The 115,343-nt window shown below is 73.1% G+C and carries 94 protein-coding genes, 1 CRISPR repeat array and 1 riboswitch (2 of these 96 only partly in view); of the genes, 56 read left to right on the plus strand and 38 right to left on the minus strand.

Going from position 1 to position 115,343, the window contains the following annotated elements; all coding sequences use genetic code 11:
• From ACFQBR_RS16580 to ACFQBR_RS16595, 4 genes are all read right to left on the minus strand, one after another.
• Window positions 1–684: the start of an NACHT domain-containing protein gene (locus ACFQBR_RS16580; protein ID WP_344185136.1), read on the minus strand. 2,565 nt of this gene lie to the left of the window's left edge; only the first 684 of its 3,249 coding nucleotides appear in the window; it begins with the start codon at window positions 682–684; its stop codon lies off the left edge, out of view.
• 105 nt (window positions 685–789) lie between these two features.
• Window positions 790–1,461 (minus strand): uracil-DNA glycosylase, encoded by a 672-nt coding sequence (locus ACFQBR_RS16585; protein WP_267945409.1) that lies wholly within the window; start codon window positions 1,459–1,461, stop codon window positions 790–792.
• Between the two features lie 100 nt (window positions 1,462–1,561).
• Window positions 1,562–1,921, minus strand: a complete 360-nt coding sequence (locus ACFQBR_RS16590) for a DUF2283 domain-containing protein (RefSeq protein WP_267945408.1) — start codon at window positions 1,919–1,921, stop codon at window positions 1,562–1,564.
• Window positions 1,922–1,952: 31 nt separating this feature from the next.
• On the minus strand, window positions 1,953–3,644 hold the full coding sequence (locus ACFQBR_RS16595; RefSeq protein ID WP_344185137.1) for a serine/threonine-protein kinase: 1,692 nt from the start codon (window positions 3,642–3,644) through the stop codon (window positions 1,953–1,955).
• Window positions 3,645–3,814: 170 nt separating this feature from the next.
• Here ACFQBR_RS16595 and ACFQBR_RS16600 point away from each other — a divergent pair, with 170 nt between their 5' ends.
• Complete coding sequence (locus tag ACFQBR_RS16600; RefSeq protein WP_378553760.1) at window positions 3,815–6,127, plus strand: protein kinase domain-containing protein; 2,313 nt, start codon at window positions 3,815–3,817, stop codon at window positions 6,125–6,127.
• 94 nt (window positions 6,128–6,221) lie between these two features.
• On the opposite strand, the gene ACFQBR_RS16605 is transcribed toward ACFQBR_RS16600, so the two are convergent.
• Both ACFQBR_RS16605 and yczE read right to left on the minus strand, forming a co-directional pair.
• On the minus strand, window positions 6,222–8,027 hold the full coding sequence (locus ACFQBR_RS16605; RefSeq protein WP_267945405.1) for a glycoside hydrolase family 15 protein: 1,806 nt from the start codon (window positions 8,025–8,027) through the stop codon (window positions 6,222–6,224).
• 424 nt (window positions 8,028–8,451) lie between these two features.
• Window positions 8,452–9,084, minus strand: coding sequence for a membrane protein YczE (gene yczE, locus ACFQBR_RS16610; RefSeq protein ID WP_378553816.1), 633 nt, complete (start codon window positions 9,082–9,084; stop codon window positions 8,452–8,454).
• A gap of 370 nt (window positions 9,085–9,454) precedes the next feature.
• Between yczE and yczR the strand changes: the two genes are divergently transcribed.
• Entirely contained in the window at window positions 9,455–10,924 is a 1,470-nt protein-coding gene (yczR, locus tag ACFQBR_RS16615; protein ID WP_330158308.1) for a MocR-like transcription factor YczR, read from the plus strand.
• Between the two features lie 183 nt (window positions 10,925–11,107).
• Here yczR and ACFQBR_RS16620 read toward each other — a convergent pair whose 3' ends face one another.
• Window positions 11,108–11,944: an alpha/beta hydrolase gene (locus ACFQBR_RS16620; protein WP_344185216.1), complete on the minus strand. Its 837-nt coding sequence runs from the start codon at window positions 11,942–11,944 to the stop codon at window positions 11,108–11,110.
• 386 nt (window positions 11,945–12,330) lie between these two features.
• On the opposite strand from ACFQBR_RS16620, the gene moaA reads away from it, so the two are divergent.
• From moaA to ACFQBR_RS16640, 4 genes are all read left to right on the plus strand, one after another.
• Complete coding sequence (gene moaA / locus ACFQBR_RS16625; RefSeq protein ID WP_344185215.1) at window positions 12,331–13,338, plus strand: GTP 3',8-cyclase MoaA; 1,008 nt, start codon at window positions 12,331–12,333, stop codon at window positions 13,336–13,338.
• Window positions 13,339–13,477: 139 nt separating this feature from the next.
• Window positions 13,478–14,665 (plus strand): RtcB family protein, encoded by a 1,188-nt coding sequence (locus tag ACFQBR_RS16630; RefSeq protein ID WP_344185214.1) that lies wholly within the window; start codon window positions 13,478–13,480, stop codon window positions 14,663–14,665.
• Between the two features lie 51 nt (window positions 14,666–14,716).
• Window positions 14,717–15,358, plus strand: coding sequence for a molybdenum cofactor guanylyltransferase (gene mobA / locus ACFQBR_RS16635; RefSeq protein WP_344185213.1), 642 nt, complete (start codon window positions 14,717–14,719; stop codon window positions 15,356–15,358).
• Between the two features lie 117 nt (window positions 15,359–15,475).
• Complete coding sequence (locus ACFQBR_RS16640; RefSeq protein ID WP_378553764.1) at window positions 15,476–19,279, plus strand: HEAT repeat domain-containing protein; 3,804 nt, start codon at window positions 15,476–15,478, stop codon at window positions 19,277–19,279.
• A 92-nt stretch (window positions 19,280–19,371) separates the two neighbouring features.
• Here the strand turns inward: ACFQBR_RS16640 and ACFQBR_RS16645 are convergent, their stop codons facing one another.
• The gene (locus ACFQBR_RS16645; RefSeq protein WP_267945397.1) at window positions 19,372–19,590 is read right to left on the minus strand and encodes a hypothetical protein; all 219 of its coding nucleotides are present in this window, start codon (window positions 19,588–19,590) and stop codon (window positions 19,372–19,374) included.
• Between the two features lie 538 nt (window positions 19,591–20,128).
• On the opposite strand from ACFQBR_RS16645, the gene ACFQBR_RS16650 reads away from it, so the two are divergent.
• Window positions 20,129–20,338, plus strand: a complete 210-nt coding sequence (locus ACFQBR_RS16650) for a dodecin (RefSeq protein WP_267945396.1) — start codon at window positions 20,129–20,131, stop codon at window positions 20,336–20,338.
• Window positions 20,339–20,404: 66 nt separating this feature from the next.
• Here ACFQBR_RS16650 and ACFQBR_RS16655 read toward each other — a convergent pair whose 3' ends face one another.
• From ACFQBR_RS16655 to ACFQBR_RS16665, 3 genes are all read right to left on the minus strand, one after another.
• The gene (locus tag ACFQBR_RS16655; RefSeq protein WP_344186414.1) at window positions 20,405–21,190 is read right to left on the minus strand and encodes a VldE C-terminal domain-containing protein; all 786 of its coding nucleotides are present in this window, start codon (window positions 21,188–21,190) and stop codon (window positions 20,405–20,407) included.
• A 154-nt stretch (window positions 21,191–21,344) separates the two neighbouring features.
• Window positions 21,345–22,055 (minus strand): cell wall anchor protein, encoded by a 711-nt coding sequence (locus ACFQBR_RS16660; RefSeq protein ID WP_344186413.1) that lies wholly within the window; start codon window positions 22,053–22,055, stop codon window positions 21,345–21,347.
• 355 nt (window positions 22,056–22,410) lie between these two features.
• Complete coding sequence (locus ACFQBR_RS16665; RefSeq protein ID WP_344180766.1) at window positions 22,411–23,943, minus strand: LCP family protein; 1,533 nt, start codon at window positions 23,941–23,943, stop codon at window positions 22,411–22,413.
• 497 nt (window positions 23,944–24,440) lie between these two features.
• Here ACFQBR_RS16665 and ACFQBR_RS16670 point away from each other — a divergent pair, with 497 nt between their 5' ends.
• Window positions 24,441–25,349, plus strand: coding sequence for an Lrp/AsnC family transcriptional regulator (locus ACFQBR_RS16670; RefSeq protein ID WP_344180764.1), 909 nt, complete (start codon window positions 24,441–24,443; stop codon window positions 25,347–25,349).
• Between the two features lie 259 nt (window positions 25,350–25,608).
• On the plus strand, window positions 25,609–26,376 hold the full coding sequence (locus ACFQBR_RS16675; protein ID WP_267950433.1) for an RraA family protein: 768 nt from the start codon (window positions 25,609–25,611) through the stop codon (window positions 26,374–26,376).
• A gap of 88 nt (window positions 26,377–26,464) precedes the next feature.
• On the opposite strand, the gene ACFQBR_RS16680 is transcribed toward ACFQBR_RS16675, so the two are convergent.
• Complete coding sequence (locus ACFQBR_RS16680) at window positions 26,465–27,166, minus strand: FadR/GntR family transcriptional regulator (RefSeq protein WP_267945391.1); 702 nt, start codon at window positions 27,164–27,166, stop codon at window positions 26,465–26,467.
• A gap of 168 nt (window positions 27,167–27,334) precedes the next feature.
• On the opposite strand from ACFQBR_RS16680, the gene ACFQBR_RS16685 reads away from it, so the two are divergent.
• Entirely contained in the window at window positions 27,335–28,621 is a 1,287-nt protein-coding gene (locus ACFQBR_RS16685) for a CynX/NimT family MFS transporter (RefSeq protein ID WP_344180761.1), read from the plus strand.
• On the opposite strand, the gene ACFQBR_RS16690 is transcribed toward ACFQBR_RS16685, so the two are convergent.
• The 3 genes from ACFQBR_RS16690 to aceA all read right to left on the minus strand — a co-directional run bounded on the left by ACFQBR_RS16690 (window position 28,590) and on the right by aceA (window position 31,292).
• On the minus strand, window positions 28,590–29,408 hold the full coding sequence (locus tag ACFQBR_RS16690) for a CPBP family intramembrane glutamic endopeptidase (protein WP_344180759.1): 819 nt from the start codon (window positions 29,406–29,408) through the stop codon (window positions 28,590–28,592). The two genes, ACFQBR_RS16685 and ACFQBR_RS16690, sit on opposite strands and share 32 nt — an antisense overlap.
• Before the next feature lie 67 nt (window positions 29,409–29,475).
• A complete protein-coding gene (locus ACFQBR_RS16695) occupies window positions 29,476–29,727 on the minus strand; it encodes a DNA primase (protein ID WP_344180757.1) in 252 nt (83 codons plus the stop codon).
• Between the two features lie 266 nt (window positions 29,728–29,993).
• The gene (gene aceA / locus ACFQBR_RS16700; RefSeq protein WP_267945387.1) at window positions 29,994–31,292 is read right to left on the minus strand and encodes an isocitrate lyase; all 1,299 of its coding nucleotides are present in this window, start codon (window positions 31,290–31,292) and stop codon (window positions 29,994–29,996) included.
• Between the two features lie 217 nt (window positions 31,293–31,509).
• Here aceA and ACFQBR_RS16705 point away from each other — a divergent pair, with 217 nt between their 5' ends.
• Complete coding sequence (locus tag ACFQBR_RS16705; RefSeq protein WP_267945386.1) at window positions 31,510–32,958, plus strand: XRE family transcriptional regulator; 1,449 nt, start codon at window positions 31,510–31,512, stop codon at window positions 32,956–32,958.
• 341 nt (window positions 32,959–33,299) lie between these two features.
• Complete coding sequence (locus ACFQBR_RS16710) at window positions 33,300–33,605, plus strand: hypothetical protein (RefSeq protein WP_344180754.1); 306 nt, start codon at window positions 33,300–33,302, stop codon at window positions 33,603–33,605.
• A 454-nt stretch (window positions 33,606–34,059) separates the two neighbouring features.
• Here the strand turns inward: ACFQBR_RS16710 and ACFQBR_RS16715 are convergent, their stop codons facing one another.
• Window positions 34,060–35,289 (minus strand): acyl-CoA dehydrogenase family protein, encoded by a 1,230-nt coding sequence (locus ACFQBR_RS16715; RefSeq protein WP_267945384.1) that lies wholly within the window; start codon window positions 35,287–35,289, stop codon window positions 34,060–34,062.
• A 596-nt stretch (window positions 35,290–35,885) separates the two neighbouring features.
• Here ACFQBR_RS16715 and ACFQBR_RS16720 point away from each other — a divergent pair.
• The 9 genes from ACFQBR_RS16720 (at window position 35,886) to ACFQBR_RS16760 (ending at window position 46,565) form a co-directional block, all read left to right on the plus strand.
• Complete coding sequence (locus tag ACFQBR_RS16720; protein WP_344180752.1) at window positions 35,886–36,767, plus strand: SPFH domain-containing protein; 882 nt, start codon at window positions 35,886–35,888, stop codon at window positions 36,765–36,767.
• Between the two features lie 187 nt (window positions 36,768–36,954).
• Window positions 36,955–37,749, plus strand: a complete 795-nt coding sequence (locus ACFQBR_RS16725) for a hypothetical protein (protein WP_344180750.1) — start codon at window positions 36,955–36,957, stop codon at window positions 37,747–37,749.
• 56 nt (window positions 37,750–37,805) lie between these two features.
• Window positions 37,806–38,483 carry a TetR/AcrR family transcriptional regulator gene (locus ACFQBR_RS16730; protein WP_344180748.1) on the plus strand — a complete coding sequence of 226 codons (678 nt, stop codon included), beginning with the start codon at window positions 37,806–37,808 and terminating at the stop codon, window positions 38,481–38,483.
• Between the two features lie 99 nt (window positions 38,484–38,582).
• On the plus strand, window positions 38,583–38,981 hold the full coding sequence (locus ACFQBR_RS16735; protein WP_267945380.1) for a MerR family transcriptional regulator: 399 nt from the start codon (window positions 38,583–38,585) through the stop codon (window positions 38,979–38,981).
• Window positions 38,981–39,958 carry an aldo/keto reductase gene (locus ACFQBR_RS16740; protein WP_344180746.1) on the plus strand — a complete coding sequence of 326 codons (978 nt, stop codon included), beginning with the start codon at window positions 38,981–38,983 and terminating at the stop codon, window positions 39,956–39,958. Before ACFQBR_RS16735 ends, ACFQBR_RS16740 begins: the two co-directional genes overlap by 1 nt.
• A gap of 306 nt (window positions 39,959–40,264) precedes the next feature.
• The gene (locus ACFQBR_RS16745; protein WP_378553773.1) at window positions 40,265–43,066 is read left to right on the plus strand and encodes a hypothetical protein; all 2,802 of its coding nucleotides are present in this window, start codon (window positions 40,265–40,267) and stop codon (window positions 43,064–43,066) included.
• A 359-nt stretch (window positions 43,067–43,425) separates the two neighbouring features.
• A complete protein-coding gene (locus ACFQBR_RS16750; RefSeq protein WP_344180742.1) occupies window positions 43,426–43,836 on the plus strand; it encodes a spore-associated protein A in 411 nt (136 codons plus the stop codon).
• 180 nt (window positions 43,837–44,016) lie between these two features.
• Window positions 44,017–45,339, plus strand: coding sequence for a DUF5685 family protein (locus ACFQBR_RS16755; protein WP_344180740.1), 1,323 nt, complete (start codon window positions 44,017–44,019; stop codon window positions 45,337–45,339).
• 245 nt (window positions 45,340–45,584) lie between these two features.
• Window positions 45,585–46,565 (plus strand): SEC-C domain-containing protein, encoded by a 981-nt coding sequence (locus ACFQBR_RS16760; RefSeq protein ID WP_344180738.1) that lies wholly within the window; start codon window positions 45,585–45,587, stop codon window positions 46,563–46,565.
• Window positions 46,566–46,693: 128 nt separating this feature from the next.
• Here ACFQBR_RS16760 and ACFQBR_RS16765 read toward each other — a convergent pair whose 3' ends face one another.
• Complete coding sequence (locus ACFQBR_RS16765) at window positions 46,694–48,976, minus strand: HelD family protein (RefSeq protein ID WP_344180736.1); 2,283 nt, start codon at window positions 48,974–48,976, stop codon at window positions 46,694–46,696.
• A 354-nt stretch (window positions 48,977–49,330) separates the two neighbouring features.
• Between ACFQBR_RS16765 and ACFQBR_RS16770 the strand changes: the two genes are divergently transcribed.
• From ACFQBR_RS16770 to ACFQBR_RS16785, 4 genes are all read left to right on the plus strand, one after another.
• Window positions 49,331–51,565, plus strand: coding sequence for an anthranilate synthase component I (locus tag ACFQBR_RS16770; protein WP_344180734.1), 2,235 nt, complete (start codon window positions 49,331–49,333; stop codon window positions 51,563–51,565).
• Between the two features lie 140 nt (window positions 51,566–51,705).
• The gene (locus ACFQBR_RS16775) at window positions 51,706–51,846 is read left to right on the plus strand and encodes a GPGG-motif small membrane protein (protein ID WP_267945365.1); all 141 of its coding nucleotides are present in this window, start codon (window positions 51,706–51,708) and stop codon (window positions 51,844–51,846) included.
• Window positions 51,847–52,085: 239 nt separating this feature from the next.
• Entirely contained in the window at window positions 52,086–52,883 is a 798-nt protein-coding gene (gene thyX, locus ACFQBR_RS16780) for an FAD-dependent thymidylate synthase (protein WP_344180732.1), read from the plus strand.
• 182 nt (window positions 52,884–53,065) lie between these two features.
• Window positions 53,066–53,539: an SRPBCC family protein gene (locus ACFQBR_RS16785; protein WP_344180774.1), complete on the plus strand. Its 474-nt coding sequence runs from the start codon at window positions 53,066–53,068 to the stop codon at window positions 53,537–53,539.
• A 21-nt stretch (window positions 53,540–53,560) separates the two neighbouring features.
• Here ACFQBR_RS16785 and ACFQBR_RS16790 read toward each other — a convergent pair whose 3' ends face one another.
• The 3 genes from ACFQBR_RS16790 to ACFQBR_RS16805 all read right to left on the minus strand — a co-directional run bounded on the left by ACFQBR_RS16790 (window position 53,561) and on the right by ACFQBR_RS16805 (window position 55,987).
• A complete protein-coding gene (locus ACFQBR_RS16790) occupies window positions 53,561–54,364 on the minus strand; it encodes a tetratricopeptide repeat protein (protein WP_344180730.1) in 804 nt (267 codons plus the stop codon).
• Between the two features lie 847 nt (window positions 54,365–55,211).
• Window positions 55,212–55,772 (minus strand): DUF6879 family protein, encoded by a 561-nt coding sequence (locus ACFQBR_RS16800; protein ID WP_344180728.1) that lies wholly within the window; start codon window positions 55,770–55,772, stop codon window positions 55,212–55,214.
• Complete coding sequence (locus ACFQBR_RS16805; RefSeq protein WP_330162382.1) at window positions 55,769–55,987, minus strand: hypothetical protein; 219 nt, start codon at window positions 55,985–55,987, stop codon at window positions 55,769–55,771. The genes ACFQBR_RS16800 and ACFQBR_RS16805 overlap by 4 nt, the downstream gene beginning before the upstream one ends.
• Before the next feature lie 586 nt (window positions 55,988–56,573).
• Here ACFQBR_RS16805 and ACFQBR_RS16810 point away from each other — a divergent pair.
• Complete coding sequence (locus tag ACFQBR_RS16810; protein WP_344180726.1) at window positions 56,574–57,755, plus strand: amidohydrolase; 1,182 nt, start codon at window positions 56,574–56,576, stop codon at window positions 57,753–57,755.
• Window positions 57,756–57,789: 34 nt separating this feature from the next.
• On the opposite strand, the gene ACFQBR_RS16815 is transcribed toward ACFQBR_RS16810, so the two are convergent.
• Entirely contained in the window at window positions 57,790–58,053 is a 264-nt protein-coding gene (locus tag ACFQBR_RS16815; RefSeq protein ID WP_344180724.1) for a hypothetical protein, read from the minus strand.
• A 292-nt stretch (window positions 58,054–58,345) separates the two neighbouring features.
• On the opposite strand from ACFQBR_RS16815, the gene ACFQBR_RS16820 reads away from it, so the two are divergent.
• Together ACFQBR_RS16820 and ACFQBR_RS16825 are read left to right on the plus strand one after the other, a co-directional pair.
• Window positions 58,346–59,599, plus strand: coding sequence for a right-handed parallel beta-helix repeat-containing protein (locus tag ACFQBR_RS16820; RefSeq protein WP_344180722.1), 1,254 nt, complete (start codon window positions 58,346–58,348; stop codon window positions 59,597–59,599).
• A 133-nt stretch (window positions 59,600–59,732) separates the two neighbouring features.
• The gene (locus ACFQBR_RS16825) at window positions 59,733–60,254 is read left to right on the plus strand and encodes a DUF6309 family protein (protein ID WP_330161945.1); all 522 of its coding nucleotides are present in this window, start codon (window positions 59,733–59,735) and stop codon (window positions 60,252–60,254) included.
• Between the two features lie 166 nt (window positions 60,255–60,420).
• Here ACFQBR_RS16825 and ACFQBR_RS16830 read toward each other — a convergent pair whose 3' ends face one another.
• The gene (locus ACFQBR_RS16830; RefSeq protein WP_344180720.1) at window positions 60,421–60,969 is read right to left on the minus strand and encodes a chorismate mutase; all 549 of its coding nucleotides are present in this window, start codon (window positions 60,967–60,969) and stop codon (window positions 60,421–60,423) included.
• Window positions 60,970–61,259: 290 nt separating this feature from the next.
• Between ACFQBR_RS16830 and ACFQBR_RS16835 the strand changes: the two genes are divergently transcribed.
• From ACFQBR_RS16835 to ACFQBR_RS16875, 9 genes are all read left to right on the plus strand, one after another.
• A complete protein-coding gene (locus ACFQBR_RS16835) occupies window positions 61,260–62,075 on the plus strand; it encodes a PRC and DUF2382 domain-containing protein (RefSeq protein ID WP_344180718.1) in 816 nt (271 codons plus the stop codon).
• A 111-nt stretch (window positions 62,076–62,186) separates the two neighbouring features.
• Window positions 62,187–63,578 carry a flavin monoamine oxidase family protein gene (locus tag ACFQBR_RS16840; protein WP_344180716.1) on the plus strand — a complete coding sequence of 464 codons (1,392 nt, stop codon included), beginning with the start codon at window positions 62,187–62,189 and terminating at the stop codon, window positions 63,576–63,578.
• Between the two features lie 324 nt (window positions 63,579–63,902).
• Window positions 63,903–64,658 carry a CDP-alcohol phosphatidyltransferase family protein gene (locus ACFQBR_RS16845; protein WP_267950432.1) on the plus strand — a complete coding sequence of 252 codons (756 nt, stop codon included), beginning with the start codon at window positions 63,903–63,905 and terminating at the stop codon, window positions 64,656–64,658.
• A 204-nt stretch (window positions 64,659–64,862) separates the two neighbouring features.
• On the plus strand, window positions 64,863–67,367 hold the full coding sequence (locus ACFQBR_RS16850; protein WP_344180772.1) for a mannose-1-phosphate guanyltransferase: 2,505 nt from the start codon (window positions 64,863–64,865) through the stop codon (window positions 67,365–67,367).
• A 610-nt stretch (window positions 67,368–67,977) separates the two neighbouring features.
• Window positions 67,978–68,520: an FHA domain-containing protein gene (locus tag ACFQBR_RS16855; RefSeq protein ID WP_267945351.1), complete on the plus strand. Its 543-nt coding sequence runs from the start codon at window positions 67,978–67,980 to the stop codon at window positions 68,518–68,520.
• 171 nt (window positions 68,521–68,691) lie between these two features.
• Window positions 68,692–69,165, plus strand: a complete 474-nt coding sequence (locus tag ACFQBR_RS16860) for a bifunctional nuclease family protein (protein ID WP_267945350.1) — start codon at window positions 68,692–68,694, stop codon at window positions 69,163–69,165.
• A gap of 438 nt (window positions 69,166–69,603) precedes the next feature.
• Window positions 69,604–70,089, plus strand: coding sequence for a MerR family transcriptional regulator (locus ACFQBR_RS16865; protein ID WP_267945349.1), 486 nt, complete (start codon window positions 69,604–69,606; stop codon window positions 70,087–70,089).
• A gap of 435 nt (window positions 70,090–70,524) precedes the next feature.
• A riboswitch (glycine riboswitch) is annotated at window positions 70,525–70,613 on the plus strand.
• Window positions 70,614–70,711: 98 nt separating this feature from the next.
• Window positions 70,712–73,606, plus strand: coding sequence for an aminomethyl-transferring glycine dehydrogenase (gene gcvP / locus ACFQBR_RS16870; RefSeq protein ID WP_267945348.1), 2,895 nt, complete (start codon window positions 70,712–70,714; stop codon window positions 73,604–73,606).
• A 251-nt stretch (window positions 73,607–73,857) separates the two neighbouring features.
• A complete protein-coding gene (locus ACFQBR_RS16875) occupies window positions 73,858–75,093 on the plus strand; it encodes a tetratricopeptide repeat protein (protein WP_344180714.1) in 1,236 nt (411 codons plus the stop codon).
• 152 nt (window positions 75,094–75,245) lie between these two features.
• Here the strand turns inward: ACFQBR_RS16875 and ACFQBR_RS16880 are convergent, their stop codons facing one another.
• The 4 genes from ACFQBR_RS16880 to ACFQBR_RS16895 all read right to left on the minus strand — a co-directional run bounded on the left by ACFQBR_RS16880 (window position 75,246) and on the right by ACFQBR_RS16895 (window position 78,863).
• Window positions 75,246–75,434, minus strand: a complete 189-nt coding sequence (locus tag ACFQBR_RS16880) for a DUF5999 family protein (protein WP_267945346.1) — start codon at window positions 75,432–75,434, stop codon at window positions 75,246–75,248.
• A gap of 185 nt (window positions 75,435–75,619) precedes the next feature.
• Complete coding sequence (locus tag ACFQBR_RS16885) at window positions 75,620–77,050, minus strand: threonine/serine exporter family protein (RefSeq protein WP_267945345.1); 1,431 nt, start codon at window positions 77,048–77,050, stop codon at window positions 75,620–75,622.
• 230 nt (window positions 77,051–77,280) lie between these two features.
• Window positions 77,281–77,967, minus strand: a complete 687-nt coding sequence (locus ACFQBR_RS16890) for a response regulator (protein WP_267945344.1) — start codon at window positions 77,965–77,967, stop codon at window positions 77,281–77,283.
• 92 nt (window positions 77,968–78,059) lie between these two features.
• Window positions 78,060–78,863 (minus strand): RecB family exonuclease, encoded by an 804-nt coding sequence (locus ACFQBR_RS16895; protein ID WP_267945343.1) that lies wholly within the window; start codon window positions 78,861–78,863, stop codon window positions 78,060–78,062.
• 120 nt (window positions 78,864–78,983) lie between these two features.
• On the opposite strand from ACFQBR_RS16895, the gene ACFQBR_RS16900 reads away from it, so the two are divergent.
• Window positions 78,984–80,081 carry a site-2 protease family protein gene (locus ACFQBR_RS16900; protein WP_378553819.1) on the plus strand — a complete coding sequence of 366 codons (1,098 nt, stop codon included), beginning with the start codon at window positions 78,984–78,986 and terminating at the stop codon, window positions 80,079–80,081.
• Window positions 80,082–80,163: 82 nt separating this feature from the next.
• Here ACFQBR_RS16900 and ACFQBR_RS16905 read toward each other — a convergent pair whose 3' ends face one another.
• A complete protein-coding gene (locus ACFQBR_RS16905) occupies window positions 80,164–81,456 on the minus strand; it encodes a helix-turn-helix domain-containing protein (protein ID WP_344180768.1) in 1,293 nt (430 codons plus the stop codon).
• 209 nt (window positions 81,457–81,665) lie between these two features.
• On the opposite strand from ACFQBR_RS16905, the gene ACFQBR_RS16910 reads away from it, so the two are divergent.
• A complete protein-coding gene (locus ACFQBR_RS16910) occupies window positions 81,666–82,031 on the plus strand; it encodes a hypothetical protein (protein WP_267945342.1) in 366 nt (121 codons plus the stop codon).
• Between the two features lie 182 nt (window positions 82,032–82,213).
• Entirely contained in the window at window positions 82,214–82,480 is a 267-nt protein-coding gene (locus ACFQBR_RS16915) for a DUF2000 family protein (RefSeq protein WP_344180710.1), read from the plus strand.
• 82 nt (window positions 82,481–82,562) lie between these two features.
• Here ACFQBR_RS16915 and ppgK read toward each other — a convergent pair whose 3' ends face one another.
• Window positions 82,563–83,327 (minus strand): polyphosphate--glucose phosphotransferase, encoded by a 765-nt coding sequence (gene ppgK / locus ACFQBR_RS16920; protein WP_344180708.1) that lies wholly within the window; start codon window positions 83,325–83,327, stop codon window positions 82,563–82,565.
• Window positions 83,328–83,586: 259 nt separating this feature from the next.
• On the opposite strand from ppgK, the gene ACFQBR_RS16925 reads away from it, so the two are divergent.
• Window positions 83,587–84,630, plus strand: a complete 1,044-nt coding sequence (locus ACFQBR_RS16925) for a tRNA (adenine-N1)-methyltransferase (RefSeq protein ID WP_378553786.1) — start codon at window positions 83,587–83,589, stop codon at window positions 84,628–84,630.
• A gap of 318 nt (window positions 84,631–84,948) precedes the next feature.
• The gene (gene arc / locus ACFQBR_RS16930; RefSeq protein WP_267945338.1) at window positions 84,949–86,718 is read left to right on the plus strand and encodes a proteasome ATPase; all 1,770 of its coding nucleotides are present in this window, start codon (window positions 84,949–84,951) and stop codon (window positions 86,716–86,718) included.
• A 103-nt stretch (window positions 86,719–86,821) separates the two neighbouring features.
• On the opposite strand, the gene ACFQBR_RS16935 is transcribed toward arc, so the two are convergent.
• Window positions 86,822–87,430: a TetR/AcrR family transcriptional regulator gene (locus ACFQBR_RS16935; protein ID WP_344180635.1), complete on the minus strand. Its 609-nt coding sequence runs from the start codon at window positions 87,428–87,430 to the stop codon at window positions 86,822–86,824.
• Window positions 87,431–87,576: 146 nt separating this feature from the next.
• On the opposite strand from ACFQBR_RS16935, the gene ACFQBR_RS16940 reads away from it, so the two are divergent.
• Both ACFQBR_RS16940 and ACFQBR_RS16945 read left to right on the plus strand, forming a co-directional pair.
• A complete protein-coding gene (locus ACFQBR_RS16940; protein WP_344180637.1) occupies window positions 87,577–87,798 on the plus strand; it encodes a hypothetical protein in 222 nt (73 codons plus the stop codon).
• 99 nt (window positions 87,799–87,897) lie between these two features.
• Entirely contained in the window at window positions 87,898–88,089 is a 192-nt protein-coding gene (locus tag ACFQBR_RS16945; protein ID WP_344180639.1) for a hypothetical protein, read from the plus strand.
• A gap of 446 nt (window positions 88,090–88,535) precedes the next feature.
• Here the strand turns inward: ACFQBR_RS16945 and ACFQBR_RS16950 are convergent, their stop codons facing one another.
• The gene (locus ACFQBR_RS16950; protein WP_267945334.1) at window positions 88,536–88,787 is read right to left on the minus strand and encodes a hypothetical protein; all 252 of its coding nucleotides are present in this window, start codon (window positions 88,785–88,787) and stop codon (window positions 88,536–88,538) included.
• A 582-nt stretch (window positions 88,788–89,369) separates the two neighbouring features.
• On the opposite strand from ACFQBR_RS16950, the gene ACFQBR_RS16955 reads away from it, so the two are divergent.
• Both ACFQBR_RS16955 and ACFQBR_RS16960 read left to right on the plus strand, forming a co-directional pair.
• Window positions 89,370–89,651 carry a hypothetical protein gene (locus ACFQBR_RS16955; RefSeq protein WP_344180641.1) on the plus strand — a complete coding sequence of 94 codons (282 nt, stop codon included), beginning with the start codon at window positions 89,370–89,372 and terminating at the stop codon, window positions 89,649–89,651.
• Between the two features lie 146 nt (window positions 89,652–89,797).
• Window positions 89,798–90,046 (plus strand): hypothetical protein, encoded by a 249-nt coding sequence (locus tag ACFQBR_RS16960; protein ID WP_267945332.1) that lies wholly within the window; start codon window positions 89,798–89,800, stop codon window positions 90,044–90,046.
• 330 nt (window positions 90,047–90,376) lie between these two features.
• On the opposite strand, the gene ACFQBR_RS16965 is transcribed toward ACFQBR_RS16960, so the two are convergent.
• Entirely contained in the window at window positions 90,377–92,017 is a 1,641-nt protein-coding gene (locus ACFQBR_RS16965) for a septum formation family protein (RefSeq protein ID WP_344180643.1), read from the minus strand.
• 559 nt (window positions 92,018–92,576) lie between these two features.
• The gene (locus ACFQBR_RS16970) at window positions 92,577–93,710 is read right to left on the minus strand and encodes an undecaprenyl-diphosphate phosphatase (RefSeq protein WP_344180645.1); all 1,134 of its coding nucleotides are present in this window, start codon (window positions 93,708–93,710) and stop codon (window positions 92,577–92,579) included.
• Window positions 93,711–94,387: 677 nt separating this feature from the next.
• On the opposite strand from ACFQBR_RS16970, the gene ACFQBR_RS16975 reads away from it, so the two are divergent.
• Together ACFQBR_RS16975 and dop are read left to right on the plus strand one after the other, a co-directional pair.
• Window positions 94,388–95,545 carry an FAD-dependent oxidoreductase gene (locus ACFQBR_RS16975; RefSeq protein WP_344180647.1) on the plus strand — a complete coding sequence of 386 codons (1,158 nt, stop codon included), beginning with the start codon at window positions 94,388–94,390 and terminating at the stop codon, window positions 95,543–95,545.
• A gap of 260 nt (window positions 95,546–95,805) precedes the next feature.
• Complete coding sequence (gene dop, locus ACFQBR_RS16980; RefSeq protein WP_344180649.1) at window positions 95,806–97,323, plus strand: depupylase/deamidase Dop; 1,518 nt, start codon at window positions 95,806–95,808, stop codon at window positions 97,321–97,323.
• Between the two features lie 111 nt (window positions 97,324–97,434).
• Window positions 97,435–97,708: direct repeats of the CRISPR family, unit length 29 nt; unit sequence GTGAGCCCCGCGCACGCGGGGATGGACCG.
• Window positions 97,709–98,230: 522 nt separating this feature from the next.
• Here the strand turns inward: dop and ACFQBR_RS16985 are convergent.
• The 3 genes from ACFQBR_RS16985 to ACFQBR_RS16995 all read right to left on the minus strand — a co-directional run bounded on the left by ACFQBR_RS16985 (window position 98,231) and on the right by ACFQBR_RS16995 (window position 101,536).
• Window positions 98,231–99,076: an alpha/beta fold hydrolase gene (locus ACFQBR_RS16985; RefSeq protein WP_267945328.1), complete on the minus strand. Its 846-nt coding sequence runs from the start codon at window positions 99,074–99,076 to the stop codon at window positions 98,231–98,233.
• Window positions 99,077–99,145: 69 nt separating this feature from the next.
• Window positions 99,146–99,808: a DUF4097 family beta strand repeat-containing protein gene (locus ACFQBR_RS16990; protein WP_344180651.1), complete on the minus strand. Its 663-nt coding sequence runs from the start codon at window positions 99,806–99,808 to the stop codon at window positions 99,146–99,148.
• Window positions 99,809–100,024: 216 nt separating this feature from the next.
• Entirely contained in the window at window positions 100,025–101,536 is a 1,512-nt protein-coding gene (locus tag ACFQBR_RS16995; protein WP_344180653.1) for a PucR family transcriptional regulator, read from the minus strand.
• Window positions 101,537–101,725: 189 nt separating this feature from the next.
• Between ACFQBR_RS16995 and ACFQBR_RS17000 the strand changes: the two genes are divergently transcribed.
• Together ACFQBR_RS17000 and ACFQBR_RS17005 are read left to right on the plus strand one after the other, a co-directional pair.
• Window positions 101,726–103,024, plus strand: coding sequence for an MFS transporter (locus tag ACFQBR_RS17000; protein ID WP_267945325.1), 1,299 nt, complete (start codon window positions 101,726–101,728; stop codon window positions 103,022–103,024).
• Window positions 103,025–103,131: 107 nt separating this feature from the next.
• A complete protein-coding gene (locus ACFQBR_RS17005) occupies window positions 103,132–104,745 on the plus strand; it encodes an amidohydrolase (RefSeq protein WP_344180655.1) in 1,614 nt (537 codons plus the stop codon).
• Window positions 104,746–104,881: 136 nt separating this feature from the next.
• On the opposite strand, the gene ACFQBR_RS17010 is transcribed toward ACFQBR_RS17005, so the two are convergent.
• The 3 genes from ACFQBR_RS17010 to ACFQBR_RS17020 all read right to left on the minus strand — a co-directional run bounded on the left by ACFQBR_RS17010 (window position 104,882) and on the right by ACFQBR_RS17020 (window position 109,038).
• On the minus strand, window positions 104,882–106,036 hold the full coding sequence (locus ACFQBR_RS17010; protein WP_344180657.1) for a S1 family peptidase: 1,155 nt from the start codon (window positions 106,034–106,036) through the stop codon (window positions 104,882–104,884).
• A gap of 528 nt (window positions 106,037–106,564) precedes the next feature.
• Window positions 106,565–107,746 carry a S1 family peptidase gene (locus ACFQBR_RS17015; RefSeq protein WP_344180659.1) on the minus strand — a complete coding sequence of 394 codons (1,182 nt, stop codon included), beginning with the start codon at window positions 107,744–107,746 and terminating at the stop codon, window positions 106,565–106,567.
• A 167-nt stretch (window positions 107,747–107,913) separates the two neighbouring features.
• Window positions 107,914–109,038: a S1 family peptidase gene (locus ACFQBR_RS17020; protein WP_378553794.1), complete on the minus strand. Its 1,125-nt coding sequence runs from the start codon at window positions 109,036–109,038 to the stop codon at window positions 107,914–107,916.
• A gap of 719 nt (window positions 109,039–109,757) precedes the next feature.
• Between ACFQBR_RS17020 and ACFQBR_RS17025 the strand changes: the two genes are divergently transcribed.
• From ACFQBR_RS17025 to ACFQBR_RS17050, 6 genes are all read left to right on the plus strand, one after another.
• A complete protein-coding gene (locus ACFQBR_RS17025) occupies window positions 109,758–109,961 on the plus strand; it encodes a ubiquitin-like protein Pup (RefSeq protein ID WP_267945320.1) in 204 nt (67 codons plus the stop codon).
• Window positions 109,962–110,129: 168 nt separating this feature from the next.
• A complete protein-coding gene (gene prcB / locus ACFQBR_RS17030; protein WP_267945319.1) occupies window positions 110,130–110,972 on the plus strand; it encodes a proteasome subunit beta in 843 nt (280 codons plus the stop codon).
• Between the two features lie 56 nt (window positions 110,973–111,028).
• The gene (gene prcA, locus ACFQBR_RS17035) at window positions 111,029–111,778 is read left to right on the plus strand and encodes a proteasome subunit alpha (RefSeq protein WP_267945318.1); all 750 of its coding nucleotides are present in this window, start codon (window positions 111,029–111,031) and stop codon (window positions 111,776–111,778) included.
• 111 nt (window positions 111,779–111,889) lie between these two features.
• Window positions 111,890–113,248 (plus strand): Pup--protein ligase, encoded by a 1,359-nt coding sequence (gene pafA / locus ACFQBR_RS17040; protein ID WP_267945317.1) that lies wholly within the window; start codon window positions 111,890–111,892, stop codon window positions 113,246–113,248.
• Window positions 113,249–113,399: 151 nt separating this feature from the next.
• On the plus strand, window positions 113,400–114,497 hold the full coding sequence (locus ACFQBR_RS17045) for an FKBP-type peptidyl-prolyl cis-trans isomerase (protein ID WP_344180664.1): 1,098 nt from the start codon (window positions 113,400–113,402) through the stop codon (window positions 114,495–114,497).
• Window positions 114,498–114,696: 199 nt separating this feature from the next.
• Window positions 114,697–115,343 carry the 5' portion of a methionyl-tRNA formyltransferase gene (locus tag ACFQBR_RS17050; protein ID WP_352984971.1) on the plus strand. Its footprint extends 367 nt past the window's final position, so 647 of the gene's 1,014 nt are visible here — the first part of the coding sequence; its start codon is at window positions 114,697–114,699; its stop codon lies off the right edge, out of view.

The raw sequence follows: 115,343 nt of genomic DNA on the forward strand, positions 1-115,343 counted from the left end.
GCCGGTGTCCAGGCTCCGGCGCGTGTGCTCGTGCGCCTCGAGCTGCGCCCACATGCCGAACTCGGGGATCTCCGAGGCGAGCCTGCGGTAGTTCTCCCGGTAGCGGTCGTGCGCGCGCCGGGGCAGATCCAGCGCCAGCAGCTGGAGGGAGGGGTGGTCCACGGACGCGACCCCGTGCTCCGCGGCAGCGGCCGCCCCCGGGATCCCCCGGACGAAGGCCTCGGCCGCGCCCAGGTAGAGCACGTTCCCCTGATCGGACCCGCCCGTCTCCCGTAGGTGCGCGGAGGTCAGGGCTCCCGGCAGCGCCGGGTCGGCCGGATCGCCGTGGAGCACCACCGCGAGCTGTCCCTCCGAGGCCGGTTGCAGGTCCTCCAGGGGGAACGGCACCGAGGCCGCCTCCCAGGACTCCTCGACCGCTTCCAGGAAGGAGACGGTCAGGAGGATCCGCTGGGCTGCGGCGATCCTCTCGGTCCGCGACATCCGGCTCTCGCCGGCGATCTTGTCCCGGATCCCCTCGACGGCCTGCCGTCCCTTGCCGACCAGGTAGGACCGGGCCCCGAAGAGGTCTGGCACCCCCACCAGGCCGAGCCCGCCGTCGGCCAGCTTCTCCGCGAAGTCCAGGAGGTCCGAGTCGTTCTTGCCGAGGATCTTCAGCGCGTCCGCGTAGGAGAGCCTTTTCGCCATGGCCAGGGGGCCTTTCCGCTTTCGGGGGTGGAACGCGGTCGGACCCGGCACCGGGGGAGGCGCCGAGTCCGCAGGTCGACAGGGGAAGGGGTGGAGCCGGTGGCGCTAGGGCAGCTGCCAGTCGACCGGCTTGGCGCCCTGCTCCTCCAGCATCGCGTTGGTCTTGCTGAACGGCCGGGAGCCGAAGAAGCCGTTGCGCGCCGACAGCGGGCTGGGGTGCGCGGACTCGACGCACGGCACGCCCGGCATCATCGGGCGCAGGTTGCGGGCGTCGCGCCCCCACAGGATCGCCACCAGCGGCTTGTCGCGCTCGGCCAGTGCCCGAATGGCCTGCTCGGTCACGGCCTCCCAGCCCTTGCCGCGGTGCGACCCGGCGCTGCCGGGGGCCACCGTCAGCACCCGGTTGAGCAGCAGCACGCCCTGCTCGGTCCACGGGGTGAGGTCGCCGTTGGAGGGCATGGTCGTGCCGACGTCGTCCTGCATCTCCTTGTAGATGTTGCGCAGGCTCGCGGGAAGGCGCACGTCGGGGGCGACGGAGAAGCTCAGCCCCACGGCATTGCCGGGGGTGGGGTAGGGGTCCTGGCCCACGATGAGCACGCGCACGTCCTCGAAGGGCTGCTGGAAGGCGCGCAGGACGTTGTCCCCGGCGGGCAGGTAGGTGCGTCCCTCGGCGACCTCCCTGCGGAGGAAGTCGCCCATCGCGGCGATCTGCGGCGCGACCGGCTCCAGGGCCTTCGCCCACCCGGCTTCCATGATTTCGTTGAGGTCCTTGGCCATGGCCAGAACCCTAGCGGCAGACAGCGACATCGACGCCCCGTCCGGACGATCGGCTTCCTCGCGATCCACAGATCTCACCCCCGTGCGCTGAGTTCGGCCCTCATCCCGCCTCGGTCGTCCTGCACCACGTGCGGGTGGGCCCGGTCGTACCGGCGGGCCGCTCGTATGCCGACCGGGAGGCGCGGGCGTCGAGGCCGGCGATCTGCGCGGCGAAGAGCCGCAGCAGTTCGCGGGTCCGCGGATCCACCCCGGTACCGGACTCCTCCAGTACCTCCAGCACCCCGTTCACGTCGAGCGGCCGGTCCAGCGTCAGCACCTCGATTCCGACCGGACTGCCGTCGGCGGAGCGGTCGACGAGGAACGATCCGTGGTCGGCCGTCCTCCGCACGGGAGCGTCGGAGAGCGTGAGGTAGCCGGCGTCCGCGTCCTGGTCGACGGTCACCTTGCGAGGAGCTGCCATGGGATCCACGATACTTCCACCGCCGTCCTCGTCACAGGGGCGGCGTGCCGCCCGGGCGGCGGGAGCGGTCCTGCCACTGGCGCAGGTGGGCTCGGATGCGCGCCGTCGCCTCGCTCCGGGCGCCGTGCACCCGCGTGTACCGGGCGAGCAGCGTGTGGTACCGCCGGGCGGCCTCCGCCGGGCGTCCGGCGTGGCCGAGGTAGGCGGCGTGGTAGTGGAGGGCCCGCAGCGTCGCGGCGTCGTCCTCGCCCAGCCGCCGGGTCAGGTCCGGAACCAGCTCCTCCAGTAGCTCCACGGCCCGCTCCGGCCGGCCCGCCTCGCCGACCTCGAACGCCAGGTACAGGCGCGTGGTCAGCACCCTCTCCGAGCCGGGCCCGTGCACGGCCACCAGGTCGGGCACCAGCTCCTCGTGCACCCTCGCCGCCAGCGCGTGGTCGCCCGCCCGCCCCGCGTTCGTGGCCAGGTAGTACCGGACGGCCAGCGTCTCCGGGTGCCGGGCCCCGTGGACCCGCAGCAGGTCGGACAGCAGGGCGTCCAGGAGGACCACCGCCCGCCGGTGCTCCCCGCTCTTGCCGGTCAGGTACGCCTCCTGGCGGCGTGCCCGCAGGGTGTCCTGGTGGTCGGGGCCGAACGTCGCCCGCAGCCGGGGCAGCAGTCCGCGCAGCTCCCGCGCGGCCGCCGCGAACTGCCCCGTGTCGGCGGGAGCGCGGGCCTCCTCCACCAGCGCCAGGAGGCGCGCGGGCTCCTCCGGGCCGACCGTCTCCGGGCGGGTGGTCCCCGCCCGCGTGTACGGCCGGGTGCCCGGGACCGGGACCGGGCCGACCGGCCCCGGCAGGGACCGCGGCCGGGACGGCCGCTCGGTGCGGGAGGGGAGGAAGGGCGCCAACCGGTCCCGCACGTCCTCGGCGCTCGCGGGCCGGTCCTCCGGGCGCTTGGCCAGCATCGACGCCACCAGTTCCGACAGCGGCGCCGGAACCTCCGGGCGCAGTTCGGCTGCGGCCACGGGGGTGTCGACCAGGTGCATGCGCAGCACGGCCAGCGGGTTGTCGGAGTGGAACGGGGGACGCCCCGTCAGCAGCTGGTACAGGATCGTGCCCAGGGCGTAGAGGTCGCCGGACCGCTCGACCTGCTCGCCGCGGACCTGCTCGGGCGGCATGTACAGGGGTGTGCCGATGACCTGGCCCGTCTGGGTGATGCGGCGGCTCTGGGTGGCCGCCGTGATGGCGGCGATCCCGAAGTCCAGCACCTTCACGGTGCCGCCCCCGGAGCCCTCCCCGACCACCATCAGGTTGCCCGGCTTCACGTCCCGGTGCACGACCCCCGCCGCGTGGGCCGCCCCCAGGCCCGACGCGGCCTGCGACACCAGGTCGGCGGCGCGCGGCACCGGCATCGGGCCGCTCTCCCGCAGGACCGCCGTCAGGGAGCGCCCGGACACCAGCTCCATGACCGCGTACACCGAGCCCGGGGCGCCGGGGGAGTCGTCCCGGCCGAAGTCGTGCAGGATCACCACGTTGGGGTGGCCCGCCAGGCGGGCGGTGATCCGCGCCTCGCGGCGGAACCGCGCGGAGACCTCCTCGGACCCCGCCCGGCCGGGCCGGATCAGCTTGACGGCCACATGCCTGTCCAGGAGTTCGTCGACGGCCCGCCAGACCTCGCCCATCCCGCCCCGGCCCAGGAGGGAGAGCAGGCGGTAGCGACCGCCGAGGACCCGTTCTCCGGTCACCGCGGCCCCCGTCCGTGTTCGCGCGCGAGACGGCCGGCGGCCACTTACGGCCTTCCGGTCGTACAGGGCGTAAGAGTACATCCGACCGCGTTACTGTGGTCTCCCGCCCGAGGGCGGGATCCCCTGCGCCCCAGAAGCGCCTACCCCCCGTGTGGAATGAGTGTCAGAGAGTGAGTCTTCATCTCTACGTCGGTCCGGACACCCAACCGGACAAGTACCGCCTGGTGCGATCGGTGGGCCGCGGCGGCGAGGCCACCCTCTACCTCGCCGAGGTGACCCTGGCGGGACAGACCGAGCCCGTCGTGGTCAAGGTCCTCAACTCCGACGTGACCGCGAACGAGGAGCAGTTCGCCGAGCTCAGCGCCAGGTGGGGCGAGCAGGCGGAGCTGCTGCGCTTCATCAACCGGCTCGGGGTGGTCGGCGTCCGCGAGCACTTCGAGGGCGCCCCGGAACACCCGGCCGAAGGATCGGGCGAGTACACCGACCGCGCCCTCTACCTGGTCATGAACTACGTCCAGGGCGTGGACCTGCGCGACTGGCGGGCCGAGCACGCGGTGGAGGGGCCGCGCGGCCAGAGGGAGGCACTGCGCTACCTGGAGCAGGTCGCCCTGGTGCTGGACGTGCTGCACTCCGGCCGCGCCACCCCCTCCAAGCGGGTGGTGGTGCACGGGGACCTGTCGCCCGGCAACGTCATGATCAGCGACGAGGGCCAGGCGACGCTGGTCGACTTCGGGCTGAGCCGGATCGCCGCCCGCCACATGACCGCCCGCCCCTGGTTCACCCCCGGGTACGCGGCCCCGGAGATCTTCACCGGCGAGTACTCGGCGGCCACGGACCGGTACGCGTTCGGCGCCATCGCCTACTTCACCCTCACCGGGGAGGACCCGCCGCCCGCCCCCGAGCAGCTGCGCGAGCGCTTCGGCGCGCTGCCCCTGGTCGCGAACGCGGGGGAGCGGCAGCGCGAGCTCGTCATGGCCATGTTCTCGGCCGAACCGGGCGACCGCCCCGAGGCCGCGGACTGGATCCGGGCCCTGCGGTCGCTGGCCACGTCGGCGCCGTGGACCGGGCCGGCGTCCGACCCGGGCGACGCCGTCCTGGCAGCGGCCGTGACCGAGACCCCCCACGGGGCCGCGGAGCCGTCCGCGCCGGAGTCCTCCGCCGGGGACGCGCCCGGCGCGCCGGACGACCACCGTGCGTCGGTCCCGCGGGCCGAGGACTCCGCCGCAGAGGGGGCCGCGCCGCCGCAGGGCGCCCGGTTCTCCGGCCCGCCCCCGGTGAGCGCCCCGGTCGGAGGCCCGTCCCCGCAGCAGGAGCGGCCCGGCACCGAGGGGACGTCCGCGCCCCCGGAGGCGCCCGCCGCGCAGGCGTCCGCCCCGGCCCCGTCCGGCCCGTCGGTGCCGGACGCCGACGACATGCCCCCGCGCCCCGTCGGCGGGCTGCGCGGCGCGCCCCAGGCCGCCCCGGGGCCCCAGCGGTCCCAGGCGGCGCAACCGCCCGTCGGCGGTCCCCGGGGAACGGGGCAGGGCCCGGCGCCCCGGAGGCCGGGGCAGTCCGGGCCGCAACCGGGGCAGCCGCTCCGCGGGCCGCACCCCGGCGCACCGGCACAGGGCATGCCGAACCGGCGTCCGCCCGCCGGCGGCGCACAGCCGGGGGCCGGCGCCCACTCGGGCCCGGCCCACCCGCCCCACCAGGCGCCGGCCGGCTCCCGGCCCGGCTGGAGCGTCCCCCCGCGCCCCGAGGCCACCGGAGCCTTCGCCCCCGCGGCCCACGCGCCCGCGGACGCCGCGGCGCCCGCCCGGCGGAAGTCGCGCAAGCCCAAGCTGATCGGGCTGGCGGTCGTCATCGTCCTGGCCATGCTCGCGGGCTCCGCCGGCACCTACTACGTCATGGTCCGGATAGCCTCCGCGACCGCGGCCGCAGAGGAGCCGGACGGAGCGGGAGCGGGGGACCCGGAGCCGTCCGGGAGCGACGGGGCGGGCACCGCCTCCGAACCCGCCGAGGAGGAGACCGGGCCGGTTCCGGGTGACACCGACCCGAGCGGGGAAGTGGCGTCCGGCGCCCCGAACGGCGGGGACACCACCCTGCTCACGCAGGTGGTCTCCGTCGACCAGGAGGGGAGCTGGGAGCCGGAGACGGGCCGTGCGCAGGTCGACGGCCAGGTGTACACGCGGGCGCTGGCGCCCGGCGCCTGCGCGGAGTCCGAGTACACCGAGTGCACCGGCTGGGTCGACTACGACCTCGGCCGCAACTGGACCACCTTCACCGCCGTCATCGGGGTGCAGGACGATTCGCGGGCGGACGCCGCCACCACGTTCATCGTCCACGTGGACGGGGAGCCGGAGCTCACCGAGACCCTGGGCCTGGGCGAGCCCCTGGAGATCGAGGTGGACGTGCGCAACGCCCTGCGCCTGCGCCTCGAGGTGGAGAGCGACGACTACAGCGTCCACCCGGTGTGGGCCGACCCCGTCCTCGCCCGGGACTGACCCGGACCGGATCCGGCCGACCACGCCCCCGCGACCGGCACGGTCGCGGGGGCGTGGTCGTCGGGCCGGCGGGGGAGAGGACCCGTGAGGGGTCCTACTCCGCGCGCCAGCCGCCCTGCCGGGCGGACAGGTTGAGGGCGGTGGTCACCAGGGGCACGTGGCTGAACGCCTGCGGGAAGTTCCCGACCTGGCGTCCGGCCCGCGGGTCCCACTCCTCGGCGAGCAGGCCCACGTCGTTGCGCAGGGACAGCAGCCGCTCGAACAGCTCGCGGGCCTCGTCCTGGCGGCCGATCGCCAGCAGGGCGTTGGCCATCCAGAAGCTGCACGCCAGGAACGCGCCCTCGTCGCCCGGCAGCTGGTCGGCGGAGCTGTCCAGGTCGGTGCGGTAGCGGAGCACGAACCCGTCGACCATGAGGTCCTGGCGGACTGCCTCGATGGTGCCGACGACGCGCGGGTCGTCGTAGGGGAGGAACCCGACCTCGGGGATGAGGAGCAGGGCGGCGTCGAGCTCCTTGCTCCCGTAGTACTGGGTGAAGGTGTTGCGCTGGGGGTCGTAGCCGTACTCGCACACCTCGGCGTGGATGGTGTCGCGCAGGGCCCTCCACCGCTCGATGGGGCCCTCCTTGCCGAACTCCTCGATGCTGCGCACCGCCCGGTCGGCCGCCACCCACGCCATCACCTTGGAGTGCACGAAGTGCTGGCGGGGTCCGCGCACCTCCCACAGCCCCTCGTCGGGCTCGTCCCAGCACCACTCCAGGTAGTTGACCAGGGAGCGCTGCAACCCCCAGAGGTAGTCGCCGCCGCGGATGTTGTGGCGGCGGGCCAGGTGCAGCACGTCCATGACCTCGCCGTACACGTCCAGCTGGTACTGGCCGACGGCGGCGTTGCCCACGCGGACCGGGCGCGAGGCCTCGTAGCCGGGCAGCCAGTCGGCCTCCCACTCGGTGAGGCGGCGCTCGCCCCGGATGCCGTACATGATCTGCATGAGCTGGGGCTCGCCCGCGACCGCCCGCACCAGCCACTCGCGCCAGGCCAGGGCCTCGTCCTTGTACCCGGAGCGGATCATCGCCTCCAGGGTGATGGTGGCGTCGCGCAGCCAGCAGTAGCGGTAGTCCCAGTTGCGGACCCCGCCGATCTCCTCGGGCAGGGACGTGGTGGGGGCGGCGACGATGCCGCCGGTGGGCCGGTAGGTGAGGGCCTTGAGCACGATGAGGGAGCGGATGACCGCCTCCCGGTAGGGGCCCTCGTACGTGCACTGGTTGACCCACTTCTCCCAGAACCGCTCGGTCCGGGAGAGCGCCTTCTCGGCGTCCAGGTGGTCTGACTCCTCCACCTGGGAGGGGTGCCAGGTCATCACGAACGGCACGCGCTGGCCCGCGGTGACGTCGAAGGTGGCGTCGTGGGTGAAGTTGTGGCCCTGGAGCTCGACGGGCGTGCTCAGCCAGACGGCCTCGGGGCCCGCGATCGCGACGAGTTCGGCGCCGGTGCGGTGCACCCACGGCACGACGTGGCCGTAGTCGAAGCGGATGCGCATGGAGGTCTCCATGCGCACCGACCCGCGCAGCCCCTCGACGATGCGGACGATGTGGGGGGCGCCGCCGCGGGGAGGCATGAAGTCGATGACCCGCACCGAACCGGTGGCGGTGTCCCACTCGGACTCCAGGATGAGGGTGTCGCCCCGGTAGCGCCGGCGGGTGGCCCGGGGTTCGCCGTCGGCGGGCCTCAGGGTCCAGCTCCCGTTCTGGTCGTCGCCCAGGAGGGCGGCGAAACAGGCCGAGGAGTCGAAGTCGGGCAGACACGCCCAGTCGATCGAACCGTCACGCCCGACCAGCGCGGCGGTCTGCATGTCGCCGATCATTGCGTAGTCTTCAATCCAGCCGGGCACGCGGCTCACCCCCATCACGTCGTCCTGGTTGCTGCGGTCGGCGCCGATGACTCGCGGGGGTCTGCCGCACCATCGCGGACGGTTTCGCGCACGACCGCGTGCGCGCCCCTCCGGGGTCCCTCCCCCCGCCCGCCAACGGGTGGGAACCCGCTGGTGGGACAGGGCGCCGTTCGGGTCACGCGCGTCCTCCGGCCGGCCCGTCCTCTGCCCTCGTACCCGGGTATGTGCCCAGGTAAGGGCAGCCGAAAAGGCCGGTCGCCGAGGAACCGTGCCGAAGACGGTCCTTCCGTTCACCGCGGTCCCATCTTCCTCCCTCCGCCGGGCCCGCGCTACCCGCAAGTGCACGTGCATCTGGAGGTGCAGCGAAGTATGTGGGGTATTGGGGGAATTTGGTGAGCAGAAGTTATGACGCGGTGATCAACGACCGGTGACGAAATGGCTAAGACCCCTGTGGGACCGGGGTTTCGGGTGTCTCGTCCGGCATGCGGAGCAGTGGCAGGAACAGTTGCGCGAGGGGACCGATCGCCACCGCGAAGACCACGGTTCCCACCCCCACCGTGCCCCCCAGGAGCACCCCGGTCACCACGACCGACACCTCGATCACGGTGCGCGCCAGCCGCACCGACCACCCCCGCGCGGCCAGTCCGGTCATGAGCCCGTCCCGCGGGCCCGGACCGAGCCCGGCCCCGATGTAGCACCCCGTCGCGATCGCGCACACCAGCACCCCGAGCACCAGCAGCCCGACCCGCGCCATCAGGGAGTCGGTTCCGGGCAGCAGCCACAGGAACAGGTCCACCGTCATGCCGACCACGACCACGTTGCTCAGCGTGCCCAGGCCGGGCTTCTGCCGCAGGGGGATCCACAACAGCATCAGCAGGGCGCCCACCAGCACGCTCCACGTGCCGATGGACAGGCCCGTCTGGCGGGCCAGGCCCTGGTGCAGCACGTCCCAGGGCATGGAGCCGAGCTCGGAGTGGACCAGCAGCGCACCGCTCAGGCCGTAGAGGGTCAGTCCCGCGTACAGCCGGACCAGGCGGCGCAGCCGGGGACGCGGCAGGACCGGGGTGATCATCACCCGGCCGAGCAGTCCGGCCGCCGTCGAGCGGACGGGGTGCTGTTCTGCGGTCACTGGGGTTCCTGCCCTTCGGTCGGGGAGGCGTTCCCGGCGCGGTGCGGACCGCGCGGGCCCCGGCGGCGCCGGGACCGCCCTGGGGAACGCATTCCTGGGATCATCGGATGAAGCGCCGCGGGGTGGGGCGGCGCAGGAGCGGGGCACGGCGGCAGGCCGCCGGGCACCCGTGGCTCGAACCCCCACCGGCTCGTCCGGACCGGGAGCCATAAGGGGATCCACCTCGGTATCGTGACGGAGGTGGCGCTGGAAATGAAGTGCCAATCCAGTCAACTGGCCCGTTTCGCGACGCGGGGGAAGACGGGGGAACGGCATGGCGAGGCAGAGCGGTCGCCGCCTGGAGCGCACCAGCGGCGGGAGCGGCACCCGGCGGATCAACGGCCGGCTCCTGGCGCGCCTCATCGGCGAGGCCCCCGTCGAACGCCCCTACTACCTCGCCATCTCCCGGGCCGTCAGCGCGCTCGTCCTGGACGGCCGGGTCCCCACCAACACCCGGCTGCCCGCCGAACGCGACCTCGCCGCCGCCCTCGGCGTCAGCCGCAACACCATCACCGCCGCCTACGCGTGGCTGCGCGACAACCGCTTCCTGGAGAGCCGGCAGGGCGCGGGCAGCTGGACCGTCCTCCCCGACGCGGCCACCGGCGAACCCTCGCCGTTCTCGCACGCCTCCGAGCACATCGACCTCGGCGTGGCCGCGCCGCCCGCCGTGGAGGGCCTGCGCGCCGCCGCCGTCCAGGCCGCCGAGCAGCTCTCCGCGCACGTCGGCGGACTCGGCTACTACCCCTACGGCCTCCCCGAGCTGAGGCATGCCATCGCCCGCCGCTACGTGGAGCGCGGCCTGCCCACCACCCCGGAGCAGATCTTCGTCACCAACGGCGCCCAGCAGGGCATCGCCCTGATCATGGACCTGCTGGTCCAGCCCGGCGACGAGGTGCTGGTGGAGTCGCCGACCTACCCGCACGCGCTGGACGCCGCCCGCCGCACCGGCGCGCGCGTGCGCACCGTCGGGGTGACCCCGCAGGGCTGGGACATGGAGTACCTCACCGACGCGTTCCGCCAGTGGAGGCCCGAGCTGGCCTACCTCATCCCCGACTTCCAGAACCCCACCGGCGCCCTGATGGACGACGACGAGCGCCGGGTGGTGGTGCGCGAGGCGCGCAGGGCCGGCACCCACCTGATCGTCGACGAGTCGGTCTGCGAGCTGGCCATCGACTCCGGGGACCTGCCCGCCCCGGTGGCCGCCCACGACACGGACGGGCGGGTCCTGACCGTGGGGTCGGTGGCCAAGCTGCTGTGGGGCGGACTGCGGGTCGGATGGGTGCGGACCACGCCGCCCATGGTCGCCAGGCTGATGGCCACCCGCCAGCGCTTCGACCTGGCAGGGGCGGTCCTGGACCAGCTCACCGCCACCCACCTGCTCGCCGACGTGATGCGCGTCCGGGCCGAGCGCAGCCGCCAGCTGCGCCGCAACCGCGACGCGCTGCTGCACGCGCTGCGCGAGCGGCTGCCCGACTGGCGTTCCAGCGTGCCCGGCGGAGGGCTGGTGCTGTGGACGACCCTGCCCCACCCCGTCGCGGGAGCGCTGTCCGCGGCCGCCGTCCGGCACGGGGTGCACCCGGCGGCCGGCCCGGTGTTCGGCGCGGACGGCACCCTGGAGCGCTACCTGCGCCTGGCCTACACCCAGCCGCCGGACGTCCTCGCCGACGCGGTCGACCGGCTGGCCACCGCCTACTCCGAGACCCTCGCCCACCCCCTTCAGCCCCGCGGCCAGCTGTACGTGTAGCCGTCGGGGCGGGGGCTCCGGCCGTCGGGACGGCCGTTCGCCCCTCCCGGGGCGGTCCACGGCGGCCCGGAGCCGTCCCGGCCGCCCCCGTCGGCCCCTGTGGGCCGGAACCCTCCGCGGCGCCGCCCCGGGCGGGAGCGGCGGCACGCCCCGGAAAAGCGGTGGCGGGGGCGCCCCCGGGTCCTAGAGGGTGACGTTCGCGACCGCGAACCGCTGGGCGAAGCGGACGACCTCGGCCATCACCTCGTCCCGGTTGGTCTCGTTGAACACCTCGTGCCGCGCGCCGGGGAAGATCCGGGCGGTGAAGTCCTCGCCCGCGATCGCCTCGATGCCGACCCTGGTGTCGGCCACCGGCACCAGGCGGTCCTCGGACCCGTGCACCCACAGGAGCGGCAGCGACCCCAGGCTCCCGGATCTGACGCCCCACTCCAGCTCGGCCAGCAGGGCGTCGACGGTCTCCCGCTTGAACGGGCCGTGCCACACCAGCTCGTCGGCCACGTACGCCTCGCCCACGGCGGGGTCGCGCGAGAGCGTGGCCGGGTCGATGGGGGCCTCGGGGATACGCTCGGCGGCGGCGATCTGCTCCAGGGCGGTCCAGCGGCCGAGGACGGGGCCGGAGAGCACCAGCGCCTGGAGCGCCTCGGGGTGGACCTGCGCGTAGCGCGACGCGACCAGTCCGCCCATCGAGTGGCCGATCAGGACCAGCGGCAGCGTCCGGTAGGCGGTGCGCGCCTGCGTGATCAGGCGGTGCACGTCCTCCACCACGCCCGCGTAGTCGTCGATCAGGACCCGCTCCCCGGACGACAGTCCGTGGCCCCGGTGGTCGGCCCCGTAGACGACGGCGCCGGCCGCGACCAGGTCGGCGGCGACCTGGTGGTACCGGCCCAGGTGCTCGCCGTAGCCGTGGACCAGCACGGCCAGCCACGTCGGCTCGCCCTCGGTCGGCGCCCAGGCCCTCGCCGCCAGCTTCCCGGACCCGTCGGGTCCGCCCGCCAGGGCCCACTCGCGTGTGGTGATCACCGTGTCCTGCCTCCTCGCCCGTGTCGTCGTCCGCGGCGGCCGGTCCCGGCCGCGGCGACGGGTGCCGCCGGGACGCTCTCTGGGATGGTCACCCTAAGGGGCGGCGGAGCCCGTGTACACGAGGCCGGAGCGGGCAGGCGGGGCGGGCCGCCGGGCCCGAGGAATCCCGGACGTCCCGGGCCGCGGGCCTGCGGGGCCGGGCCCGTACCTGTGCGATCGCCCTACCAGCCGCTTCAACTTCGTGTTCGACAACGAAATGCGTCATAGGGTGTGATCAGGATGTCCGGTAATGAAAGGGATCTTCTACGCTGATCTCTGCCGAACCCCGCGGGCGGGTATAGCCCACAAGACAAGCCCGATGACTCGGACTGGAGAGGGTGGGGCCCGTGCTGGCCGATTCCTATGGGCGACTGGCGACCGACCTGCGTGTGTCGCTCACCGATCGCTGCAACCTCCGATGCACCTACTGCATGCCCCCCGAGGGCCTGGAGTGGCTGCCCAAACCGGACCTGCTCACCGACGACGAACTCCTCCGACTCATCGGGATCGGGGTGACGCGGCTCGGTATCACCGAGGTCCGCTTCACCGGCGGCGAACCCCTGCTCCGGCGCGGGCTGCCCGGCCTCGTCGCGGGCACCACCGCCCTCGCCCCCCGACCCCGGACCGCCCTCACCACCAACGGCATCGGCCTCGCCCGCATGGCTCCCGCCCTCGCCGAGGCCGGCCTCGACCGTGTCAACGTCTCCCTCGACACCCTCGACCCGGAGGTGTTCGAGACCCTCGCCCGCCGGCGCAGGCTCGACGACGTCCTCGACGGACTGGCGGGCGCCGCCCGGGCCGGGCTCACCCCGGTCAAGGTCAACACCGTCCTCATGCGCGACATCAACGACGCCGAGGCCGCCGGCCTCCTGCGCTACTGCGTCGAACGCGGCTACGAGCTGCGGTTCATCGAGCAGATGCCGCTCGACGCCCAGCACGGATGGCGGCGCGACAACATGATCACGGCAGAGGAGATCCTGGGCCGTCTCGAGGCGGAGTTCACGCTGGAGCCCGCCGACGGCGACACCCGCGGCAGCGCCCCCGCGGAGCTCTTCCACGTGCGCGGGGTCCGCTTCCCCAACGGCGAACCGGCCACCGTCGGAGTCATCGGCTCGGTCACCAGGCCCTTCTGCGGCGCCTGCGACCGGGTCCGGCTCACCGCCGACGGACAGATCCGCAACTGCCTCTTCGCGCGAGAGGAGTCCGACCTGCGCTCCCTGCTGCGCGGCGGCGCCACCGACGACGAGATCGCCGAGCGCTGGACCGCGGCCGTCTCCGCCAAGCTGCCCGGACACGGCATCAACGACCCCAGCTTCCTGCAGCCGTCCCGCCCCATGTCGGCCATCGGCGGCTGACCACACACCTCCCGGCCCCGAGCCCCGTCCGAAAACCCGTTGCCGCCGCGCCCCCGTTCTGGCTTGATGTCCGGGGGCACGGCCACGTGCCCGGACCGACGACGAACAGGCCAGATCTGGAAAGGGAGGTGGCCTGACCATGCCCTACACCGAAGTTCCCGGTGATCGCGTTCCCATCCGTATGTGGGCCGCGCCCGACGGGGTCGAGGCCGCGGCGATGGAACAGCTGCACAACGTCACCCGCATGCCCTGGGTGCACGGACTCGCCGTCATGCCCGACGTCCACTACGGCAAGGGCGCCACGGTCGGCTCGGTCATCGCCATGCGCGACGCCGTCAGCCCAGCCGCCGTCGGCGTCGACATCGGCTGCGGGATGACCGCCGTGCGCACCGACCTGACCGCCGAGCGCCTGCCCGACGACCTCGGGCGGCTCCGCTCCGCACTGGAGGCGGCCGTCCCCGTCGGGTTCCACGCCCACGACGAACCGGTCGACCCCGCCACCGTCCCCACCGTGCGGGAGACCGACTGGACCGGGTTCTGGAAGGGGTTCGACGACCTGGCCCCCGCGGTGCGCCCCCGCCTGACCCGCGCCCGGCGCCAGATGGGCACGCTGGGCGGCGGGAACCACTTCCTGGAGGTGTGCCTGGACGACGACGGGGCCGTGTGGCTGGTGCTCCACTCCGGGTCGCGCAACATCGGCAAGGAACTGGCCTCCCACCACATCGAGCAGGCCCAGGCGCTGCCGCACAACCAGGACCTGCCCGACCGGGACCTGGCGGTGTTCGTCACCGGGACCCCGGAGATGGACGCCTACCGCCGGGACCTGTTCTGGGCCCAGGACTACGCGCGCCGCAACCGCGACGTCATGATGGGCCTGGCCTGCCGGACCCTGGTCGAGCAGATCCCCGGCACCCGTTTCGAGCAGTGGATCTCCTGCCACCACAACTACGTCGCGGAGGAGACCTACGACGGGGTGGACGTCCTCGTGACCCGCAAGGGCGCCATCCGCGCGGGCTCCGGCGATTTGGGGATAATTCCAGGAAGTATGGCAACGGGCACGTACATCGTACGCGGGCTCGGGAACCCGGCCTCCTTCAACTCCGCGTCGCACGGCGCGGGCCGCAGGATGAGCCGGAACAAGGCCCGCAAGACCTTCACCGAGGCCGACCTGGTCGAGCAGACCCGGGGCGTGGAGTGCCGCAAGGACCGGGGCGTGGTCGACGAGATCCCGGCCGCCTACAAGGACCTGGAGTCGGTCATCGCGGCCCAGACCGACCTGGTCGAGGTGGTCGCCCACCTGCGCCAGGTGGTCTGCGTCAAGGGCTGACCCGCGGGCCCCTCCTCGCCGGAGGGGCCCGCCGTGGTCCATCCTGGGGGCATGGACACCCCGAGCACACGGAGCACGCCGCCGCGCCAGGACCGACCCGGGGCGCTCGACGCGGTGATCCTCGCCGGGGGCGGGGGGCGCCGCATGGGCGGCGTCGACAAGCCCGGGCTGGCCGTGGCCGGGCGCACGCTGCTGGAGCGCGTGGCCGACGCGGTCCGCGCCCACGGCGCGGCCGCGGCGGGGACGGGGACCGACACCCGCCTGGTCGTGGTCGGCCCGAACCGGGAGAGCCCACGCGCGCTCTACGTGCGCGAGGACCCGCCGGGCTCGGGACCGGTGCCCGCCCTGCGCGCCGGGATCGCCCACGTGCGCTCCGGCTGGTTCGCCCTGCTCGCCGCCGACCTGCCCCACCTGGCCCCGGAGCACCTGGACGCCCTGGCGGGAGCCGCGGTCCGGGCCGGGGCCGGAGCCGTGTTCGTGGACCCCGCGGGCCGGGAGCAGTGGCTCACCGGCGTGTGGCGCACCGACGCCGTCCGCGACGCCCTCGCCGGGTACACGGGCCGATCGCTGTACGGGCTGCTCGGCCCCCTGGAACCGCGCCCGGTCCCCGCCGACGACCTCGCCGCGGCCGACTGCGACACCCCCGAGGACCTCGCCCGGGCCCGCAGGCTCCTGGAGCCGCCGGCCCCCTGACGCGGCAGCCCGTGCCCGGGCCGCGCCCCCGCCCACCAGCACGGCTTGCCGGATCCGGCCGCGGTGGTCCATCATGAGCGCCATGACGATCAGGAAGGGCGGATCCCGCCCGGGCCGTTGAGCCCCACCGCGCCGACGTACGGGTCGGCCGACCACCTCCTCCGCTCCCTCCGGGACCAGGCCGCGTCCCCGCGCATGCGGACCCTCGCGCTCTACGCCCGCGACCACGCGGGCACACCCCACCTCGCCGGAATCCTCCGGCAGCTCGAAACCGACGGCCACGGCCGCCTCGCCGTGCACATGGCCACGGCCGCGCGCGACACCGCCGCCGTCGCCCGCCACCTCGCCGGACCCGACCACGCGCTCCGCCGCGCCGCGCTGCGCGCCGTCCGCGAGTTCCCGCTCCCCGACGAGGCCGTCCCGCCCGTGCTGACGGACGCCCCCACGGGTCTGCGCCGCGCCCTCTACCGCACCCTCTTCCACGCCCGCCGCACCTCCGTCGCGGACCTCCTCCTGCCCCGCGTCCGCGCCGACCACGGTGACGCCGAGGCCGCCGCGCTCCTGCCCGCCTGCTCATCCGAACAGGTGGCCCGCCACCTGCCCGACCTCCGCCACGCGGTCCGCTCCTGGACCCGCCTGGCCCGGCGCCACCCGGACATCCTCCTGGAACTCCTCTCCGGCGTCCGGGACGACCTCCGGGAGCACGGCGGCCACCTCCACAGCGTGTTCCCCGACTGGCGGCGCCTCTGCCGGGCGCTCGACCCGGTCCGCCCCGCCGAGCTCGGCGGCCTCGCGAAGGACCTCGGCCCGCGCGTCGCACTCCGCTCCGGGGCCTTCCCGCACACCCTGCGCGCTCTGCCGCCGGACCCCGGCCGCCGACGGTACCCGCAGCGCTTCCCCGCGCTGCCCGACGGAAGCCGCGACGTCCGGGTCCTGTACAGGGAGATGCGCCGCCGCCCCCCGGTGGCGCTGGCGGTCCTGCGGTCCATGCCCCCGGCGGTGCGCGGCGAGCACGTCGACGCGTTCGCCGACACGGGCCACGACCGCGGCGGGTTCGCGCTCCTGCCCTTCCTCGGGCTGCTCCCCCGCGACCGGGCCGAGGCCGGGGCGCGCGTCCTGCTGGAGCGGCTCACCGCCTTCCAGGCCCGACGCCCCGGGCACTCCGACCCCCACGGCGACCTGGAGGCCGTCGCCCACCTGCCCTACGGCGAGGCGGCCGCACCGCTGGAGGAGGCGGCCTCGGCCGGGGACGCCGACCGCCGCGCCCGGGGGCTGGCCCGGCTGGTGGAGGCCACCGCGCGCACCGGGGACCCGGGCCTCCTCGCACGGGTCCTCGCGGAGCGGGTCGACCGGTCCCGCTCGGAACGCGATCCGGTCCGCCGCGCCCTGCTGGTCGCACTGGCCGCCGTCCCGCCGGGGCTGCTGGTCGGCGACGAGCCGCACGGGCGCGCCGCACCGGACGGGGAGGCCGACGGACCCGGCGTGCGCACGGCCACCTCCCTTCCCGCCCTGCGCGGGCTGCTCGCCGACACACTCCGGACCCGCGACACCTCACCGCCCACGCGGCGCGCGCTGCGCGACCTGGCCGCCCGCCTGCTCCGCCACCCGGACACACGCGGGGTCCCGGAAGCGGTCGGATGGGCGCTGGACGCCTACGCCGGCCTCGTCGCGCGCTTCGGCGCGGACGGGCTCGGCGAACCGGGACGCCCCCGGTCCGGTCCGCCGTGGTGGACCGGCGGGGCGCGGGCGGACCGCGTGCCCCGCGCCCCCGAACCCTTCCTCGACCAGGTGATGCCCCGGGGATCGGAACAGGACCTGTACCGGAGGCTCGCGCCGGTGCTCCGGGCCGCCCGCGCCCGGGACGACTTCGCGCCCGCGGTTGCCCTGGCCCGGGAACTCGGCCGCCGCGCCCGTTCGCTCCCCGACCTGGGGGACCAGCTGGTGGCAGCGATCCGCCACGACCCGTCCGGCGCCACCGCCGCCGAGGCGGCGGACCTGTACCTGGCCGGGCCGGGCCTCCGGGCCGGCGCCCTGGCGCTGTTCCGGTCCGACCACGCCACCGCGCTGGTCCCGCGCGTGTGGGACGTCCTCTCCCGCCACCACGCCCCCGGGATCGTCCACGCCGCACTCGGCGCGGCCGAGGCCCGCCGCGCGGCGGCCGCCGCGGACACGGGAGGCCGGGACGCACCGGGCCCGGGCACGGGTCCCGGAACGGCAGACGCGGCCTCCGCCCCCGCCGGAGCGGCGCACAGGAGCAGGGCGCACACGCCCCACGGCACCGCGCTCCCCCTGCCCGGGGGCGGCGCCGGCGCCGGTGCGCCCGCGGACCGCGCGGTCGGCGCCGGCGAACTCGACACCCGCCCGTCCGCCCCCGCGTTCACGGACCCCGCGGCCGGCCTCGGCCGGCCCGGCGCCCGCACGCCCGCCTGGGTGCCCCGCATCGACGCCCGGACGGCCCGCGACTGGCCGGTTGACCTCCGGGACCGCGTCGCCGCGTACCTGGAGGGGCTCGTCGGCGATCCCTCCCTCGCGCTCGACGAGCGCGAGGCCGCGCTGTCCGGCCTGGGCCGCCTGCCCGGGACGACCGACCGCGTCGCCCGCTTCCTGGACGGCCCGGACATCGTCCTGCGGGAGGCCGCCGCCGGGGCGCTCGGCCACGGCGACAGGCCCGAGCGCGCCCTGCGCCTGGTGCTGGCCCACGCCGACGGCCCGCAGTCGCGGGCCGCCGCGCCCGCGATGTCGCGCTGTGCCCTGGCGGTCGCGCCCTCCCGGCTGGGTCCGGTCCTGGCGCGGGCCCTGGAGGGACCGGCCAAGGTCACCGTCCGCAAGGCGGCGGCGCGGCTGCTCGCACACCACCGGCCGCCGGGAGCCGTCGACACCCTCGCCCGCGCCCTGGACGCGGAGGGGCTGCACCGGGACGTGCGCGCCGCCGTGGCGGGCTCGCTGATGCGCGTACTGGACCACCCGGCCGCGCTTCCCGCGCTGACCGCGCACGTCCGGGGGTTCACGGAGGTGGAGGTCCAGTTCTCCCTGCTCCAGGTGTCCCCGATGCACTGCCCGCCCGCGAGCCGGGAGGCCGTCGCCGCCGTGGTGGACGCGCTGCCCGACCCGGGCCGCGACCACTGGCGGCTCGGCGGGTGGGCCGGCCGCTGGGCGCCCTGGACCGAGTACGACCTCGACGACGCCGTGGAGGCCCTGTGCGACCCGGACAGCCCCGTCGACCAGGCGTTCCGCGTCTTCCACGCACTCCTGGGCAGGGGCAGGGGACGCGACCGGATCGCGGAGGCGCTCTCCCGGCTGCTGGCCTCCGTCCCCGGGCCGGGTGAGGGCGTTCCCGTGCGGCGGCCGGACGGCGGGTCCGGTGGTGGGCCCCACAAGCGGGTGCTCCGCCTGGTGGACCTCCTGCGCGACGAGGCGGTGCGGGCCCCGGCGGGCGACGACCCCGTCCTGTGCCGGCAGGTGTGCTCGGCGCTCGACCTGCTGGCGGCCAGGGACGAGTACGGGCCCGAGGCGGTGCGGCTCGTGCAGGCGATGATCACCCGGGAGGTCTCACGGGCGGACGGCGACCCGGACCCGGGCGCGCTCGGCGGACTGCTCCTGCGCGCCGCGGCGATCCTGTCCCGGCACGCGCTCCTTCCCGAGGAGGACGCCGAGGGCGTGGTCGACACCGTGGCCCCGCGCTTCGGGCGCGACCCGGTCCCGCGGGAGACGCTGGCCTCGGTGGCGCGGCACGTGTTCGGGGCCGCGGCACGGACCGCGGGACCGGCGGGGGAGGCGATGGGCCTGATCGGCCTCGGCATCGTGGAGCGGGCGGGGCGCGCCGACGGCTGGCCCGCCCCCTGGCCCGGACTGCTCTCCCGGGCAGGGGAGCTCGGCCACGCACCGGTGCGCCTGGCCGCCTGGCGGCTGGCCGTGGAGTGAGCCCTCCGGGGCGGGACCGGCGGTGTGGGGCCGGTCCCGCCCCGGGTGACGCGGGCGGGTCCGGACCGGGGAGAACGCGGTCCGGCCCCGTCTCAGCCCTCGAACTCCGCCATGGGGACGCACTCACGCAGGAACCCGCGCACCTCCAGGAAGCCGGACAGGTACTCGCGGTGCTCGTCGCAGGCCAGCCACACCTTGCGGCGGTCCGGGGTGTGCAGCTTGGGGTTGTTCCACACGAGCGCCCACGCGGCCTCGGCGCGGCAGTCGCGCCTGGAGCACCGCGTCGGGGCGGCGGAACCGGTATTACCCAATGGTGACCCCCAGGGAGCGAAACGGCTGCCCCGGTCAAGCCGGGGCCACGATCGGGTCGGTGCACCGATCGAATGCGAACAAAAGGCGACGCCGGGTGGTTACGGGGGCAAACCACCCGGCGTCGCACGCGATGTTCCAACGGGGGCTCGGAACATCGCTCCCGCGCTCCGACGGGGGACCGAAGCGCTAGTCCCAATGTACACCGACGCCCCCCGGTGTACATCAAGAGTCAGTTACGACGTTGTCTCGGGAGAGTCCCGCCGAGCGCGTGTCCTCGGCCCCAGCTCAGGACTTTCCTGGCACGTCGTCCAGGGAAAAGGCCGCTTTCCGGGCGGGAGTCCACACCACCCCGGTCACGTGCGTCCCACGCGTGTACAAAGCATTCCCCGGTCGGGGGTAAAGCGCCCCGGAGGCGCTCCGACCTCGGAACGAGCCGGTCGAGAGGCGTCCTGTGTGGCTCCTGGGGAATCAGGGGAGGCAGTGAAACGGGGGTCGCGCCGTGCGCGACCGCGCAACCGACTACCCAGGGGGTCCCACATGTCCCACCACACCTACCGCGTCACGGAGATCGTCGGCACCTCCCCGCAGGGGATCGACCAGGCCATCCGCAACGGCGTCGACCGCGCCTCGGCCACGCTGCGCGGCCTGGACTGGTTCGAGGTCACCGAGATCCGCGGGCACATCGAGGAGGACGGCGTCGCCCACTTCCAGGTGGGGCTCAAGGTGGGGTTCCGGCTGGAGGACTGACGCCGGGGGACCCGCACGCGCCGACGGCCGGGCCCGGTCTGCCGGGCCCGGCCGCGCGGCCGCCCGTCAGCCGCCCGGGGACTCGCTGCCCCGCTGGACGTCCACGTGGACGTGGTCCAGGTGCCGCAGGATCTCGTTGTCCGGGTCCGCCTCGTAGTCCCGCCATCCCAGCGACGGGTAGTAGGTGCTCCAGATGCGGTCGTCGAAGATGATCACGTCGACGGCGTAGTCCGGGGCGTGCGCGATCAGCCAGTGCGCCATCACCCAGCCCTCGCGCCGGTTGTCCTCGTCGACCGGCCGGTAGAAGACGTCGATCGCCCTGCCCTCGTAGTGGGCGGACCCCTCGCCGTGCCCCGTGTCGTAGCCGCCCGGGTAGTAGCCGCCGAGGCTGAGGTCGGAGAAGTGCTCCTCCATCCCGTCCTTGAGCTCCTCTGCCCGCGGGGTCAGGCCGGAGGGCTCCAGGTCCTCCTGGACCCGCAGGTCGGGGTCCTTGACGGACCGGCAGGTCAGCGAGGGGCCCGCGTCCTCCTCCGGGCCCTCCTCCAGGACCGTCATGACGGCGTCCGGGATGTCGTCGGTGTCGGGGGCCTCGACGGGGGCGGAGTCGCCCTGCGCGGAGACGGCGGCGGCCGTGGTCGCCCGCCGGGCCTGGTCCCGGTCCAGGCGCACCTGGTCCTCGCCGGTCCACACCGAGCACTCCGGGCCCCACGGCGTCGACACGGGGAAGACGTCGGTGTTGCGGGCCAGCCAGCGGGCGCCCACGACCGCCACGAGGCCGAGGACGGCCAGGATCGCCACGGCGGCCAGGAGCCCGTGCCAGCGGCGCCCGGGCCGCGCGCTTCTGTGTGTCATGCCCTTCCGCCCCTCCGTGTTCGTGCCCGGCGGCGTGCGGGTGCCGCCGACGCGCGTTCAAGAGTGGTCAGTCTCCGAATATTCCATCAGATTTCAGGCACTAGGGACATATTGCCCAGATCGGTTCCCGTCTACCGCCGCGGCGCACCGGGGGTCACCGGATCGACCAGAGGACGAACACGCCCCCCAGGACCAGGGTCAGCGCCCAGATCCGGTCCATGGTCACCCCCTTCCAGCGCAGGGCGTGCACCCCCAGGAAGTCGTAGGCGATCAGGGCCGCGACCCCCGAGGCGAACAGCATCGCCGCCGTGTGCACCCCCGTCGCGGCCAGCCCGGTCAGGGTCGCGTCCCACAGGGACCACCCCCCGTCGGGCGCGCCGGGCGCCGCTCCCGCCGGGGCCGCCTGCGCGGCGGCGTCCGGCGCCGTCCCCCCGTGCCCCGCGTGGCCGCCCCCCTCCGCGTGCGAGAGGCGGCCGGCCAGGACCGGCATGAGCATGAGCCCCGCCCCGTGCGCGGACGACATCAGGAACGACCAGGCGGCCACCTGCCACAGGGGGAGGCGCACCTCCCGCCAGTGGAAGTGCCGGCGCGACAGCAGCATCAGCAGCCCCACGAGGACGATCACGGACCCGCCCACCACGGGGAACAGCACCGAGGCGGTCACCGAACCGGTGACGGTGACGGCGACCGCGGCGACGGCGACGCTCCCCGCGTGCCCGGCCGCGACCGCGGGGAGGGAGCGGAGCACCTCGGAGCGGCCCCCCTCCTGGAGGCCGCGGGACACGGCCAGCAGCCAGCCCATGCCCGGGTGGAGGCCGTGGAAGGCGCCCAGCGCGACGAGGGTCCAGAGCTGCGCGGTGGTCACGGCGTCAGAGTCACACGGCCCGGACGGGGCGGCAACGCCCCCCGGTGCAGCTGACCGACTCCGGTCAGTCACGGTTGCGCGGGGCCGCGGAGGGGCAGCGGGGACGTCTTCCGAGCTCCCCGCCGGGCGGGCCGGCGGGCGGTGGTGTCCGCGGAGGCCGTGGACGCAGGAGCGGGGCGGGGACCGCGCGCCGCCTCCGGCCGTGCGGGCGCCCGGACGCCCGGACGCCCGGGGGCGTCGGGCGGGCCGCGGAGGGGCCGTGCGCGGTCGGCGGGCCCGGACGCCGCAAGCCCCCGGGACGCGACGGCGCCCGGGGCCCGACGGGCTCCCGGGCGCCGTCGCGCGCCTGGTCGGATCAGGGGCAGATCGTGTTCAGGTCGGTGGCCTCCGAGCCCACCTGGCGGCCCGGGTCGGCGGGCTCCTCCTCGTCCAGCCCGGTGTACTCCTGCCACTCGGTGCGGTCGTCGCCCTCCCCGGCGGCCTCCTCCGCGTCCTCGCCGCCCTCCTCGGGCGAGGCGGAGGGGGAGGCCGCGTCGGGCATGTCGTCGGTCTCCCCGCTCCCGGCGGCGATCGCCTCGGCGACCAGGTCCCTGACCTCGTCCCAGTCGGGGTTGGCGGTGTTGACCTGGGGCGGGGACAGCTGGAACGTGCTCATCCGCCCGGTGTCGGTGACCAGGTCGGCCAGTTCGATGAACGCGGGCACCTTGCTCTGGGGGATGTCCGTGCTCAGGGTCCGCTTGGTGGCGCCCGCGAGCCTGCGGTAGCTCGTCAGGATCGTCGTCGGCTCGACCTGTTCCGTGACGTACTTGATCAGGCAGCCCTGGCGGCCCATCCGCCCGTAGTCGTCGCTGTTGACCCGGGACCGCCCGTACCAGAGCGCCTCGTGGCCGTCGAGCCTGCGCAGGCCCGGCTCCAGGACCCCTCCGTGGACGCCGTAGGGGATCGGCTCCTCGATGCGGACCTGCACGCCGCCGATGGCGTCGATCAGGTCGCGGAAGCCCATCATGTCGACCATCGCGTAGTAGCCGATGTCCAGGCCGACGTTGTAGCCGATCACCTTCTTGAGGGTGTCGGCGGACGGGTCTCCCACGACGGGGTTGAGCGCCAGCTCGTCCGGCTCCTCGGCCACCGTCTGGTACACGTCGTTGAGGAGGAGGTCGAAGCCGTACGGCTCGGGGTAGCGCTCGGCGAGGGCGCTGTCCTCCGGGAACCGTACGTTCTCCAGGTTGCGGGGCAGGCCCACCAGGACGGCGTCGCCGGTCTCGGGGTCCATGCTGGCGACCATCATGGTGTCCGTGCGGACCCCGTAGCGGTTGTCCGCCGAGTCCGCGCCGATCAGCAGGACGTTGACCCGCTCCGCCCCGTTCCAGGGGTCGGCCGCGTCGTGGGGGGGCAGTTCGGGGTCCTCGTCGCCGCTGAACACGTCGGCGAGGGTCTCGTGGGCCGTGTACCCGCCGTGCAGGGCCAGGGCGGAGGGCGCCGCGATGGCCAGGCACAGGACCAGCACCACGGCCCCGCTGAGCAGCCGCCGGCCCAAGGGCATCCCCGCGGGTCTGGTGATCGTCCAGGAGTGGAGGACGACCGCCAGCCACAGGACCGCGGCCACGAACACCAGGCCCATGGCGCCCAGCAGCCAGCGGCTCTGGACCGCCATTCCGGCGAGCAGGGCCATGGCCCCCGACTCGTGTGCGCCGATGCGCCAGGCCGAGAAGGCCAGGGCCGCGATCCCGGCCAGGTACAGGCCGAGGATCACCGCCCCCGCGACCCTGCGCCGCATGCGCAGGTGGGCCAGGCCCGGGAGGGGGACCGACGCCGCGGTCCACAGCAGCGCCCGCCCCGTACTCAGGCGCGCGGGCGCCTCGTCCCGCTGATCGTCCTCCGCTGCCACCGACGATTCCTCTCCAGCATCGGGACGGCTGGGTCCGCCCCGTTCGGTTGTCCCCCGTCGCCCTCGCCGCGCGACGGTCACGCCCCGGGGCCCGGCTCCGTGTCCGGGGCCCCTGTCGGGTCCGCGTCCGGCGGGGCCGCGGGGAACCCTCCCCGGCGGCGCCCGTCACGTCGGACGCTCGGTGCGGTACGCCTCCCGCCCCGGGGCACGTGTGCCCTGCCGGAGCGGTGTGCGAGGGTCCGCAAGTTCAGTGTGGCGCTTTGTGAGAGTTGTGCGCACGACTACTCACTCAAGAGGGATGTTCTATACAAGTCTGTTATGTGGTCCCGACGCCGTGGTTGGGGGATTGGATGATGCTTTCGGGCCGATCAAAGGGGTGAATCAACCGATTTCTTTCGCGATCAGTAGTGAACGGGCTCCACAGCTGCGATGATCTGGCCGCAGGAGGGGGCGTCGTCCGGGGGAAGGGCGGCGTCATGGGAACGAAAGGCACCATCGTGCTTGATGCGGTTGACGCCGCGCTTATGCGCGCGTTGCAGGGGGACGGCAGAGCGACGTTCCAGGCGCTGGCCGACGGAGTCGGCCTGTCCCGGACGGCGGTTCGCGCCAGAGTGCGCCAGCTGGTCCAGTCGGGGGCGATCCGGATCGTGGGGGTGCTGCACGCCGGAGTCGTGGGCATGGAGGTCCTCGGTCATGTGTCGTTCCGGGTCAACGGCCCCGTGGGGCCGCTGCTGGAGGCGCTGGGCGAGCGCGAGGCGGTGACCTTCGCGGCGCAGTCGGCCGGGAGGTTCCCGGCCGTCGCGCAGGTGCGGGTGGCCGACGACGGAGCCCTCACCAAGGAGCTCACCGACCTCCGCTCGCTGCCGGGGGTGGAGGGCGCGGAGGTCTTCCGCGCCAACGCCGTCTTCAAGGACGCCCACAGCAGCGTGCGGGAACTGCGCGACATCGAGTTGGACGCCCTGGACTGGCGTCTGGTTCGGCAGTTGCTGAAGGACGGCCGGGCCTCGTACGCGGACCTGGCCCGACAGGTGGGCCTGTCGCAGGCGGCGGCCCGCTCGCGGGTCGTGCGGCTCCTGAACTCCGGTGTGGTGCACGTGACCGCGCTGGTGGAGCCGTCGGCGGTGGGGGCCAACGAGCAGCTGGGCTTCGGCCTGCGCTGCCGGGGCGACGCCGAGGCGCTGGGCTCCGCGCTGGCGAACATGCCCCGCGTCTCCTTCATGGCCAGCGGCTTCGGCCGCTACGACATCATCGGCACCCTCACCGCCCCGGACCGCTGCCAGCTGGTGGAGGCGCTGGAGTCGGTGCGGTCCGCGCCGGGCGTGGGCTACGTGGAGACCTGGGACCACCTGTCCGTGCGCAAGGAGCGCAGGGGCGGGGAGCGGCCGGTGGAGTGGTTCCCCGGCTGAGCGGGGCCGTCCGGGCCGACCGGCCCCGACCAGGCGAGGGCCCGGTCGGGGCCGGCCCTGTGCGTGACGCAGGGTGGGAGGCCCCGTGCGCTTCGGGCTCATCTGTAACCATCGGTAGCATTTTTACGTGTTTCCGCCACGTATGGCTTGCGTCACGCTTAAGTTACCCGTGAGTATGGAGGAGGTCGGTCCGAACCGGCCGCACCGGGCGCGGGTGTAGTGGGAGGCTGACGTGGCGCTTGCGAAGACGTTGACGGCTGTGGGAACGGTGGCCCTGGCCCGCTGCGGCGGCCGGCCCTTCGGCACGCACCTGTTCTCGGTCTGGCCGGGGGCCGCGTTCGCCGCGACCGCCTTCCCGGTGCGCTGTACACCGGGGGACAACCTCGCCCTCCACGTGGCGGTGGCCCAGGCGCCGCCCGGGGCCGCCCTCGTCGTGGACGTGGCGGGGGAGTCCGAGTACGGCTACGTCGACGAGATCCTCGCCGTGGCCGCCCGGACCCGCGGCGTGAGCGGCATCGTCCTGGACGGCTGCGTCCGCGACATCGCCGCCATCGCGCGCTGCGAGCTCCCCGTGTTCGGGGCCGGGGTCGCCGTCCGCGAGGCGGGCCACGAGGCGGGCGGCTCCGTCGGCCGGGAGATCAGCATGACCGCGAGCGGCCCGGCGCCCCTGCCGGTGCGCCGCGGCGACTGGATCGTCGCCGACGACGACGGCGTGGTCTGCCTGCCCCGGGGGCAGGTGAGCGCCATCATCGCCGAGACCATGAGCAGCCTCTCCCGGGAGCAGGAGATCATCGACGCCGTGTACGCGGGGGAGAGCACCCTGGACCTGCTCGGCCTGGACCCCTCGCGGGTCTCGGGCTGGGAGGGGGCCGCCGGGAGCGGGAGCCGGCCCGCCGCGGGGCGCTCCCGGGCCCTGGGCGCGGTGCGCCGCGACACCGCGTCGCTCGCGGCCGAGGGCCACCCTGCGGCGGGGCGACCCCGTGTGGGGCCGCGCCCGGCCGTGGGCGAGGCCTACCGGGGAGACTGAGCCCCGTCCGCGTGCCCGGACCCGTCCTCTCCGGGCCGGCCCGGGCTCCCGCCCCGCGCGGCGGCGCCGGCGACGCGCGTCCGGGGCGTCAGTCCTCGGTGAGGGACAGCAGCTCGTCGATGTAGCAGGTGGCCTCCCGGGCGGCCGCCGCCGGGTCCGCGGAGCGGATGGCCTCGGTCAGCTTCGAGTGGTCCACGCCGTCGGTCTCGGACGAGGGCTGGTTCGTGGCGCCGTCGTTCTGCTCGTACGCCGTGTGCGCGATGCTGGCGTACACGACCTGGGCGATGTCGTCGTACAGGTCGATGAGCAGGGTGTTGTGGGTGGCGTTGACGACCGAGCGGTGGAACGTGAAGTCGGCCTCCACGAACGCGCTCATGTCGCGGTCGCGCCAGGCGGCCTCGCGCAGGGCCATCGCGCGGTCGATGTCGGCCATGTCCTCGTCGCTGTGGCGCAGGGCCGCCAGTCTGGCGGCCTCCACCTCCAGCGCGCGGCGCACCTCCAGGTTCTCCCGCAGGCGGGAGCGCTCCAGACGGCGCCGGAGCGCGCCGCCGAGCTCGCTGGAGGCGCGGACGAAGGTGCCCGCACCCTGGCGGATCTCCAGCAGGCCCGCGTGGGCGAGGGCGCGGACGGCCTCACGCACGGTGTTGCGGCCCACCTCGAGCTGGTCGGAGAGCTCCGACTCGGTGGGGATGCGGTCGCCGACGCCCCATTCACCCGAGTCGATCTGCGCTCGTAACTGACTGATGACCTGGTCTACGAGACCGGTCCGGCGTGTCGAGGCGAGGGGCACGCGTTTACCTCCTAGGGGCGGGTCGCCGGATGACAGGGCCAGCGCACAGGTACGGAACGGTTAAGGCCGGAGCTTAGACCAGTTACCGTCGGGAATTGGCCTCGAACGGCAATGCGTTATCCTCATGAAGTACATCCGGTCATCCTACGAATCTGTGAGTCGCCTTCCATGAGCGCCGGATCAGCGCCCCACACGCCCGTGACGAGCGGTCCCCCCGCAGGCACGACCGCCCCCGCCCGCCCGCCGCGGGCCGTCCTCCTGCTCCTCGCGGCCGGCATCGCCCTCGCCGCCCTCAACCTGCGCACGGCGATCACCAGCGTCGGCCCCGTGCTCGGCGAGGTCACCGCCGGACTCGGGATGACCGCGGTCGGCGCCGGCCTGCTCACCACGCTCCCCGTCCTGTGCTTCGCCCTCTTCGGCGGCCTCACCCCGGCCCTGGCCCGCCGCCTGGGGGAGCACCACCTGCTGGTCTACGCGCTGACCGCCGTCACCGTCGGCCTCGCCACCCGCGCGCTGGTGCCCGAGCCCTGGATGTTCCTGGCCCTGAGCGCCGTGGCGCTCTCCGGCGGCGCGGTCGGCAACGTCATCCTCCCCGCCCTGGTCAAGCAGCACTTCCCCGACCGCGTCGGCCTGATGACCACGGTGTACACCACCGCCCTGGCCCTGGGCACCACCATCGCGGCGGCCTCCACCGTCCCCCTGGAGCAGTCCACGGGGGAGTGGCGGATCGCCCTGGGCGCCTACGCCCTCTTCGGCGTCGTCGCCGCCGTGCCCTGGCTGCTGGCGCTGCGCCACGAGCCCGCCCCCGGGGACCCCTCCCAGGCGCTGGGCTTCCGCCAGGTGCTGGGCACCGGCATCGGCTGGCAGGCCATGCTGTACTTCGGCACGCAGTCCTCGGTGGCCTACATCATGTTCGGCTGGTACGCGCAGATGCTGCGCGACCAGGGCATGTCCCCCCAGACGGCGGGGCTGGCCCTGTCCTACCTGACCGTCCTGGGCATCCCGATGTCCCTGGTGCTGCCCACCCTGCTCACCCGGCTCCGCGACCAGCGGCCGTTCGTGGTCATGTTCGCCGCCGCCTACCTCGCGGGCCTGGCCGGACTGTGGTTCTCCCCGCTCTCGGGGGTGTGGGTGTGGACCACCCTCGTCGGCATCGGCATGGGCAGCTTCGTCTTCGCCCTGACCTCCTTCGCGCTGCGCACCCGCACCGGCGCGGGCACGGCCGCCCTGTCGGCCTCCAGCCAGAGCCTGGGCTACCTGATGGGCGGAGCCGGCCCCTTCCTGTTCGGCCTGCTGCACGAGGCGAGCGGCGGCTGGCACGCCCCGCTGCTGCTGGTGGTGGCCCTGGTCGCGGTCAACCTGGGTGTGGGCCTGCTGCTGGGCAGACCCGGCCACCTGGAGGACGCCATCCGGGACCGCGCGCTCAGAAGGGAAGCCAGTCGATCCGGCCGATGAGGTACACGGAGCCGACGAAGGCCACGATGTCGATGACGGTGTGCGCGACCACCAGCGGCATGACCCGCCCGTAGCGCAGGTAGAACCAGCCGAAGACCAGCCCCATCACCAGGTTGCCGAAGAACATGCCCACCCCCTGGTAGAGGTGGTAGAAGGCGCGCAGCACCGAGCTGGCGAGCACCGCCTTCCACGGCGCCCAGCCGAGCTGGCCCAGCCGGTGCAGCAGGTACCCGACGACGATGACCTCCTCCAGGACGCCGTTCTTGGCGGCCTGGAGCACGAGGACGGGCACGTCCCACCAGTTGCCCTCCAGGGTGCTGGGCACGATCGTCAGGGTCAGGCCCAGGTTCCAGGAGACCACGTACACGGCCAGGCCCCCCGCGCCGATCAGCGCGGCCAGGGCGGCGCCGGTGCCCAGGTCGAAGCCCGGCCTGCGCACGTCGAAGCCGATCGTGCGGGAGGACTCTCCCGAGCGGCGCATGAGGTAGGCCACCAGCAGTACCGGGGCCAGTGAGAAGACCAGCGCGTACAGCTGGCGGGACAGGTCCAGCCAGGGGCGGGCGTCGGCGCGCGGGTTCACCAGGCTCGCGGTCTGCTCGGCCAGGCCCCCCGGAGCCGTGAGCACGCCCGCGAAGGAGATGATCGCCGATACCGCGGACGCGCCCAGGGAGAGCGCGAGGACGCACACGACCTCCCAGCGCAGCAGGCCCCGCTCCGGCGGTGCTGTGGGGGAGGACGGCGTCCCCGCGTCCTCGGCGGTGTGCGGTGCTCGGGTCTTGTCGGTCACGCGTCGCAATCTACGCGCTGTGCGCCGGACGCGTGACCGGGGGGCTCAGGGACGGGGCTCCCCGGTGTCAGCCCTCGCCGTCGTCGTCCTGGTCGTCCTGATCGTCGCCGTCGCCGTCCTGGTCGTCGCCGCCGTCGTCACCGTCGTCGTTCTGGTCACCGTCGTCCTGGTCGCCGTCGTCCTGCTGCTCCGTGTCCACGTCCGGCAGGACGTCGTCGCAGGCGGCGGTGCCCAGGACCACGAACGCCGACAGGGCGCCCACGGCGAGGACGCGGCGCAGGACGGGAAGGGTCGCGAGGAGCGGGTCGAGGAGTTTCACGGGTGCCTCCTGGTCTCGTGGCGGGCCGGCGGGCGCCGACCCCGCGCGGTCGCCAGCCTAGGTCCCGGTACGGCGGGCGGCCAAAGCGACGCGTGCGCGAATACGCGACGGAGGACGCCCGAAACCGGACACGGACACGGACAAGCCGCCGGCCATACGCGTGTGACACGGACCGCGTACGGCCGACGGCCAGGGGGCGGAGTCCGTCCCGCCCCGCCCCAGCCACGAAAGCGGGGAGGGACGGACTCCTGGGAACGAAGACCAGGTCAGTGAGCCGCTGAGAACTGGTCTTCTTCGGTGGAGCCGGTGAGAGCCGTGGTGCTGGCCTCGGGGGAGATGGTCGTGCTGATCGCGTCGAAGTAGCCGGTGCCGACCTCGCGCTGGTGGCGGGTGGCGGTGTAGCCGTCGGCCTCGGACGCGAACTCGGCCTCCTGGAGCTCGACGTACGACGTCATCCCGTTCCGGGCGTAGCCCTTGGCCAGGTTGAACATCGAGTGGTTGAGCGAGTGGAAGCCCGCCAGGGTGATGAACTGGAACTTGTAGCCCATGTGGCCCAGCTCGCGCTGGAACTTCGCGATGGTCGCGTCGTCCAGGTGCCGCTTCCAGTTGAAGGACGGCGAGCAGTTGTAGGCCAGCATCTGGTCCGGGTACTCCGCCTTGATCCGCTCGGCGAAGTCGCGGGCGACCTCCAGGTCGGGGGTCGCGGTCTCCATCCAGAGCAGGTCGGAGTGCGGGGCGTAGGCCAGGCCGCGGGCGACGCAGGCGTCCACGCCGTTGCGGAAGCGGTAGAAGCCCTCGGCGGTGCGCTCGCCGGTCACGAAGGGCCGGTCGCGCTCGTCGATGTCGCTCGTGATCAGGGTCGCGGCCTGGGCGTCGGTCCGCGCGATGACGAGGGAGGGGACACCGGCGACGTCCGCGGCCAGGCGGGCGGCGTTCAGGGTCTTGACGTGCTGGCCGGTCGGGATGAGGACCTTGCCGCCCAGGTGCCCGCACTTCTTCTCGGAGGCCAGCTGGTCCTCCCAGTGCACGCCGGCCGCGCCGGAGGCGATCATGCCCTTCATCAGCTCGTAGGCGTTGAGGACGCCGCCGAAGCCGGCCTCGGCGTCGGCCACGATCGGGGCGAGCCACTCGGGAGCGGTGTCGTCGCCCTCGGACCAGGTGATCTGGTCGGCGCGCAGCAGGGCGTTGTTGATGCGGCGGACCACGGCCGGGACCGAGTTGGCGGGGTAGAGGCTCTGGTCCGGGTAGGTGCTGCCGGAGAGGTTCGCGTCGGCGGCGACCTGCCACCCGGAGAGGTAGATGGCCTTCAGGCCGGCGCGGACCTGCTGGACCGCCTGGTTGCCGGTGAGGGCGCCGAGGCTGTTGACGTAGTCCTCGGTGTGGAGCAGGTCCCAGAGGCGCTCGGCGCCCCGGCGGGCCAGGGTGTGCTCCTCGGTGACCGAACCGCGGAGCTTGACCACGTCGTCGGCGGAGTAGGTGCGCTCGATACCGGCCCACCGGGAGTTGGTCTCCCAGTCGCGCTGGAGTTCGGCGCTGGCTTCCTGACGTCGAGCGCTGGTGCCCATGTTCGTTCCCGCCTTACGTGTAGTCCCCAAGGTGTTCGCACCGGTCGAGGGAGTTCCTGCCAGGACCAGGGGCTGAGCCCTGGGCGTATGTTCCCCGCCGGTAACTATGATTCTTGGTGAAGTTCCAGAGCTTTTCCACTTGAAATCGTGCGAAGATCAGCGATTCTTTCCGTAAGATGAACCCATGGCGTACTTTGGTGCTGAAGAAATACCGTCTTTGACAGGTGACCTAGATCTCGTCACCTTTGGTCAGCGGCTCCGTCATCTGCGGCGCGCGCGAGGTATGACCCTCTCCGACCTGGGAGAACGCGTCGGCAGGGCCCCCTCCCAGCTCTCCCTGCTGGAGAACGGCAAGCGCGAGCCCAAGCTCTCCCTCCTCACCTCCCTGGCCTCCGCCCTCGGCGTCTCCGTCGAGGAACTCCTCTCCAAGCAGCCCCCGAGCCGGCGCGCGCAGCTGGAGATCTCCGTGGAGGAGGCCCAGCGCGACTCCCTCTACCAGGAGCTCAACCTCCCCCACCTCAAGGTCGGCAAGAGGGTCCCCAACGACGTGCTCGAACACATCGTCGGCCTCTACGACGAGCTCAAGCGGCGCCACGCCAAGCCCACGGCCAGCCCCGAGGAGGCCAGGCGGGCCAACGCCGACCTGCGCCGGCAGATGCGCGAGCGCGGCAACTACTTCGAGCAGATCGAGAAGGCCGCCACCGAGACCCTGGACGCCGTCAACTACACCGCGGGCGCCCTCTCCCAGGGGCAGATACTCGCGATCGCGACGCACCACGGGTTCAGCCTCAGGTACGTGCAGGACCTGCCCCGCTCGGTGCGCTCCCTCACCGACCACGTCAACCGGCGGATCTACCTCAAGCGCGAGACCACGCTGGGCATGCACAGCCCGCGCACGATCCTCCTCCAGACCCTCGGCCACGTGGTGCTCGGCCACGGCCAGCCCCGGGACTTCGGCGACTTCCTGCGCCAGCGGGTCGAGGCCAACTACTTCGCGGCGGCCGTCCTCATCCCCGAGAGCACCGCCGTCACCTACCTCCAGGAGGCCAAGCACGCACGCGACCTCTCGGTGGAGGACCTGCGCGACGTCTACTCGGTCTCCTACGAGATGGCGGCCCACCGGTTCACCAACCTGGCCCACCGCCACCTGGACCTGGTCTGCCACTTCATCCGCAACGACGAGACCGGCATCATCTACAAGGCCTACGAGAACGACGGCCTGGTCTTCCCCACCGACGAGACCGGCGCCATCGAGGGCCAGCGCATGTGCCGCCAGTGGTCGGGGCGCCAGGTGTTCGCCTCCCCGGACCGCTACTCGATCTACTACCAGTACACGGACAAGCCCAACGGCACCCACTGGTGCGTGGCGCACGTGGACCCGAGCCGGGAGCGCAACTACGCCATCACCCTCGGCGTGCCCTACAAGGAGTCGCGCTGGTTCCGCGGACGGGAGACCACCAACCGGACCCAGTCCAACTGCCCCACCGGCGAGTGCTGCGTGCGCCCGCCCGCGGACCTGGCCGCCCGCTGGGAGGGCAACGTGTGGCCGTCGGCCCGCGCCCACTCCCACGTGCTGTCGGCCCTGCCCTCGGGCACCTTCCCGGGCGTGGACGAGCACGACGTCTACACGTTCCTGGAGAAGCACAGCGGGGAGGACCGCGTCTGAGGCGCCGGAGGAGGACGGACGGAGAGGGGTCGGGGCCAGGGGCCCCGGCCCTTCGGTGTTCCCGCGGCGGGGACGGTGCTGCGGTCCCGCGGGCGGCCGGCGGAACCCGGCGGCCCCGTCTCCGGGAAGGTCCTCGGCCGCCGCGGGCGCCTTCCACCGGCTGGAGCAACCGCACCTCAGGGGCCGGTACCGGGCGTACCAGCTCCTTGTCGTTTGCCCGAACCGCCTGTACCGGTAGTGGTACCGCCTTCGGGCGGTGCGTGTGCCGGTGCTCCGCCGAGGGGGAACCGCTTCGCGTGGTGCGCCGCTCCGTCCCCTTCGACACCCCTGAGAGGGAGCCCATGAACCTGCCCGCGAACATCCGCACCCTGATTCCCGTCATCGTCGGCGTCATCGTCGGCGCGGCCGTCCACCACGCCAGCTCACGGGGGATCGTCATCCCCGAGGGGTCCCTGGCCGAGGTGGTGACCCCGGTCGTGTCCGGCGCCGTCACCGTGGCCTACTTCGCGGCAGGCCGGTTCCTGGAGACCCGGGTCCCCGCCCGCGTGCGCACCGTGGGGCGTGTGCTGCTGACGTGGGGGCTCACCCGCCAGACGCCGGCGTACGGTCCGGCGGGGGAGGTGGAGGCCTCCCGCGCTGCCGCGTGAGGGGCCCGCTCCTGATGCCCGACCTCCGATGAGCACGCCGTTCCCGAGCGTGCGTCCGACGGGTGGGGACCTGCCGGGCGGCGACCGGCCCCCGCGTCCTTTCCCGTGGGTTCCAGCGATCCCCGCAACACCCTGGATTTCAGGGAGTTGCGGGGACCCCGAGAATCCCCCTCCCCGGACGCGGGGGCCGCTCTCGTGTTCCACCGTCCTGCTGAGTCCGGTCGAGGTGACTTCCCCTCGTGGTGCCGCTTCCCGGGTTCAGGGCTGCCCGACCTCGTGTCCGAGGGCGGCCATGTGCGCCATTGCCGCGGCAATGGCAGCGGCAGTACTCGTCCCCGTCAAGCAGGGAAGGACCGGTGAATCCGAGTGACTCGACGGGTGCCCGCGCACCGCACACGACCCGTCCGCGACCCGGGTTGCACCGACGGAACCAGCGCTCCGACCTGCATGGACGTCACCGGATCGGCAGGCCGGTGACGGCGCGGCCGATGATGAGCCTCTGGATCTCGCTGGCCCCCTCGAAGATGGTAAAAATCGACGCGTCGCGGTGCCAGCGCTCCACCGGGTAGTCACGCGTGTAGCCGTTGCCCCCGAGGATGCGCAGGGCGTTCTGGGTGACGAAGGTGGCGGTCTCCGAGGCGTAGAGCTTGCTCATGGAGCCCTCCGCGTTCGTGAAGTCCTTGCCGTTGCGGGCCATCCAGGCGGCGCGCCACACCAGCAGGCGGGCGGCGTCGATGCGGGTGGCCATGTCCGCGAGGAGGAAGGCCACGCCCTGGTTGTCGCCGATGGGGCGGCCGAACTGCTCGCGCTGGGTGGAGTAGTCCCGCGCGTACTCGTAGGCGGCGCGCGCGGTGCCCACCGCCATGACCCCCACGCTCGGGCGGGAGGCCTCGAAGGTCTTCATGGCGGCCTGGCCCTTGGAGCTGCGGCCCTCGCGGGCGCGGGCGAGGCGTTCGTCGAGCTTGTCCTTGCCGCCCAGCAGGCACGAACCGGGGACCCGGACGTCGTCCAGGACGACCTCGGCGGTGTGGGAGGCGCGGATGCCGTGCTTCTTGAACTTCTGTCCCTGGGACAGGCCCGGGGTGTTCGGGGGCACGATGAACGAGGCCTGGCCGCGGGAGCCGAACTCCGGCTCGACCGAGGCGACGACGACGTGGACGTCGGCGATGCCGCCGTTGGTCGCCCACGTCTTGACGCCGTTCAGGACCCACTCGTCCTTGGCCTGGTCGTAGACGGCTCGGGTCCTGATGGCCGAGACGTCGGACCCGGCGTCGGGCTCCGACGAGCAGAACGCGCCGAGCTTGACGTCCTCGGCGCTGCCGAACATCTGCGGGACCCACTCGAAGAGCTGCTCCTGGGTGCCGTTGGAGGCGACGGAGACGGCGGCCAGCCCCGTGCCGGTGATGGACAGGGCGATGCCGGGGTCGCCCCAGTAGAGCTCCTCGAAGGCGACGGGGATGCCGAGCCCGCTCGGCTCCAGCCACTGGTTGGCGAAGAAGTCGAGGGAGTAGAGCCCGATCTTGGCCGCCTCCTGGATGATCGGCCAGGGGGTCTCCTCGCGTTCGTCCCACTCGGCCGCGGCGGGGCGGATGACGTCGGCGGCGAACCCGTGGGCCCAGTCCCGGACGTCGCGGACGTCCTCGCTCGGTTCCAGGCTGAAGGCGGGCGCGGGGGCCTCACTCATGCGCTTACATCCTTTGTCGGACCCTCCGGGGGCGGAGGGGCGGTCAATGCGTGTTACCAACGGTAACAGCAGGATCTTCCAGGCACAATCGTCCGACGGGCGCGGCCCGCCCCTCGACGGCGGAGGCAGGTCACGCCCGGCGGGGCGAGCGGGTGCCGCCGGTCGCGCCCCCGCCTCCCCCGCCGTTCGACCGACCCCGCCCTGGCCGGATCCGGCCACAGCGCCCGGCCGTCCCCGTTCCGACGAACCCGCGGCCACCGCGGCGGATCGTAGAAGGTCCGCGGAGAACGGGGACACGGCTGCCCGGGGCCTTCCCGACACCACCGGGAGTCCTCCGGCGGGCACGAGCACCCCACCGGACGACACACCGACGAGCAGTACGACACCCTCCGCGCCGCACGGCGCGGGGAGCCCACCCGGCGGACACGCCGCGCCGGTCCTGTCCGCGGCCCCCTCCGGGCCGCGCCGGGCCCCGCGCCGCTCGCCCCGCCCGCCCCGCCCGCCGTCACGACGAGACCGCCGACCGGACCGGTACACCGGCCGGCGGCGGAGCGGTCCACCTCATCGACTCCCACGACACCCCCTAAGGACCCCCGATGACCCCCAACCGCACCACCACCGCCGCACTCGCGACCGCCGCCCTCGCACTCGGCCTCACCGCCTGCTCCGTCAGCGTGGACCCCGACGAGATGGGGCTGGAGTACAACGCCGGCCTGTTCTCCTCCACCGCCTTCGACCAGTGCGTCGAATCCGGGAACCGGGAGTACTACGGCCCGGGCGACGAGGTGTACGTCTACCCCGGCGGCCAGCGCACGTTCACCTTCTCCGGCGGCGACGAGGCGGAGATGTCCTCGGAGACGGTCGTCACCGCCGACAACCTGGAGATGACCTCCACCGGCGTCGTGACGTTCCAGCTCAACCCCGACTGCGACGTGTTCCAGCAGATGCACGAGCTGGTCGGGACCAAGTACGAGGCCCACGAGGACGAGGGCTGGAACGAGATGATCCGCGACTACGTGGGGCAGCCGCTGCGCCGGGCCCTGGACGACGCCAGCGCGGAATTCGAGTGGCAGGCCCTGTACTCCGACGACGACGCGAAGCGGGAGTGGGAGTCCCGTGTCGGGGAGCTGCTGGTCGAGTACGTGACCGAGATGGGCGGCGGGGCGTTCTTCATCAGCCCCACCTACACCACCGAGGACGGCGACGACCTGGGCGCCCCGCAGCTCACCCTCCAGCGGCCCGTGCCGCCGGAGACCGTCCGGGAGGCCATGACCGAGGCCCACCAGGTCGCGGAGCAGATCCAGACCGCGGAGGCCCGGGAGGAGCTGGCGGACGCCGAGGCCGAGGCGATGCAGTCGCTCGTCGACCTGCTCGGCCCGGAGGGCGCGGTCCTGTACGAGGCCATCAAGAACGGTGACGTGGACGTGGTGGCGCTGTCCCCGGGCGCGGGGGTGTCGGTGACCGGGAGCGGGGACTGACGCGTCGGCGCGGGCCGGGGGAGCACCCCGTCCCGCGCCGTGCCGTCCCGCCGTCCCGCGCGGGGCCGTGCGTGCGATGCCCGTCCGGCCGGCCGGGCGGGCCGGCCCCCGCCCGTGTGCGCGCCGGGCGGTTCTCCGGCCGCGGGCGCCCTGACGGTCCGATTCATCCGACGTCTACGCTGGCGCCATGAACGCCACCACGGGCGAAGGCGCCCCCACCATCACCGTCCCCGCCGCCTACAACGGGCCGGACGGGTCGGGCAACGGCGGCTACACCGCGGGTCTGCTCGCCGCACGGCTCACCGCCGTCGGAGGGCCGGCCGTCCAGGTCACCCTGCGCACCCCGCCGCCCCTGGACCACCCACTGGCGGTGGAGGGCGACCCCGCCGCCGGCCTCCGCCTCACCGACCCGGCGGTCGGAGAGGGACAGGCGGGCCACCTGGTCGCCGAGGCCGCGGTCGCCGACCTCCCCGGCGGGCCAGGAGCCCCCGGGATACCGGGAGGCCCGATCGGGCTCGCCGAGGCCGCGGAGGCCGAGAGCCGCTACGCCGGACTCTCCGGGCACCCCTTCCCGCGCTGCTACAGCTGCGGCCCCGAGCGCGCCGAGGGCGACGGCCTGCGCCTGTTCGCCGGTTCCGTGCGCCCCGGCGCCGGCCCCGGCGGCGCCGGGAACACCGTCGCCTGCACCTGGACCCCGCACCCCGGACTGGACGACGGGACCGGCGCCGCCGAACCGGTCCAGGTGTGGGCCGCGCTGGACTGCCCCGGCGGCTGGTCCAGCGACGTGGTCGGCCGCCCCGCCGTGCTCGGCCGGTTCACCGTGCGGATCGACGAGGCCCCCCGGATCGGGAGCACCTACGTGGTGGCGGGCCACCTGGCATCGGTCGACGGGCGCAAGATCCACACCACCAGCGCGCTCCTCGACGGGACCGGAAGGACGCTGGCCCGCGCCGCCGCCACCTGGATCGCGCTCCGGGGCTGAGCCGGGGAGCGGTCGATCCGCCCTCCCACCTCGCAGAACCGCTACCGTGAACCCTTGTGGCCCTCGAACACCCGCGCCCGACCGCGCCGACCGACAGCACCGACGCCTCCGGAACCCCCGCCCCGGAGATCCCCCCGGCACGCGGGGGGCGCGGGGGCCGGGGACGCGACCCCGAACGGCGGCGCGCGATCCTGGACGCCGCCGACCGGGTGATCCAGCGCGACGGGCCGGACGCGTCGATGCTGGCCATCGCCGCCGAGGCCGGGATCAGCAAGCCGATCCTCTACCGCCACTTCGGTGACAAGGGCGGGCTGTACCGCGCCCTCGCCCGGCGCCACGTGGACCCGCTCATCGAGCGCATCCGCGAGGAGCTGCACCAGCACACCCGGTTCGAGGTGAGGGCGCGGGCCACCGTCGGCGCGTACCTGTCGATGATCTCCCAGAACCTCAACCTCTACCGGTTCCTCATGGACCGGGCCACGTCCGAGGACTCCCGCATGCGCGGTGACCTGGGCATGATGGTCCGCCGGCTCGGTGAGGAGCTCGCCGAGCAGCTCCTCGCCGAAGCGCGGGTCGGCAGCCGCCTGCGGTCCCAGATCGTGGCGCACGCCGTGGTCGGCATGGTGCAGGCCGCGGGGGAGTGGTGGCTGGAGCATCCCGAGGTCAGCGAGCGGGAGATCATCGACGACCTCACGGACGCGGTCGTCGGTGCGATCCGGGGCGGAAGCGGCTGAGCGCCCCGGCCGGGGGGAAGGCCCCCGCACGGGGAACTTTCCGGCAATTCGTCGGAACCCCTTGACCTGGAGCGCACTCCAGGTCCCATGCTTCTCGACATGAGGGACTACTACACGCCGGGCGAGGTCGCCGAGAGGTTCGCACTGACCCTGGACACACTGCGCTACTACGAGAAGGCGGGCCTGCTCCGCCGCGTGGAGCGCTCGCCCAGCGGTCACCGCCGCTACAGGACCGACGACGTGGAACTCCTCCACCTGGTCCGCTGCCTGCGCGACACCGACATGCCCATCGCACGCCTGCGCGACTTCGCCGAGCTGGTCCGCGCCGGTGACCACACGGTCCCCGACCGCGTCGAGGTGCTCCAGGGACACCAGCGCCGGCTGGACGAGCGCATCGCCGAGCTGCGCGACCGCCAGGCCGTCATCCAGCACAAGATCGACTACTACCTCGGCGTGCTCGCCGAACGCACCCCCGAACCGGTCGAGGAGACCATCTGATGCGCCACACCACCATCGGCGACCGCAGCGTCAGCGCCCTCTGCCTGGGCGCGATGAAGTTCGGCAGCCAGACCGACGACGCCACCTCCGCCGCACTGCTCGACCGCTTCGTCGAGGCCGGGGGCACCTTCGTGGACACCGCCGACTGCTACCAGTTCTGGGTGGAGGGGTTCGAGGGGCACGAGAGCGAGACCTTCCTGGGCCGGTGGCGCCGGGAGCGGGGGATCACGGACGAGGTCGTGATCGCGACCAAGCTCGGCGCCCAGCCCACCGTGCCCGGCACGGGGCCGGAGACGAAGGAGGGGCTGTCGGCGGCGGCCGTCGCCACGGCCGCCGAACGCAGTCGCGAGCGACTGGGGGTGGACCGGCTCGACGTGCTCTACGCCCACCACGAGGACCGGTCGGTCCCGATGGAGGAGACCCTGGGCGCGTTCGCCGAGCTGGTCGCCGAGGACGCGGTCGCCGAGCTGGGCCTGTCCAACCACCGGACCTGGCGGCTGGAGCGTGCCCGCGCCGTCACCGAGGCCAACGGCTGGCCGCGCCCCCGCGTGCTCCAGTACCGGTACAGCTACCTCCAGCCCCGGTTCGACCGGCCCCTCGCCTCCACGGGGCACATGCACGTCACGCCCGAACTCCTCGACTTCGTGCGGGAGGAGGCCGCCGAGGGCCGGGAGCACACGCTGGTCGCCTACACCTCCTTGCTGTGGGGCGCCTACACGAGGCCGGAGAAGGCCGCCGGGCTCGACCCGGTCTACGACCACCCCGGGACCCCGGCCCGGCTGGCGGTCCTGGACGAGGTCGCGCGGGAGACCGGTGCCACCCGCAACCAGGTGGTCCTCGCGTGGCTGATGGACAGCGACCCGCGTGTCGTGCCCCTGGTGGGGGTGAGCGGCCTGGACCAGCTGAACGAGGCGATCGAGGCCACCGACCTGACGCTCAGCGCGGAGCAGTGGGGGCGCCTGGCGGACGCCGGGTAGCGGCCACGGGCCGCCGGGCCCGCCGGTCGGGCGCCCGACGGGGCGAGGGGCCGACCGGCGCGGCAGCGCCTCCCCGTACCGGTGCGCGGCGGCCCACGGGACGGGAGAGGCGGTGCTCCGGGGGCGGGGGCTCCGCGGGGGACAGGGGTGGCGTGGCCGGGGCCGGTCAACAAGACCGGGGCAAAGTACGCATACGCGCACATAAAACTGTGTGTACGGTTTTTCTCAAGCCATGACCGGATACCTTCCCTAGTGGCGGCGGGGCGGCCGCGCCGCCTCGGTCCGCGAACCCGTGGGAGGGGCGACTTGCCCGAGAGCATGTACCACCAGATCCACTTCGCCTGGGCCGAACCCACCCTCCTCGGCAGAGTCGGACCCGGTCCCGCCTCCTCCTCGCTGCCCGAGACGGAGCAGCCCGTACTGCGCTCCTGGCGCGACCGGCTCATCCCCGCGCTCACCGCCGACTACCGGTCCGCCCTGCCCGACACCGACCCCGCCGACTACCCCGAGACCCTGTGGGCGCACACCTACCCCGACGGGCAGGCGGCCCTGGTCTACCGGTGGCCCGGGGACGTCCGCTCCGCGCACGCCTGGGCCATCGTCGGCCCGGGGTACGGGCTGACCCTGCCGCGCGTCCTGGCGCTGCACGAGAACCCCAACACCCGCCCGGCGCAGCGCCGCCCGCCCGCCCCCGGCTGGGCCGCCATGGACACGCTGCCCGCCCCCGAGCCCTGGGAGCGCACCGCCGCGCCCGGCGCCGTGCGCACCCGCGACCGGCACGCCGCCGAGACCGCCGTCGGCGGAGAACCCCTCCTGGTCGGCGCGGTCGCCGCCGCCCTGGCACGGCCCGACCTGCCCGTCCACATCGCCCTGGCGCCGGAGCGCGCCGACCTGTGGCAGGCGGTACAGCTGCGCTTCCTGTGGGGGATGCACCGGGCGCTGCACGACGTGCTCACACCGTCCCGGGCGATCCCGGCGGCAGGGTGGAGCTGGTCGTTCTCCACCTACGACCCCGTGCTCGGCACCGCCGACGGCCGACACCTGGCCTTCGGTCCGCCCGCGGCCCCGGCGGCGACGCCGTTCCTCAACCCGCCGCCCCCGGACCACCGCAGGACCGCCGAGGCCCTGGTCGCCGTGCTCCGCGAGGAGGGCGGGGACGCGCTCGCCGCCCACCTGGCCGAACGGGGGATCCCGGAGGCCCCCACCTTCGCCGACCGCCGCGACCTGCTGGCCGACTGGCTCGCCCCGTCCCCCCGCCCGTCCCGGACCGTGCCCGCGGAGGCCCCGCAGGCCGTCCCCCTCCCGCCGTCCGACGCGGGGGCGGGCGCCGCGTCCCCGGAACCCGCGGAGGGGATCGAGGCGCACAGAGCCCCGGAACCCGCGCCACCGCGCGGGTTCGGTGAGGAGGCCCCGGAGTCCCCGGCCGAGACCCGCGCCCCCGGATACGGCGTTCTCGACGACGACCTCGGACTGGAGGACGTCCCCGAGGCCGAGGCGCTGCCGGACGGCGAACCGGAACCCGGGAGCGGGGACGGCCTCCCGGGTGCGCCGGACGCCGACGCGGACAGGGGGTCCGACGGCGACCGCGCCCCGCACGGTGGACGCGGCTCCGCCGGCGACCGCGCCCCTGCCGGCGGCCGTCGTTTCGATACCGCGTCCGAGCAGGACGACATCCCCCTTCCGGACCTCCCCGAGGCCGAGGCCCCGGGGGAGGAGGAGACCGGCCCCCGCCCGCCCTCGGAGCCATGGGCGCCCGCCGAGCGCACCGAAGCGGCACGCCCCGCCCCCGGTGCCCGGCTGGGACAGGGCTCGCTCCGGGCGTTCGCCGAGGAGATCGCCCGGGCCGCGGACGCGGAGCGCGAGGCCGGACGAGCGCGGTCCGCCGCAGGGCCCGGACGCGACCCGGACGGGAACGCCCCGCAGGGCCGGACCAACGAAGCGCTCTGGCCCTCGTCCGACCCCGAGCCCCTGCCCGAGGCGCCGGAGCCCGTGGACGGGCCCGACGGCGCCGCCGAGGCTCCCCCCAGGGCCCGCATGCCCCGCATCGCCCCCGCGCCCGGGGAACCGTCGACCTCCGGCGCCCTCCGGACGGGGGAGGCGGACGGGGGCGAACCGCAGGGCGGACACCGGCGGACGACGGGGATCTTCGACGCCCCGGAACCCTACGCGCAGCCCGGGCCGGTTCCCGCCCGCGACCCCCTGGCGCCGCCCGCCTACTACGAGGCGGGCGAGATCGTCACCGACGACCCGACCCCGGTCGCCGGGCGGCCGCGCATGTTCGGCCGCACCCTCCGCAGGGCCGTCGACCGGGACGCGAGGGCCGCCCAGCGCCGCGCCGCCGAACGCCGGGAGGCCGAGGAGGCCGCCCGGGCTCCCGGGGCGCCGGAGGTGCCCGAGGCCACGGAGACCCAGGAGCCCCCGGAGTGGCGGGAGCCGCACGAGCGGACGGTCGCCGTGCCCCCGGCCGAACGCCGCGACCTCCCCGCGGACGCTCCCCCCGAGGACTTCGCCCCTCCGGCCCCGTCCGAGCCCGTCGCCGCCCCGGAACTCCGGGCCCCCGCCGACGCCCCGCCCCTCGGCGTGGTCGCCGCGGCCGACGGGGAGAACGGGAACCGGGGCGGGGACGAACCCCTCGACTACGCGGCCGAGACCGAGCCCGGGTTCGACGACCCCTTCGACGAGGGGCCGGCCGACGACAACTGGCCCACCCAGTACGCGGACCTGCCCCTGGCCCGCCTGGAGCGCTGGCACTCCCGCCGCGGCCCGGAAGGGGCCCGTGTGGACGTGGTCGACGCCCGCGCCGCCGTCCGCGCCGAACGCGCCGAACTCCAGCGGGTGCGCGAGGAGCGCGACCACTACCACGCGGAGGTCCAGGACCTGCGGCGCGACGTCGCCCGGCTGGACCGGCCCTGGCTGGACCCCGAGGACGAGGAGGAGCACGACGCACCCCTCGCCCCCCGCACCCGCCGCCGGCTCCCGCGCGTCCTGGTGCCGGTCCTCCTGGTGGCGTTCCTCGCCACCGGCCTGGAGGCGGGCGCCCGCCTCGACCTGGGCGCCCTGGACCTGCTCGCCCTCCTCGGCGACGGGATCGCCTCGCTGTTCGGGTGACCCCGCCCGGCTCCGGCCCCGAAGGCGACGACGCCCCGGCCCGGCCGTCCCCTCCCCTCCGGCGGGACGGCCGGCCGCCGCAGGCGCCCTCCACCGTTCCGTGCGTCCTTCGGTCGAGGTGCGCGGACGCCGTCCGTCCCGGCACGCTGTGCCCGCGGCGGAAGAAGCCGCCCCCCTTTCTTCCGTTTCCGGTGAAACCCTTCGGGCCGGTGGTGCGGGCGGGACGGGAACGGCGATATGAGACCCGTGAAGGCGGGGGCATTCACGGCGTGCGAAGGAAAACAAAAGTCGGCCGTAAGAGGAGGCTGAAAGTATCCGTTCCGGCGCTCGAACGAGTGCGAACGATACGGAGGAACGACATGAACGTACTGCGTGCGGCCGCTGCCGCAGCCGCCTTCGGGGTCGCCGTGACCGCCGGGGCCCTGGTGGCGTCCCCCGCGCACGCCGCCACCTACAACGGTGCCTGCGGTTCCGGGTACAACGTCGTCAACAGCGTCGCCGTCGGCAATTCCGGCACCACTTTCCTCACCTACAACAATTCCAATGGCTACAACTGTGCCGTCACGGTGCGCAACAACCCCGGAGCGGCCGTCGAGATGGTGGTCGCCCTCAAGCGGACGCAGGACGACGCGAGCCAGGCGGTCCAGGACGCCGGCTACTACACGACGTACGCCGGCCCGGTCTACCTCCACGCGGCCGGGAGCTGCGTCGACTGGTACGGCTACATCAACGGCGCCAACGGTTTCAAGAACGGGACCAACTGCGGCTGACCGGGCACCCGGATCCCGGGCCCGCACGGGCGCCGGGAGGGGCGTGCCGCCTCGCCGAGACGGCCCGCCCGCCGGGCGCCGGTCCACTCCGGAGCCGGAACGGAGAACCCCACGGCCACTTCGGGCGTCGAACCCCGTCGTCAACGCGAGATCGTCGCGTCGAATGATGAGGAGCGGTTCGTGTTCGGAATCCTGCGCCCCTGTCGGCACACCCTGCCCGACGGTCTCGCCGAGGAGTGGATGTCCCACATGTGCGGGCTGTGTCTGGCCCTGCGCGACGACCACGGCCAGGCCTCACGGGTCGCCACCAACTACGACGGGCTGGTCGTCTCGGTCCTGACGGCCGCGCAGTCCGAGAGGGAGGCCGACACCCGCGCCGCCGGCCGCTGTCCGCTGCGCGGCATGCGCGGCGCCCGGGCGGCCAACGGTTCGGGGGCGTACCTGGCGGCCGCGGTCTCCCTCATGCTGGCCTCCGCCAAGATCACCGACCACATCGAGGACGGCGACGGCCTCTACGGCCGTCGCGGCGTCCGCTCGCTCGCCGGCCGGGTGGCCGCGCGCTGGCGGCAGGGGGCCACGGAGGCGGGAGACAGGCTCGGCTTCGACGGCGCCGGGCTCGTCGCGGTGATCGACCGGCAGCGGGAGGTCGAACTCGCCGCGGGGGAGGGGACCGACATCCTCACGGTCACCGCCCCCACCGAGGAGGCCACCGGTGAGGCGTTCGCGCACACCGCCCTCCTCGCCGACCGCCCCGCCAACGCCGCTCCGCTGCGTGAGGCGGGGCGCCTCTTCGGCCGTATCGCCCACCTGCTGGACGCGGTCGAGGACCGTGGGGAGGACCTGGCACGCGGCGCCTGGAACCCGCTCACCGCGACGGGCACCGGCCCCGACCGCGCCCGGGAACTGTGCGACGGAGCCGTCCTGGGTGTGCGCCTGGCACTGGAGGAGGCCGAGTTCACCGACGACCGCCTGGTCCGCGCCCTGCTGGTCCGCGAACTCGGCCGCTCGGTCGACAGGGTCTTCTCCCAGGCGGGGTACCCCGCGCCGGGGCCGCACGGTCCCCACCACCCCCACGGTCCCCACCACCCTCAAGGCCCGCACCAGCATCAGGCCCCGGGGCCCCACACGCCCCGCTACTCCCACGGCCCCCACGACGCCTACGGCGTGGAAACCCCGCACCAGGGAGGAGGCCACCACCACGGGGGTCACGGACCCGGCGAGGGCGGCCACGGCTCCGGCTCCGGGGGCGGCAAGTCCGGCGGCGGAGGGTGCTGCACCGCCTGCTCCTGCGACACCCCCGCGGCCTCCCACCCGCCGAAGGCGCGGGGCGTCTTCAGCGGGTGCGCGGTGGCGCTGTTCATGTGCGGCACGTGCCAGTTCTGCTGCCGGGACCCGCACCCCGGGCCCTGGACGGGGAAACCCCGCAAATCCTGGTGCGAACTGTGCGAGTGCTGCAACTGCTGCCAGTGCTGCCAGTGCTGCGCCTGTTGCGAAGGAATCTGAGACGGGCCGCCCCGCACCCCTGACTTCCGGCGGCGTGCGCGACCCCGCCCGCGTCCGGAAGCCGGGGCGCCCCGCCGCCCCGAGCCCCGGGCAGGGGCCGTGCTCCTTCGGTGGTCGAGGGCGCTGCTCCGGGACAGCGGGGCGGACGGGGGGCGGGTCCGGCCGACCAGGGGTCCCGGGGGACGGGACCGGAGGCCACGGGCGGGCCGGTCACCGCAGGTCCGGGCCGCTCCTAACCTGGGAGCATGACCGACAGCGCACCCCTGCCCCCGTCCCCGCTCCCCCCGGAACTGGTGGGGGCCCTCTTCGAGATGGACCTGCCCCAGCGGTACCTGGACGACCTGGCGGCGGCCCCGGACGAGGCGGGGGAGATCCTCCTGAACGCGGCTCAGGGGCTGGGCCCCACGAACCCGCGGACGGCGCGGGATCTGCTGGAGACACTGCGGGAGTTCGCCCCGAACCCCGACCACCGCCAGTACGCGACCCACATGCTGGCGGCCTCCCTCCGCGCCGAGGGCCGCGTGGACGAGGCCGACCACCTGATCGAGGGGCTCATGCGCCCCGGGGTGCTCGGCCGTGCCACGGCCGTCGTGCTCGCCGACGAGTTCGCCCGCGAGGGAGACCTCGACAAGGCGCTGTACTGCTACAACGTCGCCTGTCGCGCCATCCTCGCCCAGCCCGCGCAGATCATCTCCCAGCTGGACCCGTACGGACTCCTGCCGCTCGTCGGCCGGGCCGTGGCCCGCGAGAGGCTCGGACTCGCCCCGGACGCCCACGACCGCGCGGCCCTGGCGGCGGACGGGGCGCCGTCGTCGCTGGAGACCGCCCTGGACCGGGCCGACGACGCCGTCCCCGGCCGGGGCCCGGTCGTCCACGCGGCCTTCGCGCGGGACGCCCTCCCCGAGGCCCGGAACCTCGGCCTCCTGTCCGACGACGCGGACACGGACGCCCACCACCACGGCGTCGAGCGGTCCCTGCGGGCGGAGTCCGCGGAACACACCGGCGCCCTCCTGGCCACGGTCCTCACCACCCCGGAGGAACTGGGCGCCTTCGCCGGCGCCCGAGGACTCGACGCGGCGGACGGCGATGCCCTCCGGCTCTGGGCCGGGACGCTGTCCCCGGAGTCCGGGCGCCTGGCCCCCTGGCCCCCCGGGCGCAACCACCCCTGCTGGTGCGGTTCGGGGCGCAAGTACAAGAAGTGCTGCGGGTCCCCGTCCGTGCGCTGAGCCCCGCGGTCCCGGGCACGCCGCTCCCGCCCCTGCAGACGGACGGGGGCGGCGGATCGTCCGCCGCCCCCGGCTGACCGGCCCCAGGACCTGTTCGACGCCGCCGACGCGGTGGCCGGGGCCCGTTCTCACCCCTCCAGGCGCTTGAGGACCTCGGGCAGGTCGGAGGTGTGCGCGACCGTCAGCCGCCGGGTGGCGCGCGTGACCGCCACGTAGAGGTCGTTGGCGCCGCGCGGCTGCTCCAGCAGCGTGTCCGGTTCCACGACCACCACCGAGTCGAACTCCAGCCCCTTGGACTCGGTCGCGGTCAGCACCACCACCGACTCCTCCAGGGCGTCCCTGACCGGGCCGGGGCGGGCGGCGTCCGGAAGCGCCTCCGCGACCTCGGCGAGGCGGCGGTCCGACGTGACGACCGCGACGCGGCCCGCGCCGACCGCCGCCGCCTCCTCGGCCACGATCCCCGGCAGCCCCTCGGACAGCGACGCCAGCCGCACGGCGCGCGGCGGCTCACCGTCCTCGCGCACCGACTCGGGGACCTCCTCGCCGGGCGCCGCCTCGCGCAGCACGTCGGCGGCCACCGCCATGATCGGCGCCGGGGTCCGGTAGTTCACGAGCAGCCGCTCCACGTGCACCTTGCCGGGGGCGTAGGGCTCCAGGACGTCCGTCCACGAACGGGCGCCCGCCGCGCTGCCGGTCTGGGCCACGTCGCCGACCACGGTCAACGACCTGGTGGGCACCCGCCGCATCACCGTGCGCCACGCCATCGGCGACAGCTCCTGGGCCTCGTCCACGATCACGTGCCCGTACGCCCACTCCCGGTCCTCGCCCGCCCGCTCGGCGGTGGTGCGGCGCGGGCCGCTGTCGCGGTGCCGGTCGGCCAGGGCCTCCGCGTTCATCATCTCGTCCTCGGCCAGGCCGGTGAACTCCAGCACGCCCTGGGCGAACCGCACCTCCTCGGCGCGCTCCTCCTCGGCCCGGCGCTCCCGGATCCGCTCGTCGGTGTCGTCGCGCCCCAGGACGTCGGCGGCCTCGTCCAGCAGGGGAACGTCCTCGACCGTCCACGGCGACCCGGGGGAGCGCAGCAGCGCCGCCCGGGAGGCCTCGTCCAGGCCGACCCGCGTGCCGACGCGCTCCAGCGCCGCCGCGTCGGTGAGCAGTTCGCGGACCAGCCGCTCCGGCGACAGGTCCGGCCACAGCGCGTCCAGCGCCTGCCGCACCGGCGCCTCGTGCCAGAGCCGCTCGCCCACGAACGGCAGGTCGTCGTCCTGGACGGGGCGGGACAGCAGCACGGACTCGGCCCGCGCCAGCTCGCTCAGCAGGGTCCGCACGACGTACTTGCGCGCCGTGTTGTGGGCCAGCGGAAGCCCGCGCGCGGTGTCCAGCACCCGCCGGCAGGCCTCCTCCGGGACGGTGAGCGCTCCCGCGTCGGCCTCCACCACCAGGTCTCCCGACCCGAACGCCTCCAGCGGAGTGCGCTGGCGGTCGAGCACGGCCGCCGCGACGAGGTCCGCCATGAGCGGGGAGCCCTTGACCGCGGCGGTCGCGTACGCGTCGTGCGCGGTCGCCTCCACCCCCGGGAACAGCTCCCCGAGGGTGCGCATCACCACGTCGGTCTCGCCGAGGGAGGGCAGCACGTCGCTCACGTAGCGCAGGAACGCCGTGTTGGGGCCCACCACCAGCGCCCCGCGGCGCTCCAGCACGTTGCGGTGGGTGTAGAGCAGGTAGGCGGCGCGGTGCAGGGCGGCGACGGTCTTGCCGGTGCCCGGTCCCCCCTGGACGACGAGGATCCCGGCGAGCCGGGCGCGGATGACCCGGTCCTGCTCGGACTGGATGGTGGCGACGATGTCGGCCATCCGCCCGGTCCGCTCGCGGTGCAGCGACTCCAGCAGTGCCGCCTCCCCGACCAGCTGGCGCCGGTCGCCCTCGGAGAGGCCGGCGGAGTCGAACACCTCGTCGTCGAGTCCGGTCACCCTGCGCCGACGCACCCGCAGGTGGCGGCGGCGCGTGAGCCCCTGCGGGTCACCGGGGGTGGCGGCGTAGAACGGCCGGGCCGCCGGGGCGCGCCAGTCCACGAGGATGGTCTCGTGCTCGGTGTCGCGCAGGCCGATCCTGCCCACGTAGCGGGCCTCGGGGCCGTCGTCGTGGGAGAAGTCGATCCGGCCGAAGCACAGCCCCTCCTCGACCGCGCTGAGCTGGGCGCGGCGCCGGGCGTGCTCGTAGGCGCGCGTCTCGCGCTCCACGAGCGCCGCGTAGCCGGTCTGCGCGTCGAGCTGGACCTCGGCGAGCTGCTCGGCGGTGCGGGCGCGCAGGACGTCGAGCCGCTCGTACATCGTGCCGACCCGGGCCTGTTCCGCGGCCAGTGCGGACTGCTCCGGTGACGCCTCCCCGGCGCCGTCTTGACAGAACTGCATGTGCTTGATATCCTACCTGTTGCAGGTAACTATGTTTTTGCTCGGAAAGGCACAGTGGGTTCCGAAGCTTAGCACAGTCCTGCGCTCCCCGACCGACCGGCTCGTCCAGCGTCCCGCACTCCTCCTGCGGGACACGGGCGCCGACTTCCCCGTCGGACTCCCCGAGCCCCCTCGCACCCGCTACACTCGGGCCCATGCGAACCACCTCGCCCCGAGCCCAGTGGTGGCGCCGCCTCTAGGCGGTGCTCCGATTTCGCATACCCCAGCGACCGCCCCGGACCGGCGGTCGTTCGTGTTTTCACGGCCCCGGCCGGTGCGGTCATCCCGTCCGCACACTGCGCAAAAGGACCGGCCGTGAACGCCAGCGCCACACAGACCACCACGTACAGCACCCCGGGCGGCGTGACCGTCCACCGCAGCGCCACCCCCTGCGACCCGGAGGTCCTCACCGACCTCGTCCGGTCGGTCGAGTACCGGCGCGGGGGCGTCCTCTCCTCCGGGATGGAGTACCCGGGCCGCTACGACCGCTGGCACCTGGGGTACGTGGACCCGTGCCTGGAGATCACCACCCGCGGACGCCGCGTCACCGCCACCGCCCTCAACGACCGCGGACGCGTGCTCCTGCCGGTGCTGGCCCGGGCGCTGGGCACCGTCGGCGCCACCGACGGGCGCGACCGCGACCAGGTCTGCGTCGTCGTCCCCGAACCCGACCCCGACGCGTTCTTCACCGAGGAGGAGCGCAGCCGGCGCCCCAGCGTCTTCACCGCGCTGCGGGCCGTCATCGCCTCCCTGCGCAGCCCAGAGGACGCCAACCTGGGCCTGTACGGGGCGTTCGGCTACGACCTGTCCTTCCAGTTCGAGCCGATCGAAGAGCACATCGAGCGCGACCCGGACGACCGCGACCTGGTCCTGCACCTGCCCGACGCCGTCATCGTCCGCGACCGCAAGCGCGAGACCTGCGTGCGCTACACCTACGAGTTCACCGTCCCCGCCGAGGGGGACCGCCCCGAGGCCACCACCGAGGGCCTGCCGCGCGAGACCGAGCCGACCCCGCCCGTGGTCGCCTCGGAGGTTCCCGAGGGGCCCGAACCGGGCTCCTACGCCAAGGTCGTCGCCCGGGCCAAGGAGAAGTTCCGCCGGGGCGACCTGTTCGAGGTCGTCCCGGGCCACCGCACCTACGCCCGCTGCTCCTCGCCCGCGCGCTTCTACGAGCTGCTGCGCGAGCGCAACCCCGCGCCCTACGAGTTCTTCTTCAACCTGGGGGAGGGCGAGTACCTGGTCGGCGCCTCCCCGGAGATGTTCGTGCGGGTCACCGGTGAGCCGGGGACCGGCCAGCGCGTGGAGACCTGCCCGATCTCCGGCACCATCCGGCGCGGGGAGGACGCCCTCGGGGACGCCGAGAACATCCAGGAGCTGCTGTCCTCCGTCAAGGAGAAGTCCGAGCTGACCATGTGCACCGACGTGGACCGCAACGACAAGTCGCGCGTGTGCGAGCCCGGCAGCGTCCGGGTGATCGGCCGCCGTCAGATCGAGATGTACTCCCGCCTCATCCACACCGTGGACCACATCGAGGGCACCCTCCGCCGCGACTTCGACGCGCTGGACGCCTTCCTGACCCACATGTGGGCGGTCACCGTCACCGGCGCCCCCAAGACCTGGGCCATGCGGTTCATCGAGCAGAACGAGTCCAGCCCCCGCCGCTGGTACGGAGGCGCCGTCGGCGTCGTCAACTTCGACGGCTCCATGAACACCGGCCTCACCCTGCGCACCGCCCACATCCGTGACGGCGTGGCCGCCGTGCGGGTGGGCGCCACCCTCCTCTACGACTCCGACCCCGAGGCGGAGGAGCGCGAGACCTTCCTCAAGGCGCGCGCACTGCTGGAGACCCTCGCCCTGGGAGAGGAGGCCGCACGCCGGGAGGCCCTCGCCGCCGAGGGGGCGCCCGCGGTCCCGGAACCGGTCGCGGCCCCCGCGGCGGACCTGCCCGGCGAGGGGATGAGGGTCCTGCTCGTCGACCACGAGGACTCCTTCGTCAACACCCTCGCCGACTACGTGCGCAGGCACGGGGCCGAGGTCACGACCGTCCGCTACGGGTTCGACCCGTCGCTCCTGGACCGGCTCGCCCCCGACCTGGTGGTGGTCTCGCCCGGCCCCGGCCTTCCGGAGGACTTCGGGATGTCCGCCCTGCTGGACGCCCTCGCCGCCCGGAACCTGCCGGTGTTCGGGGTCTGCCTGGGCCTCCAGGGCATGGTGGAGCACGCCGGCGGCGAGCTGCGCACCCTGGCCGATCCGGTGCACGGCAAGCCGGGCCGCGTCAGGGTGTCCGGCGGGCGGCTCCTCAGCGGGCTGAGCGAGGAGGAGGCCTTCCCCGCGGCCCGCTACCACTCCACCTACACCCTCCCCGACCTGGTGAAGGGCTTCGAGGTCACCGCCGTCCTGGAAGACGGCGCGGACGGGGAGGAGGTCGTGATGGCGATCGAGGACCCGGCGACGCGCCGGTACGCCGTCCAGTTCCACCCCGAGTCGATCCTGACCGCGAGCGTCGGGGAGGGGATCGTGGCGCGGGCACTGCGCCTGGCGCGGGACTGACGCCTCCGGAGGGGACGGCGGATCCGGGCCCGCGCGTGGCCTGTGCCACGTGCGGGCCTCCTCACCTGCACCGATGCCACCAAAGCAAAACAAATCACCGCACGCTGTTTGATGATTTCGTTATAGGACAGTGGTTGTGTATGGGTATTTTGCTAACGATCCTCGGAATCATCCTCATCGTCGCCGGTGTTCTCGGAGTGCTGCGGGGACAGCTCCTCTGGGGCATCATCTCCATCGTCGTCGGGCTGGTTCTGGCCCCCGGTACCTTCTACGGCCTCTAGCCGGTGAAGGCAGGCCCGCCGCCGAGCGGGAAACCTCCACCACGCCGACACCACCGATACCGGTCCGAGGGCCGGGTGTCCTCCCAGGAGGACACCCGGCCCTCTCCCGTCCCCGGACGTGTACCCTCGGGTGAGGCTAATCGGCCCCGCCCCCACACACGCCCCCGTGCCCCCGGAACCCCTGGTCACGGTGTTCACGCGTGCCCGGAGGCGGGGCCCACCGAACGGGAGGCAGTGCTGTGAAGAGGGTCGAGCCGCAGGTTCGTCTGGTCGCGCGTCCGCAGGTCGACTACGACGCGATCACCGACTACCTCAAGGAGGTCGGCGGTGAGGCGTGGATCGAGCGGTTCGACCGCGGCGAGCTCGACGCGCACCTCAACGATCCGCAGAACCTCGCCGAGTTCGCCGGGCGCCTGTGCTACCGCTCCTGGGAGCCGGGCCTCAACCCGAACGTCACGCGCGTGCGCACCGACCAGGACCAGTACCTCGGCAACATCCTGGCCAGCCTGCACGGCTCGGTCCTGGAGCACGTCAGCTTCAGCTTCGTCCTGCACAACGTGTCCCGGGTGCTCACCCACGAGCTGATCCGGCACCGTCCCGGCGTCGCCGTCTCGCAGGAGTCGCTGCGCTTCGTGCGCCTGAGCGACCTGCCGTTCTGGTTCCCGGACTGGGCGGAGGAGGACCCGGAGCTGATGGAGCGGGCCACGGCCATGCTCCAGCAGATGGAGGAGTTCCAGCTCTGGATGGCCGACCACTTCGGCCTGGACGACGACGGCGTCAAGTTCGCGGAGAAGAAGCACAAGACGTCCTTCATGCGCCGCTTCGCCCCCGAGGGCGTCGCCACCGGCCTGGTGTGGACCGCGAACGTGCGCACCCTGCGCCACACCCTGGAGGCGCGCACCGCCCCGGGCGCCGAGGAGGAGATCCGCCTGCTCTTCCACCTGATCGGCGAGACCCTCAAGAAGGAGGCCCCCGCCCTCTTCGGCGACTACGAGGTCGAGGACGGCGCGTGGGTGCCGCGGTGGCGCAAGGTCTGACCCCCTTCCGCGCGCGACCGGCCGGTCCGGTCCCGCGCCGGCACACGGCCCGTCCGACCCGGCTCGCCCCGGGCGGGCGGGCCGTTCGCACGGGGGCGCGGCACCGCGTCCCCGCGCCGCGCCGGGGGACCGCGTCCGCTAGGTTCGTGGGTAAGGAGCACCCGAGCGGAAGGACCGTGGGCATGGGCGGCGAGGAACCGCGTACCGACCGGGGGACCAGGACGGTGCGGGCGTCCGCCGCCGCGGTCTACCGCGCCATGACCGATCCGGGCTCCCTCGAGGCATGGCTGCCGCCGGAGGGGATGACCGGCCGGATGGAACGCTTCGAGCCGTGGGCCGGCGGAGGTTTCCGCATGGTGCTGACCTACCTCGACCCGGCCGCCGGACACGGCAAGACCTCCGATGCCAGCGACGTCACCGAGGTCGGCTTCGCCGAGCTGGTCCCGGGGGAGCGGATCGTGCAGCGCGTCGCCTTCGAGTCCGAGGACCCCGCGTTCGCCGGGACGATGACGATGACCTGGCGGCTGGCCGAGACGGAGGACGGCACCGAGGTGACCGTCGAGGCGACCGACGTGCCCCGGGGCATCTCGCAGGCCGACCACGAGGACGGTCTGGCCTCGTCCCTGGCCAACCTCGCGGCCCACGTCGAGGCCTGAGCACCCGCCGGCGCGCACGCCTCAGCCGTCGGCGGCCAGCCGGAGCAGCCGCGCCTCCACATCTTCGGCACGGGGGTCGCCGTGGTCGCGCAGGTAGTCCAGGGCGGCTCCCAGCGCCTCCCGGACGCCCTCCCCGTCGCCGAGGGCGACGCGGGCCTCCGCCAGCCCGATCAGTGCCACTGCCCGGCTGTCCCGGTCGTCACGTTCCTCGAAGACCTCGATGGACGACAAGTACTCCGCCACCGCATCCCCGGCCCGAGCCGAACCGGTGAGGATCCGCCCCAGCGTGCAGCGTGCCCACGCCGTACTCCACACGTCACCGATGTCCTCGAACATCCGAATCGCGACCCGGCAGTGTCCGAGCGCGGTGTCGAACCCGCCGAGGTCCGCGCGGAAGTCGGCCAGGCCGAGCAGCCCCATGGCCTCCCCCCGCCGCTCTCCCGCCTCGTGAAAGACCCCGATGGCCCGTTCGACGGTCTCCACGGCGCCGCCGCGCTCGCCGTGTTGCCAGGCCACCACACCGAGTCGGCGCAGAGCGAACCCCTCCACCCACGGGTCACCGGCCTCGCGGTTGGAGGCCAGGGCAGCCCGGTAGTGGCGCACGGCCGCGTCCAGGTCGCCCAGCAGCCATTGGGCGTCGCCCGTCCCCAGGCGGTTGCGAGCCGTTCCGAAGGCGTCGCCCGCGCTCTCGGCCGCCCGCAGACCGAGGGTGTGGAGGTCACGCCACTCGTGCCAGTACCGGCGCAGCTCGAACAGACCGTAAACGGTCGCGGGCAGTCTCCAGGCGGTGCCGTGGTGGCCGTGCTCCAGAGCGGCACCCACCACGGCGACCAGGTTCGTACGCTCGGTCTCGAACCAATCCAGCGCGTCACGGACAGAGTCGAGCCAGGGAAGCTCGCGTCCGGCCGGGCGATGAGGCGTTCGGCGGCCACTCGGAGAGCGAGGGGGAGGCGTGCGCAGTGCTCGGCCAGTTCGTGTGCCGCGCGCGGTTCCGAGTCCACCCGGACCCCGACCGTGTTGCGTAGCAGGTTCACCGAATCGGCCACGGGAAGGACGCCCAGCGCGAGACGCCGGGCCCCTTCGCGCGCGACGAGCCCGGCCAGCGCGCTGCGGCTGGTCACCACGACCATGCAACCGGGTGACGCCGGCAGGAGGGGGCGTACCTGCGCGGGGTCGAGCACGTCGTCGACGACCAGGATCCGCTTGCCGTCGAGCTCGGACCTGTACAGGGCCGCACGGCCGTCGAGGTCCAAGGGGATGCGGTCCGGTGGGACGCCGAGAGCACGCAGGACGGTGTCGAGGATCTGGCCGGCTTCGGCGCGTGGGCCGGGTCCGTGCCCGTGGACACCGGCGTAGAGGTCCCCGTCGGGGAACCGGTCGCGCGCCCGGTGCGCCCAGTGGACGGCCAGAGCGGTCTTGCCCACACCCGGTGGGCCGACGAGCACCGCGACCGGAACCCCGGTCCCGGCTTCGGCTGCCGGCGCGTCCAGGTGTTGAAGATGAGCGGTGCGGTCCACGAACGCGGTGGCGGCCAGCGGTAGTTGTCGTGGGACCCGAACGGATCTGGCGGACCCGGAGACGATATGGATGCCGCCGTGCGCGAGACCCGCTTGCACCGCCGTATCGGGGCTGCCGTGCACGGTGTTCGCGGTCCGGTGGTTGTCGATGTCGGTCACAGGGGATGCATGTCGGCGTCGAAACGCTTCTCGTACTCGGGAAAGGGGACAGCCCGGTGCAGGGCCCGGACGCGTACCGCGTTGGCCCGGACGATCTCCTGCGGGTCGCAGACCAGTTCGGGGGTGAGCATGGTGCCGTCCGGGGCGTAGTTCATGCGCACCAGCCGCTCGGAGCCGAAGAGCCAGTAGTCGTGCCGCGGGATGCCCTCGGGCCAGGTGTCCTCGGTGACGGGGAGGATGTTGACCTCCTCGCCCGCTTGCACGCTGGGGCGGTAACCCCACACCGATGCGAACCGAAGGTAGTCGGTCAGCGGTTCGACGACCACGTGGACCCGGCTGAACCGTCGGCTTCCGCCGACGAGGCGCGCCCAGGACTCGTGCGACTCGGACGTGATGACCTCCCCGTCCTCAAGAAAGCGGCGGAACGCCTCTTTCTCGTAGCCCACGTCGTAGACCTGGAGGGTCTCCAGCCGGAACGCCGTGTACCGGCAGTCCTCGAAGAATCGGTCGAACTCGTCCCCGCCCACAGGCCGGGAGCGGACACCTGCCAAGGTCACGCGTCCCTCCGCCGGAAGCGTTCGACGGCGGCGAGGACGATCTCGGGGGAGATGCGGACCGCGGTCTCGCCCGGCAGGGGATCGACCAGCTTCGCGAAGTCGGCGTCGTCGAGGCCGGCGCCCTGGACGACGAAGTCACCCGTATCGCTCAGGTAGACGGAGGGGCAGCCCTTGTTCACCGACTTGTCGTCCTTGGCGAGCAGTTCCAGTTCCATGGCTCTCCGGTCGGGCCCAGTAGAACGTTCCCAGGCCTTCGAAGCTAACACGGACCCCTTGCGCCGTAGGGCTTTCGGTCACATCTGGTCTCAGCCCTCCACGTACCTTCGCCGTATCCGTTCCACTTCGTCCCCATCGTTCTCACGCGACGCGCGAACCAGCCGCTTGACGTCGGCGGCGGCGAGCGCGTCGAGCAGGACGCGCATCTGGGCTGTGTCATGCGGATCGGTGCGTTCCCCGGCGTCGTTCGTCTCTTCCCTCCCACATGTCTCCTACCCCAACCGGTCGGACGTACGGGGTAGGACGGCCCTCTCCGGTTCGTTCGCGTCCGACCGCGGTCGCCCGGTGCCCGGAGCGGCCGTGGGGAACGAGGCCCTTCCCGTGCCGTGGTCGGCGGGCCCTCCTCCAGTGAAGCGCATCCGCCTCCTCCTCAGGAGCCCGTCCGCCCGGACGGCCCGTGCAAGGCGAAGCCCCGCATCCGGCCCCACCTGCGGTGCTGCGCGGTCGGAGGCGTAGCATTCGCCGCGCGTCCGGGGCCGGTCGGTCCCCGGCGCACGTACCGGCACCCGTGTGGAGAGGCCCACCATGGACGAACAGCCCCGTACGACGGTCTTCCGCGACCTGCGCCCCCTGGGCGGCGACCCCGTCGACCTGGTCGTGGTAGACGGAAATGTGGCCGCGGAAGCCGAGGGGGAGACGGCCGTCGTCGACTGCGGTGGGCTGATCGCCCTGCCGACCCTGGTCGACGCCCACATCCACCCGGACAAGACGACCTGGGGCGAGCCCTGGCACTCCCGGAGCCCGGCACAGGGCATCGCCGGGTTCGGGGCCCAGGACGCCGAGCTCTTCCGGACCTCGCCCACGCCGGTCGGCGTCCGCGCGGAGCGGCTCATGGCCCACGCCGTCACCCGGGGCACGCGGGCCATGCGCGCGCACGCCGACGTCGCGCCCGTCTACGGGCTCGAGGGCCTGGAGGGGGTCCGGCGGGCGGCGCGCAACCTGGCGCACGCCCTGGACGTCCAGACCGTCGCCTTCCCGCAGCACGGTGTCCGGCGCTCGCCCGGGACCGACAGCCTTCTGGAGGAGGCCGTCAGGACGGGGCTCGCCGACCTGGTCGGCGGCATCGACCCGGAGGGCTTCGACGGGGACCCCGACGGCCAGCTCGACCTGGTCTTCGACATCGCGGACCGCCACGGCGTCGGAGTCGACATCCACCTGCACGACCGCGGCGACCTGGGCGTGCGCACCATGGACGCCGTCATCGAGCGCACCCGCGCTCTCGACATGGGCGGCTCCGTCACCGTCAGCCACGCCTTCTGCGTGGCCCAGGCGGGTGACGGCTTCGACCGGCTGGCCGCCCGGATCGGCGCCGCCGGGATCTCCCTGACCACGGTCGCCTCCGACGCGGCCCGGGTCCTGCCCGCCGCGCGCCTGCGCGAGCACGGTGTCCGCGTGGGCGTCGGCTCGGACGGTGTCCGCGACTCCTGGAGCCCCTTCGGGGACGCGGACATGCTCCACCGCGCCCACATGATGGCCAGGGCGCTGAGCTCGCGCCTGGACGGGGAGCTGTCCGACGCCTACCTCACCGCCGCGCACTCCGGCGCGGAGGTGGTGGGGCTGCCCGCCGCCGACCTGGCCGTTGGCTCTCCCGCCGACTTCCTGCTGGTGGACGGGGAGTGCCTGCCGCAGGTCGTGGTGGACCTCCCCCAGCGCCGGACGGTCGTCCGGGCCGGGCGCGTGGTCGCCCGGGACGGACGCCTGGTCTGACCCGGGCGCGGCCGGGGGCGCCGGTCCCCGGCCGTCAGTAGAGGTCGTCCAGGGTCCGGAGGAGGGCCCGGAACTCACGGGCACGGCGGGAGGTCATGCGGTGGGCCACGGCCTCCAGCAGGACGCGGGCCTCGTGGGGGTCGCCGCAGCACTCCCCTACGCCGCAGCTGTCGTCGCGCTCCTCCCACAGCCGGTGGTGCGGGGTGCGCACGAACCGCCGCCAGATCCCGACCAGCTCGCGCGTCCACCCCGGGGACATCTCCGGGTGCCGGTGTTCGAGCCGCGAGATCTCGGCCATCGCGGGTCCGGAGAGGCCGTCGATCGCGGTGTGTCGTCGTCGTTCCCGGGGCGGGGCCCCGGAGCGGATGTCTCCCGGCCGCCTACGCGGCACGGTCCTCTCGGCTGTTGTGCATGGGACGGATTGTGCCAGAACCCCTGTCTCCGTGGCCAGACCCGTGTTCCGTGCGTAGTTGCACGGCTACCCGGAATGCGCTTTCCGTGTTAGGTTCCGGACTCCTGGGAGCGCTCCCTGTCCCCGCTCACCCCTCCCGGGACGCAGCCGTCCCGGAGTTCGCACAGGAGAAGCACCGATGACACCCACCCCCACCACCGGAGGGCGCGGCCGGACCCGCGCCGCCGGACCGCGACGACGCGCCCGCCGCCTCCTGCTGAACGCGGCGCTCGCCGCCGGCCTCGCCCTGGGAACGGCCGCCGCGGCCGTTCAGGCGCCGGCCGCACCCGAGCCCCACGACATCCGGAACGCGGGCAGCGACCGAAGCACCGCGGCCGCCGCGTGCGGCGACAGCGGCTTCGACGCCGAGGCCTACCTGCTCGGCTCCACCTGGGTCGCGCGCAACGGCGGCACCGTCCTCTACGAGGGCGGTGACATGCTCACCGCCATGCGCACGGCCGTCGGCAGCCTCACCCCCGGCCGCTCCTCCCAGGAGCGCGTGGTGGTGTGGCAGTCGGGCACCGTCCCGGGCAACGCCTCGCTCGACCTGCCGAGCCACACCTCCCTGGAGGTCTGCGGCACCATCCACGTCTCCGGCGCGGTCGCCGCGGACCACGCCCCGGTACGGGTGCGCAACGCCCAGAACGTCTCCGTGCCCCACCTGTCGGTCACCGGCGCCCCCTACTTCGGGGTCTTCGTGCGGGGCTCCCAGCAGGTGCACCTCGGCCAGATCGACCTGCGCCTCTCCTCGGGCCTGGGCATACGCGTCGACAGCCGGGGCAGCGACGCCGCGCGCACCACCCGCGACATCACCATCGACGACGTCTACGTCTCCGGCACGAACAACCACGGTGTGGAGACCTACAGCGTCGACGGGCTCAGCATCGGCACCGTCACCGCCCGCGACACCGGGTACTCCGGTCTGCTCCTCAACAACACGGTCAACGCCGACGTCGGCCTAGTGGACGCGGTGGACGCCGGAACGGGCACCGGCTACGCCGCCTTCCGCATGGCCAACCGCAACGGGCGGATCGGGAACGGATACCCGGACAACATCCGGGTCGGCGAGGTGCGCGCCCGGGGAGGCGGCCGCGGGATCTTCTGCGTCTCCGAGAGCGGAGGCGCGGTGATCGAGCGCGTCGACATCGCGCAGACCGGGAGCAACGCCGTCCTGGTCGAGAACTGCCACAACGTCACCATCGCCGAGGACGGCGGGACGATCGCCGGTCCCGGCGGCATCCGGATCGCCGCCCGCTCCGAGTTCGCCAACACCTCGGACATCACGTTCGAGAACCTGAGGCTGGTGAACACCGCGCTCAACGAGAACCCGTGCGCGGCGGGCACGGTCGTCCGGAACATCACCTGGGACAACAGCCGGGACAACACCTGCTGATCCCGTCCGGCGACGAAGCCGGGGGCCCGCCGGACCGCTCCGGACGGGCTCCCGGCCGCGCCCCGGGCCGTCTATCCTTCTACGCACTCGACGCCCGGCCCCCGTCGGGCGCGGAACGGAGGAAGCCGAGCCCGTGAAGACCATCGCGACCGTCACCCCCGACGACGTGCTCCGGCGCTTCCGCGCCACCCACCCCGTGAGCGACGAGGTCTCCCGGCGCACCAACGAGTACGCGGAGGGGATCCTCGACCTCGCCTCCCGCCAGCTGGGCGGCACGTGGCACAGGGTCGCCCTGGACCGCGAGGACGTCCTGGCGACGGTCCTGCCCTGGCACACGGGGGAGGGCGGCGAGCTGGTGCTGGTCGACCCCGAGGGGACGACCGTGGCCGACGCCGTGGCCACCCTCTCCTCGTGGGAGGGCCGCTACACCGAGAGCAACCCGGTGTGCTGGGGGAAGCTGGCCTGGCACGCCGCGGCCGACCCCAGTCCCGTCTTCCTGAGCTCCTCGGCCGTGGACCACCCCTACTACGAGAGGCTCGAACGCACGGACGCCCTGACCCACCTGGACGGCCTGCACCGCATGCTCGCCTGGGCGCTCTGGGGGCGGCTGCCGGACGGGCCCCGCCTGGAGGCCTACGTGGCCGGCCCCCTGTAGGCCCACGGCCCCGGCCCCGAGGGCGCGGGTGCGCGCACGCGCCCCCGCGCGCCCTCCCCGGCCTATGTCCCCCTCGGGCCCGCACCCCGCTCCCGGAGCCCCGGGGGCAGGGCCCAGCCGTCGCCTCCCTCCTCCGTCGCCCCGGCGCCCTCGGGCCGGGCACGGGTCAGGGGCAGACCGAGGCCAGGGAGCGTGCCAGGGCCGCTGTGCCGACCCGGTCGAGCCCCCGCTCGTCCGCGACCTCCCGGGTGCTCCGGGCGAGGTCCGCCCCGCAGTCCGGCGAGCGCAGGGCGGGGCCGGCGTCGGCCAGCGCACGCACCAGCTCGGGGGTGAGCCGGTCCAGTTCGGCCCGGACCCGGGAGAGGTCGGGTTCCGTTCCCGGTCCGCCGCCGGGGTCCGCGTGCCATCGGGCGTGCAGGCTCCGCTGAACCGTCTTGTTCGCCTCGATCTGGTCGCGCACCACCGCCGCGACGGACTCCGGCTCCACCCCGAGCGCCGACGCGTGGCGCTCGGCCGCGGCCAGGACCTCCCTCTCGCGTTCGGGGGAGTCGACCGGGTCGCCGCTGTGCCACTTGGCCGCCGCCACGGGCAGGGCCGTCGCGAGCCGGTCGGCGGACAGTTCCACGACCGCGCCCGGCCCCACGGCACGGGTGGAGCCGGCGGCGGGACAGGCGAGCAACAGGACGGCCAGCGGGACGGCCACGGCTGGGCGCACGGCGGATTCCTTCGGACGGTTCGGGCGGGGACCCCTGGAGTGTGTCCGTGCGTGTTCGTCCGCATGCCAAGAGTGACCGGTCGTGGTCGAACGTCCATGGAGGACAGCGGCACCCCTCGCGCGGGTCAAGGACGGGAGGCCGGGAAAAACTTCTGCTCAATTCTCGGCCTCGGCCCGTTAGCGGCTCCCTTTCACGGCTCTTCCCGCAGGCCACGAGGGGTAGGGGTGAGGTCGTACGAGGCCGGGACACCCGGTGTTCCGGCGGGGGACCGCAGAGAAGGGGAGGGACCATGGCACGCGACCGCGCACCCGGAGATCTCATCGGGCACCACGTCCTGGACGAGGAGGGCCACAACGTCGGCAAGATCAAGCAGGTCTACCTGGATGACGAGACGAACGAGCCGAGCTGGGTGTCGGTCGAGACCGGCCTCTTCGGCCGCAACGAGACCCTCGTGCCCCTCCAGGGCTCCCGGCCCAAGGAGGAGGACATCCAGGTGCCCTTCGACAAGTCCACGGTGAAGGACGCCCCGAACATCGACGCGGACAGGCACATCTCCCCTGAGGAGGAGCGGCTGGTCCGCGACTACTACGCCCGCCACGGCAGCGCGGACGCCTCCGGCGGCGAGCGCGCGGGCGGCGTTCCCCCGGCGGGCATGGGGGGCCGCGCCGGCGCGGCTGGTACCGCGGGAACCGCCGGGGCGGCCGGCGACACGGGCCGGCCCGAGGCGGACGACATCTCCATGGTCCGCTCCGAGGAGCGTGTGGACATCGGTGTGGAGCGCCGCGAGGCCGGCCACGCCAGGCTCCACAAGTACGTGGAGACCGAGCAGTACGACGAGACGGTCCCGCTCCATCACGACGAGCTCCAGATGGAGCGCCGTCCGGTGACCGACGAGACCAGGGCCGACGACGCCGGGGACATGCACGAGGAGGATCAGACCTTCACGCTCTACGAGGAGCGGCCGGTCGTCTCCAAGGAGCGCGTGCCCGTCGAGGAGGTCCACGTCCGCAAGCGCGACGTCACCCGTGAGGAGCACGTCCAGGGTGAGCGCCGCAGGGAGAGGATCGAACTGGAGGACGAGGACGGGGAGCCCTCCGGCTCCTGACCGGAGCCGGGGCCGAGCGGTTCCGACCGAGGGCGGGGTGTCGTCCCCGGGCGCGGCCCGGGGACCGCCTACAGTCGCTCGTGTCGGTCACCGGCACGGAGGGGGAGTTCCATGACTGACCCGGGTGACGCGGGCGGGGAGAACACGCAGGGGGAGGACGCCGGACGGGAGGCCGGGAGCGAGCAGGTCGAACCGCGCGGGCGCGAGGCGGGCCCCGGGCGCGGCCACACCGTCGTGGTGGGCGCCGGCATGGCCGGACTCGCCGCAGCGGACCGCCTGGCGCGGGAGGGGGAGCGCGTCACCGTCCTGGAGGGCCGCGACCGCACCGGCGGGCGCATCCACTCTGTGCGCGACTGGGGCGGCTCCACGACGCTGGACGTGGGCGCCTCCTGGATGCGGGGCGAGGAGAACAACCCCCTCGCCGACCTGGTCAACGAGATCGGTCTGCGCACCGCCGTGTTCAACAGGTCCACCGAGACCGCCTACGACCCCAAGGGGCGGAGGCTGCTCTTCGACCGCCACCGCCGCAACATGGAGGACGTCCACCTCCTCCAGGAGCACATGTACTGGGGGACCGTGGGCGCCAACCCCCAGGAGTCGATGGAGGAGGGCATCAAGCAGGCCCTCTACGACGCCAACCTGGTACGCGCCCGCGCCCGCGACGCCGACGAGATCGTGCACCGCATCGCCGAGAGCGACCACGGCGCGGACGCGGAGGAGATCGCCTTCTCAGCGGTCGCCGCCCGGCACGAGTTCAGCGGTGACGACGTGGTCTTCCCCGACGGGATGGACCGGATCACCGACCACCTGGCGCGCGGTCTGGACGTGCGCCTGGAGCACGTCGTGCTGTCGGTGGGCCACGGCGGCGACGGCGCCAGGGTGTGGGTCGACACCCCCGAGGGGGAGAGGACCCTGACGGCCGACCGCGTCCTGGTCACCGTGCCCCTGGGCGTCCTCAAGGCCGGGCAGGTCGGGTTCGACCCCCCGCTGCCCCAGGAGAAGCGGGACGCCGTCGAGCGCCTGGGCAACGGCAGCCTGGAGAAGCTGTTCCTGCGCTTCGACGAGGTGTTCTGGGGCGACGCGGAGGTCATCGTCCACCTGGGCGCGGAGGAGGGCACCTGGTTCCACTGGTACGCGGGACAGCGGGTCCTCGGGGCGCCGGTCCTGGTCAGCCGCAACGGCGGCAACGCGGCCCGGTTCCTGGAGGGGAAGGAGGACGGCGAGGTGGTCGAGCACGCGATGGCCACCCTGCGCGGCATGTTCCGCAAGGCGCCGGACCCGGTGGACCACCTGGTGACCCACTGGGGGGACGACCCGTTCGCGCGGGGCGCCTTCTCCTACACGGCCGTCGGCTCGGGCGACGCGGACCGGGTGGCGCTCGACAACCCGGTGGGGGACAGCCTGTTCTTCGCGGGGGAGGCGACCGAGATCGAGCACACCGCCACGGTGCACGGCGCCCTGCTGTCGGGCCGCCGCGCGGCCGACCGCATCCTCACGCTCTAGCGGCCCCCGCGGTGTCCGGGGGAGCGGCCGCGCCGGGGGAGGCCCATGCGGCCGGGAACCCCGGGGGAGGCCCCTTCGTTGGAACCCGTGGGAGGGAGCGGGCGCCGTGGCCGGAGGCGGCCGGATACGCGTCCGTGCTTTCCGAAACAGACACTGCGCTGGTAAAAGGCCCAAAACGTACACGGTACGATTGGCGGACGATCGTCCCTCGGGCCACGTCGGGGCCGTCGGCCCCCGTGATGGCGGGAAACGACCCACCCGCCCGTTATCGTGGGCGCCATGGGGCGATCCGCGGAAGATGGCAGACTCGAGGCGGGGGGCGATGTGGCCAGCCCGGCGGTCAGTGACCGCATCTGGACGGTTCCCAACCTGCTGAGCATGCTCCGGCTGTTGGGCGTGCCGCTGTTCCTCTGGCTCGTCCTGGTACCCCAGGCCGACTGGTGGGCGCTGCTGGTGCTCGGCTTCGCCGGGCTCAGCGACTGGCTCGACGGCAAGATCGCCCGCGCCTGGAACCAGACCTCGCGCCTGGGCACGGTCCTCGACCCGCTCGCCGACCGGCTCTACATCTTCGCCGCGCTGCTCGGCCTGGTGATCCGGGACATCGTCCCGTGGTGGCTGATGGCCATCCTCGTCCTGCGCGACGTCCTCATCCTCGGCGCGCTGCCGCTCCTGCGCCACTTCGGCTACGGGCCCCTCCCGGTGAACTTCGCCGGGAAGGCCGCCACGCTGTGCCTCCTCTACTCGTTCCCCCTGCTTTTCATCGCGGGCTACGAGTCCACCGTGGCGGATGTGGCGAGAATTATAGGTTGGGCCTTCGCGCTCTGGGGAACTGCTCTCTACTGGTGGGCCGGATTGCTCTACGCCGTACAGGGCCTGCGCCTGATGGCCCAGACCCGCCGCGACGAAAGCGCTGATCACCACGGGGACCGACCGGTCGCCGGAGACAGCGACCACGTCCGCGGCCACGACACGGATCGACCCGATCCAGCCACATCGGCGGCCGCTGACGGCGATCCTGGAGCGGTAGCCGAAGGCTCGGACCGGCCGAGCCGCCCGGATCAGGGACGGACCGGACCCTGATCCACCGACGGACCGGCTCACCGCGAGTCCTGTCGGATCGAAAGGGAGTGTCGTCTCCGTCATGAGAACATGTCCCACCGCGCGCCACGGCGCGCGCTCCGAGAACCCGTCCCCCGCCGCGTCCTCCCACGGCACCGTCCTACGGAGGCACCGGCGATGAGCACCCACGAGGAAACCCCGGAGAGCGCTTTTCAGGCGCCTCCCATGAAGGCCGTCGTGATGGCCGGCGGCGAGGGGACCCGCCTCCGCCCCATGACCGCCAACCAGCCCAAACCCCTGCTTCCGGTGGTCAACAAGCCCATCATGGAGCACGTGCTCCGCCTGCTGCGCAAGCACGGTTTCACCGAGACCGTGGTCACCGTCCAGTTCCTGGCCACCCTCATCCGCAACTACTTCGGGGACGGCGAGGAGCTCGGGATGAAGCTCCACTACGTCGCCGAGGAGGTCCCCCTCGGCACCGCGGGCAGCGTCAAGAACGCGGAGGAGCACCTGCGCGGGGAGCCGTTCATCGTCATCTCCGGCGACGCGCTCACCGACATCGACCTCACCGACATGGTGCGCTTCCACAAGGAGAGCGGCGCCAAGGTCACCATCGCGCTCAAGCGGGTCCCCAACCCGCTGGAGTTCGGCATCATCATCGTCGACGAGCAGGGCCGGATCCAGCGCTTCCTGGAGAAGCCCACCTGGGGCCAGGTCTTCTCCGACACCGTCAACACCGGCATCTACATCATGGAGCCGGACGTCCTGGACCGGGTCGCCGAGGGGGAGGTGGTCGACTGGTCGGGCGACGTCTTCCCCCAGCTCCTGGAGGAGGGCGAGCCCCTCTACGGCTACATCGCCGACGGCTACTGGGAGGACGTGGGCACCCACGAGAGCTACCTGAGCGCACAGGCCGACGTGCTGTCCGGCAAGGTGGACGTCGACATCGACGGCTTCGAGGTCTCTCCCGGGGTGTGGGTCGGCGAGGGGTCGGAGGTCGACCCCCGCGCGATCCTCAAGGGCCCGCTCTTCATCGGCGACTACGCCAAGGTCGAGGCGGGCGCGGAGCTGCGCGAGTTCACCGTGGTCGGCAGCAACGCCGTGGTGCGGTCCGAGGCCTTCTGCCACCGCACGGTCCTGCACGACAACGTCTTCGTCGGCCGGGGCGCCAACCTGCGCGGCTGCGTCGTCGGCAAGAACACCGACGTCATGGCCGCCGCCCGGATCGAGGAGGGGGCGATCGTCGGCGAGGACTGCGTCATCGAGTCCGAGGCCTACGTCAACGCCGACGTCAAGGTCTACCCCTTCAAGACCATCGAGGCCGGCGCGGTCGTCAGCACCAACGTCATCTGGGAGTCGCGCGGGCAGCGCTCGCTGTTCGGCCCCCGCGGCGTGTCCGGGCTGATCAACGTCGAGATCACCCCCGAACTGGCGGTGCGCCTGGCCAACGCCTACGCCACCACCCTGAAGAAGGGCGCGCTCGTCACCACGTCCCGTGACGTGTCCCGGGCCGCCCGGACGCTCAAGCGCGCGGTGATCAGCGCGCTCACGGCCGCCGCCATCGACGTGCGCGACCTGGAGGTGGTGCCGCTGCCCGTGGCGCGCTTCCACACCTCCCAGAGCGGGGTCAGCGGAGGCATCACGCTCCGCACCACCCCGGGCGACCCGGAGTCGGTGGACATCCTCTTCCTGGACGGGGGCGGGGCCGACCTGTCGCCGGCGGCCCAGCGCAAGCTCGACCGGGTCTTCTCCCGCGCCGAGTACCGCAGGGCCTTCCCCGGGGAGATCGGGGAGCTCACCTTCCCCTCGCGCGGTGTCGAGAACTACTCGCACGACCTGCTGCGCTCGGTCGACACCTCGGGGGTCGCCGAGGCCGGGCTCAAGGTGGTCGTCGACTGCGCGGGCGGCAGCGGCTCGCTCATCCTCCCCTCCCTGCTGGGGCGGATCGGCGTGGACGTCCTCACGGTCAACAACCGGCTCGACGAGGCCTCGCCCACCGACACCGTCGCCAAGCAGAACCGCGACCTGGAGCGGCTGGGCGAGCTCGTCTCGGGGTCGGGAGCCGACTTCGGGGTGCGCTTCGACCCCGTGGCCGAACGGCTGGCCATCGTGGACGGCAACGGCGAGCTGGTCGACAACGACCGCGCCCTGCTGGTCGTCCTGGAGCTGGTCTGCGCCGAGCGCGGGGGAGGCCGGGTGGCGCTTCCCGTCACCACGACCCGGGTCGCCGAGACGGTGGCGGCCGCGCACGGGGTCGAGGTGCACTGGACCGCCACAGCCACGGGCGAACTCACCAAGGCGGTCCAGAGCGGGGGCGAGGACGTCGTTCTGGCCGGGGACGGCCGGGGCGGTTTCGTCGTCCCCGAGTTCAGCCCGACCAGCGACGGCATCGCCGCGTTCGTCCGGCTGCTGGGACTGGTGGCCAGGGACCGCCGCTCGCTGAGCCAGATCGACCGGGCGATCCCCCAGGCGCACCTCCTGCGCCGTTCGGTGCCCACCCCCTGGGCGGTCAAGGGGAGCGTCATGCGCGCCGTCGTGGAGGCGGCTGGGGACCGTCGGCTGGACACCACGGACGGCGTCCGCGTCCTGGAGTCCGACGGCAGCTGGGCGCTCGTCCTCCCGGACACGGCGGAGGCCGTGACCCATCTTTGGGCCGAAGGTCCCGACTCCGACACCGCTCACCGCCTGCTGGACGAGTGGGCGGCCGTGGTCGAACGGGCCGAGGGCTGACCGGTGCGACGCGCGGGCGAGGGCGGTCCCCCCGTCCCCGCCCGTGCGTCGCGCCCGGGGCGGTCACGGCCCTCCGGGCCGCCCTTTTGAGGGATAAAATGGACATATCGCCAGGTTGAGGCCGTCCGATGACGGCAGTGCGAATCCGTGGGGGTTCACCGAGAACCAAATCCCCCGGAGGAGCATCAGCATCAGGACAGGTGTTTCACTGTCCCGAGGCCGGCCACCGGTGGAGGCGGCGCCCCGGGCGCCGGGTCCACCGATCCCCGCGCCGCACGAGCGGCCGGGGCGCCTACGGCAGGCCGAGGAGGAGCGAAACCCTTCCTGGACAGGGATATGGTTTAAAGTCGAGTGTTCCCTGGAGCGCCGCGTCGCCCACCGGACCGGGTATCCCGGCAACGGCGGACACCCTGACCGGGGGTGACGAGGAGTACGACACGGGGGATGAGACCTAGCGACCGACCGTGTGAGGCGCACCGCTGCCGCGACAGCGAACCGCCCCACCACGTGCCGGGCGACGTGTGGACCAGGTGTCCGCGCGGGACCCGGGACGTGTCACCGATCAGCCGAATCAAGCACCGCCCCGTGCGGTAGGAGGCCGAGCCGACCTATGTCGAGCGTTTACTGCACGCAGTGCGGTCACGCCGTTGCGGATGATGCCCGTTTCTGCTCCCACTGTGGAACCCCCGTCCGCAGGGCCGAACAGCAGGGCCCCCGACCCGGTTCGGGTGGGGACGCCGCCGGAGACGTCACGTCCACCATCTCCATCTCGGGGATACAGGCCCTGGAGGAGGAGGAGTCCGGCGACGAGCTGGGCGGTGACGACCCCGCCAACGCCGACGCCCTGCCTCCGGGCACGGCGCTGCTCGTTGTCAGGCGTGGCCCCAACGCGGGAAGCCGCTTCCTGCTGGACAGCGACGTGACCACCGCCGGACGGCATCCCAACAGTGACATCTTCCTTGACGACGTCACCGTGTCCCGACGCCACGTGGAGTTCTTCCGCCGCGGCGACGGGTTCGGCGTCCGCGACGTGGGCAGCCTCAACGGCACCTACGTCAACCGTGAGCCGGTCGACGAGGCCCAACTCGGTGGTGGGGACGAGATCCAGATCGGCAAGTTCCGCATGGTTCTGCTGACCAAGCCGCGCCGCTGAGGGGTCGCTGACCACGGACGACGGCGGCGGGCGGGCCGATGAGGTTTGCGGCCCCCCGCCGCCGGAGAGCTTTGTAACGAAGGGTGCCGATTTCGCCTTCGGGTCCTGAATCCGACGGCGGTCAGGTGACGAGCGCCCATCCGGTATGACGACGCGTGGGACGGAGCCGCTGTGAAGCACATGGAGGTTGTCGGCGTCCGGGTCGAGATGCCCTCGAACCAGCCGATAGTCCTGCTCAAGGAATCCGAGGGGGACCGCTACCTGCCGATCTGGATCGGCGGCGTGGAGGCGACCGCGATCGCGCTGGCGCAACAGGGCGTCGCGCCGGCCAGGCCGCTCACCCACGACCTGTTCAGGGATGTCCTGGACGCCCTGGACACCGGCCTCACCACGGTGAACATCACCGGTCTCAGCGACGGCATCTTCTACGCCGAGCTGGTCTTCAGCAACGGCGTGGAGGTCAGCGCCCGCCCCTCCGACTCCATCGCCCTCGCCTTACGCACGGGTGCGCCGATCTACGCCCACGAGGACGTGATCGCCGAGGCCGGGATGCCGATCCCGGACGAGCAGGAGGACCAGGTCGAGGCGTTCCGGGAGTTCCTGGACAACATCTCGCCCGAGGACTTCGGCAGGAAGGCCGAATAGACCGCTGCGGGGTCCGTGCGGCGAGGGCTCCGACCAGCGTGGAAGCAGAAGGGACACAGCTGCGACCTGCGGCTTTGTCCGACGTGCCGGTGATAGATTGGGCTGGGGAAGTGACCGTGGCGGTCAGGGCCGAAACCCGTGGAGGCGCACAGGGCGCCTCCGGGCGGGCCCCGGGGCACCAACGGCGCGCGCACTTGGCGACGCGCCGGGTCCTGTCGTTGACGCTGCCGGTCGGTAGTCCTACCGTCAGTGCAGTGGAACCCGCGGCGCACCCATCCCCTGAGTGGATATCCCCTGTCGAGGCCGCCGCGGGACGAGAAGCCGGAGGTCGGCGTGGCGGTAGCGAGCGGCAAGCGGAATCCCCATGACAGGCGGTCCGCGCTGCGGCTAGCGGGGCAGCAGGGCCTACTGTGCGAAGAGGACGTGGTGGCGCGGCCTATGGACGTCGGGTATCGGGGCCCAGCGGCGTGTACCGCCGCCGGGATCACCTACCGTCAGCTCGACTACTGGGCGAGAACCGGCCTGGTCGAGCCGAGCGTGCGTACCGGAGCCCAGAACGCCCCCCTGTACAGCCTGCCCGACATCCTGATGCTCAAGGTGGCCAAGCGGCTGCTGGACACGGGCATATCGCTGCAGCAGATCCGGACCGCGGTGGACCACCTGCGCGGACGCCCCGCCCCCGACCTGGCCCGCATCACCCTCATGAGCGACGGCGTCAGCGTCTACGAGTGCACCTCCCCCGACGAGGTCGTGGACCTCATGCAGCGCGGCCAGGGCATGTTCGGCCTGGCGCTGGCCCACGTGTGGCGTGAGCTGGAGGAGGCACTGGGCGTGGTCCCCGACGAGGAGCGGACCGAGCTCCCCTCCGCACCCCCGCCGGTGGACGAACTCGCCAGGCGGCGCAGGGAGCGCCGGACGGGCTGACCCCGGGGGCCTCCGGGCATCCACCGGTGCCGCCCGCGCGCGCCGGAGCAGGCAGGCATTCGAGAGCCGTTCCCCGACCGTGCCGTGCCCGGCCCGTGCCCGGGCGACCGCGGGCCTGCGGTGTGCCCGGGGGCCGAGCAGGGAGCGGCCGCCCGACCGGTCCGCCGTCGAGGCCCCGGGCGCGGGGACCCGGCGCCCGAGGCCGCCCCGTCGGCGGCGGGGACCGTTCCGGCGACCGCACCGGCAAGGCAGGGGTGTACGCGGACCCCCCCCGACAGGTGGCGCACCCCTGTGCACACCGGTGCGCACAGGTGGCCGAAACGCGTGGGCGGGCTCTGCGCCTGCGGTGATGATCGAGTACCGTCGTACTCACAACAGGGACGAAGGGTGGAATTCGCCCTGTCCCCACATGCGTACATAGCGTCAGCAGGCTGTCAATACCGCGCGGGAGAGACCCCGACAGGGGCGCCGACGGGGCAATACTCCCCAGTAACCTCTCAGGCACCACGGACCGCGCGGAGGAGGCCGCTCTGAAGCCGGGGCACGTCCGTGCCCGGTGACAGAGGGGGAGACCGTGAGGAACACCGCCGAGTCGACTCGGCCCTGTCACCAGGAGGTCTCCGTGCCCGATCAGCCCGTGAACACCCCCGGCGCGCCCGCCCGGGTGTTCGCCGACCGCCACATCGGCCCCACCCCGGCCGAGATCCAGGAGATGCTCAAGACGGTCGGCCACGGCTCCACCGCCGAGCTCATGGCGGCGGCCGTACCGGAGTCCATCCTCACCGGCCCCGGCAGCAGCGCCCCGCTCGCCCTCCCCGACGCGATCGGGGAGGCCGAGGCCCTGGCCGAACTCCGCGACCTGGCCGCGCGCAACGACGTGCGCACCTCCCTGCTCGGCCAGGGCTACTACGGCACCTTCACCCCGCCGGTCATCCTGCGCAACATCATGGAGAACCCGGCCTGGTACACGGCCTACACGCCCTACCAGCCCGAGATCTCCCAGGGCCGCCTGGAGGCCCTGCTCAACTTCCAGACCATGGTCTGCGACCTGACCGGCCTGCCGGTCTCGGGCGCCTCCCTGCTGGACGAGTCCACCGCGGCGGCCGAGGCCATGACGCTGGCCCGCCGGGCCTCCAAGAGCAAGGCCGACGTCTTCGTCGTCGACGCCGACGTCTTCCCGCAGACCCTCCAGGTCCTGCGCACCCGCGCCGAACCCCTGGGCATCGAGGTCGTCGTCGCCGACCTGACGCAGGGCCTTCCCCAGGGCGACGCCTTCGGCGTCCTCGTCCAGTACCCGGGCTCCGGCGGCGCCGTGCGCGACCCGGGCGACGTCATCGCCGCGGCCCACGAGCGGGGGGCCCTCGCGGTGGTGGCCGCCGACATCCTCGCCCTGACCCTGCTGCGCAGCCCGGGCGACCTCGGCGCCGACATCGCGGTCGGCTCCACCCAGCGCTTCGGCGTCCCGCTCGGCTTCGGGGGCCCGCACGCCGGCTACATGGCCGTCGGGGAGAAGCTGCGCCGCCAGCTGCCCGGCCGCCTGGTCGGGGTCTCGGTGGACAACGCGGGCAAGCCCGCCTACCGGCTCGCCCTCCAGACCCGGGAACAGCACATCCGCCGCGAGAAGGCCACCAGCAACATCTGCACCGCGCAGGTGCTCCTGGCCGTCATGGCGGGGATGTACGCGGTCTACCACGGCCCCGACGGCCTGCGCGCGATCGCCCGCCAGGTGCACACCCGCACCGCGGCGCTGGCCGACGCCCTCGTCGAGCGCGGTTTCGAGATCGTCCACTCCGCCTACTTCGACACCCTGCGCGTGCGCGTGCCCAGCGCCGCCCGCGTCGTGGAGACCGCACTGGAGGCCGGGTACAACCTCCTCCCCGTCGACCAGCACACGGTCGGCGTGAGCGTGGACGAGACCACCTCCGTGGCCGACCTGGAGGCGGTGCTGGCGGCCTTCGGCGAGGCCGAGCGGGGCTCCGCCAAGGGCCTCCCCGACGTGGACCCGGAGGCCGCACGCCTCCCCGCCGAGCTGGCCAGGGAGGTCGACTACCTCGCGCACCCGGTGTTCAACACCCACCGGAGCGAGACCTCCCTGCTGCGCTACATGCGCCGCCTGTCCGACCGAGACCTGGCCCTGGACCGCACGATGATCCCGCTGGGCTCGTGCACCATGAAGCTCAACTCGACCACGGAGATGGAACCCGTCACCTGGCCCGAGTTCGCGGGCCTGCACCCGTTCGCGCCGATCGACCAGGCCGCCGGGAGCATGACCGTGATCCGCGACCTGGAGGCCTGGCTGGCCGAGGTCACCGGCTACGACGCCGTGTCCCTCCAGCCCAACGCCGGGTCCCAGGGCGAGTTCGCCGGACTGCTCGCCATCCGGGGCTACCACCGCTCGCGCGGCGAGGCCCACCGCGACGTGTGCCTCATCCCCAGCTCCGCGCACGGCACCAACGCCGCGAGCGCCGTGATGGCGGGTATGCGCGTGGCCGTCGTCGCCTGCGACGACAACGGCAACGTCGACCTGGACGACCTGCGCGCCAAGACCGCCGAGCACGCGGACGACCTGGCCGCGATCATGGTCACCTACCCGTCCACGCACGGTGTGTACGAGGACACCATCACCGAGGTGTGCCGCCTGGTCCACGAGGCCGGCGGCCAGGTGTACGTCGACGGCGCCAACCTCAACGCGCTCCTCGGCTGGGCCAAGCCGGGCGAGTTCGGCGCCGACGTCAGCCACCTCAACCTGCACAAGACGTTCTGCATCCCGCACGGGGGCGGGGGCCCGGGTGTGGGGCCGGTCGCGGTCCGCTCGCACCTGGCCGGCTTCCTGCCCAACCACCCGGCCCAGTCCGAGGCGGGCCCGCACACGGGGGTGGGACCGGTCTCGGCCGCGCCGTTCGGTTCGGCGGGCATCCTGCCCATCTCCTGGGCGTACGTCCGGATGATGGGGGAGGAGGGCCTGCGCTCGGCCACCGAGGTCGCGGTCCTGTCCGCGAACTACCTGGCCAAGCGGCTGGAGCCGTACTTCCCGGTCCTCTACACCGGTGCGGGGGGCCTGGTGGCCCACGAGTGCGTCATCGACATCCGCCCGCTCCAGAAGGCCAGCGGGATCAGCAACGAGGACGTGGCCAAGCGCCTCATGGACTACGGGTTCCACGCCCCGACGATGTCCTTCCCGGTCAACGGCACCCTCATGGTGGAGCCGACCGAGAGCGAGAACCTCGCCGAGCTGGAGCGGTTCGTGGAGGCGATGATCGCGATCCGCGCCGAGATCGACCGGGTGGCCGGCGGGGAGTGGGACGCCGAGGACAACCCCCTGCGCAACGCCCCGCACACCGCCGAGGCGGTCACCGCCGAGAAGTGGGAGCACGGCTACACCCGGGCAGAGGCCGCGTACCCGCTGCCGTCGCTGCGCACGGACAAGTACTGGCCGCCGGTCGGCCGTATCGACCAGGCCTACGGCGACCGCAACCTGGTCTGCTCCTGCCCGCCGCCGGAGGCCTTCGCGATGTAGGCGAGCGGGACGGACGGGGGGCGCCGGTCCGCGGACCGGCGCCCCTCCGCGTGTCCGGGCCGGGTGCCCCCGGAAGTGAATCTACGTCGTAAAGGCACCGCATGGGCAAGTGCCCCGTCCGGTGAGGGGACGAGCACCGGACCGACATCCCCACAGGGCCGCCGCCTCCGGGTGTGAGCCGCGTTAGAGTTGCGGCGACCCGGTCCCGCGTCCCACCGCGAGACCCGCCGCCCCCATGGAAAGCGGAAGCAATGACCACGACGTCCGGACATCCCGCACGCTCTGGCCCCGCCGACCCGCCCCCGGCCGCCGATCCCCAGGACACCGGGGAGACCGACGCGGTCTCCGCCCAGGAAGCCGCCGACGTGTGCGACCAGGCCCAGGACCTCGCCGAGAACGGCCACCTCAAGCGCGCCGCCAAGCTCTACCGCAGAGCCGTCGCCGCGGACCCGCACCCGCGGGTGCTCGCCCGCGCCCTGCTGGGCCTGGCCGTGGTCGAGGATCAGCGGGGGGACCTCCCCGCCTCCCGTGAGGCCGCCCGCGGGGCGGTGGCCACCGGCGACCCCCGGTACGCCCCGCGCGCCGCCTACCACCTCGGCCTGTCCCTCGAACAGGAGGGCGAGCACGTCGAGGCCGAGGGCGTCTGGCGCAGGCTCGTCGACCTGGGGGACCCCTCCTACGCCGCCGTGGCCCACTACGGTCTGGCGAGGTCGGCGGAGGACCGCGGGGACCCCGGAGCGGCCGAGGAGCACTGGGAGGCGGCCCTTCGCCTCCCGCGCGGCTCCGACCCGATCGGCCGCCTGCACGCGGCCACCGTCGTCGAGGCGGCCCGGGACCTGGCGGGCCGCCTGCTCGGCCGGGGGCTGCCGGGCGCCGCCTCCGCGGCCGTCGAGCGGGGGCTCTCGGTCGCGGACGACCCCGGCCTGCGCCTGCTGCGCGCGGCGGCCCACCTCGAACACGCCATCGCCGACGTCGGCGCGATCGTCGACCCGGGCGAGGGGGAGCGGGACGCGCCCGCCCCGGACGCGGGGACCTCGGCCTCGGCGGTGGAACTCCTCGCCGGGCTGCTCGCCCTGCGCGGGGAGCCCGACGGCGCCGAGCGGGTCTGGCGCGCGGGCCTGGGGGTCGGGGACCCGGAGACCGCGCACGAGGTGCGCCGTCGGCTGCGCCGGGGGTTCGCCGCCCCGGAGGACGAGGGGGCGGGCCCGTGGTGGGAGCCCTACCTGGAGGAGGCCGCGGCGACGGCCACCGCCCCGGCGCTGGCGGGGGAGCTGTTCGCCGTCATCACCCGGATGCACGCGCTGCTGGCGCTCCCGGTGGTGGAGGGGGAGTCGCGCTCCGACGCGCTGCGCGCCGCCATGGAGCAGGCCCTGCGCACCCCGAGCGGCCTGGTGTGGGGCGCCGACGTGCACGCCGACTTCCGGAGCCGGCTGCGGGAGGCGATGGGGGGAGAGGACGTCCTGCCCGAGGGCTGGCCCGACCTGTGACACGGAACCGCCCGGGGCTCGTCGCCTTCCGGGCGGGTGTGCGTCGGCCGGGGACCGCGCCGGCGGTGGCCCGGGGCCGGCGGCGGGCGGTGTCGCCCGCTTCCGGTGCGTGGGCGGGGCGGGTCCCTGGCCGTGTTCCCCGGTGTGCGGGGTCAGGCGGCCACGCGGGGCCGGTGCGGGGCGACAACCGCCCCGTCGGGCAGCAGTTCGCCGGTGTCGTCGAAAAGGACGACCCCGTTGCAGAGCAGGCTCCATCCCTGTTCAGGGTGGCTGGAGACGACCCGTGCGGCTTCGCGGTCGGTGTCCTCGAAGGACGGGCAGGCGGGTTGGTGGCTGCACATGGGACAGGCCTTTCGTTCCAGAAGAGCTCGTCGTTGAGCTGACGCCAACTTTAGTGGCTCACATCACATGCTTGCTCTGGTTTAGGCCCACCGCAGTGGTCCCGGTGTCGTCGTCCGCTCTCACACGGTGAGATACCTGCAGGCAGGCAATGGTTCCGGTGTGTCCGGCTCCGGCCAGAACGGTTTCAGTATCCGCCGCGCGTTCGGCGTGCCGCTGGACGGCTGCGCATCCCCGCCCCGGCGAGCCCGCCGCGCTGGAAGGCCCGCACCAGCTCCCCGCCGAGGTTGACCCCGGCGCCCAGCGCCAGGCCCACCATGACCGCCTCCACCACGCTGAGCAGGCCCGACACCGCCGTTCCCTGGGTGATCTCGATCAGTCCCCGGTACAGGATGCTGCCCGGGAGCAGCGGCGCGATCGACGGGACCAGGTACGGCAGGACCGGGCGTCTCGTGCGTCTGGCGAGCCAGTGCCCCACGACGCCCACCGCGACGGCGCCGGCCATCGTGCCCACGACCGGCGGCACGTCCAGGAGCGAGCGCAGACCCGCGTAGATCACCCAGATCATGACGCCCAGGGCCCCGATCGTCGGGAGCATCCGGGGCGGGACCGCCAGCGAGATCGCGAACGCCATCGCGATCCCCGCCGCGCCGATCAGGACGGGGACCTCCAGGGAGGTGCCCGCCGAGGGCAGGCTGTCGAGGTCGACCGGCACGCCCAGGCGGATCGCCGTGTAGGCCACGGCGCCCACCCCCGACACGATCGCGCCCAGGATGAAGAAGGTCTCCAGGAGGCGCGCCGCGGACGACACGTAGCTGCCGCTGATGCCGTCCTGGAGGCTGGACACCAGGGGCCGCCCGGGGAGCAGGGCCATGATGTTGCCGGTGATGATCGCCGCGGCCTGCAGTCCCAGGTCCAGCGTGGTGCTCACCCAGAGCAGGGCCACGCCGATGGTCGCCGCGACCACCGCAGCCGCGGCCATCTGGTAGAACTCGGCGACGCCGCGCCGGGCCAGGAACACCGCGGTCCGGTCGCCTAGCACGGTGGCGAGGAACGCGGCGGCGGCCACGACCAGGCCGCCGCCCATCATCACACTGGCACTGGAGGCGATCAGGCCGAACCCGAACACGATCACCCAGTTCGGGTACGGCATGCGGGCACGCCGGATCTGGGACAGCCGGGCGGTGGCGTCCTCCAGTTCCAGCAGCCCCAGCGCGGCCTGCTGCACCAGGGTGTGCAGCTCGTTGACGCGGAAGTAGTCCAGGGAGCGCCGGCGCACGACCCGTTCGCCGGTGACGGGCGGCTGGTCGCCGCCCGGGTGGGTGGACAGGGTGATCGTGGTGAAGGTGACCGACACCTCGGACCGGGGCAGTTCGAAGGCGACCGAGAGGCTGAGCATCGACTCGCTGACGGCCTCCGTGCCCTCGCCGCTGGCCAGCATGAGCTCGCCGACGCGCAGGACCAGGTCCATGGCCCTCGCGTCGGGCAGGTTGACGGCCTCGTTGTCGTCGAGGCCGTCCGGGGTCAGTTCCCGTTCGTGTTCCGCCCGCCAGTCCCGCATCCTGCTGAGCAGGCGGTCCTCGCTCGGGGGGACCGGTCGCTCCCGCTTGCTTGGCATCCCTGTTCTCCGTTCCCTCCCCGCCTGTACCCCGTGGTGGTCGGCGCGTCGATCACAACCCCAGAGGGGACGCAGTCCGGACGTGTCGGGTTCGCCTGGAACAGGAGCGGGCGCCGGTGAGTTCGATCACCGGCTCATCCTGTCAAGGCGGGATGGACTCCGACAGCGACGCGCCGGGGCCCGCGGGGCGGGTGGCCCGGTGCCGCGGCGCGCCCGGACGGCACCGTGCCTCAGCCGTCCCCGTCGGGCCGTCCGGGCCTGACGAGTCCGTGTTCGTAGGCGTAGACCACGGCCTGTACGCGGTCCCGCAGCCCCAGTTTGGTGAGGATGCTGCCCACGTGCGACTTGACGGTCGTCTCGCCCAGGACGAGGTGGGCGGCGATCTCGGCGTTGGACCAGCCGCGCGCCACCAGCCGCAGGACCTCGTGCTCGCGGGCGGTCAGGGCCGCGGCCGGGGCCTCGTCCCCGGCCGCGGGGGGCAGCAGCGGCGTGAAGCGGTCCAGGAGGCGGCGCAGGACCGGTGGGGCCACGACCGCGGCGCCGCTCGCGACCACCTCCACGGCGGTCACGAGATCGGCGGGCGGGGAGTCCTTGAGGAGGAACCCGGTCGCGCCGGCGCGCAGGATCTCCACCACGTACTCGTCCAGGTCGAAGGTGGTCAGTGCCAGGACCCGCACGCTGTGTCCCAGCGGCTGGGCCCAGGACGTGATCCGGCGGGTGGCCTCGACCCCGTCCATGCCCGCCATGCGGATGTCCATGAGGACGACGTCGGGCACCAGGGTCCGGGCGGCCCGCACCGCCTCGCGGCCGTCGGAGGCCTCCCCGACGACCGACAGGTGCGGGGCGGACTCCAGGATCATGCGGAAACCGGCGCGGACGAGGGGCTGGTCGTCGACCAGCAGTACAGAGACGGGCACACGGCCGATTGTGCCTCATCGGGGGGCTTGTCCGGTCCCCGCCGTCCGGGGCGCGGGCGGCGGCGCGGCGGGCGGGGCCGGGCCGCGGCCGGTCAGGCGGTGGGCAGCGGCGGCGGGGTGCCGCCGAACTCGGGGCACAGGGCCTGGTGCTCGCACCAGCCGCACAGCTTGCTCTTGCGGGGAGCCCACACGCCGGTCCGTCCGGCCTCCTCGATCCGGGCCCAGATGCCGGAGATCTCCTCCTCCGCGGCCCGGAGCTCGTCCTCGGTCGGGTCGTACCAGCGCACGGCCCCGTCGCCGCCGAGGTAGACGAGCTGGAGGCGGGTGGGGACGACGCCGAGGTCGCGCCAGATCATCACGGCGTAGAAGAAGATCTGGAAGCGGGCCTTGTCCTCGAACCTGGGGTGCGGGGACTTGCCGGTCTTGTAGTCCACGATCCGGATCTGTCCGGTCGGGGTGACGTCGAGGCGGTCGACGTAGCCGCGCAGTTTGAGCCCGGTGGGCAGGGCCACGTCCAGGCGCATCTCGCGGTCGCGGGGCTCCAGGGCCGTCGGATTCTCCAGGTCGAAGTAGCGGCGCACCAGGTCGCGGGCGGACTCCAACCAGGTGTCGCGCTCTGCCTCGTCGGCGAAGAGCTCATCGACCTCGGGCTTCTTCTCGCGCAGAGCGGTCCACTGCGGGTCGACGAGGGCGGCGGCGTTGTGCGGGGTGCGCGACTCCGCGGGGAGTTCGTAGAGGCGTTCGAGGCAGGCGTGGACCAGGGTGCCGCGCAGCGCCGCCGCGCTGGGAGCCTCCGGGAGCCGGTCGATGGTGCGGAACCGGAACAGCAGGGGACACTGGAGGAAGTCGGAGGCACGCGAGGGCGAGAGGGCGGACGGAAGGGGCGCGGTGGTCATGGGACGAGCCTATGAGAAGGTCGCGACAGGCCGGGCGCGGTAGCCCCGTACCCTGGGGACGTGACCACCGGTAGTGAGCCCTCCGCGCCCAGAACCCGCGACCGCGCCAAGAGCAAGGGGCTGCTCCTGGGCCGCCCCTTCGGGATTCCCGTGTACGTGACGCCGTCGTGGTTGATCGTGGCGGTGCTGATCACCCTCGTCTACGGGGGGATCGTCGAGGGGCGGCTCGCGCTGGGGCCCGCCTCGTACCTGTTGGCGTTCGTCTTCGCGGTCCTGCTGTACGCCTCCGTCCTGGTGCACGAGCTCGCGCACTCGGTGGTGGCGCGCATGTACGGGCTGCCGGTGCGGCGGATCGTGCTGTACGTGCTGGGCGGGGTCTCCGAGATCGAGCGGGAGGCGCCCACCCCGGGGCGGGAGTTCTGGATCGCGTTCTCGGGTCCGCTGTTCTCCCTGATCCTGGCCGCGGGCGCCTTCGGCCTGTACCAGTTCGCCGACCCGTTCAGCGTGGTGGGCGAGCTGCTGTTCCAGCTGTGGATCGCCAACTTCCTGGTGGGCGTGTTCAACCTGTTGCCCGGGCTGCCCCTGGACGGCGGCCGGCTGCTGCGCGCCGGGGTGTGGAAGGCGACCGGCAGGCAGGTCGCGGGGAGTGTGGCGGCAGCCTGGGGCGGCCGGGGGCTGGCCCTGGTGGTGGTGGCGATCCCGTTCGTCCTGGCGTGGTCGTCCGGCGGGCGGTTGAGCCCGTGGGCGGTGGTGTGGGGCCTGCTCCTGGGCGGGTTCATGTGGATGGGCGCCACCGACGCCCTGCGGGCGGCCCGGGTGCGCGAGCGGGTGCCCGGCCTGAGCGCGCGCGACCTGGCCCGGCCGGCGGTGCGGGTGCCGTCCGACACCCCGCTGGCCGAGGCGCAGGGGAGGGCGCGGGAGGCGGGGGTCGTGGAGATCGTCGTGACCGACGCCGACGGCACCCCGACGTCGATCGTGCACCCGGCCTCGGCCGCGGCGATCGCGGAGGGGCGCCGGGCCCGGGTGCCGGTGTCGAGTGTGGCGCGGGCGGTGACGGACTCCTCCCTGGTGCCGGTGGACCTGAGGGGCGAGGAGCTGCTCGACGCGCTGACCGGGCACCAGCTGCCGGAGTACCTGGTGGTGGACGAGGCTGGCGGCGGGGTGTTCGGCGTGCTGCGCGCCGCCGACGTCAACGCGGCGATGTCCGGCCGGGCCTGACGCGGCGGACGGCCACGCCGGCGCCGGGCCGCCGCTGAGCGCTCCCGGGGCAGGCCGCGGCGGCCGGCGGTTCCGATGCGGATCACGGGTACCCCCCGCCGCTCCCCGCCCCCTGACCAGGGGCCCCGATACCGGTCATGAGCGACGTGAGCCGGCGGTCCAGGTCGTCGACGCATCCGGCCCGGGGCCCCCGGTACCCGCGCCTGAACCTCCGCACCCGTCCGATCACCCGCTCGGAGTCGAAGCGCACCCCCGTGGCGAGCGCCTCCCGCGCCAGGCGGAACGCCTCGTCCACGTCGCCCGCCTCGGCGTGCGCCGAGGCCAGCTCGACCTGGAGGACCGCCGCCTGCTTGGCGTTGGCGGCCTTCTGGGCGAGGGCCTCCGCGAAGGCCTCGCGGGCCTCGTGCGGGCTCCGCAGGCGCACCCCGACCAGGGCGCGGTAGCCGGCGACCTTGGCCTGGTCGAAGGCGAACACCCATGGCCAGGGCGGGTCGGTGTTGGTCGTGCGGGCGGCCTCCTTCTCCGCCCTGCCGATGGCGCGGGAGGCGGCGGCCCCGTCGCCGGTGCCCGCGTGCGCGAGGGCGCCCACGCAGGCGAGCCAGGCGCGGGCCGTGGGGTGCGCGGAGGGGCCCAGGACGTGCTCGGCCTCCCGCACCAGTCCCAGGCCCAGTTCGGGGTCCTCCGCCGTGTCGATCTCGAAGGCGGCCAGGGACCCCAGCATGTACACGTCGAGCAGGCGCATCCCGGCCTGGCGGGCCCGGACGACCGCCGTGCGGTAGTGGACCCGGGCCGAGCCCATGTCGCCCAGGTCGGCGTGGAGCCAGGCGGCGAATCCGGCGGCCTCGCTGGCCGCCGCGCTGAGCGCCGGGTGGAAGGGCGTCCCGCGCGAGTGCGCGAGCATCTGCTCGGCCAGCTGCACATGCGTCACGGCGCTGGGCAGCAGGTGGCGGGCGGGGGCGGAGGCGTCCATGCGGCGCTGGCCGCCGGTGATGGAGCGCAGCGCGGACGCGGTGGTCTCGTCGACCGGGTGGGGCGCCTGCGAAGGCGGGGGAGCGGCGGGGGCGGCGGTGAGAAGGGCCCCGGCGGCGACCGCCTTCCCGAACTCGCGTCGTCTCGTGGTGTCCACCTCCTTCTGGACGGGTCCGCCCGGCGGCGGGGAGCCTCCGAAGCGGAGCAGGTGCAGCGGGACGTCCAGGCGCTGGGCGAGGTCCTGGACCTGGCTGACCGTCAGGGCCTGCTGTCCGTTGACCACCCGGGAGACCCAGCTCTGGGAATAGGCGACCGCGCGGGCGAGGTCTCCCTGGGACCATCCGCGCGCAGTGCGCACGCCTTCGAGAACTGTGGCCATGTCGCAGGTCGCCAGCGCGTTCGCCATGCGGGGCCGCGACCACAGGTCCGGTGGCAGAACACCGTCGGGTTGGGGCATGAGCTTAGATTAGGGATTCCGGCCGCCCTGGGTGGCTATGTGTGAAAAAGAAGGTGCGATGCGTGATCCGCATAGAGACGCCCCGTACCGGGGCCGATGCGGGAGAGTGCAAGAGTCGTTGGTCCCGGCAGGCATCCGGGAGGAAAGGGAGGCACCCCGTGACCGTGGAGACCCCGCCGGCGGGCAGCCCGAGTCTGCGGTGGGAACCCGCCGCGGCTGATCCGGCGGACCGCGTGGACCCCGCCGGTCTGGCCCTGCGGGTCCTGGCCGCCGAACTGCGCTCACACGGCGTGGAGGTGCGCGAGGACGGGGATTCCGGAACGGTCGACGCCGGCCCCAGCGCCCGCCCCCAGCGCGCGCTGCTCAGACCGCACAGGGGCGACCTCTGGTGGTGGATGCGCTGGCCGGCCCAGGTGGATGTGCATCCCGCCCTGTCGGGGGTCCCCATCTCCCCCGCCACCCGGACCTCCGACGCCGCCAGGCGGATCGTGGGCGCCCTGTCCATGACCGTCGGCGACGCCTGAACAGGCGCGGGTCCCCCTCCGCGCCTCCCCGGGCGTGAGCGGTGCCCGCGCCCGGGAGGCGGGCGGGGCCGGGTTCCCCCGAAACCCGGTCTCCCTCCGCGCGGGGTCCTGCCCGGTCCCGCCCGCCCACCCGTTCGACCCCCCGTGCGCGGGCCGTCCGCCGCCCGGCCCCCTCCGTCCCGGTGTCCGGCGGGCGGCCCGCGCCTTACCTCCGGCGCACCCGGCCCGCCCGCGTCGTCCCGGCCCCCAGGCGTACGGCGCGGCCGTCCGCCGCGCTCTTCACCGAGGACCTCTTCACCGAGGACCTCTTCGCCACCGGCAACGACGACGACAACCGGGCCGCCGTGCTCGGGGCGGCCGCCGAGGACCTGGCCCTGGCGGGGGTGGCGGTCCACGGACCCAGGGGCGACGTCGACAAGGTGCTCAAGGGGTTGCGCCCGCACCCCTGAGGGGCCCGGTGCGGGAGCCGCCCGGATGCCACCGGGGAGACCGCGGGCCGCCGCCCGGCGGGGACGGGACGGCGGCCGGGGCTCAGACCGTCCCGGGCTCTGCCGCCGCCAGCGCGGCGCCGACGATCCCGGCGGTGTTGCGCAGGGTCGCGGGGACGATGGGGGTGCGGATGTCCACGTGGGGGAGGAACTTCTCCGACTTGCGGCTCACCCCGCCGCCGACCACGATCAGGTCCGGCCAGAGCAGGTCCTCGACCACCCTGTAGTAGCGGTGCAGGCGCTGGGTCGCCCACTCGTGGTAGGAGAGGTCCTCGCGCTCCTTGGCGCCGGAGGAGGCCCGCGTCTCCGCGTCGTGCCCGTCGATCTCCAGGTGCCCGAACTCGGTGTTGGGCACGAGTTTGCCGTCCACCACCAGGGCGGAGCCGATGCCGGTGCCCAGGGTGGTCATCAGCACCACGCCCGGCACCCCCTTGGCGGCGCCGTAGCGGCTCTCCGCGACCGCCGCGGCGTCGGCGTCGTTGAGGACCCGCACCGGTCGGCCGGTCGCCTCGGTGAACAGGGTCCGCGCGTCGGTGCCCACCCAGCTCTTGGGCAGGTTGGCGGAGGTGCGCACGACCCCGCCCTGCACCACCCCGGGGAAGGTGATGCCCAGCGGCGCCTGCGAGACCTCGGGGAAGTGCGCGGCGATCTTGCCGACGATCTCCGCGATCGCCGCGGGGTCGGCGTGGCGGGGCGTGAGGACCTTCATCCGCTCCCGGAGGAACTCCCCGGCGACCAGGTCGACAGGGGCGCCCTTGATGCCGCTGCCCCCGATGTCGATCCCCAGTGCCGTGTTCGGCTGTGACATGGGTCGTCGCCTCCCGTGTTCCTCGTGTGGTGGATGGGCGTCGTCGCGGTCCCGCGGTGTCGATACTGCCCCGGAGGCGGGGTGTTCGCACGTTCGGCCCCGGCGGGAGCCGCCCGTTTCCGGACTTGTGCCCGGACCGCTACGACCGTCCGTAGTCGGTTCGGGCCGCCTCCGGCCGTTCGCCACGGTATCGGGGGGCCGATACCCTGGGCGACTGCCCTGACTCAACCAATTGCGACGTGGGAAGACGAGAGCGACGTTGACCGGTATCCATGGCCGCCGCGGCCCCTTCACCGACGGCGACACCGTGCAGTTGACCGACCCCAAGGGTCGCATGCACACGATCACCCTGCGCGAAGGCAGCACCTTCCACTCCCACAAGGGCAAGGTCGAACACGACGAGCTCATCGGACAGCCCGACGGCAGTGTGGTCCGCTCCAACACCGGCACGGCCTACGTGGCGCTGCGCCCGCTGCTGATCGACTACACGCTGTCGATGAAGCGCGGGGCGACCATCGTCTACCCCAAGGACGCGGCCCAGGTCCTGGTCGAGGCGGACATCTTCCCGGGGGCCCGGGTGGTCGAGGCGGGCGCCGGATCGGGAGCCATGTCCAACTGGCTGCTGCGCGCCGTCGGTGAGAACGGCATGGTGCACTCCTACGAGCGTCGCGCCGACTTCGCCGAGATCGCCCGCAAGAACGTGGAGAGGTTCTACGGCGGCCCGCACCCGGCGTGGAAGCTCACCGTCGGCGACCTGGTGGAGGAGCTCGACGAGACCGACGTGGACCGCGTCTTCCTCGACATGCTCGCCCCCTGGGAGTGCCTGGACGCGGTCGCCGGGGCGCTGATCCCCGGCGGACTGCTCTGCTGCTACGTCGCCACCACCACGCAGCTGTCGCGCGTGGTCGAGGGGCTGCGCGAGGACGACCGCTTCTACGAGCCGCGCTCGTGGGAGACCATGCTCCGCACCTGGCACGTGGAGGGGCTGGCGGTGCGCCCGGACCACCGCATGATCGGGCACACCGGGTTCCTGGTGGTGGCCCGCCGCCTCGCCGACGGGGCCGAGGCCCCCGAGCGCCGCCGCCGGCCGGCCAAGGGCGCCTACGGCAAGGACTTCACCGCGGCCCGCGAGCAGGACGGCCGCGGTCCGGCGCAGACGGCTCCCGGTACGGCGCCCGCCGTGGGCGGGGACGCCCCCGCCGAGGCCGGGGTCCCGCAGGCCCCGGAGACCCCCGGCGCGGGCCCGCAGGCCCCGGAGACCCCCGACGCGGGCCCGGAGGAGCCGGGCACCACCGGGGAGTAGCGGGGGCGCCCGCCACGCCCCCGAGTCCCACCGCACCGCGCGAGGCCCGTCCGGAACACCCGGGCGGGCCTCGCGCGTGTCCGGGGCCGCGGCCCCGCCCCTGCGGCCGACCCCCGTCCGAGGTCCTCCGGGGGGAGACCTTCCTTGCCCGGGCCCGGCACGGAGGTTACTTTCTGATTACGTCGGGTCATCCGCTATCACTGTGACCTGGTGTAACGCAAGAGTTCAAAATGAGTCCTACGACACTCCCCACGGCAGACAGGTTAGGAAATGGGCAGGGGTAGGTAGGCTCCGAGTAGTCATACTTCTCCTAGGGAGGTGGCGGACGTGGCCGAGCGCGACGACGAGCGTCAGAGCGACCGGGACCGTGAAGTCGCTGAACTCACGGCTCAGGTCTCCTACATGGAAAAGGAACTCAGCGTGGTTCGGCGCAAGCTCGCCGACTCGCCCCGACATGTACGCCTGCTGGAGGAGCGGCTGAGGGAGGCCCAGGCCAACCTCGCCGCTGCCAACGGCCAGAACGAACGGATCGTCTCCACGCTGAAGGAGGCGCGCGAGCAGATCGTGGCGCTGAAGGAGGAGGTCGACCGGCTGGCGCAGCCGCCGTCCGGATTCGGCGTCTACCTCGGTTCACGTGACGACGAGACCGTCGAGATCTTCACCAACGGCCGCAAGATGCGCGTCAACGTCAGTCCCTCGGTGGACCTCGAGAGCCTGCGCCCCGGCCAGGAGGTCATGCTCAACGAGGCCTTCAACGTCGTCGAGGTCGAGTCCTTCGAGACCGTCGGCGAGGTCGTCATGCTCAAGGAGCTCCTCGAGGACGGCGAACGCGCCCTGGTGATCTCCCACCACGACGAGGAGCGGATCGTCCGCCTGGCCGAACCGCTGCGCGACGAGCCGATCCGGCCCGGCGACTCCCTGCTGCTGGAGCCGCGTTCGGGCTACGTGTACGAGCGGATCCCCAAGTCGGAGGTCGAGGAGCTCATCCTCGAAGAGGTCCCCGACATCGCCTACACCGACATCGGCGGCCTGTCCGGGCAGATCGAGATGATCCGCGACGCCGTCGAGCTGCCCTACCTCTACAAGGAGCTGTTCTACGAGCACAAGCTGCGCCCGCCCAAGGGCGTCCTCCTGTACGGCCCTCCAGGCTGCGGCAAGACGCTCATCGCCAAGGCGGTCGCCAACTCGCTGGCCAAACAGGTCGCCGAGCGCACCGGCCGCGACGTCGGCAAGAGCTTCTTCCTCAACATCAAGGGCCCGGAGCTGCTGAACAAGTACGTGGGCGAGACCGAGCGGCACATCCGCCTGGTCTTCCAACGTGCCCGTGAGAAAGCCTCCGAGGGCACCCCCGTCATCGTCTTCTTCGACGAGATGGACTCGATCTTCCGGACCCGCGGATCGGGTGTGTCCTCCGACGTGGAGAACACGATCGTCCCGCAGCTCCTCAGCGAGATCGACGGCGTCGAGGGCCTGGAGAACGTCATCGTCATCGGCGCCTCCAACCGCGAGGACATGATCGACCCGGCGATCCTGCGGCCCGGCCGCCTGGACGTCAAGATCAAGATCGAGCGGCCCGACGCCGAGGCGGCCCGCGACATCTTCGGCAAGTACATCACCGAGGACCTGCCGCTGCACGAGGAGGACCTCGTCGAGCACGGCGGATCGACCAAGGCCACGGTGGACGCCATGATCCAGCGGGTCGTGGAGCGGATGTACACCGAGGGCGAGGAGAACCGCTTCCTGGAGGTCACCTACGCCAACGGCGACAAGGAGGTCCTGTACTTCAAGGACTTCAACTCCGGCGCGATGATCGAGAACATCGTCTCCAGGGCCAAGAAGATGGCCATCAAGGACTTCATCGACCAGCAGTCCAGGGGCATCCGGGTGTCGCACCTGCTGCAGGCCTGCGTCGACGAGTTCAGCGAGAACGAGGACCTGCCCAACACCACCAACCCCGACGACTGGGCGCGGATCTCCGGCAAGAAGGGCGAGCGCATCGTCTACATCCGGACCCTCGTGACCGGCAAGAAGGGCGCGGACGCGGGCCGTTCCATCGACACCGTCGCCAACACGGGCCAGTACCTGTAACAACGCGCCTGCCACGCGCTCGGAGGGGGCCGACCGGATGTTCCGGTCGGCCCCCTTTCGCGTCGGTTGTCGCCGGGTCCCGTGATGGCGGGGTGATGGCTGTTCAGCCGAGTGAGGGCGCGAACACGCCGTCGAGCCGGTGCTCGATCAGCTCCACGGCCTGCTCGGGACTGTGCTGACCGAGCAGGACGCTGGTCTGCAGGCCGATGGCGCCCGCCACCAGGAACGCGCTCTCGGCCTCGGTGTCGACCTCCGGCGGCACCTCGCCGGACTGCCGGCCCTGGTCGAGCAGGCCGGACACGAGGTCCTCCAGGGCGCGTGGCGCGTCGCGGGCCGCGGCGGCCAGGGCGGGATCGGTGACGAAGGGGATGAAGTAGGCGGCGTACACCAGGTGCCGGGTACGGCGCTCCTCGTCCAGCGGGAGCAGCTCCCACAGCACCCCGCGCACGAGCGCGCGCATGCCGGGGGCCTCGCCCAGCTCGGCCAGGCGTTGCCCGGCCCGCTGCTCGGCGTCGTCGTTGAGGATCTCCAGTGCTCCCAGCAGCAGGCGGTCGCGGGTGCCGAAGTAGTACTGCAGCAGCCGGGCGGAGACCTCGGCCTCGGCGGCGACCTGGCGCAGGGTGACGTGTTCGAGTCCGCCCCTTGTGGCCAGGCGCCACACCGCCTGGGCGATCTGGTGACGGCGCAGGTCGTGGTCCACCTGTCGGGGCATGGCGGTTCTCCTCGGAGTCGCGTGCGGCGGACGCATTTTCGTGGTGCGATCGTACCAAAGCCGTGTTATGGTTCGATCGAACCATAAAGAGACGTGCGTCGGAGGCCCCGGTCCCGGCTCCGCGCGTGCCAGAGGGAGGGCGAACGATGGTGTATGTGGCGTGCCTGGTCGTGGGGCTGGTGATGCTGGTTCTGGGGGTGCAGGGAGGTATCCGGCTGCTGGCCGACCACGGTGAGGCCGGAATTCTCCACCAGGTGCCAGGGGGGTTCGAGGTGTGGCTCGCCTGCTACGCGGCGATGGCGGTTCTCGGCCTCGTCCTGGCCGGTTGGGGCTCGGGAAGGGCCAGGCGGTCCGGGCGCGCCAGGTGAGCGGTCGCCGTGCGCCGCGGCCCACGGCACCTCGCCCCCGGCCGACCGATCGGACGGAACGGTCTTCCTCCACCATTTTCCGAGCGGTACTTTGCGCGCATGAGCGAACAGAAGAAGCCCTCCGCCGTGGAGAACACGCTCGGGGAGACCGGCCCCGGGGCCCACATCACCCGGCTCGGCCACATCGGCGACCCTGCGGAGGGCGGGACGGCCCGCAACACCATCGGCAAGGTTTCCGGGAACGCGAAGGTGATCCAGGCGGGGGACATCGTGGGCGACCTCCACCTGTGATCCGCCCCGGCTCGACGGAGGAGAACGACCTCGCCCCGACACCGCCCGGCGAACCCGCGTGTGACGCTCTACAACGCGCACGGGCGGCCCTGGAAGACCTTTCCAGGGCCGCCATCGCGTTCACGTGATGTGCGCATAGGCGAGCCGGAGCCGCTGGCACGGATCGGCCGAAGAGTTCGGCGATGACCTGGTGGGGGCGAGTTGTTCGGAACACCCTTCTCGCAGGGAGATCCGCGCTCAGCGGTGGCGGGCGGTGGCCAGGCCGGTGTGGGTGGCGCAGCAGGTGAGGACGTCGGTCCGGAGCCCGAGCCGGCGGTCCGGGGCGCGCGGTCCATGGTCTGCGCCGCTCCCGCAGCGCAGCACGGGACACCCCTGACCCCCGGCACGGGAGGGCCCCTCCGACGCGGTCGTCGGAAGGGCCCGTCCGTCTTCGGTCACCGACCGGGTCAGTGTGCTCCGCTGATCGTGCTCGAGGAACCCGCCCCGTGCTTGCCCGCGTGCGTACAGGACTTCGAGTACCAGGACTTGCCGTCCTTTGCCTTGGACTGCACTTCGCAGTGGTGGGCGCCCTTGGGTCCGGCCGAGCTGGACTCCGACCCGTAGTAGGCGTCGGCCATCGACACCGCAGGGGCTCCGAAGGCCAGAGCGGGAGCGATGGCGGCGATGAGTGCGAAGCGGCGCAGGGTCTTCTTCGGCATGCTGGCTGTGTCCTCTCACGGAAGGTCCGGCTCGGCGCCGGACCCGCTCAGGCCCTTCCCCCGCGGCCACGTCGACGTGGCGGGGTCCCGGACCTCGTTCACGTCCCACACTGCGGTCCGGGCACACCAACAAAGAACCCCAGCTGTTCCCATATACGCCCAAGCCGCTCGTGGAGCCCCCGGTCGTCTGGAGCCGAGGCCGCTCCTTGCGCTCGTGCGGTCGGCTGAGGCGGCGAGGTGCGGACAGCATCGTTTCGCCGCTGAGCGGACGGGCCGGCCGAGCGGAGGCGCCGGGTGACCCGGGGTCGTTTTCCGTGGGTCGGGGCTGGGCGGATGTGTCCGCCACCCGGTGCCGAGCGGGATACACCAAGCGGAGGGTAGGGACGACGTCCGGAGGAGCAAGGGCGGGCCAAGACATCGTCATAACTACTTTAAGTTAGCATTTAAATACTCAGGGTTGCCACTTGGTTGGTGTGGATATTTATTGCGTGGGGCCGGACACCGACTCCGACCCCCGCACACGGTTCCTGTGACATGTCACCCCACGGGTGGCCTGCCAGGCCCTACCGAGAGGACACACCCTTGGACCGCAAGACCGTGACCCGCCTTGCCTTCGCCGCTGTCGTCGCACCCGCTCTCGCCTTCGGCGCTCCGACCGCGGCCGTGGCCGACTCCTTCTTCGCGACCGGCCACACCGAGGCCGGTCTCCACGGCGCCTCGCAGAGCGCTGTCATCGCCTTCGCCACGGACGGCCACCACGAGAACGGCGAGGGCGGCCACGAAGGCGGCAAGAGCGGCAGCTTCTACATCGAGAAGCACAGCGAGGCCGGTCCCAAGGGCGGCGCCGTCAGCGCCGCCGGCTAGGACGCTCCAGGGGAGCCCGCGGTGACACACCCGCGGGCTCATGAGGAGCACAGCCCACAGCCCGAATACGGACGATCCCTGGCGCGGTGGTGGTTCCCCCACCGGGCCAGGGCCGTTTCCACCTCTGAACACGATAGGCAGGATCGATGGTTCTCTCATACCGTGCCCTGGCCGTGACGGTCCTGGCACTCGGCCTCACCCTGGGGGCGCCTGCGGTGGCCTCGGCCGACGCCCGCTTCCAGAGCCTGGATCATTTTTCCGGGCCGGAAGGGGCCGGCATCACGATGATCCGCAGCGTGGCCGCCGACGACGGAACGGTCGTCTACGAGATGGTGACCTACTTCGCGGGTCCGCACGGCGCCGGGATGAGCCGCACCTTCAGCTCCGCGAACTGACGTCGAGCACGAAGCCCGGTCCCCCGCGGCCACGACGTGGCCGCGGGGGACCGGGCGTGAGGGAACAGGGCTTCCCCTGCCCCGGCCACGAACGCGGGAAGGCTACGGCACCTCTCTCTGCGCGAGAACGCGGCCAGGAGGCAGTCCTGCCCGCCGAGGCAGGGCCCTGACAGCCCGGAGCCGGCGCCGGCCTTTCCGGACACGAAGCGGGCTCACCCCCGATCGTCCGGGCGTGCGCGACCCCGCCGCCCCGATCGCAGGGACCGGTCCGCCGCGACGGGACCGCCGGTCGTGCCGGCTTCCGTCACGGCGGACCCGTCTGACGCCCGGTCACCAGGTGAGGGATGTGGTCCACGACTCGCCGTCGGCGGCCACGTAGCAGAAGGCCTCCTGGATCCCGTAGTCCCACGATTCCTCGTTCGGGGCGATGTAGCCGACGAAGTACGTGTCCGGCATGCGCGCGGGGTCCAGGGCGCTTTCGCTCATGGGGCTGCACGTGGCGTCGATGTCGGCGGTGAAGGCCGCCTCCCCGGGCCAGTCGCTCCCTGAGGGGGAGTAGGAGCCGATCACCTGGGCGTTGTGCGGCTCGTCGCAGGAGGTGAGCTCGACCTCGTAGAACTCGGCGGTCGCCGGGTCGATGAAGCAGTCGCCGGTCTCCAGCGTGCACACCGTGGCGTATCCGGGCGAGGGCTCGCACAGGTCGACGGGGGAGGGGCCCTCTCCCTCGCCGGAGGCGGAGGGGAGCGTGCCCGGGATGGACAGGTCCGTGTCCTCCGAGGCGTAGGAACCGGAGTCCGCCTGCGCGACGATGACGGCCGCGGCCGTCCACCCGAGGCCCCACATGCCTGCTGTCAGGAGCCCGACCAGGGAGAAGACGACGCTGATCGCCTTGGCGGCCGCGAACCCGCTTCCGGCTGCCGGGACGAAGGGGGCCGACGCCTCGGCGAGCGGAGGTGTGAACGGCGGACCCGCCGCACCGGGCGTGGGCGCCGGTTGCGGGTACACGCCCGCGTGGAATTCCGCCTGGCCTGCGAACCTGTCCGGCGTGATCGGCGCGGCCGGGTCTGCCCCGGGGGGAGTGGCCGAACCCGAGGGGTCGGTCTGGCTCACCGACCGGTCCGGCGTGAACGGAGCGGCGGGGTCCGTGCCCGAGGGCGCCTCGGCGCCGGAAGGCCCCGCCTCGCCCACGCGCCCGTCGGGTGCGCCGGCCGCCGGGTCGGCGGCGGGTCCGGACGGCCAGGCGGGCTCGGTCGGAGGGGGAGTGCTGTTCGCCGCGGCTCCGGCGTCCTTGCCGGTCGGGCCCGCGGGGCCGGTCATCGCTTCCCGGGGCCCCGCCGCGGACGGTCCTCCGGCGGCGGACGCGCCGCCACCGGCCTGGTCGGCGCCCGGGATCTGGGCCTGGGACGGCGACCGGAGCACCCGGGTGAGGGCCAGGAGCCCGAAGACGATGGCGAAGGGGATGGGCAGGACGAGGAAGCCCAGCAGGCCCAGGACGAGCGCGGCGATGGAGAAGCCGCTGATCTTCCGCTCGTGGACGGTGTTGTGCACCGTGTGGTGGACGTTGTGGTGCGTGTTGCTGGTGTTGTCGCCCATGTGGATCGGGCCCTGATGGTCACCGCCCACGCTCACGTTGTGGTGGCCCGTCACCGTGAAGGAGGACACCCGTATGTTCATCATGGCGGCCACCTCCCTGGTCAGACCCGGGTCCTCCTGCAGGGCCTGCCTGATCCGGCCGTGGAGTTCCCCTGCTGCGCCGGGGTCCTCCGGCGTTGCGGCGAGCCCTCTGACCGCGTCCTCGACCTGGGGTGCGGTCCTCCCGCGCCTGAGCACGGCGGCCAGCACCCGCTGGCCGAGCCGTACGGTGCCGCTCGCCGCCGCGTCCTCGGTCTGTGTCAGCACCGCCTGCCCGTAGGCGCTGATCGCGCCTTTCACATAGGGAAACACCTGGGAGGCGAGTGTTTCGGGATCCATCGAAGGCGCTCCTCCTCGGTTCCGGCGGCATGCGTCGCGATGACGCGAGGGGGCCGGCCGGTGGGGGCCACCACTATAACGACGCGGTGCGCGCGCACAAGGAGGAATGCGACAACGGTTTACCGGGTTCGTGGAAAACGGTCGTTCCACAGCCCTCGGAACAGGAAAAGGAACGGTCTGAACTCGTAGAACGCCCTCGGAGTCGGTGGTTGCGCGTCCATGTCCGGAAGTGGACACGGTTTTTCGAAACCGCTCGGGAGTCTGCCGCTCCACCGGCCTCCTCGCGAACCTGACGAAGGTCCCGAACAGGAAAAACCTGGGAGACGGCGAGGAGTCCGCGTTTGTTTATGGGGCTGGAGAGGTGAAGTTCGTGCGCTTTCTGGTTTTGGACAAAAGGTCGGATTCGGGGTGATTTAGGGTGAATGTAGAAGCTGCTGCGGGCCATGGCGGGGAGGCGCCCCAGCGGCCCGGTTCCGGACTCGGGGCCGCGGCGGACCGTCACCGTGCGGGCGGTTCCCGCGTGCACGGGAACCGCCCCTCGCGCGGTCCGGGAACGGGCTCAGTCGTCGGCCAGGGGGTCGTAGGCCTCGCCGGTCACCGGGTTGGTGGCCAGACCCGTCGCGGGGTCGTAGTCCACGTCCATGCCCAGCTCGGGGTCGTGGTACAGCCCGGTGTCCGGGTTGCGCGGCAGACCCACCTCGGGGTCGACCTCCCAGCCGGTGACGGGGTCCACGGTCGGCGCGGGAGCCTCGGAGGGCTGGGCCGAGGGCTCCGCCGTCGGCGCGGCGGAGGACGCGGGCTCCTCCTCCTGCCGCTCCTCCTCCTGCTCCACCGCCACGACGTCGCTCCTGGCCGCCTGCGACTCCGCGCCGCCCTCGGGGTCGAGCACGCCCCAGCTCACCAGGGCCAGGATGAGGATGCCCAGGCCCACGCGGTAGTAGACGAACGGCATGAAGCTGTGCGTGGAGATGAAGCGCATCAGCCAGGCGATCACCACGAACCCGACCACGCCGGCGACGAGGGTTCCCACGATCGTGGCCCCCCACCCCGCGTACTCGTTCCCGCCGATGTCGGTCAGCTTGTACAGGCCGGAGCCGAACACGGCGGGCAGCGCGAGCAGGAAGGAGTACTCGGCCGCGTCCTTGCGCGTGAACCCGAGCAGCATCCCGCCGGTGACGGTGCCGCCCGACCGGGACACGCCCGGGATGAGGGAGAGGGCCTGGAAGAGGCCGAAGACCAGGCCGCGTGAGGCGGTGAGGTCCTCGATCCCCCGGTGCTTGCGCGTGTACCGGTCGACGATGCCGAGGATCACGCCGAAGACGATGAGGGTCAGCGCGATCAGGCGCAGGTCGCGGAAGACGCTGTCGATCTGCTCCTCCAGGAGCAGGCCCAGGACCACGATCGGCAGCGAGCCGAGGATGACGTACCAGCCCAGGCGCGCGTGGATGTCGCCGCGCAGCTCGCGGTCGAACAGCGACCTGGTCCAGGTGGAGAGGATGGCCCAGATCCGCTGCCGGAAGTAGATCAGGACCGCCAGTTCGGTGCCGAGCTGGCTGACGGCGGTGAAGGCGGCCCCGGGGTCGGGCCAGCCGAAGAACGCGGACATCACGCGCAGGTGTCCGCTGGAGGAGACGGGCAGGAACTCGGTCAGCCCCTGGACCAGGCCGAGGACGATGGCTTCGAAGAGGGACACGGCGGGAACTGCTCCAGGCTGCTTCGGGCGCCCCTGGGGAGGGCGGGGTGGCGGGTGAGCGGCGGGGGATGCTCCGGGAAGCCGGCCGAGGGCGGCGTGGCCCACGGCGTCCGTTCCCGGTCGGATCGGCGCCGCGTTCGGCGGGGCGGGCACGGCGGCCCGCTCCCGGGAGGTCCGAGCGTACGCGGAGCCGCCACCGGAATTCCCGGCGGGTCGGCCGCGACGCAGGCGAGCTGGCGCGGGGTGAGGCGACGGCCGTCCGACGAGAGGCGTCCGAGGCGTGACTCAACGTCACACCCTAGCGGCGCCGGGTAGCGGTTCGCGACTCGGGGCGGGGCCGACGGCGCAGGGGCCGAACGCGGCAGGGTTCTTGTCCGGAAGCGGCCAGGGTTTCCCCCCGTACGGGTCACCACCGTGAAACGCCTGTTCCGGGGGTGCGCGTCTTCCCGGCCCCGCGCTCCGTGCGGGCCGGGCGAGGCGTGATCCCCTGCCGCCGGCGCCCGCCCCGCCCCTGCCATACCCGGTACCCGGTTCCCGTTGCCGCAGGCGGAGGCGGGTTCTGGGGCACCCGAGCGGAATGAAAATCGGCTTTTCGCCCATACCCGACCCCGTGCGGGCCTCCCGGAGAGGGCCCCTAGCGTGAGTGCCACGGACGGACAGCACCAGGGGAGAGAGCCATGGACGTCGTCATCATCGGAGCCGGAGTCGGCGGGCTGGCGGCGGCCGTCGGCCTCAGGCGCAGGGGACACGACGTACGGGTCTTCGAGCGGGGCGAGGTACTGCGCACCGGCGGAGCGGCCCTGGCGCTGTGGTCCAACGGCACGGCGGCCCTGGGCGGGCTGGGCATCGACCCGACCGGGCTGGGGCGCCCCACCGAGGTCATCATCGGATCCACGCACACCGGTGCCGAGCTGTACCGGATCGACCTGCGGTCCGTCTCCGCGCGCCTCGGGTGGCCCAACCTGTGCCTCCCGCGCCGCGAGCTGCTGGACCGGCTGGCGTCGCAACTCCCGGACGGCGTCGTCCGCTTCGGTCCGGCGTGCACCGGTGTGCGACAGGACGCCGACGGCGTGACGGCGCTGTTCGAGGACGGCACCACCGCCCGCGCCGACGCCGTGATCGGCGCGGACGGCGTCCACTCGGCGGTCCGGGCCTGCCTGCGCCCCGGCGACGTGCCCCGCCCGCGCGGCTACGCCAGCTGGCAGGGCCTGACCCCGCTGCCGGTGCCGCTCGCCGAGAGCACCACCTCGCGCTGGCTGACCGGACCCGGGGGGACGTGCGGCATCATCCCCACCGGCGGCGGGATGGTGCAGTGGTGGTTCGACCTCCCCTGGGCCCCCGGGGACCCCGAGCCCGCCTCGCCCGCGGAGGTGCTGCGGGAGCGCTTCGGGGCATGGACCGATCCGGACGTCCGCGCGGTGCTGGCCCACGCGAAGGACGAGGACGTCACCAGCTTCCCCCACGTGCAGACCCCGGTCCCGAAGACCTGGGGCAGCGGGCGGATCACCCTCCTGGGCGACGCCGTGCACGCCTTTCCCCCCTCGACCGCGCAGGGGGCGAACCAGGCGCTGGAGGACGCCCTGGTGCTGAGCGCCGCGCTGGACGGCGTCCGGGGGGCCGACGCGGCCCCGGCCCTGCGCCGGTACGAGCGGGTGCGCGGCCCGCGGGCCGCTCGGGCCTCCTGGGTCTCCGGTCACCAGCCGACCCAGCGTATGGGGGGGACGAGGCCGGTACCGCTCTCCCCGGCCGCGATGGGCGGACTGCTGGAGGGGTATCTGAAGCTGGTCAGCAACGCCCTGCGGAACGCTCCGCGAGGACCGCAGGCCCGGGTCTGACCGCAGGCCGGGCGGCGGGGAGGAAAGGCGGGAACGGGACCGGGTGCCGGAGGGCGGTTCCGCCGTCTCCACCGCCGCCGGAGAAAAAAGAACGGATGGCGCAAACGCCTCCGATTTTCCCCACTGGTGTTCCGGGATCCGTTGCGACCTGCGATGACAACGGATCCGACGCTTGCGGCGAAACGCCCGGGAAGACGGCGCTTGGGCCACGATTGGCGCGGAAGCGTTCAAGAGCGGGTCGCGGTGGATAACCTCTCACCATGAGTGTGCGGCGGATTATGGGTATCGAGACCGAGTACGGGATCTCCGTGCCAGGCAACCCCGGGGCCAACGCGATGGTCACCTCCACCCAGGTGGTCAACGCCTACCTGGCCGCCTCGGCGGCCCGGGCGCGACGTGCCCGCTGGGACTTCGAGGAGGAGAACCCGCTGCGCGACGCGCGCGGCTTCGACCTCGCGCGTGAGGTCGCCGACCCCACGCAGCTCACGGACGAGGACCTGGGGCTGGCCAACGTCATCCTCACCAACGGCGCCCGCCTGTACGTGGACCACGCCCACCCCGAGTACTCCGCGCCGGAGGTCACCAACCCGCTCGACGCGGTGCTGTGGGACAAGGCCGGGGAGCGCGTGATGGCGGACGCGTCCGCGCGGGCCGGGACCACCCCGGGCATCGACCCCATCCAGCTGTACAAGAACAACACCGACAACAAGGGCGCCTCCTACGGCTGCCACGAGAACTACCTGATGAACCGGTCGACGCCGTTCGGCGACATCGTCCGGCACCTCATCCCGTTCTTCGTCTCCCGGCAGGTGGTGTGCGGCGCGGGCAAGGTCGGCATCGGCTCGGACGGCCAGGGCAGCGGGTTCCAGATCTCCCAGCGCGCCGACTTCTTCGAGGTCGAGGTGGGTCTGGAGACGACCCTCAAGCGCCCCATCATCAACACCCGGGACGAGCCGCACGCCGACCCCGACCGGTACCGGCGGCTGCACGTCATCATCGGCGACGCCAACATGAGCGAGATCTCCACCTACCTCAAGCTGGGGACGACCGCGCTGGTGCTGTCGATGATCGAGGACGGGTTCCTGAGCGTGGACCTGTCGCTGGAGACCCCGGTGGCGGACCTGAGGGCGGTCTCGCACGATCCGGGGCTCACCCACAGGGTGAAGCTGCGCGACGGGCGCAGGATGACCGCGCTGGAACTGCAGGGCGAGTACCTGGACCAGGCGCGCAAGTACGTGGAGGACCGCTTCGGCACCGACGTCGACCCGGACACCGCCGACGTCCTGGACCGGTGGGAGTCGGTGCTGAGCAGGCTGGGGTCCGACCCGATGAGCCTAGCTGCGGAGCTGGACTGGGTCGCCAAGCTGAAGGTGCTGGAGGGGTACCGGTCGCGGGACAACCTGGAGTGGTCGCACCCGCGCCTGCAGCTGGTGGACCTCCAGTACTCGGACGTGCGCCCGGAGAAGGGCATCTACAACCGGCTGGTGGCCCGCGGCCGTATGCAGCGCCTGGTGGAGGAGGCCGAGGTCAACCGCGCGGTCACCGAGCCGCCGGAGGACACCCGGGCGTACTTCCGGGGCCGCTGCCTGGCCAAGTACGCGGACGAGGTCGCCGCGGCCTCCTGGGACTCGGTGATCTTCGACCTGCCCGGCTACGACTCCCTCCAGCGGGTTCCCACCCTGGAGCCCCGCCGGGGAACCAAGGAGCACGTGGGAGCCCTGCTGGACGCTTCGGACACCGCGGCGGACCTGGTCGCGGTGCTCACCCGCAGGCAGTGAGGTACTGAGACGACGCCTGGGGCGGGACCGCGAGGTTCCGCCCCTCGGTCGCTGCGGCCTCCCGGTTGATCACGCGGAGATAACGCCCTGTGTTTGTGCAGGTCGGCAACTGTGAGCCCCGCGCACGCGGGGATGGACCGGTTCTCGTGCTCAGTGGGTTGGATGCCCACCGGGTGAGCCCCGCGCACGCGGGGATGGACCGACAACGCGGAAGGAATCCAGTGACCCGGGCCGGTGAGCCCCGCGCACGCGGGGATGGACCCGGTCAGGGCCTCGCTTCTGGGCGTACGCGACCGTGAGCCCCGCGCACGCGGGGATGGACCGCTGCGAAACAAGTTGAACGCGGTCGACCTCGTGTGAGCCCCGCGCACGCGGGGATGGACCGGAGCCCCGCGCACGCGGGGATGGACCGGAGGCCCGCGCACGCGGGGACAGGCTCGGCGGACAGCGGCGGAAGTGTGAGCCCGTGCACACCGGAGTTCCGCACGGGGCGGCCCTCCAACCGTGCCTGAGGACGGTTTTCGCAGGCCAGGCGCCGACCGCTATGTCCTGAAAGCCTGTGGCGGGATCCCCGCTTCCGAGGCCGCTCCGAGTCGTGTGGCAGTCCCATGTTTGCCCGCGGCGAATCGGGTAGAGAGGGGTGTAACGCATCTGCGCGCCCCGAGGACCAGGGGGTACGGCCTCTACGGTCGTGCGGTCCCGGGATGACACAGCGCGGGTGCGGGGCCGGGCGCTCATGGGGGTGCGCGCGCGGCCCGCGCCGGACCGCCGGTATCGGGGGATGCCGCAGGGTCCGGCGAGACGCGGAGGCCCCCGCGCGACCGAGCGTCGCGCGGGGGCACTTCCCTTTTCCGGGACGGACGGGCGCCCGAGGGCTGCTCCGCAGCCGACCCCTCGCCGGAAGGGGTCACGCCGCCGGCGGCTGCCCGGGCTCGCTCGCGGGCTCGCCCCCCTGGGCCGCGGCCTCGCGCACGGCCTCGGCGATGGCGTGGAAGTCCTTCTTGAGGATCGCGCCGTGGTTGCTGGGGACCTTCGCGCTGACCCGGATGCGGGGGTTGCGCGCGGTCACCTCGTCGAGACTGGTGCGTATCTGTTCCTGCTCGTCACCCTTGCTGCCGAAGGACGTCCCCGAGGCGACCACGTACCGTGTCGGGACGGCGATGGCGTCCAGCACCGGGCCCAGTTCGCCTTCCCGGGAGATCCGGCCGAGCTCGATGTTGCTGTCCGCCATCTGCTCGGCGTTCATCCGCGGGGTCAGGCCCGTCGGACGCATCAGCGTCATGAAGGGGCTCAACCGCTTGAACAGCTTCCGGATCCGCTGCTCCGTGGCCTCGTCGATCCAGTCGTAGGGGAAGGCGCCGTCGACCAGGACCGCGCCCAGGGCCCGGTCCGGGTTGCGGCTGGCCCAGTGCGCTCCGACGAACGCGCCGTAGGACCAGCCCACGACCAGGGCCCGCTCCACGCCCCTGGCCGCCAGGACGGCGTCGACGTCGCGGACGGCGATCTCGAAGGAGTAGTCCGCCGACGTCTGCGACTTCCTGCCGCGGGCCCGTTCGTCGTAGGTGATGTGCCGCCATCCGGGGCCCAGGTCGGCGATGACCCGGCGCCAGTAGCCCTGGGTGGCGAACTGTCCGTTGAGGTAGACGACGGGGGTGCCGGGGCCGCCGGTGTCGGTGACGGCCAGCGCCGTGTCGTCGACCGGCACCATGCCGGTCCATGCCGCGCGGGTCGGGGAAGTGCTGTTCTTCGTCATGTCTCGCCTTGTCGTGTCTGGTTTTCTGCGGGAGTGGTCAGGGCTCCGTGTCGGCCCGGTCGTGCTTTCTCAGAGGCTGCTGGCGGTGATGTCGCCGAGCGAGGTGGTGGCGCGGATGTCGAGTCCGGCGGCGCCGTCGTTCTTGAGGGCGTTGCTGATGCGGCCCCGGTCGGCGCCGGCGTCCAGGGAGGCCGAGACGCCGGTGGCGGCGGTGACCGAGATGTCGCCGGACTGGGTGCGCAGCACGACCGTGCCGCGTACGGCCTCGGCGATGCGGATGTCGCCCCGGGTGGTGCTGATCTCGGCGGGGCCGTTGAGTCGGCCGACCTCGACGTCGCCGTCGACCGCGGTGAGGCGGACGCTCGCGGCCTCGTCGATCTTGGTCCGCCGGTGGGAGCCCTCGAAGGCGACGTCACCGAGGCGTCCGACACCGCGCAGCTCGGCGGCGGCGGACGTGGCCTCGACGGCCGAGCCGGCGGGCAGCCGGACGGTGACGTCCAGGGACCCGGTGGAGCCGAAGAGCCGGTCGGGGGCCGGGGCCGTGACCCGCAGGACGCCGTCGGTGTAGGCGACGGTGGTCTGCTCGGCGGCCCTGGTGTCGCGGTTCTTGGAGGGGTCTGCGGGCCGGACCTCGACGGTGGTGTCGGCCCGGTCCGCGGCGATGAACTGGATGCGGCCGGCGGGAATGTCCAGGACGGCGGAGATGGGGGTGGGGGTGGTGAACTTCTGCATCGTGCGCTCCCGTGCTCGTTTGTTTCTGATGTGGGAAACGCTACGTTGTCTTTCCTTGTTCGGCAACATACTTGTTGCAAGTAAATGGCATTAGTGCAGGTAGGGACCGTGAAAGTGTTGCGGTGGGGGTCGAGATAATGCAACGACGGGGGCGTTGTTCATTGCAATGGTTGAAGGGTGAACGCTATGGGGACCGACCGGGGCAGCCGCTCTCGCTCAGCTGTGCCAGATGCCGTCGAAGCAGGGCATGGGGTCCAGGCTCAGCGCGGTCCACAGCTCCAACCGGGTGCGGGGGTCGTCCAGGGACCGGCCCATGACCCGCTCGGCGATGCGCAGCCGAGAACGCAGCGTGTTGCGGTGGATCCCGAGGTCCCGTGCGGTCGCCTCCACCTGGGCGCTGTTGTCCAGGTAGTGCAGCAGCGTGTGCGCCAGCTCCGTCGCGTTGCGCGCGTCGTGGTCGCGCAGCTGCCCCAGGACCGCCTGGTCGAAGACGCGTGCTCCGGTCGCCGGGACCGAGGACCGGAGCAGGGCCCACGCGTCGGCCTCGTCCACGTGCCGGTAGCCGTCGGCGGCGGCGTTGCGGGCCCGGTCCACGGCGGAGGGCAGGTCGTCCGGACGGCGCGCGCCGCACGCACCCGCGGCGGAGGGGCCGTCCGCCTCCGAGGCCAGGGCCGTGAACAGGCGCTCCCCGGTGTGCGGCCGACCGCTCGCGGGCAGCACCGCCAGCAGCACGTCGTCCAGGGCGGCGAGTCCCACCCGGCGGGCCACGTCGGTGTCGCCCAGCACGTCGACCAGCGCGTCCGCAGCGCGGTCCATCAGAGCGGCCGGGTCGGGGGTTCGCAGGCACACCACCTCCCACGGGGGGACGGGCAGGGTCGGCTGGACCTGGGGGCGCCCGGTTGCGACGGCGCGGAGCACGGGCGCGCGCTCGCGGTACAGCGCCCGCCGGGCGTCGCGCGAGTGCAGGAGGTCCACCGCCAGCAGCGACGCCGCGTGGTTGGCGAGCATCCGCACGTGGGGGGTGACCGGGAACGGGCAGTGCAGCGCCAACCAGCCCAGCGTTCGACCGGCCGGGCCCAGCGTCTGGAGCAGGATCGTCGCGTCCCCGTCCGCCAGCAGCGTCATCCCGCGCGGGCGTCCCGCCAGCGCCGAGCGCACCGTCGCATGCCAGGGGGGCTCGGTGTCCGGCACCGACACACTGGTCATCCCGTTCCGGTCCAGCAGGAGGGACGCCCCGGCCGTCGACGAGGACAGCTCTCCCATCACCCCGGCGGGCCCCGACCGCAGGGCGGCGCGCGCCATCGCGTCCTGCGCGGTCAGCAGCCGGTGCTGTTCCCGTGTCCGCTCGGCCGCGTAGTGGTCGGCGACCGTCTCCACCACCGCGATGAACGGGGTCTTGCCCTCCACCCGCAGGACCGGCAGGCCCAGGGCGTCGCCCTCCTCCAGCACCTCGGGCGGGATCTCGCGCAGCCAGACGTCGATCGCGAAGGCCAGTCCCGCGCACCCGGCCCCGTGCAGGCGGCGGACGTACTCCCGGCGCGACCGCTCGTCGGAGCCCAGCCCCAGCCCGACCGTCAGCACCAGTTCGCCGCCGCGGAGCCACCGCACCGGGTCGTGCAGCTCGGTCACGTGCGCCCAGCGGATGGACCGGCCCAGGCCGGTGTGCCCGGCCGCGGCCCGCACCTCCAGGGCGGGGTTCGCGGTGATGTCGCCGACCGTGATCGTCACGGGATCCCACCTCCGGAGGGGGTTGTGTGCACCTTGCACATTTGTAACAGCGCGTGGAGTGCGGACCGTCCCGACCCGGGCGGCGTCGGGGTGTCTACGGTCACAACAACATCCGAACCGGCTGTGGCCAGCGGCGACACCCCTCCCAGGGGTGCGGCCGGGACTCACCGAACGCGCAACGGAGTACACATGTCAGACCGGACCGCCCCCACGTCCTCGCACCCGGCGCGTGCGGCGATAGCGGCCTTCGTGGGCACCACCATCGAGTGGTTCGACTTCTACGTCTACGCCACGGCCGCCAGCCTGGTGTTCGGCACCCTCTTCTTCCCGCCCGGCACCGACCCCATGATCGGGCTGATGGCGTCCTTCGCCACCTTCTCCGTGGGGTTCTTCGCGCGCCCGCTCGGCGGGATCGTCTTCGGCCACTTCGGTGACCGGCTCGGCCGCAAGTCGGCGCTGGTCATCACGCTGCTGATGATGGGCGTGGCCACGTTCTGCGTGGGCCTCCTGCCCACCTACGAGCAGGCCGGCTTCATCGCCCCGCTGCTCCTGGTGCTGCTGCGCTTCGTGCAGGGCATCGCCGTGGGCGGGGAGTGGGGCGGCGCCGTCCTGATGGCTGTCGAGCACGCCCCCGAGAACCGCAAGACGTTCTACGGCGCCTTCGCCCAGCTGGGCAACCCCGCCGGCGCCCTGCTCGCCACCGGTTCGTTCGGGCTCATCGCCGCCTGGGACGCCGACCTGCTGTACACCTGGGGCTGGCGCCTGCCCTTCCTCGCCTCGGTCCTGCTGGTCCTGGTGGGCCTGCTGATCCGGTTGAAGGTCGAGGAGTCCCCGGTCTTCGAGGCGGTCCAGGAGAACGACGGGCGGCCGGCGGAGCTGCCCCTGCGCGAGGCCGTGCGCACCTCGTGGCGCCCCCTGCTGCTGGGCATCGGCATCCTGCCCGTGGCCGTCGGCGGCTACTACATCGTCACCACGTTCCTCCAGGCCTACGGCGTCGAGGTCGGCGTCAGCGAACAGGTCATCCTCAACGGCCTGAGCCTGGCCGCGTTCGTCGAGCTGGTCGCCACCCTCGGGGTGTCCTGGCTGGGCGACCGCTTCGGCACCGTCCGGGTCGTCACCATCGGCCTGGTGGGGGTCATCGTCCTGGCCCTGCCCCAGTTCCTGGTCATGGAGACCGGCAGCACCCTCCTGATCTTCGTGATGCTGTGCGTCATGCGCCTGGCCATGGCCGCCGTCTACGGCCCCATCGCCCGCGTCCTCGCCCAGATGTTCCCGCCCCGGGCCCGCTACACCAGCATCTCCATCGCCTACCAGGTCGCGGGCGCCGTCTTCGGCGGCCTGTCCCCGATCGTGTGCACGGCCCTGTTCGCCGTGACCGGCAGCATCCTGCCCGTCGCCGGCCTGCTCATGGCCATGGCCGTGGTGAGCATCGCCTGCCTGGCCAAGGCCCCCCGCCACCAGGACGACGACCTGGTCACCGCCGCCTGACGCGGCCGTCCGCACACCCGCCGCCGCACCGCGGCGGTACCGCCGCACACCCACCGCCGCCGGGCCCTTCCGTCCGGCGGCACCCCATCCAGGGAGGAACCGCACCCGTGTCCGGTCTGCTCATCCACAACGCCAACGTCCTGACCATGGACGACACCAACCCGCGGGCCGAGGCCGTCGCCGTGCTCGACGGACGGGTCCGCCTCGCCGGGAGCGTCGAGGCCGCCAGAGCCGCCGCAGGTCCCGGCGCGACCGAGGTGGACGCGGGCGGGCGGACCGTCCTGCCCGGGTTCATCGACCCGCACAACCACCTGTTGTCCACCGCCGAGTCGCTGGCCGCCGTCGACGCCGGCTACCCGCGCGTGGGCAGTGCGGCCGACCTGGTCGCGGTCATCGGGGCCGAGGCCGAGCGGACCCCGCCGGGGCAGTGGATCCGCGCCTTCCACATGGACGACGCCAAGTTCCCCGGGGGCCGTCCCACCCGCCGCGACCTGGACGGCGCCACCGGCGAGCACCCGGTCATCGTCTACCACGTCTCGGGCCACCAGGCGGTGGTGAACTCCGCCGCCCTGGCCTGGAGCGGTATCGGCGAGGACGTCCCCGACCCGTCGGGCGGCTCCTTCGTGCGCGACGAGGGCGGGCGCCTGACCGGGATGGTCCTGGACTCGGCCATGGAGCTGCTGCTGCCCCTGGCGGTCGACATCGGCTGCCACGGCCCCAACTTCCACACCGACCTCCCGGCCGAGCAGCTGCTGGGCTGGCTCTCCGCCGCCGCCGTCCCCTACCTGTCGGCCGGTGTCACCACCGTGTGCGACCCGCAGGTGTCGGCGCGCGAGCTGCGCGTCTACCGGGCCGCCCGCGCCGCCGGGACCCTGCCGCTGCGCACGTTCGGCATGCCGCTCTCCCACCAGCTGGACTCGCTCACCCACGCGGGGCTGGCGAGCCCCTTCGGCGACGACTGGCTGCGCCTGACCGGCATGAAGTTCTACTCCGACGGGACCCTCCTTGGCGGTACAGCCAAGTTCAGCGTCCCCTACGGCGAGCGGGGCGAGTTCGCGGGCAGCCTCTACCACCACCCCGACCAGCTCGTCGACCTGGTGACGCGGGCGGCGGCAGAGGGCTGGCAGGTGGCCATCCACACCCAGGGCGACGCGGCGATGGAGAACACCCTGGCCGCCATCGCCTCGGCCGCGCGCGTGTCCGGCCCGGACCCGCGCCCGCGGGTGGAGCACTGCGGCTACCCGACCCCGGAGCAGGCCAAGCGCTTCACCGACTACGGGGTCATCCCGGTCAACCAGCCCAACTTCCTGTACGACAGCGGCGGCGACTTCGTCCGCCGCCTCGGCGAGCGGGCGCACCGGCTCCAGCCGATGCGCGAGGAGATCGACCTGGGTCTGCGCCCGGTGCTGTCCAGCGACTCGTTCGTGTCCAGCCTGCGTCCGATGGACACCGTCGCCAACGCGGTGTGCCGTACCACCCGGGAGGGCGCCCCGATCGGTGTCGAGCAGGCCGTCACCCTGCACGAGGCGCTGCGCGCCCACACCCTGGACGCCGCCCACGCCCTCGGTGTGGAGGACCGGCTGGGGGCCCTGCGCCCCGGATACCTGGCCGACCTGGTGGTCCTGGACCGCGACGTCGAGTCTTTGCCGGAGCAGCGGCTGCGCGAGGTCGACGCCTGGTTGACGGTGCTGGACGGGCGCGTCGCCCACCGCGCCTCCTGAGGCGTCTGCCCGGTCCCGCCGCACGCGGGGGCCGGGTGGAGCACCGGGGCGGCGCCGGGCACCCGGTGCCGCCCCGGAGACATGGGCGTCCCCGCCCGCTGACGCGGACGGGGACGGTCAGGGGTGGTGAGGAGGGTCAGCTGGTGCGGATGCTGACGCCCCAGGAGTTCACCATCGGCAGGACCTCCTGGTAGAAGGTGGTGCCGCCGACGGAGCAGTTGCCGGAGCCACCGGAGGTGACGCCCTGGGCCTGCGAGCCGGAGATGAACGAGCCGCCGGAGTCACCGGGCTCGGCGCACACGTTGGTGCGGGTGAGCGAGTAGACGGTGCCCTGCGGGTAGCTCACCGTCTGGTTGCGGGCCTGGATGGTGCCGCAGTGCCAGCCGGTGGTGGAGCCGGAGCGGCAGATGGCGGAGCCGACGGCGGCCTGGCTGGTGCCGGTGACGCTCTGGTAACCGCCGGAGTTGTAGCGGGAGACCAGGTTGGTCAGGGTGAAGTTGGAGGTGCCCCGCACGAACGCGGCGTCGTTGCCGGGGAAGACCGAGTTCTGGAAGGTGCCGCGGCCGTTGCCGATGGTCACCGCGGTGCCGACGCGGCCGCAGTGGCCGGCGGTGACGAAGCCGGGCTGTCCGGCGCTGTTGGTGGCGGCGAAGCCGACCGAGCAGCGTCCGCCCATGGTGTAGGCGAGGCCGCCGATGATGTCGGCGTAGGTCTCGGGGGTCTCGCTGGTCTCCTGGACCTGGACGGCGGAGGCGTCCACGCCCGCCTCGGCGAGCAGGGCGTCGATGTCGGCGCCGGAGCCCTCCAGGACCTCGACCACGACGGTGTCGCTCGTGACGTCCGGGTACCAGCCGACGATGCCCTCCGGGACGTCGGCCGCGTTGAGGTCGTCCACGACCTCGGCCAGGCCCTCGGTCCCGTAGGAGACGACGCTCGCCTCGGCGCCGGCCGCCTCGACGGCCTCGACCGCCGCGGCGTCGGTCACCAGGACGGTGAGGGTGTGGGTGTCGATGTCGAAGGTGGAACCGCCGTAGGCGGAGCCGGCTGCCTCGGTGGCCTCTGCGTCGATCTCCAGGGCGGCCTCCTGGGCCTCCAGGAGGGACTCGGCCTCGGACTGGGTGAGGTCGAGGTCCCGCTCGAGGGCCTCGAACATGCTGGCGGCGTTGTCGTCGGCGACGGGTCCCTGGGGGAGGGGGGCGGTCGCCGCGAGGGCGCCCGGCGCCAGGGACAGGGCCAGGCCGAAGGCCAGGGCTCCCGTGCCGATGGCGGAGATGACGGGGGAGGGTCGCATGGGTGTCTACTCTCCAAGGGGGATCAAGGGGGATTCGGAGTGTCCGCGCCGGTCGGGACGGAAACCCCATTTCCGGAGGACGGAGTTGTTCCGACGTCCGGAATTCACCGAGACATCCGGTAAACGATCCCCAACATAAATGGACACTTTGGTGAGGGAAAGACCCGCTCTGTGTTGATCTATTCAGACGTACGAAGGATCGTCCGATGACCCTCTGTTCCGTCATGGCTACGCGTAGCCGTCCGGTGCGCGACCTTGCGGTTTCCGCAGTCGGGCGCTCACGGATCGAAGCGGCGGCCCGTGCGCAAGGGATGCTCCGTGGCCGGATGCGGACACCGGTACCCGGTACCGTTCGTGACAGCCCGGCTACCTGGATGTAACACCAGAGGTCACAGAGGTGCCAAAGGGGCTGTGCGGACGGTTCGCGGCGCGGCCCCGGGCACGGGCGTCTGGCCGGATGCGGACGCGTGGGCGGCCGGCGCCCGTGCGGGACGCCGGCCGCCCACGGGGCGGAGACGGCGGCAGGCCTCAGGAGGTGACCAGCTCCAGGCCCCACATGGCGAGGAGCGGGTTGACGTCCTGGAAGTAGGTGGTGCCGCCCGAGACGCAGCTGCCGGAGCCGCCGGAGGTCACACCCTGGGCCTGCGAGCCCGCGACGAAGGGGGCGCCGGAGCCCCCGGGGCCCGAGCACACGTCGGTCCGGGTCAGGCCGTGGACCGTGCCCTGCGGGTAGCTCACCGTGTGGTTGCGGCCCAGGATCCTGCCGCAGCGCCACCCGTTGTAGGGGTTGGACGTGCACACGGTCGATCCGATCGGCGCGGGCTGTGAGCCGGTGACCTCGACGAACCCCCCGGCCTGGTCGTCGACCAGGTTGGTGAGGGTCCACCCGGGCCCCACGCGGACGAACGCGCCGTCGGAGCCGGGAAACTGCGAGTGCTGGAAGGTTCCCGAGGCCCCGGCGGGGATGCTCTCCACCGGGGCGTCCGCGGTGCCGCAGTGCCCCGCGGTCAGGAAGCCGGGCTCCCCCGGGGCGGTGGCGGCGAAGCCGATGGTGCACACGCCTCCGCCGGTCCGGAACAGGCGGCCGCCGACGACCTCGGCGTAGGGGACCGCCTGCTCCGCGCCCTCCCGCACCCGCACGGCGGCGGGGTCCACACCGGCGTCCTCGACGAGGGCGGCGGCCTCGGACGAGGCCCCGTCCACGGTCTCGACGACCACGGCGCCCTCGGACGGGTCCGGATACCAGCCGACGACCCCCGCGCGGGGCCCGGCCGCGTCGAGGCCGGCCACGACGCCGTCCAGCTCGTCGGCGGAGCGCGGGACGACCTCGACCCGCGCTCCGGTCCTTCGCACCTCCTCGGCGACGGAGGGGGTGTCGACCAGGACGGTCAGCCGGAGCGTGCTGCTGTCGAAGACGGAGCCCGCGTAGGCGGGACCGGCGGCCTCGGCGGCCTCCGCGTCCGCACGGGCGGCCTCCTCCTGGGCTCTGAGCAGGTCCCGGGCGGCCGACGGGCTCAGGCCGAACTGCGCTGCGACGGCGTCGGCCGGACCGGCGGAGGACCCGGGGCGGGCGGGCGCGGTGGAGTCCGGGGCGGCGGGGAGGGCGGCCCACGAGGGCGCCGGCGCGGATCCGAAGGCGAGGACGGTGGTCAGGGAGAGCGCGAGGAGGGCGCCGGCGGTTCGCGGCACGGGGGAGGGGGAGGCGTGCATGGTCGTCCGTTCTCCTGGGGGAGGGGTGTCTCCAGGAGAACCCGGAAGTCCGCTCGGCGCCAGACGTCCTCTGCCCCTGTGGACGACGGAGACGGCAGGCGTCCCCGCCCGCGGGTGCGGACGGGGACGCGCTGCGGTGGGCCGGTCGGCCCGGTCGGCGGCCGGGGTCAGCCGGTCACCAGGCTGAGCCCCCACGAGCTCAGCAGCGGTCCGACCTCCTGGTAGTAGGTCGTACCGCCGGAGGTGCAGTCGCCGGAGCCGCCGGAGGTGACGCCCTGGGCCTGCGAGCCGGAGATGAACGAGCCGCCGGAGTCGCCGGGCTCGGCGCAGACGTCGGTCCGGGTCAGGTCCTCGACCGTGCCCTCCGGGTAGCTCACCGTCTGGCCGCGGGCCTCGATGGTGCCGCAGTGCCAGCCGGTGGTCGAGCCGGAGCGGCACACGGCCGACCCGATCGGCGCCTGGGTGGAGCCGGAGACGGTCGAGGAGCTGCCCTCGACCCGGTTCGTCCCGGTCCAGTTGGACGTGGCAGCGACGTAGGCGCCGTCGCTGCCGGGGAAGACGGACTCCTCGAACACACCGGAGCCGGTGCCGTCGGAGCTCTCGGCGGTGGTGCCGACGGTGCCGCAGTGGCCCGCCGTCACGAAGCCGCCCTGCACGGCGAAGCCGATGGAGCAGCGGCCGCCGCCCATGTAGTAGGCCTCGCCGCCGACGATCTCGGCCAGCAGTCTGGGCGCCTCGACCGTCTCCTGCACCTCGAAGGCGGAGGCGTCCACCCCGGAGGCCTCGATGAGGCCGTCGGCGCTCGCGCCCTCGGTGACCTGGATGACGACGGTGTCGCGCTCCACGTCCGGGTACCAGCCGACGACGCCCTCGGGCGCGCCGACCGCGTCGAGTTCGTCCACGACCTGTGCCAGGCCCTCGGTGCCGTACGAGACCACGGTGGCCTCGGCGCCGGCGGCCTCGACCGCGTCGACGGCCGCGGCGTCGGTCACCAGGACGGTGAGCTCCTGTGTCTCGGGGTCGAACAGGGAGCCGCCGTAGGCGTCTCCCGCGGCCTCGGTGGCCTCGGTGTCGGTCTCGAAGGCGGATTCCTGGGCCTCGAGAAGTGCTTCGGCCCCGAGCGGGGTGAGGCCGAGGTCCCTCTCGAGGGCTTCCAGCATCGTCGCGGACCCGCCGCTGGCGGCGGGCTCGGCGGGGACGACCGCCGCGGTCGCGCCCGGCGTCACGGAGAACGCCAGGCCGAACGCGAGTGCGCCGGTGCCGATCGCGGAGATAACGGGGGAGGGTCGCATAGATCCCTACTCTCCTTGGGGAATTCTGACGGGGGTTCGGGGCCCGACACCCGCCGGCGAGGGCGTCGGACCCCGGACCGGAGCCCGTGATGAGACGAAAACTCCGGCCGGTTCGCCGTATGTCCTGCAGTCAAGACACTCGGTCAACGTTCATCCACGTTAAGTGCACATCTTGGGCAACGAAAGGACCGAGAACCTGGTATTTCATTCACGTGACGAAAGGATCATGTGATGATCCGATGCTTTTGTCCCGATCACTCATCGTGACGACATGTCTGACCTTGTAGTTTCCTACTGTGATCATTTTCGGATCACACATCGGCTCTCGGTGCAAGGGGTGTTGTGTGGCCGGATTCGGCCACTGGAACCGGGTGCCATCTGTGATGGTTCGGCCACGCATATGTAACTGCAAAGGTCAGAGCGGTAACTCATGGGTAACTTTGTTTGCCTGGCGAACGAGCGTGCGTTTTCCGAACAGCATTGCGATGTATCTCGTTCCGCTCGGAGGTGCGGGCCCGGGGGCCGAACGCCCCGGGAGCCGCTCCGGGAGACACGCCCGGTGCGAAACGGGCGCCCGCGCGGGCCACGCCGCGCGCACATCGGACGATCCGAGGTAACTAGCGGGTATCGGGCCCCGGGAAGGGGGTTGAGTCGCGCGGTGTTGGGCCAAGATAAGGGCGAGAGCCCCGAACGGGAGCCCGAACGGGAGGGAAGACGCCATGGCGACGAAGGACACGGGCGGTCAGAAGCACGCCTCGCGCCGCGACGAGGAGGTCGAGGAGACCGAGGCGGCGGCGGACGTCCAGGAACGCAAGGACCAGCTCGACGAGGACGTCGACGACATCCTCGACGAGATCGACGACGTGCTGGAGAGCAACGCCGAGGACTTCGTCCGGCAGTTCGTGCAGAAGGGCGGCGAGTAGCCGCTCCGCGGCGGTTCGCTGACAGCGCACCCGGGCGCCCCCGGCACCGCCGTGCGCCCGACTAGGGTCAGTCTCATCGGCCGGAGCACCGCCCGGCCGCCGAAAACAAGGACAACAGGCGCCCCACCCGCCCCCACGCCGGGGTGGGGCGCGAGTGGAGGGAGTCGCGTGTTCGAAGGGTTCGAGGGCGGACGGTTGCCGGCCGCTTTCATGAGTGCGGGAACCTCGTCCTTCACCGAGTTTCTCAGTTCGGTCAGCCCCGAGATGCTGCCCGGGCACAAGCTCCCGGCCGGAGGTGGGACGGAACACCTCACGCCCGACGCGACGACCATCGTCGCCCTGACCTTCCCCGGGGGAGTCCTGCTGGCGGGCGACCGCCGGGCCACCCAGGGCAACGTCATCGCCAACCGCGACATGGAGAAGGTCTTCCGGACCGACGAGTACTCCGCGGTGGCCATCGCGGGCTCCGCCGGGATCGGTATCGAACTCGCCCGCCTCTACCAGGTCGAACTGGAGCACTACGAGAAGATGGAGGGCCGCTCGCTCTCCCTCGAGGGCAAGGCGAACAAGCTCGCCCAGATGGTCCGGGGCAACCTCGGCATGGCGATGCAGGGCTTCGTCGTCGTCCCGATCCTCGTCGGCTTCGACGAGAACACCGGGGTGGGACGGGTCTTCAGCTACGACGCCGTCGGCGGACGCTACGAGGAGCAGCGCTACCACTCCATCGGCTCCGGGTCGGTCTTCGCCAGGGGCTCCATCAAGAAGCTCTACCGCGACGACCTGGACGAGACCGGCGCCGCCAAGGTGGCGCTCCAGTCCCTCTACGACGCCGCCGACGACGACTCCGCCACGGGCGGACCCGACCTGCACCGCAAGATCTTCCCCCTCGTCGACGTCATCACCGAGGACGGCCACCGCCGCCTGCCCGTCGAGGTCGTCGCCCGCCTGGCGACGGAGGTGGTCGAGGGGCGCGCCGAGCACCCCGACGGCCCCACCGTCGAGTTGGGCTGATCCGGCAGCCGTCCCCACCCCAGACTTCTCCCGACTAGGTAAGGAAACGATCCGCGGTGTCGATGCCGTTCTACGTCGCCCCCGAACAGCAGATGAAGGACAAGGCGGACTACGCGCGCAAGGGCATCGCGCGCGGCCGCAGCGCCGTCGTCCTGCAGTACGAGGGCGGGATCCTCATGGTGGCGGACAACATGTCCCGCACACTGCACAAGATCAGCGAGCTCTACGACCGCATCGGCTTCGCCGCCGTCGGCCGCTACCCCGAGTTCGAGAACCTGCGCCTGATGGGCGTGCGGTTCGCCGACGTGCGCGGGTACCAGTACGACCGCCGCGACGTCAGCGGGCGCCAGCTCGCCAACATCTACGCCCAGACCCTCGGAACCGTCTTCAGCGAGAGCCTCAAGCCCTGGGAGGTGGAGATCGTCGTCGCCGAGGTCGGGGACACCGCCGACGACGACGAGATCTACCGCATCACCTTCGACGGCTCCATCGTCGACGAACAGGGCTTCGTGGCCGTGGGCGGATCGTCCGAACACGTCTCCACCCAGCTCAAGGACCGCTTCGCAGCCGACGCCCCGCTCAGCGCCGCCCTCAACGCGGCCACCCGCGCCCTCGCGCGCGAGAACGGCGAGGAGCGGGAGCTGGAGGCCTCCAACCTGGAGGTCGCGATCCTGGAGCGCTCCAGGCAGCACCGCAAGTTCCGCCGCATCCAAGGCCGTCGCCTGACCGCCCTCATCGAGGAGGGCAAGGCCGGAGGCGCTGCCGCCCCGGGCGGCGACAGCACCGAGGACGAGGCCGACGAGTGATCTGAACGATGACGACGGTGCGGCGCGCCCGAGGCGCCGCACCGGCCGGGCGGGTGCGGACGGCGAGGGCCCGTCGTCCGCACCCCGGTGACGGGAAGTTGGTGAGGCCGCGTGGAACGACGGATCTTCGGGCTGGAGAACGAGTACGGGGTCACGTGCACCTTCCGGGGACAGCGCAGGCTGTCGCCCGACGAGGTCGCCCGGTACCTCTTCCGCAGGGTGGTCTCCTGGGGGCGCAGCAGCAACGTGTTCCTGCGCAACGGCGCCCGGCTGTACCTGGACGTGGGGAGCCACCCCGAGTACGCCACCCCCGAGTGCGACAGCCTCGTGGACCTGGTGGCCCACGACAAGGCCGGCGAGCGCATCCTGGAGGGGCTGCAGGTCGACGCCGAGCAGCGCCTGCACGAGGAGGGCATCGCCGGCGACATCTACCTGTTCAAGAACAACACCGACTCGGCGGGCAACTCCTACGGCTGTCACGAGAACTACCTCGTCGGACGGCACGGGGAGTTCGGCCGCCTGGCCGACGTGCTCATCCCCTTCCTGGTCACCCGCCAGATCATCTGCGGCGCCGGCAAGGTCCTCCAGACCCCCCGGGGCGCCCTCTTCTGCGTCAGCCAGCGGGCCGAGCACATCTGGGAGGGCGTCTCCTCCGCCACCACGCGCTCCCGCCCCATCATCAACACCCGCGACGAGCCGCACGCCGACGCCGAGCGCTTCCGGCGCCTGCACGTCATCGTCGGCGACTCGAACATGAGCGAGACCACCACCCTCCTCAAGCTGGGCTCCACCGACCTCGTCCTGCGCATGATCGAGGCCGGGGTCGTCATGCGCGACTACACGCTGGAGAACCCCATCCGGGCGATCCGCGAGGTCAGCCACGACATGACCGGCCGGCGCAAGGTGCGGCTGGCCAACGGCCGCGAGGCCAGCGCACTGGAGATCCAGCGCGAGTACCTGGACAAGGTGCAGAGCTACGTCGACCGGCACGGCACCGACGCCACCGGCAAGCGCATCCTGGACCTGTGGCAGCGCACCCTGGAGGCGGTCGAGACCCAGAACCTGGACACCGTCGCCCGGGAGATCGACTGGGTCGCCAAGTACCAGCTCCTGGAGCGCTACAGGGACAAGCACGACCTGTCGCTGTCGTCGCCGCGCGTGGCCCAGCTCGACCTGACCTACCACGACATCCACCGCGACCGCGGACTCTTCTACCTCATGCAGAAGCGCGGCCAGATGGACCGCGTGGTCGGCGACCTGAAGATCTTCGAGGCCAAGTCGGTGCCCCCGCAGACCACGCGGGCCCGGTTGCGCGGGGAGTTCATCCGCCGTGCCCAGGAGCAGCGCCGCGACTTCACGGTGGACTGGGTGCACCTCAAGCTCAACGACCAGGCGCAGCGGACCGTGCTCTGCAAGGATCCCTTCAAGTCGGTCGACGAGCGCGTGGAGAAGCTCATCGCCGGAATGTGACCTTCCGCAGCAGTCGGACACGGGCCCCGCCCGGAGGACGAAAGCCCTCCGCGGCGGGGTTCTGGCGTTCGGTGCGCTCCCGGGGGTGGTTACGGCCCTACTTTTCGGTAGTGTGACCCTGTCCCAAGCCGGAAATCAGAGGTTGTGACTCATGCACCGACGTGCCGCCGCCCTCGCGGTGCCGCTGGCCGCCATCACCCTGGCGGTCTCAAGCTGCGGAAGCATCCCAGAGGAATGGCGAACGCCAGCCTTCCTGCGCATGAACGGGGACCAGCTCGACCCACGGCTGCCCACCGTCACCGGCGAGGTCGGTGAGGAACCGGAGGTCACCTTCCCCGAGTCCGACCCGCCGGACGAGGAGATCTCGGGCATCGTCAGCGCCGGCTCGGGTGAGGACGAGCTGGTGCGCGCGGACGACCTGGTCGTCGCCAACGTGGTCCAGTACCAGTGGACCGGCCCCGGCGAAGGCGAGCTCGCCGAGGGCATGTCCAGCTACGAGACCGGCGCCCCCGACCTGATCCGCATGGAGCAGATGCCGGAGCAGATCAGCGAGGTGCTGGTCAACCAGCCCGTCGGCAGCCGCGCCGTCTACGTCATGCCCCCTCTCACCGAGGACGAGCAGGCCCAGGCGGAGGCGGCCGGACAGGCCGCCCCGGCCGGCGCCAGCGTCCTGGTCATCGACCTGGTCAACAGCTTCAACAAGGGCTCGGTCGTGCCCGGGGAGCAGAGCACCGACGGCGGCGACGGCCTGCCCGTGGTGACCCAGGAGGGCCACAGCGAGCCGACCATCGAGTTCCCGGAGGACGCGGAGGCCCCCGAGGACCTGGAGGTCGTCCCGCTCATCGAGGGCACCGGCGACGAGGTGGAGGAGGGCGAGCAGGTCATCGTCCAGTACACCGGCGTGCGCTGGGAGGCCGACGACAACGGCGAGCACCCGTCCTTCGACTCCACGTGGAGCCGCGGCGGCGACCCGTTCGACACGACCATCGGCGCGGGAGCCGTCATCGAGGGCTGGGACGAGGGCATCGTCGGCCAGCCGGTCGGCAGCCGCCTGCTCCTGTCCGTTCCCGCCGACATGGCCTACGGCGCGACGGAGGAGGAGACCATGGGCGCTCCCGCCGGTCCCCTCGTCTTCGTCGTCGACGTGCTCGGGTCCTACAAGAACCCGCCGCCCGCCGAGGAGGAAGGCGGAGCCGCCCCCGAGGAGGGCGCCGAGGAGGAGGCCGACCCCGCCGAGGGCGGGGAGTAGCCGCCTCCGCGCGTACGCGTACGACCGCCCCCGCCGGCCTCCCGCGGGGGCGGTCGCGTGTCCGGGGCCGTTCGCGCCACGGCGGTGTCCGGGCCCCTGCGCGGGGCCGGGGCCTGACACGCCCGGTGGGTGCGGTCCCGGGCCGGACGAGGTCCCCGTGCGTAGAGTCGGAGGATCCGTGGACAGGCGAGGGGGAGTGATGTCGGACCGAAGGCGCTACTGCTACGTGTCAGGACTACGCCTCGGGGTTGCGGCCCTGGAGGAGCTCTGCGCCCAGGGGCGCCCGCCCGCCCTGGTGGTGTCCTACTCGGGGGAGCTGGCCCACCGCTGCGGGTACCTCGACTACGAGTCCGTCGTTCGCCGCCACGACCTGACGCACCTGCGCGTCTCGGACATCAACTCCGACGAGGTCCGGGACGCCCTCGCCGCGCACGGCGTCGACCTGATGGTCGTCGCCGGGTGGTCGCAGCTGGTCCAGGAGGACGTGCTGGACCCGCTGGCGCTGGGCGCGGTCGGGCTCCACCCCTCGCCCCTCCCGGTCGGGCGGGGGTACGCGCCCATCCCCTGGACCATCCTGCGCGCCATGCGATCCAGCGCCGTCACCCTCTTCCACCTCGAACGCGAGCCCGGCACCGGCGACATCGTCGACCAGAGCTGGTTCGACGTCCCGGCCGACGCCACCGCCACCGGCCTCTACGAACGGGTCGGCCACCTCCAGTCGGAGCTGCTGGTCCGGCACCTGGACGACCTCCTGGAGGGCTCGGCCCCGCGGCGGCCGCAGAGCGGACACGCGTCGGTGTGGCCCACCAGGCGGCCCAGCGACGGCCACCTCGACCTCACCGCCGC

The organism is Nocardiopsis tropica, assembly GCF_042660575.1.
Taxonomy (GTDB): Bacteria; Actinomycetota; Actinomycetes; order Streptosporangiales; family Streptosporangiaceae; genus Nocardiopsis; species Nocardiopsis tropica.

What these genes read in the sequence shown, in the direction of transcription:
- ACFQBR_RS16585 (WP_267945409.1), bottom strand. Translation starts at nt 1,461, where the DNA reads ATGGCCAAGGACCTCAACGAAATCATGGAAGCCGGGTGGGCGAAGGCC.
- ACFQBR_RS16590 (WP_267945408.1), bottom strand. Translation starts at nt 1,921, where the DNA reads ATGGCAGCTCCTCGCAAGGTGACCGTCGACCAGGACGCGGACGCCGGC.
- ACFQBR_RS16605 (WP_267945405.1), bottom strand. Translation starts at nt 8,027, where the DNA reads ATGGGGGTGAGCCGCGTGCCCGGCTGGATTGAAGACTACGCAATGATC.
- yczE (WP_378553816.1), bottom strand. Translation starts at nt 9,084, where the DNA reads ATGATCACCCCGGTCCTGCCGCGTCCCCGGCTGCGCCGCCTGGTCCGG.
- yczR (WP_330158308.1), top strand. Translation starts at nt 9,455, where the DNA reads ATGGCGAGGCAGAGCGGTCGCCGCCTGGAGCGCACCAGCGGCGGGAGC.
- ACFQBR_RS16630 (WP_344185214.1), top strand. Translation starts at nt 13,478, where the DNA reads ATGCCCTACACCGAAGTTCCCGGTGATCGCGTTCCCATCCGTATGTGG.
- mobA (WP_344185213.1), top strand. Translation starts at nt 14,717, where the DNA reads ATGGACACCCCGAGCACACGGAGCACGCCGCCGCGCCAGGACCGACCC.
- ACFQBR_RS16650 (WP_267945396.1), top strand. Translation starts at nt 20,129, where the DNA reads ATGTCCCACCACACCTACCGCGTCACGGAGATCGTCGGCACCTCCCCG.
- ACFQBR_RS16655 (WP_344186414.1), bottom strand. Translation starts at nt 21,190, where the DNA reads ATGACACACAGAAGCGCGCGGCCCGGGCGCCGCTGGCACGGGCTCCTG.
- ACFQBR_RS16685 (WP_344180761.1), top strand. Translation starts at nt 27,335, where the DNA reads ATGAGCGCCGGATCAGCGCCCCACACGCCCGTGACGAGCGGTCCCCCC.
- aceA (WP_267945387.1), bottom strand. Translation starts at nt 31,292, where the DNA reads ATGGGCACCAGCGCTCGACGTCAGGAAGCCAGCGCCGAACTCCAGCGC.
- ACFQBR_RS16710 (WP_344180754.1), top strand. Translation starts at nt 33,300, where the DNA reads ATGAACCTGCCCGCGAACATCCGCACCCTGATTCCCGTCATCGTCGGC.
- ACFQBR_RS16715 (WP_267945384.1), bottom strand. Translation starts at nt 35,289, where the DNA reads ATGAGTGAGGCCCCCGCGCCCGCCTTCAGCCTGGAACCGAGCGAGGAC.
- ACFQBR_RS16720 (WP_344180752.1), top strand. Translation starts at nt 35,886, where the DNA reads ATGACCCCCAACCGCACCACCACCGCCGCACTCGCGACCGCCGCCCTC.
- ACFQBR_RS16725 (WP_344180750.1), top strand. Translation starts at nt 36,955, where the DNA reads ATGAACGCCACCACGGGCGAAGGCGCCCCCACCATCACCGTCCCCGCC.
- ACFQBR_RS16735 (WP_267945380.1), top strand. Translation starts at nt 38,583, where the DNA reads ATGAGGGACTACTACACGCCGGGCGAGGTCGCCGAGAGGTTCGCACTG.
- ACFQBR_RS16740 (WP_344180746.1), top strand. Translation starts at nt 38,981, where the DNA reads ATGCGCCACACCACCATCGGCGACCGCAGCGTCAGCGCCCTCTGCCTG.
- ACFQBR_RS16750 (WP_344180742.1), top strand. Translation starts at nt 43,426, where the DNA reads ATGAACGTACTGCGTGCGGCCGCTGCCGCAGCCGCCTTCGGGGTCGCC.
- ACFQBR_RS16760 (WP_344180738.1), top strand. Translation starts at nt 45,585, where the DNA reads ATGACCGACAGCGCACCCCTGCCCCCGTCCCCGCTCCCCCCGGAACTG.
- ACFQBR_RS16765 (WP_344180736.1), bottom strand. Translation starts at nt 48,976, where the DNA reads ATGCAGTTCTGTCAAGACGGCGCCGGGGAGGCGTCACCGGAGCAGTCC.
- ACFQBR_RS16775 (WP_267945365.1), top strand. Translation starts at nt 51,706, where the DNA reads ATGGGTATTTTGCTAACGATCCTCGGAATCATCCTCATCGTCGCCGGT.
- ACFQBR_RS16785 (WP_344180774.1), top strand. Translation starts at nt 53,066, where the DNA reads ATGGGCGGCGAGGAACCGCGTACCGACCGGGGGACCAGGACGGTGCGG.
- ACFQBR_RS16805 (WP_330162382.1), bottom strand. Translation starts at nt 55,987, where the DNA reads ATGGAACTGGAACTGCTCGCCAAGGACGACAAGTCGGTGAACAAGGGC.
- ACFQBR_RS16810 (WP_344180726.1), top strand. Translation starts at nt 56,574, where the DNA reads ATGGACGAACAGCCCCGTACGACGGTCTTCCGCGACCTGCGCCCCCTG.
- ACFQBR_RS16815 (WP_344180724.1), bottom strand. Translation starts at nt 58,053, where the DNA reads ATGGCCGAGATCTCGCGGCTCGAACACCGGCACCCGGAGATGTCCCCG.
- ACFQBR_RS16820 (WP_344180722.1), top strand. Translation starts at nt 58,346, where the DNA reads ATGACACCCACCCCCACCACCGGAGGGCGCGGCCGGACCCGCGCCGCC.
- ACFQBR_RS16835 (WP_344180718.1), top strand. Translation starts at nt 61,260, where the DNA reads ATGGCACGCGACCGCGCACCCGGAGATCTCATCGGGCACCACGTCCTG.
- ACFQBR_RS16840 (WP_344180716.1), top strand. Translation starts at nt 62,187, where the DNA reads ATGACTGACCCGGGTGACGCGGGCGGGGAGAACACGCAGGGGGAGGAC.
- ACFQBR_RS16850 (WP_344180772.1), top strand. Translation starts at nt 64,863, where the DNA reads ATGAAGGCCGTCGTGATGGCCGGCGGCGAGGGGACCCGCCTCCGCCCC.
- ACFQBR_RS16855 (WP_267945351.1), top strand. Translation starts at nt 67,978, where the DNA reads ATGTCGAGCGTTTACTGCACGCAGTGCGGTCACGCCGTTGCGGATGAT.
- ACFQBR_RS16865 (WP_267945349.1), top strand. Translation starts at nt 69,604, where the DNA reads ATGGACGTCGGGTATCGGGGCCCAGCGGCGTGTACCGCCGCCGGGATC.
- ACFQBR_RS16875 (WP_344180714.1), top strand. Translation starts at nt 73,858, where the DNA reads ATGACCACGACGTCCGGACATCCCGCACGCTCTGGCCCCGCCGACCCG.
- ACFQBR_RS16880 (WP_267945346.1), bottom strand. Translation starts at nt 75,434, where the DNA reads ATGTGCAGCCACCAACCCGCCTGCCCGTCCTTCGAGGACACCGACCGC.
- ACFQBR_RS16885 (WP_267945345.1), bottom strand. Translation starts at nt 77,050, where the DNA reads ATGCCAAGCAAGCGGGAGCGACCGGTCCCCCCGAGCGAGGACCGCCTG.
- ACFQBR_RS16895 (WP_267945343.1), bottom strand. Translation starts at nt 78,863, where the DNA reads ATGACCACCGCGCCCCTTCCGTCCGCCCTCTCGCCCTCGCGTGCCTCC.
- ACFQBR_RS16905 (WP_344180768.1), bottom strand. Translation starts at nt 81,456, where the DNA reads ATGGCGAACGCGCTGGCGACCTGCGACATGGCCACAGTTCTCGAAGGC.
- ppgK (WP_344180708.1), bottom strand. Translation starts at nt 83,327, where the DNA reads ATGTCACAGCCGAACACGGCACTGGGGATCGACATCGGGGGCAGCGGC.
- ACFQBR_RS16935 (WP_344180635.1), bottom strand. Translation starts at nt 87,430, where the DNA reads ATGCCCCGACAGGTGGACCACGACCTGCGCCGTCACCAGATCGCCCAG.
- ACFQBR_RS16940 (WP_344180637.1), top strand. Translation starts at nt 87,577, where the DNA reads ATGGTGTATGTGGCGTGCCTGGTCGTGGGGCTGGTGATGCTGGTTCTG.
- ACFQBR_RS16945 (WP_344180639.1), top strand. Translation starts at nt 87,898, where the DNA reads ATGAGCGAACAGAAGAAGCCCTCCGCCGTGGAGAACACGCTCGGGGAG.
- ACFQBR_RS16950 (WP_267945334.1), bottom strand. Translation starts at nt 88,787, where the DNA reads ATGCCGAAGAAGACCCTGCGCCGCTTCGCACTCATCGCCGCCATCGCT.
- ACFQBR_RS16960 (WP_267945332.1), top strand. Translation starts at nt 89,798, where the DNA reads ATGGTTCTCTCATACCGTGCCCTGGCCGTGACGGTCCTGGCACTCGGC.
- ACFQBR_RS16965 (WP_344180643.1), bottom strand. Translation starts at nt 92,017, where the DNA reads ATGGATCCCGAAACACTCGCCTCCCAGGTGTTTCCCTATGTGAAAGGC.
- ACFQBR_RS16975 (WP_344180647.1), top strand. Translation starts at nt 94,388, where the DNA reads ATGGACGTCGTCATCATCGGAGCCGGAGTCGGCGGGCTGGCGGCGGCC.
- dop (WP_344180649.1), top strand. Translation starts at nt 95,806, where the DNA reads ATGAGTGTGCGGCGGATTATGGGTATCGAGACCGAGTACGGGATCTCC.
- ACFQBR_RS16985 (WP_267945328.1), bottom strand. Translation starts at nt 99,076, where the DNA reads ATGACGAAGAACAGCACTTCCCCGACCCGCGCGGCATGGACCGGCATG.
- ACFQBR_RS16990 (WP_344180651.1), bottom strand. Translation starts at nt 99,808, where the DNA reads ATGCAGAAGTTCACCACCCCCACCCCCATCTCCGCCGTCCTGGACATT.
- ACFQBR_RS17000 (WP_267945325.1), top strand. Translation starts at nt 101,726, where the DNA reads ATGTCAGACCGGACCGCCCCCACGTCCTCGCACCCGGCGCGTGCGGCG.
- ACFQBR_RS17010 (WP_344180657.1), bottom strand. Translation starts at nt 106,036, where the DNA reads ATGCGACCCTCCCCCGTCATCTCCGCCATCGGCACGGGAGCCCTGGCC.
- ACFQBR_RS17015 (WP_344180659.1), bottom strand. Translation starts at nt 107,746, where the DNA reads ATGCACGCCTCCCCCTCCCCCGTGCCGCGAACCGCCGGCGCCCTCCTC.
- ACFQBR_RS17020 (WP_378553794.1), bottom strand. Translation starts at nt 109,038, where the DNA reads ATGCGACCCTCCCCCGTTATCTCCGCGATCGGCACCGGCGCACTCGCG.
- ACFQBR_RS17025 (WP_267945320.1), top strand. Translation starts at nt 109,758, where the DNA reads ATGGCGACGAAGGACACGGGCGGTCAGAAGCACGCCTCGCGCCGCGAC.
- ACFQBR_RS17045 (WP_344180664.1), top strand. Translation starts at nt 113,400, where the DNA reads ATGCACCGACGTGCCGCCGCCCTCGCGGTGCCGCTGGCCGCCATCACC.